The organism is Arenimonas alkanexedens (assembly GCF_054781355.1).
The window spans coordinates 143,239-255,473 of record NZ_BAAGUO010000001.1 but is presented as its reverse complement, the minus strand read 5'-3'; the positions used below and the strand labels follow the sequence as shown (position 1 = coordinate 255,473).

The 112,235-nt window shown below is 68.2% G+C and carries 98 protein-coding genes and 3 pseudogenes (1 of these 101 running past the window's edge); 47 read left to right on the top strand and 54 right to left on the bottom strand.

The annotated features are described in order from the left end of the window. On the top strand, positions 1–975 hold the 3' portion of the coding sequence (locus tag ACYVGY_RS01150) for an SLC13 family permease (RefSeq protein WP_460455657.1). 396 nt of this gene lie to the left of the window's left edge; the window shows 975 of its 1,371 coding nt (coding positions 397–1,371); its start codon lies off the left edge, out of view; it ends in the stop codon at positions 973–975. A 27-nt stretch (positions 976–1,002) separates the two neighbouring features. On the opposite strand, the gene lpdA is transcribed toward ACYVGY_RS01150, so the two are convergent. The 4 genes from lpdA to ACYVGY_RS01130 are packed head-to-tail and all read right to left on the bottom strand — an operon-like array spanning position 1,003 to position 6,842. Further along, positions 1,003–2,805 (bottom strand): dihydrolipoyl dehydrogenase, encoded by a 1,803-nt coding sequence (gene lpdA, locus ACYVGY_RS01145; RefSeq protein WP_460455656.1) that lies wholly within the window; start codon positions 2,803–2,805, stop codon positions 1,003–1,005. 22 nt (positions 2,806–2,827) lie between these two features. Next, positions 2,828–4,420 (bottom strand): GNAT family N-acetyltransferase, encoded by a 1,593-nt coding sequence (locus tag ACYVGY_RS01140; RefSeq protein ID WP_460455655.1) that lies wholly within the window; start codon positions 4,418–4,420, stop codon positions 2,828–2,830. Further along, on the bottom strand, positions 4,413–5,465 hold the full coding sequence (locus ACYVGY_RS01135; protein WP_460455654.1) for a mechanosensitive ion channel family protein: 1,053 nt from the start codon (positions 5,463–5,465) through the stop codon (positions 4,413–4,415). The genes ACYVGY_RS01140 and ACYVGY_RS01135 overlap by 8 nt, the downstream gene beginning before the upstream one ends. Positions 5,466–5,474: 9 nt before the next feature. Continuing rightward, a complete protein-coding gene (locus tag ACYVGY_RS01130; protein WP_460455653.1) occupies positions 5,475–6,842 on the bottom strand; it encodes a dihydrolipoyllysine-residue acetyltransferase in 1,368 nt (455 codons plus the stop codon). 402 nt (positions 6,843–7,244) lie between these two features. On the opposite strand from ACYVGY_RS01130, the gene ACYVGY_RS01125 reads away from it, so the two are divergent. Then, the gene (locus ACYVGY_RS01125) at positions 7,245–7,856 is read left to right on the top strand and encodes an OmpW/AlkL family protein (RefSeq protein WP_460455652.1); all 612 of its coding nucleotides are present in this window, start codon (positions 7,245–7,247) and stop codon (positions 7,854–7,856) included. Positions 7,857–7,920: 64 nt separating this feature from the next. Here the strand turns inward: ACYVGY_RS01125 and ACYVGY_RS01120 are convergent, their stop codons facing one another. After that, positions 7,921–8,445, bottom strand: coding sequence for an EF-hand domain-containing protein (locus ACYVGY_RS01120; protein WP_460455651.1), 525 nt, complete (start codon positions 8,443–8,445; stop codon positions 7,921–7,923). Positions 8,446–8,618: 173 nt separating this feature from the next. Between ACYVGY_RS01120 and ACYVGY_RS01115 the strand changes: the two genes are divergently transcribed. Then, positions 8,619–9,473: a hypothetical protein gene (locus ACYVGY_RS01115; protein ID WP_460455650.1), complete on the top strand. Its 855-nt coding sequence runs from the start codon at positions 8,619–8,621 to the stop codon at positions 9,471–9,473. Positions 9,474–9,483: 10 nt separating this feature from the next. Here the strand turns inward: ACYVGY_RS01115 and ACYVGY_RS01110 are convergent, their stop codons facing one another. Genes ACYVGY_RS01110 through ACYVGY_RS01100 form a run of 3 tightly spaced genes read right to left on the bottom strand, consistent with a single transcriptional unit; the run spans position 9,484 to position 11,773 of the window. Then, positions 9,484–10,806: an ATP-binding protein gene (locus tag ACYVGY_RS01110; RefSeq protein ID WP_460455649.1), complete on the bottom strand. Its 1,323-nt coding sequence runs from the start codon at positions 10,804–10,806 to the stop codon at positions 9,484–9,486. Then, complete coding sequence (locus ACYVGY_RS01105) at positions 10,803–11,465, bottom strand: response regulator transcription factor (protein WP_460455648.1); 663 nt, start codon at positions 11,463–11,465, stop codon at positions 10,803–10,805. The genes ACYVGY_RS01110 and ACYVGY_RS01105 overlap by 4 nt, the downstream gene beginning before the upstream one ends. Further along, entirely contained in the window at positions 11,465–11,773 is a 309-nt protein-coding gene (locus ACYVGY_RS01100) for a PepSY domain-containing protein (protein WP_460455647.1), read from the bottom strand. The genes ACYVGY_RS01105 and ACYVGY_RS01100 overlap by 1 nt, the downstream gene beginning before the upstream one ends. Before the next feature lie 123 nt (positions 11,774–11,896). Between ACYVGY_RS01100 and ACYVGY_RS01095 the strand changes: the two genes are divergently transcribed. After that, the gene (locus tag ACYVGY_RS01095; RefSeq protein WP_460455646.1) at positions 11,897–12,325 is read left to right on the top strand and encodes a PepSY domain-containing protein; all 429 of its coding nucleotides are present in this window, start codon (positions 11,897–11,899) and stop codon (positions 12,323–12,325) included. 93 nt (positions 12,326–12,418) lie between these two features. Beyond that, positions 12,419–13,495, top strand: a complete 1,077-nt coding sequence (dinB, locus tag ACYVGY_RS01090; RefSeq protein ID WP_460455645.1) for a DNA polymerase IV — start codon at positions 12,419–12,421, stop codon at positions 13,493–13,495. Positions 13,496–13,551: 56 nt separating this feature from the next. Here dinB and ACYVGY_RS01085 read toward each other — a convergent pair whose 3' ends face one another. Next, positions 13,552–14,298 carry an RcnB family protein gene (locus ACYVGY_RS01085; RefSeq protein ID WP_460455644.1) on the bottom strand — a complete coding sequence of 249 codons (747 nt, stop codon included), beginning with the start codon at positions 14,296–14,298 and terminating at the stop codon, positions 13,552–13,554. A 180-nt stretch (positions 14,299–14,478) separates the two neighbouring features. Between ACYVGY_RS01085 and ACYVGY_RS01080 the strand changes: the two genes are divergently transcribed. Further along, positions 14,479–14,961 carry a YajQ family cyclic di-GMP-binding protein gene (locus tag ACYVGY_RS01080; RefSeq protein WP_460455643.1) on the top strand — a complete coding sequence of 161 codons (483 nt, stop codon included), beginning with the start codon at positions 14,479–14,481 and terminating at the stop codon, positions 14,959–14,961. A 47-nt stretch (positions 14,962–15,008) separates the two neighbouring features. Here the strand turns inward: ACYVGY_RS01080 and ACYVGY_RS01075 are convergent, their stop codons facing one another. The 6 genes from ACYVGY_RS01075 to ACYVGY_RS01050 all read right to left on the bottom strand — a co-directional run bounded on the left by ACYVGY_RS01075 (position 15,009) and on the right by ACYVGY_RS01050 (position 20,318). Next, positions 15,009–15,716 (bottom strand): pseudouridine synthase, encoded by a 708-nt coding sequence (locus tag ACYVGY_RS01075; protein WP_460455642.1) that lies wholly within the window; start codon positions 15,714–15,716, stop codon positions 15,009–15,011. Continuing rightward, positions 15,713–16,753 (bottom strand): class I SAM-dependent methyltransferase, encoded by a 1,041-nt coding sequence (locus ACYVGY_RS01070; protein ID WP_460455641.1) that lies wholly within the window; start codon positions 16,751–16,753, stop codon positions 15,713–15,715. Before ACYVGY_RS01070 ends, ACYVGY_RS01075 begins: the two co-directional genes overlap by 4 nt. Positions 16,754–16,801: 48 nt before the next feature. Then, positions 16,802–17,926: a GGDEF domain-containing protein gene (locus ACYVGY_RS01065; RefSeq protein WP_460455640.1), complete on the bottom strand. Its 1,125-nt coding sequence runs from the start codon at positions 17,924–17,926 to the stop codon at positions 16,802–16,804. 138 nt (positions 17,927–18,064) lie between these two features. Further along, a complete protein-coding gene (locus ACYVGY_RS01060) occupies positions 18,065–18,520 on the bottom strand; it encodes a hypothetical protein (RefSeq protein ID WP_460455639.1) in 456 nt (151 codons plus the stop codon). 127 nt (positions 18,521–18,647) lie between these two features. Beyond that, positions 18,648–19,430 (bottom strand): YiiX/YebB-like N1pC/P60 family cysteine hydrolase, encoded by a 783-nt coding sequence (locus tag ACYVGY_RS01055; RefSeq protein WP_460455638.1) that lies wholly within the window; start codon positions 19,428–19,430, stop codon positions 18,648–18,650. Between the two features lie 60 nt (positions 19,431–19,490). Next, on the bottom strand, positions 19,491–20,318 hold the full coding sequence (locus ACYVGY_RS01050) for a DUF3014 domain-containing protein (protein ID WP_460455637.1): 828 nt from the start codon (positions 20,316–20,318) through the stop codon (positions 19,491–19,493). Positions 20,319–20,532: 214 nt separating this feature from the next. Here ACYVGY_RS01050 and ACYVGY_RS01045 point away from each other — a divergent pair, with 214 nt between their 5' ends. The 8 genes and pseudogenes from ACYVGY_RS01045 (at position 20,533) to ACYVGY_RS01010 (ending at position 31,256) form a co-directional block, all read left to right on the top strand. Beyond that, on the top strand, positions 20,533–22,161 hold the full coding sequence (locus tag ACYVGY_RS01045) for a TldD/PmbA family protein (RefSeq protein ID WP_460455636.1): 1,629 nt from the start codon (positions 20,533–20,535) through the stop codon (positions 22,159–22,161). Positions 22,162–22,180: 19 nt separating this feature from the next. Continuing rightward, complete coding sequence (locus tag ACYVGY_RS01040) at positions 22,181–23,515, top strand: TldD/PmbA family protein (protein WP_460455635.1); 1,335 nt, start codon at positions 22,181–22,183, stop codon at positions 23,513–23,515. A 169-nt stretch (positions 23,516–23,684) separates the two neighbouring features. Then, positions 23,685–24,296, top strand: a pseudogene (locus ACYVGY_RS01035) (DUF4159 domain-containing protein); the annotation flags it as partial. Between the two features lie 19 nt (positions 24,297–24,315). Further along, complete coding sequence (locus ACYVGY_RS01030) at positions 24,316–25,311, top strand: AAA family ATPase (protein WP_460455634.1); 996 nt, start codon at positions 24,316–24,318, stop codon at positions 25,309–25,311. Between the two features lie 8 nt (positions 25,312–25,319). Continuing rightward, positions 25,320–26,216, top strand: a complete 897-nt coding sequence (locus tag ACYVGY_RS01025; RefSeq protein ID WP_460455633.1) for a DUF58 domain-containing protein — start codon at positions 25,320–25,322, stop codon at positions 26,214–26,216. Beyond that, a complete protein-coding gene (locus ACYVGY_RS01020; RefSeq protein WP_460455632.1) occupies positions 26,213–27,358 on the top strand; it encodes a BatA domain-containing protein in 1,146 nt (381 codons plus the stop codon). Before ACYVGY_RS01025 ends, ACYVGY_RS01020 begins: the two co-directional genes overlap by 4 nt. After that, positions 27,355–29,478: a hypothetical protein gene (locus ACYVGY_RS01015; RefSeq protein WP_460455631.1), complete on the top strand. Its 2,124-nt coding sequence runs from the start codon at positions 27,355–27,357 to the stop codon at positions 29,476–29,478. The genes ACYVGY_RS01020 and ACYVGY_RS01015 overlap by 4 nt, the downstream gene beginning before the upstream one ends. Continuing rightward, positions 29,475–31,256: a carboxypeptidase regulatory-like domain-containing protein gene (locus ACYVGY_RS01010; RefSeq protein WP_460455630.1), complete on the top strand. Its 1,782-nt coding sequence runs from the start codon at positions 29,475–29,477 to the stop codon at positions 31,254–31,256. The genes ACYVGY_RS01015 and ACYVGY_RS01010 overlap by 4 nt, the downstream gene beginning before the upstream one ends. On the opposite strand, the gene ACYVGY_RS01005 is transcribed toward ACYVGY_RS01010, so the two are convergent. After that, complete coding sequence (locus ACYVGY_RS01005) at positions 31,253–32,869, bottom strand: HD domain-containing phosphohydrolase (RefSeq protein ID WP_460455629.1); 1,617 nt, start codon at positions 32,867–32,869, stop codon at positions 31,253–31,255. The genes ACYVGY_RS01010 and ACYVGY_RS01005 overlap by 4 nt on opposite strands. Positions 32,870–33,010: 141 nt before the next feature. Between ACYVGY_RS01005 and ACYVGY_RS01000 the strand changes: the two genes are divergently transcribed. From ACYVGY_RS01000 to ACYVGY_RS00990, 3 genes are all read left to right on the top strand, one after another. Further along, complete coding sequence (locus ACYVGY_RS01000) at positions 33,011–34,798, top strand: GGDEF domain-containing protein (RefSeq protein ID WP_460455628.1); 1,788 nt, start codon at positions 33,011–33,013, stop codon at positions 34,796–34,798. 205 nt (positions 34,799–35,003) lie between these two features. Further along, positions 35,004–35,279 (top strand): hypothetical protein, encoded by a 276-nt coding sequence (locus ACYVGY_RS00995; RefSeq protein ID WP_460455627.1) that lies wholly within the window; start codon positions 35,004–35,006, stop codon positions 35,277–35,279. A 72-nt stretch (positions 35,280–35,351) separates the two neighbouring features. Then, a complete protein-coding gene (locus tag ACYVGY_RS00990; protein ID WP_460455626.1) occupies positions 35,352–35,873 on the top strand; it encodes a GNAT family N-acetyltransferase in 522 nt (173 codons plus the stop codon). Between the two features lie 80 nt (positions 35,874–35,953). On the opposite strand, the gene ACYVGY_RS00985 is transcribed toward ACYVGY_RS00990, so the two are convergent. From ACYVGY_RS00985 to ACYVGY_RS00955, 7 genes are all read right to left on the bottom strand, one after another. Then, positions 35,954–36,334, bottom strand: a complete 381-nt coding sequence (locus ACYVGY_RS00985) for an HU family DNA-binding protein (RefSeq protein WP_460455625.1) — start codon at positions 36,332–36,334, stop codon at positions 35,954–35,956. 248 nt (positions 36,335–36,582) lie between these two features. Next, positions 36,583–37,023, bottom strand: a complete 441-nt coding sequence (locus ACYVGY_RS00980) for a ferritin-like domain-containing protein (RefSeq protein ID WP_460455624.1) — start codon at positions 37,021–37,023, stop codon at positions 36,583–36,585. A gap of 98 nt (positions 37,024–37,121) precedes the next feature. Then, a complete protein-coding gene (locus ACYVGY_RS00975; RefSeq protein WP_460455623.1) occupies positions 37,122–37,568 on the bottom strand; it encodes a hypothetical protein in 447 nt (148 codons plus the stop codon). A 204-nt stretch (positions 37,569–37,772) separates the two neighbouring features. Next, complete coding sequence (locus ACYVGY_RS00970) at positions 37,773–38,855, bottom strand: hybrid sensor histidine kinase/response regulator (protein WP_460455622.1); 1,083 nt, start codon at positions 38,853–38,855, stop codon at positions 37,773–37,775. Then, the gene (locus tag ACYVGY_RS00965) at positions 38,848–41,022 is read right to left on the bottom strand and encodes an ATP-binding protein (protein ID WP_460455621.1); all 2,175 of its coding nucleotides are present in this window, start codon (positions 41,020–41,022) and stop codon (positions 38,848–38,850) included. The genes ACYVGY_RS00970 and ACYVGY_RS00965 overlap by 8 nt, the downstream gene beginning before the upstream one ends. A 41-nt stretch (positions 41,023–41,063) precedes the next feature. Then, complete coding sequence (locus ACYVGY_RS00960) at positions 41,064–41,609, bottom strand: TspO/MBR family protein (RefSeq protein ID WP_460455620.1); 546 nt, start codon at positions 41,607–41,609, stop codon at positions 41,064–41,066. A gap of 27 nt (positions 41,610–41,636) precedes the next feature. After that, on the bottom strand, positions 41,637–42,995 hold the full coding sequence (locus tag ACYVGY_RS00955) for a sigma-54-dependent transcriptional regulator (protein ID WP_460455619.1): 1,359 nt from the start codon (positions 42,993–42,995) through the stop codon (positions 41,637–41,639). Positions 42,996–43,215: 220 nt separating this feature from the next. On the opposite strand from ACYVGY_RS00955, the gene ACYVGY_RS00950 reads away from it, so the two are divergent. The 4 genes from ACYVGY_RS00950 (at position 43,216) to ACYVGY_RS00935 (ending at position 46,469) form a co-directional block, all read left to right on the top strand. Next, positions 43,216–43,461, top strand: coding sequence for a DUF3297 family protein (locus ACYVGY_RS00950; RefSeq protein ID WP_460455618.1), 246 nt, complete (start codon positions 43,216–43,218; stop codon positions 43,459–43,461). Positions 43,462–43,640: 179 nt separating this feature from the next. Next, the gene (locus ACYVGY_RS00945; protein ID WP_460455617.1) at positions 43,641–44,690 is read left to right on the top strand and encodes a GGDEF domain-containing protein; all 1,050 of its coding nucleotides are present in this window, start codon (positions 43,641–43,643) and stop codon (positions 44,688–44,690) included. Positions 44,691–44,754: 64 nt separating this feature from the next. Continuing rightward, positions 44,755–45,696, top strand: a complete 942-nt coding sequence (locus ACYVGY_RS00940; RefSeq protein ID WP_460455616.1) for an ABC transporter ATP-binding protein — start codon at positions 44,755–44,757, stop codon at positions 45,694–45,696. An 11-nt stretch (positions 45,697–45,707) separates the two neighbouring features. Next, on the top strand, positions 45,708–46,469 hold the full coding sequence (locus ACYVGY_RS00935) for an ABC transporter permease (RefSeq protein WP_460456237.1): 762 nt from the start codon (positions 45,708–45,710) through the stop codon (positions 46,467–46,469). Here the strand turns inward: ACYVGY_RS00935 and ACYVGY_RS00930 are convergent, their stop codons facing one another. The 6 genes from ACYVGY_RS00930 to ACYVGY_RS00905 all read right to left on the bottom strand — a co-directional run bounded on the left by ACYVGY_RS00930 (position 46,470) and on the right by ACYVGY_RS00905 (position 53,245). Then, on the bottom strand, positions 46,470–47,909 hold the full coding sequence (locus ACYVGY_RS00930; RefSeq protein WP_460455615.1) for a protein adenylyltransferase SelO: 1,440 nt from the start codon (positions 47,907–47,909) through the stop codon (positions 46,470–46,472). Positions 47,910–47,917: 8 nt separating this feature from the next. After that, a complete protein-coding gene (locus ACYVGY_RS00925; RefSeq protein ID WP_460455614.1) occupies positions 47,918–49,945 on the bottom strand; it encodes an amidohydrolase family protein in 2,028 nt (675 codons plus the stop codon). A 73-nt stretch (positions 49,946–50,018) separates the two neighbouring features. Next, positions 50,019–50,687 (bottom strand): nitroreductase family protein, encoded by a 669-nt coding sequence (locus tag ACYVGY_RS00920; protein ID WP_460455613.1) that lies wholly within the window; start codon positions 50,685–50,687, stop codon positions 50,019–50,021. A gap of 97 nt (positions 50,688–50,784) precedes the next feature. Further along, entirely contained in the window at positions 50,785–51,156 is a 372-nt protein-coding gene (locus ACYVGY_RS00915) for a VOC family protein (RefSeq protein ID WP_460455612.1), read from the bottom strand. A 138-nt stretch (positions 51,157–51,294) separates the two neighbouring features. Continuing rightward, positions 51,295–52,494 (bottom strand): PQQ-dependent sugar dehydrogenase, encoded by a 1,200-nt coding sequence (locus ACYVGY_RS00910; protein WP_460455611.1) that lies wholly within the window; start codon positions 52,492–52,494, stop codon positions 51,295–51,297. A 118-nt stretch (positions 52,495–52,612) separates the two neighbouring features. Next, positions 52,613–53,245 (bottom strand): glutathione S-transferase family protein, encoded by a 633-nt coding sequence (locus tag ACYVGY_RS00905; protein WP_460455610.1) that lies wholly within the window; start codon positions 53,243–53,245, stop codon positions 52,613–52,615. Positions 53,246–53,324: 79 nt separating this feature from the next. On the opposite strand from ACYVGY_RS00905, the gene ACYVGY_RS00900 reads away from it, so the two are divergent. From ACYVGY_RS00900 to ACYVGY_RS00880, 5 genes are all read left to right on the top strand, one after another. After that, the gene (locus ACYVGY_RS00900; protein ID WP_460455609.1) at positions 53,325–54,296 is read left to right on the top strand and encodes a helix-turn-helix transcriptional regulator; all 972 of its coding nucleotides are present in this window, start codon (positions 53,325–53,327) and stop codon (positions 54,294–54,296) included. 126 nt (positions 54,297–54,422) lie between these two features. Next, positions 54,423–56,291: a S9 family peptidase gene (locus ACYVGY_RS00895; RefSeq protein WP_460455608.1), complete on the top strand. Its 1,869-nt coding sequence runs from the start codon at positions 54,423–54,425 to the stop codon at positions 56,289–56,291. A gap of 102 nt (positions 56,292–56,393) precedes the next feature. Further along, entirely contained in the window at positions 56,394–56,807 is a 414-nt protein-coding gene (locus ACYVGY_RS00890) for a type II toxin-antitoxin system RelE/ParE family toxin (protein WP_460455607.1), read from the top strand. Continuing rightward, positions 56,773–57,108: a helix-turn-helix domain-containing protein gene (locus ACYVGY_RS00885; RefSeq protein ID WP_460455606.1), complete on the top strand. Its 336-nt coding sequence runs from the start codon at positions 56,773–56,775 to the stop codon at positions 57,106–57,108. The genes ACYVGY_RS00890 and ACYVGY_RS00885 overlap by 35 nt, the downstream gene beginning before the upstream one ends. Positions 57,109–57,222: 114 nt before the next feature. Further along, positions 57,223–57,612 carry a YbjQ family protein gene (locus tag ACYVGY_RS00880; RefSeq protein WP_460455605.1) on the top strand — a complete coding sequence of 130 codons (390 nt, stop codon included), beginning with the start codon at positions 57,223–57,225 and terminating at the stop codon, positions 57,610–57,612. Positions 57,613–57,654: 42 nt separating this feature from the next. On the opposite strand, the gene aceE is transcribed toward ACYVGY_RS00880, so the two are convergent. From aceE to ACYVGY_RS00860, 4 genes are all read right to left on the bottom strand, one after another. Then, positions 57,655–60,339 (bottom strand): pyruvate dehydrogenase (acetyl-transferring), homodimeric type, encoded by a 2,685-nt coding sequence (aceE, locus tag ACYVGY_RS00875; protein ID WP_460455604.1) that lies wholly within the window; start codon positions 60,337–60,339, stop codon positions 57,655–57,657. Positions 60,340–60,494: 155 nt separating this feature from the next. Then, positions 60,495–61,004: a hypothetical protein gene (locus tag ACYVGY_RS00870; RefSeq protein WP_460455603.1), complete on the bottom strand. Its 510-nt coding sequence runs from the start codon at positions 61,002–61,004 to the stop codon at positions 60,495–60,497. 57 nt (positions 61,005–61,061) lie between these two features. Next, complete coding sequence (locus ACYVGY_RS00865; RefSeq protein ID WP_460455602.1) at positions 61,062–62,093, bottom strand: glycosyltransferase; 1,032 nt, start codon at positions 62,091–62,093, stop codon at positions 61,062–61,064. 1 nt (position 62,094) lies between these two features. Then, the gene (locus tag ACYVGY_RS00860; RefSeq protein ID WP_460455601.1) at positions 62,095–64,389 is read right to left on the bottom strand and encodes an NADP-dependent malic enzyme; all 2,295 of its coding nucleotides are present in this window, start codon (positions 64,387–64,389) and stop codon (positions 62,095–62,097) included. A 154-nt stretch (positions 64,390–64,543) separates the two neighbouring features. Here ACYVGY_RS00860 and ACYVGY_RS00855 point away from each other — a divergent pair, with 154 nt between their 5' ends. Next, positions 64,544–65,878, top strand: coding sequence for a hypothetical protein (locus tag ACYVGY_RS00855; protein WP_460455600.1), 1,335 nt, complete (start codon positions 64,544–64,546; stop codon positions 65,876–65,878). Positions 65,879–65,891: 13 nt separating this feature from the next. On the opposite strand, the gene ACYVGY_RS00850 is transcribed toward ACYVGY_RS00855, so the two are convergent. Continuing rightward, complete coding sequence (locus tag ACYVGY_RS00850) at positions 65,892–67,154, bottom strand: flavohemoglobin expression-modulating QEGLA motif protein (RefSeq protein ID WP_460455599.1); 1,263 nt, start codon at positions 67,152–67,154, stop codon at positions 65,892–65,894. Next, positions 67,151–68,227 carry a ribosome small subunit-dependent GTPase A gene (rsgA, locus tag ACYVGY_RS00845; protein WP_460455598.1) on the bottom strand — a complete coding sequence of 359 codons (1,077 nt, stop codon included), beginning with the start codon at positions 68,225–68,227 and terminating at the stop codon, positions 67,151–67,153. Before rsgA ends, ACYVGY_RS00850 begins: the two co-directional genes overlap by 4 nt. A gap of 64 nt (positions 68,228–68,291) precedes the next feature. Here rsgA and ACYVGY_RS00840 point away from each other — a divergent pair, with 64 nt between their 5' ends. The 5 genes from ACYVGY_RS00840 (at position 68,292) to ACYVGY_RS00820 (ending at position 72,057) form a co-directional block, all read left to right on the top strand. Then, complete coding sequence (locus ACYVGY_RS00840; protein WP_460455597.1) at positions 68,292–68,672, top strand: DUF4345 family protein; 381 nt, start codon at positions 68,292–68,294, stop codon at positions 68,670–68,672. Positions 68,673–68,730: 58 nt separating this feature from the next. After that, on the top strand, positions 68,731–69,969 hold the full coding sequence (locus ACYVGY_RS00835) for an aminotransferase class I/II-fold pyridoxal phosphate-dependent enzyme (RefSeq protein ID WP_460455596.1): 1,239 nt from the start codon (positions 68,731–68,733) through the stop codon (positions 69,967–69,969). A 6-nt stretch (positions 69,970–69,975) separates the two neighbouring features. After that, complete coding sequence (locus tag ACYVGY_RS00830) at positions 69,976–70,602, top strand: SGNH/GDSL hydrolase family protein (RefSeq protein ID WP_460455595.1); 627 nt, start codon at positions 69,976–69,978, stop codon at positions 70,600–70,602. A gap of 66 nt (positions 70,603–70,668) precedes the next feature. After that, entirely contained in the window at positions 70,669–71,598 is a 930-nt protein-coding gene (gene grxD, locus ACYVGY_RS00825; RefSeq protein WP_460455594.1) for a Grx4 family monothiol glutaredoxin, read from the top strand. A 129-nt stretch (positions 71,599–71,727) separates the two neighbouring features. Beyond that, positions 71,728–72,057: a hypothetical protein gene (locus tag ACYVGY_RS00820; RefSeq protein ID WP_460455593.1), complete on the top strand. Its 330-nt coding sequence runs from the start codon at positions 71,728–71,730 to the stop codon at positions 72,055–72,057. An 82-nt stretch (positions 72,058–72,139) separates the two neighbouring features. On the opposite strand, the gene ACYVGY_RS00815 is transcribed toward ACYVGY_RS00820, so the two are convergent. Next, a complete protein-coding gene (locus ACYVGY_RS00815; RefSeq protein ID WP_460455592.1) occupies positions 72,140–72,916 on the bottom strand; it encodes an AMP nucleosidase in 777 nt (258 codons plus the stop codon). Positions 72,917–73,052: 136 nt separating this feature from the next. Between ACYVGY_RS00815 and ACYVGY_RS00810 the strand changes: the two are divergent. From ACYVGY_RS00810 to ACYVGY_RS00795, 4 genes and pseudogenes are all read left to right on the top strand, one after another. Next, a pseudogene (locus tag ACYVGY_RS00810) lies at positions 73,053–73,727 on the top strand (amidohydrolase family protein); the annotation flags it as partial. 75 nt (positions 73,728–73,802) lie between these two features. Continuing rightward, positions 73,803–74,438 carry an amidohydrolase family protein gene (locus tag ACYVGY_RS00805; protein WP_460456236.1) on the top strand — a complete coding sequence of 212 codons (636 nt, stop codon included), beginning with the start codon at positions 73,803–73,805 and terminating at the stop codon, positions 74,436–74,438. Next, complete coding sequence (locus ACYVGY_RS00800) at positions 74,435–75,706, top strand: amidohydrolase family protein (RefSeq protein ID WP_460455591.1); 1,272 nt, start codon at positions 74,435–74,437, stop codon at positions 75,704–75,706. The genes ACYVGY_RS00805 and ACYVGY_RS00800 overlap by 4 nt, the downstream gene beginning before the upstream one ends. 109 nt (positions 75,707–75,815) lie before the next feature. Next, entirely contained in the window at positions 75,816–75,965 is a 150-nt protein-coding gene (locus ACYVGY_RS00795; RefSeq protein WP_460455590.1) for a DUF1761 domain-containing protein, read from the top strand. 1 nt (position 75,966) lies between these two features. Here the strand turns inward: ACYVGY_RS00795 and ACYVGY_RS00790 are convergent, their stop codons facing one another. Beyond that, complete coding sequence (locus ACYVGY_RS00790) at positions 75,967–76,884, bottom strand: GGDEF domain-containing protein (protein WP_460455589.1); 918 nt, start codon at positions 76,882–76,884, stop codon at positions 75,967–75,969. A gap of 162 nt (positions 76,885–77,046) precedes the next feature. Here ACYVGY_RS00790 and ACYVGY_RS00785 point away from each other — a divergent pair, with 162 nt between their 5' ends. Both ACYVGY_RS00785 and ACYVGY_RS00780 read left to right on the top strand, forming a co-directional pair. Further along, positions 77,047–80,292, top strand: a complete 3,246-nt coding sequence (locus tag ACYVGY_RS00785; RefSeq protein ID WP_460455588.1) for an amidohydrolase family protein — start codon at positions 77,047–77,049, stop codon at positions 80,290–80,292. A 60-nt stretch (positions 80,293–80,352) separates the two neighbouring features. Beyond that, the gene (locus ACYVGY_RS00780) at positions 80,353–80,697 is read left to right on the top strand and encodes a hypothetical protein (protein WP_460455587.1); all 345 of its coding nucleotides are present in this window, start codon (positions 80,353–80,355) and stop codon (positions 80,695–80,697) included. Between the two features lie 3 nt (positions 80,698–80,700). Here the strand turns inward: ACYVGY_RS00780 and ppc are convergent, their stop codons facing one another. The 4 genes from ppc to ACYVGY_RS00760 form a co-directional block, all read right to left on the bottom strand. Further along, positions 80,701–83,484: a phosphoenolpyruvate carboxylase gene (gene ppc, locus ACYVGY_RS00775; RefSeq protein WP_460455586.1), complete on the bottom strand. Its 2,784-nt coding sequence runs from the start codon at positions 83,482–83,484 to the stop codon at positions 80,701–80,703. Positions 83,485–83,561: 77 nt separating this feature from the next. Then, positions 83,562–84,092: a DsrE family protein gene (locus ACYVGY_RS00770; protein WP_460455585.1), complete on the bottom strand. Its 531-nt coding sequence runs from the start codon at positions 84,090–84,092 to the stop codon at positions 83,562–83,564. Between the two features lie 22 nt (positions 84,093–84,114). Further along, positions 84,115–84,837 carry a UPF0149 family protein gene (locus ACYVGY_RS00765; RefSeq protein ID WP_460455584.1) on the bottom strand — a complete coding sequence of 241 codons (723 nt, stop codon included), beginning with the start codon at positions 84,835–84,837 and terminating at the stop codon, positions 84,115–84,117. Between the two features lies 1 nt (position 84,838). Next, positions 84,839–86,203 (bottom strand): glutamate--cysteine ligase, encoded by a 1,365-nt coding sequence (locus ACYVGY_RS00760; RefSeq protein ID WP_460455583.1) that lies wholly within the window; start codon positions 86,201–86,203, stop codon positions 84,839–84,841. A gap of 80 nt (positions 86,204–86,283) precedes the next feature. Here ACYVGY_RS00760 and ACYVGY_RS00755 point away from each other — a divergent pair, with 80 nt between their 5' ends. Next, positions 86,284–87,849, top strand: coding sequence for a peptide ABC transporter substrate-binding protein (locus ACYVGY_RS00755; RefSeq protein WP_460455582.1), 1,566 nt, complete (start codon positions 86,284–86,286; stop codon positions 87,847–87,849). Between the two features lie 490 nt (positions 87,850–88,339). Here the strand turns inward: ACYVGY_RS00755 and ACYVGY_RS00750 are convergent, their stop codons facing one another. Genes ACYVGY_RS00750 through iadA form a run of 4 tightly spaced genes read right to left on the bottom strand, consistent with a single transcriptional unit; the run spans position 88,340 to position 94,951 of the window. Further along, on the bottom strand, positions 88,340–90,085 hold the full coding sequence (locus ACYVGY_RS00750; RefSeq protein ID WP_460455581.1) for a Mur ligase family protein: 1,746 nt from the start codon (positions 90,083–90,085) through the stop codon (positions 88,340–88,342). A 5-nt stretch (positions 90,086–90,090) separates the two neighbouring features. After that, on the bottom strand, positions 90,091–92,880 hold the full coding sequence (gene cphA / locus ACYVGY_RS00745; RefSeq protein ID WP_460455580.1) for a cyanophycin synthetase: 2,790 nt from the start codon (positions 92,878–92,880) through the stop codon (positions 90,091–90,093). A 9-nt stretch (positions 92,881–92,889) separates the two neighbouring features. Beyond that, entirely contained in the window at positions 92,890–93,729 is an 840-nt protein-coding gene (locus ACYVGY_RS00740) for a cyanophycinase (protein WP_460455579.1), read from the bottom strand. A gap of 4 nt (positions 93,730–93,733) precedes the next feature. Beyond that, entirely contained in the window at positions 93,734–94,951 is a 1,218-nt protein-coding gene (gene iadA / locus ACYVGY_RS00735) for a beta-aspartyl-peptidase (RefSeq protein WP_460455578.1), read from the bottom strand. Between the two features lie 78 nt (positions 94,952–95,029). On the opposite strand from iadA, the gene ACYVGY_RS00730 reads away from it, so the two are divergent. After that, positions 95,030–95,968: an ABC transporter permease gene (locus tag ACYVGY_RS00730; RefSeq protein WP_460455577.1), complete on the top strand. Its 939-nt coding sequence runs from the start codon at positions 95,030–95,032 to the stop codon at positions 95,966–95,968. Positions 95,969–95,992: 24 nt separating this feature from the next. Here the strand turns inward: ACYVGY_RS00730 and yihA are convergent, their stop codons facing one another. Further along, positions 95,993–96,580, bottom strand: a complete 588-nt coding sequence (gene yihA / locus ACYVGY_RS00725; RefSeq protein ID WP_460455576.1) for a ribosome biogenesis GTP-binding protein YihA/YsxC — start codon at positions 96,578–96,580, stop codon at positions 95,993–95,995. Between the two features lie 183 nt (positions 96,581–96,763). On the opposite strand from yihA, the gene ACYVGY_RS00720 reads away from it, so the two are divergent. The 3 genes from ACYVGY_RS00720 (at position 96,764) to ACYVGY_RS00710 (ending at position 99,364) form a co-directional block, all read left to right on the top strand. Next, positions 96,764–97,537 (top strand): c-type cytochrome, encoded by a 774-nt coding sequence (locus tag ACYVGY_RS00720; RefSeq protein WP_460455575.1) that lies wholly within the window; start codon positions 96,764–96,766, stop codon positions 97,535–97,537. A gap of 92 nt (positions 97,538–97,629) precedes the next feature. Further along, the gene (locus tag ACYVGY_RS00715) at positions 97,630–98,481 is read left to right on the top strand and encodes a thiol:disulfide interchange protein DsbA/DsbL (RefSeq protein ID WP_460455574.1); all 852 of its coding nucleotides are present in this window, start codon (positions 97,630–97,632) and stop codon (positions 98,479–98,481) included. Positions 98,482–98,578: 97 nt separating this feature from the next. Next, entirely contained in the window at positions 98,579–99,364 is a 786-nt protein-coding gene (locus tag ACYVGY_RS00710; protein WP_460455573.1) for an endonuclease/exonuclease/phosphatase family protein, read from the top strand. A gap of 139 nt (positions 99,365–99,503) precedes the next feature. Here ACYVGY_RS00710 and ACYVGY_RS00705 read toward each other — a convergent pair whose 3' ends face one another. Both ACYVGY_RS00705 and ACYVGY_RS00700 read right to left on the bottom strand, forming a co-directional pair. Continuing rightward, positions 99,504–102,404 carry a TonB-dependent receptor domain-containing protein gene (locus tag ACYVGY_RS00705; protein ID WP_460455572.1) on the bottom strand — a complete coding sequence of 967 codons (2,901 nt, stop codon included), beginning with the start codon at positions 102,402–102,404 and terminating at the stop codon, positions 99,504–99,506. Positions 102,405–102,521: 117 nt separating this feature from the next. Then, on the bottom strand, positions 102,522–103,328 hold the full coding sequence (locus ACYVGY_RS00700) for a sulfite exporter TauE/SafE family protein (RefSeq protein WP_460455571.1): 807 nt from the start codon (positions 103,326–103,328) through the stop codon (positions 102,522–102,524). Between the two features lie 43 nt (positions 103,329–103,371). On the opposite strand from ACYVGY_RS00700, the gene ACYVGY_RS00695 reads away from it, so the two are divergent. From ACYVGY_RS00695 to ACYVGY_RS00685, 3 genes are read left to right on the top strand one after another with little or no spacing between them, the layout of a single operon-like run. Further along, positions 103,372–105,345, top strand: a complete 1,974-nt coding sequence (locus ACYVGY_RS00695) for a transglycosylase SLT domain-containing protein (protein WP_460455570.1) — start codon at positions 103,372–103,374, stop codon at positions 105,343–105,345. After that, positions 105,342–106,283, top strand: a complete 942-nt coding sequence (locus tag ACYVGY_RS00690; protein WP_460455569.1) for a complex I NDUFA9 subunit family protein — start codon at positions 105,342–105,344, stop codon at positions 106,281–106,283. Before ACYVGY_RS00695 ends, ACYVGY_RS00690 begins: the two co-directional genes overlap by 4 nt. 1 nt (position 106,284) lies before the next feature. Then, entirely contained in the window at positions 106,285–107,511 is a 1,227-nt protein-coding gene (locus tag ACYVGY_RS00685) for a multifunctional CCA addition/repair protein (RefSeq protein ID WP_460455568.1), read from the top strand. Between the two features lie 63 nt (positions 107,512–107,574). Here the strand turns inward: ACYVGY_RS00685 and ACYVGY_RS00680 are convergent, their stop codons facing one another. Together ACYVGY_RS00680 and ACYVGY_RS00675 are read right to left on the bottom strand one after the other, a co-directional pair. Beyond that, positions 107,575–107,964, bottom strand: a complete 390-nt coding sequence (locus ACYVGY_RS00680; RefSeq protein ID WP_460455567.1) for a VanZ family protein — start codon at positions 107,962–107,964, stop codon at positions 107,575–107,577. Then, positions 107,961–109,145 (bottom strand): class I SAM-dependent methyltransferase, encoded by a 1,185-nt coding sequence (locus ACYVGY_RS00675; protein WP_460455566.1) that lies wholly within the window; start codon positions 109,143–109,145, stop codon positions 107,961–107,963. Before ACYVGY_RS00675 ends, ACYVGY_RS00680 begins: the two co-directional genes overlap by 4 nt. Before the next feature lie 55 nt (positions 109,146–109,200). Between ACYVGY_RS00675 and ACYVGY_RS00670 the strand changes: the two genes are divergently transcribed. Then, positions 109,201–109,935 carry a pteridine reductase gene (locus ACYVGY_RS00670; protein ID WP_460455565.1) on the top strand — a complete coding sequence of 245 codons (735 nt, stop codon included), beginning with the start codon at positions 109,201–109,203 and terminating at the stop codon, positions 109,933–109,935. A 66-nt stretch (positions 109,936–110,001) separates the two neighbouring features. Here the strand turns inward: ACYVGY_RS00670 and ACYVGY_RS00665 are convergent, their stop codons facing one another. The 4 genes and pseudogenes from ACYVGY_RS00665 to ACYVGY_RS00650 all read right to left on the bottom strand — a co-directional run. Then, the gene (locus tag ACYVGY_RS00665; protein WP_460455564.1) at positions 110,002–110,835 is read right to left on the bottom strand and encodes a DUF6159 family protein; all 834 of its coding nucleotides are present in this window, start codon (positions 110,833–110,835) and stop codon (positions 110,002–110,004) included. 65 nt (positions 110,836–110,900) lie between these two features. After that, positions 110,901–111,392: a 2-amino-4-hydroxy-6-hydroxymethyldihydropteridine diphosphokinase gene (gene folK / locus ACYVGY_RS00660; protein WP_460455563.1), complete on the bottom strand. Its 492-nt coding sequence runs from the start codon at positions 111,390–111,392 to the stop codon at positions 110,901–110,903. Beyond that, the gene (gene folB / locus ACYVGY_RS00655; protein WP_460455562.1) at positions 111,392–111,745 is read right to left on the bottom strand and encodes a dihydroneopterin aldolase; all 354 of its coding nucleotides are present in this window, start codon (positions 111,743–111,745) and stop codon (positions 111,392–111,394) included. The genes folK and folB overlap by 1 nt, the downstream gene beginning before the upstream one ends. Before the next feature lie 108 nt (positions 111,746–111,853). Beyond that, positions 111,854–112,235: pseudogene (locus tag ACYVGY_RS00650) on the bottom strand (hypothetical protein); the annotation flags it as partial.

Below are 112,235 nucleotides of genomic sequence, written 5' to 3'. Positions count from 1 at the left end.
ATGTGGATATCCAACACGGCCACCACCCTGGTGATGCTGCCGGTGGCGCTGGCGGTGCTGCACTACTACCCGGACAAACGGCTGCAGGCGCCGCTGATACTGGCGATCGCCTATTCCGCCAGCATCGGCGGGCTGGGTACGCCGATCGGCTCACCGCCGAACCTGGTGTTCATGCAGGTCTATGCCGAGGCCACGGGAACGCGCTATGGCTTCCTGGACTGGATGACGATCGGCCTGCCCGTGGTGCTGCTGTTCCTGCCGATAGTGGGCTGGTGGCTGGGCCGCGGCCTGGGTGGAACGCCGGCGGCCGTGCTGCCTGAAAGCGGGCCCTGGACCCCGGCCGAGAAGCGGGTGCTGACGGTGTTCACGCTGACTGCGCTGGCCTGGGTTTTCCGCACCGAGCCGTTCGGCGGCTGGAGCGCGCTGCTGGCCGTGCCGGGCGCCAATGACGCGGCGGTGGCCCTGCTGGCGGTGGTGCTGATGTGCGTGGTGTCCGATGGACGCGGCGGAAGGCTGCTCGACTGGGAAACCGCGGAAACGATTCCCTGGGGCGCGCTGGTGCTGTTCGGCGGCGGCATCGCCTTGGCGACCGCCTTTCAGTCCTCCGGGCTCAGTGGCGCACTGGCCGGCCAGCTGGCGGGCCTGGGGGCACTGCCGCTGCCGCTGCTGCTGGTGATCGTGGTGGGTTCGGTGCTGATGATGTCCGAAATCGCCAGCAACACCGCCACCGCCGTGCTGATGATGCCGATCCTTGCGGCCACCGGTCTGGCCATCGGCGTGGATCCGGCGCTGCTGATGTTCCCGGCCGTGCTGGCGGCCAGCGGCGCCTTCATGCTTCCGGTGGCCACCGCGCCCAATGCCATCGCCTACGGCAGCGGCCTGGTGGACGCACCGCGCATGTTCCGCGAGGGCGTCGTGCTGAACCTGATCGGCCTGGTGCTGATCTGCACCGTCTGCTGGTTCGCCTTCAGCTGAGTCCGCCGCAGCGGACGCGTCGCGGGCCTACTTCTTTTTCGGCAGGTAGAGGTCGGTGATGCTGCCTTCCTGGATCTCGGCCGCCATTCCCACCGACTCACTGAGCGTCGGGTGCGGGTGGATCGTGTGGCCGATATCCGCGGCTTCGCAGCCCATCTCGATGGCCAGGGCAAGTTCGGCAATCAGGTCGCCGGCGTGCACGCCAACGATGCCGGCGCCAATGATGCGGTCGCTGGCCTCGTCGAAGATGAGCTTGGTGAAGCCCTCGGTGCGGCCAATACCCACGGCCCGGCCCGATGCCGCCCACGGGAATTTCGCCACGCCCACGTGGAGCCCTTGGGCCTTGGCCTCGGTTTCGGTGACGCCGACCCAGGCGATCTCGGGATCGGTATAGGCCACGGATGGAATCACGCGCGCCACCCACTCCTTCTTCGCACCGGAGGCTACTTCGGCCGCCAGTTTTCCTTCGTGCGTGGCCTTGTGCGCCAGCATGGGCTGACCCACCAGGTCGCCGATGGCGAAGATGTGCGACACGTTGGTGCGCATCTGCCGGTCCACCGCGATGAAGCCGCGCTCGCTGACTTCGACCCCGGCCTTGCCGGCGTCGAGCGTGCCGCCGTTGGGCGTACGGCCCACCGACACCAGCACCCGGTCGTACCGGGTATTGGCCGGCACTGACGCGCCTTCAAAGCTCGCGTGCAGACCGTCCTTCTTCCCGTCCACCTTGGCCACCTTGCAGCCCAGATGCACGGCCACGCCGCGCTTCTTGAGCAGGTCGGCCAGGGGCTTTACCAGGTCCTTGTCGGCACCGGGCATCAGCTGGTCCATGAACTCGACCACGGTGACTTCACTGCCCAACGCGGAATAAACGCAGGCCATTTCCAGCCCGATGATGCCGCCGCCGACCACCAGCAAGGTCTTGGGGATGTCGACCAGCATCAAGGCGTCGGTGGAATCCATCACGCGGGCGTCGTCCCAGGGGAAGCCGCCCAGCTTCACCGGCTGCGAGCCGGCGGCGATGATGCACTGCTCGAAGCGGATAAGCTTGGTGCCTTCGGACTCGCTCACCTCGATCTCGTTGGCCGACACGAACTTGCCGACGCCGGTCACCGTGCGCACTTTGCGCTGCTTGGCCATGCTCGCCAGGCCTTTAACCATCTGGCCGACCACTTTCTCTTTGTGCGCGCGCAGCTTGTCGATGTCGATCTTCGGCGCACCGAAGCTGATGCCGAACGCCTCGGCGTGTTTGGCTTCGACCAGCACTTCGGCGGCATGCAGCAGCGCCTTGGACGGGATGCAGCCGACGTTGAGGCAGACGCCGCCGAGGTCGGCGTAGCGCTCCACCAGCACCGTGTCCAGGCCGAGGTCGGCGCTGCGGAAAGCGGCGGTGTAGCCGCCCGGTCCAGCACCGAGCACCAGCATGCGACATTCGAGGTCGGGCTTGCGGCCGGTGTCCGGGGACGCGGTCGAATTCTCGGTGCCTGTGCTCGGCGGGGCTTCGGGCACGCTGCGCTTGTCGCTGGTTGCTGCCTTGGCGGGCGCGGGCTGGGCAGCTGCCGCCGCGGGGGGCGCGGCGTCGGCAGCGGCATCCGCCGCCTCTACCAGAGCGATCACGTCGCCGGCGGACACGGTGTCGCCCAGCTTCACTCGCAGCTCGGTGATCTTGCCGGCGGCGCTGGCGGGCACTTCCATCGTGGCCTTGTCCGACTCCAGCGTGACCAGGCCCTGGTCCTTGGCGACGGTGTCGCCGACCTGGACCAGCAGTTCGATCACCGGCACGTCGGTGTCGTCGCCAATATCCGGCACTTTGAGTTCGATCGTATTGCCCATGTTCTTTTCCTAGTGGCGCCAATCAGACGCGGCGCTTCCAAGTGGTTTGATAGAGGTCGTGGCGGCGATCGCGCAGGTTCTGCACGGTACCGGAGGCACGCGCCTGCATCAGGTCGTCGAGCCGCAGGTCGGCGAACGCAACCTGCTCCGCGTTGGCGGTGGTGTCGGCGGCGATGCCTTCCGGCGCGAACGGGAAGTCGCAGGGCGTGATGATGCAGCTCTGCGCGTACTGGATGTCGAAGTTGTTGACGCCCGGAAGGTTGCCGACGTTGCCCGAGGTGACCACGTAGACCTGGTTCTCGATCGCGCGCGCCTGGCAGCAGTAGCGGACGCGCAGGTGACCCTGGCGCACGTCGGTGCAGTAGGGAACGAACAGGATCATCGCGCCCTGGTCCACCAGGTGCCGCGCCAGCTCCGGGAACTCGGAGTCGTAGCAGATCATCACGCCGATCGGGCCGCAGTCGGTGGCGATGGCCTCGGCGCTGTCGCCGCCCGCGATCTTCCACCAGTGCACTTCGTTCGGCGTCGGGTGGATCTTCTCGCGCTCGTGCACCGAGCCGTCGCGCAGGGCGACATAGCAGATGTTGTGGATGTCGCCATCATCCATCTGGGTCGGATGCGAGCCGCCGATGATATTGATGTTGTACGACACCGCGAGCTTGTTCATAAGCTCGCGGTATTGCGTGGTGTACTTGGTGAGCGTCCGGATCGAGTCCGAGGGCGACAGCGGCTTGTTCTCGATCGACAGCAGCTGCAGGGTGATCAGCTCGGGGAAGACGACGAAATCGCTGCGATAGTCCGCGGCGATATCCACGAAATACTCGATCTGGGTGGCGAATTCCTCGAAGGTCTTGATGCGGCGCTGCTGGTACTGCACCGTCGCCACCCGCACCGCCGCCGGCAGATCGCCGCTGCGCTGGGCGGTACGGATCGCCGGATGATCGGAGAAGCTCGGGTTTCGCCACACCAGGTGCGCGGCATAGCCGAGCGACTCGTGGTCGGACGGCAGGTAGTCCGGCAGGACGCCGATCACTTCGAACTGGTTGCTGAGCTGGAACGACAGCGTCAGGTCGCGCGCCCGGCCTTCCCTTACTGCAGCCACGTAGGCGTCGGCGCTGCCGAACTGCTTCATGCGCCGCGACAGCCCTGGAAGGCGACCGCCGAACACGATGCCCTTCAGGCCCAGCTGCAGGCACAGGCGCTTGCGACGATCGTAAAGACGGCGGCCGATGCGCAGGCCGCGGCGGTCTGGATCGACGCACACTTCCATGCCGTAGAGCCAATCGCCGGTGGCATCGTGCCGCGACGCGTAGCCGCCGCCCGTTATCTCGCGCCAGCCATGGGCCGCCAGCGCCGACTTTTCGTCGATGCGGAAGGTGGCGCAATAGCCAACGATCACGCCGTCGTACTCGGCTACGTACTGCCCATCGGCAAACTGCACCAGCTGCCCGCCCACCATCTCGGGGGTATAAGCCATGCGCTCGCCATAGGTGCGGGCCGACAGCGCGATGATGCCGGGAATGTCGGCACGCGTTGCCTTGCGGATGAAAAGCTTGGAGCGGCTGTCGTCGCTATTGGGCATCAGTCGGTCCTTGGTTGGGGTGAGGTCAGGCATCGGTATCCGGCCTGGCTGGGCTTTGCGCGATCTCGCGCTCGACGTCGTCGGTGGCATCGTTGTGCCCGGCCTGGGGGGCGGGCGCGCTGCTGGCTGGCTCCGGCGCCGGGCGACCCAGGGCGGCCCAGGCCTGCTTGTCGCTCAGCCCGAAGGCGCTGCGCAGGTGCAGGTCGCGCTGTGGGAAAGGAATTTCCAGGCCATGACGCGCCAAGGCCGATTCCAGTTCCCAATTATAGGCGGCCTTCACCGCAGAAGGCCGTTTGGTGGCTTCGGCCGTCAGCCAGATCACCAGTTCGAAATCCAGGCTCGAATCGCCAAAACCGACCAGCCAGACCTGAGGGCGGCGCGCGCCTTCCTGTGCCAGCGTGAAGGGCACGGCTGCCGCGGCCTCCAGTGCCGCTGACTTCACCACTTCCTTGTCGCTGCCGTAGGCCACGCCAAACGGGATGCGCAAGCGCCGCGACACTTCATTGTGGGTCCAGTTTACGACCCGGCCGCTGACGAACTCGGAGTTCGGCACCAGGATCTCGATGTTGTCGTTGGTGGTGATGCGGGTGGCGCGGATATTGATGTCGCTGACCTCGCCGTGCACGCCCGACTCGAGCTCGACGAAGTCGCCGACCCGCAGACTGCGATCGAACAGCAAGATCAGCCCGGAAATGAAGTTATTGAAAATCGCCTGCAGGCCGAAGCCCAGGCCGACGCCGATGGCGCCAGCGAAAACAACAAACCGGCTGGCCGGCAGGCCAATGAACTCCATCGCCACCAGCAGGCCGATGACCAGCAGCAGGTAGTGAATGACGTGCCCGACCGTATAGATGGCCGCCTTACGATCGCGGGCGCCATCGCGCCTGGAAAGCCGCATCAGTCCCCGCCGGATCAGCCACGACAGGGTCCACGCGACCGCCAACGCAGCCACGGCGGCCGCGAGTCCGCCGGTGGTCACGACCACGTCGCCGGCCTCGAACAGCACCTTGGCCAGCCAGCCGGTCGCGGGCGCGCCGGCATTGCCTGCGGCGGCGTTGGCGGCGGCCAGGATCACCATCCGCGGCGCCTAGAGCAGCAGCCGGCGCAGGTCGCCCAGCACCTGCGCCAGATAGGCGGTGAAGCGGGCCGCAGCCGCGCCGTCAATCACGCGATGGTCGTAGCTCAGGCTCAGCGGCAGGACCAGGCGGGCGTCGAAATCCTTGCCGTTCCATACCGGCTTCATCGCACTGCGGGAAACGCCAAGAATGGCGACTTCGGGGGCGTTGATGATCGGCGTGAATGCGGTGCCGCCAATACCACCCAGCGAGCTGATCGAAAAACAGCCGCCCTGCATGTCGGTCGAGCTGAGCTTCTTGTCGCGGGCCTTGGCGCTTATTTCGCCCAACTCCCTGGCCAGGTCAAGCAGGCCCTTGCGGTCCGCATCCCGGATCACCGGCACCACCAGGCCATCGGGCGTGTCCACGGCGATACCGATGTTGAAGTACTGCTTGAGCACGAGGCTGTCGCCGTCGAGCGACGCGTTGAAGTTGGGGAACTTCTTCAGCCCGGCGACCGCGGCCTTGATCAGGAACACCAGCGGCGTGACCTTGGTGTCCTTGTTTTCCTCACCCAGCTTCTTGCGGAAGGCCTCCATCTCGGTGATGTCGGCGTCGTCGAACTGGGTGACGTGCGGGATCATGGCCCAGTTGCGCGCAAGATTGGCGCCGCTGAGCTTCTGGATGCGCGAAAGCGGCTTGCTTTCGACCGGCCCGAACTTGGCGAAGTCCACCTTCGGCCACGGGATCAGGTCGAGGCCGCCGCCACCGGCCGTTCGCGGCGCACCGCCGCCGGCCATCGCCGCCTTAACGAAGGCCTGTACGTCGTCCTTGCTGATGCGGCCGGCGCGGGCGCTGCCGCTGACCTGGGCAAGATCTACGCCCAGCTCGCGCGCGAACAGCCGCACCGCGGGGCTGGCATGCGGCACCTTGCCAGGCGACAGCGCCTTGGCATCGAAAGTCACGGGCGGACTGCTTCGGGCAGGCGCCGCGGCGGAGGCCGCGGCCGCGCGTGGCGGTTCGGCAGGCCGCGCCGGCGCGGACGGCGGCGCGGACTCGGACTCGGAAGCTCCCGCGGCCGGCTTGGCTGGCGCGGCCTCGGGTTTGGCGGCAGCCGGCTTGGCGACGTCGGGCTTGGCGGCGGCCTCGTCACTGCTGGCGGCTGGCTCGATCATGGCCACCACCGAGCCTTCCGAAAGCTCGTCGCCCACCTTGACCTTCAGCTCGCGAACGATGCCGTCGAAAGGCGCGGGGACCTCCATGGTCGCCTTGTCCGATTCCAGCGTGACCAGACCCTGGTCCTTCTTTACGCTGTCGCCCGGCTGCACCAGCAGCTCAATCACCGGCACATCCTTGTCGTCGCCGATATCCGGCACCCGCGCTTCTTTAAGCTCGGCCATGGTTCACCTGGGTTCTGCAAGAGAGTCTCGGGGCATTGTCCCCCGTTCATCGGCAGCGGCCAAGCGCCGGACAAAAAGAACCCCCGTCGGAACGGGGGTCTTGGTTGAGCGCAAACGCCTCGGACACGCGTGCTGTTCGCATCCTGGCGAGGCCGGTCAGGGCCTGAGCGCAATCACACCTTGGAGAGCAGGATCATCATGCGGGCCGCGGAAGCGACCGTGCGCGTGCGCATGGTGACAGTGACTGTAGTCATGGACCCCCGCGGGTGCGCGGAGTTCCCCGGGCGTAAAAACCATTCACGCGCCATGTACGCCAACCTCACCGGGAGTTGAAGGGCACTCGCGGACCATGCGTCAACCGGAACAGTCCGGCCCCCCGATAACCCCGCTAGGAGCCACACCATGTCCCGCATCGCCCTGATCGCCCTCGCCCTCGGTGGCGCGCTCGCCGCTTCCGGCGCCAATGCCCAATCCTTCACCGCCACCCTGGGCTACCAGAACACCGACCCGAAATCGAACAACGGCACGGTTGCCGGCGCCCGCGCCACCGTGAACGATGACTGGAGCCTCACCGGCAGCTTCGCCTATGGCTTCAACGACAATCTGTCGATCGAGCTGTGGAGCGGCCTGACCGCGTTCGAGCATGAAGTCACGCTGGCCGGCCTCGGCACCATCGCCACCGTCGAGCACCGCCCGACCACCCTGAGCCTGAACTATCACTTCAACACTGAGGGCAAGCTGCGTCCCTTCATCGGCGCCGGCTACGGCATGGTCAACGTCTCGGGCGAGAAGACCCGCGGCGCGCTGGCCGGCCTGGGCATTGATGGCGACAACGCCAACGGCCTGAGCCTGACCCTGGGCGCCGACATGTACTTCACCGAGAACTTCTTCGTGCGCGCCGACGTCCGCAAGCTCGACTTCGACACCGAAGTGACCGTCGAGACCCTGGGCAACGTCGGCACCGCCGAGGTGGATCCGCTGGTCTACGGCCTGAGCGCCGGTTTCCGCTTCTGATACAACGCTTCGCGCAAGCTCAAGCCCCGGGGCGGACCCTGTGTCCGCCCCGGGGTTTTTCGTTTCAGCCTTCGCTCTTGGCGCGACCGGCGCCGCGCTCCGCGCGCATCGCCTGGCGGTGGGCCTTGAGCTCGTCGCCACTGATTTCGCCGTTGCCGTCGGCATCGATGACGGCGAAGTTCTCAAGCCAACGCGGCATCTTGTCGCCCAACTCAGCGCGACTGATCGCCCCGTTGCCGTCGTCGTCCATGCCTTTGAACAGACCCCGCTGATAGGCATACATCGTGCGCATGCGCTGGTGGCCCCTGCCGGCCGCCGCAGGGCGACGGGCCTGGCTCAGTTCGCTACGCTCGAGCTCGCCGTCCTTGTTGACGTCCATCCGGTCGAAATTCCGGACCATCCGATCGCCGAAGGCCTGGACCTCGACCTTGTCCAGGCGACCGTCGCGGTCTTTGTCAGCTTCGGTGAAGCGCGCATCGGCCTTGGCCTGCCATTCGGCGCGACGCGCCTCACGGTCGCCGCCGGCGTCTTGCGCCAAGGCCAGGCCGCTGGCGAGGACCAGCGCGGTGCAGATCAGAGGCTTGAACATATCGGTCTCCTTCCAGGCGGTTCATTCCGCCCATGCCTGCAAGAACGCGCCCTCCGCCGGCGCGTTGACGCCAACACGCCGAGCCCAAGGACGCCGTTCAGGCTCGACGCAGCGACCCTTGCCTGTCGGCAGGCCGCTGCGGCATCGTTCCAGCGCACCCTCCGGAGACGCCCATGACCCCGCGCCTGCTCACCCTGGCCCTGCTGCTTCCGCTTGCCGCCTGCCGGCAGGATGCACCCGCGCCGGCAACGCCCCCACCTTCGCTACCCGCCCCGTCCGCCGCTGAGCCAGCGCTGCCCGCCGACGCGCCGGCGCGCACCGTGCCGCGCGCCTTCCTTTGTCGCGGCAATGAACCGTTCTGGTCGCTGGATATCAGCGCCAACCGCGCCTTGCTCAAAACCCCCGAGGCAGAAACCGAGCTCACCGGCAGCCTGGCCGCTACCCAAGGCGGCAGCTTCCGCTTCTCCGGCACCCCCGACGGCAGTCCGGCCGAAGCCGCGGCCATCGTGATCACGCCCGGGCAATGCTTCGACACCATGGCCGAGGGTCCCGCCCTCCCCTTCGGCGCGCAGGCCAGCTTCAGCGGCGCTGAGCCGGTCAACGGCTGCTGCAGCGTCGAAATGGGCCTGGACCTGGAGGCGGCACCGATGGTGGACCCCGCCACAAAGCCCGCGGCTGACTGGACCTCGGGCCTGGTTGAACTGGGCGAGGCGATCGACCGCTGCGTGCATGATGCCGGGGTGGTCACGGTCGCCGTCACCAGCGCCTGGCTGGCGGAGCCAGGCAAGGCCGGCGTGCGCCTGCGTGACCAGGGCGATGCCCGCTTCGACTGCATGCTCGACGTGGACAGCGGCAAGATCGAGGACGTCAACGCCGTTGCCTCCGACGACCAGCGGCCAGGGGAAGGCCAGCCGCTATGGCTGCCGGCCGGCAGCAGTCCGCCGATCCTTGCCTGCGGCCGGGTCGAACGGGTGGTGGTCGGGGGCGCACTGATCGGTTACCTGCATTACACCCACGCCTGCGGCTAAAGCCACGGACTCAGACAAACGGCAAGTCCAGGCGCGAACACAGGCCGCCCTCCGGGCCGGCATCCAGCGACAGCACGCCGCCGTAACTGGCCGCGACCTCGCTCGCGATCGCCAGCCCCAAGCCGGTACCTGGCGTGCGCTGGTCCAGGCGCACACCCCGCTGCAAGGCTGCCTCCCGCTGATCTATCGGCAGGCCAGGACCGTCATCGCGCACTTCGATCCGCAGTCCCGCCGGCGCCATGGCCGCCGTCACGCGCACCTGCGAGCGCGCCCACTTACACGCGTTGTCGAGCAAGTTGCCCAGCATTTCCTCCAGGTCTTCGTCGGCGCCTCGGAAGCTCAGCGTGGCCGGTACGTCGACCGTCCAGCGCAAATTCTTTTCACGATAGGCGGCCTCCATCAAGGCCTGCAAACGAGACACCGCCGCGGCGACGTTGCTTGAACGACGCATATCCACCGGTGTCCCCGCGGCAAGTTGCCGCTCGACAACAGCACGTATGCGTTGCAGCTGGTCGGCGACGACCGCCGGCAGGTCGTCGCCGGGCCGCTGCACGCCGGCATGCAATACCGCCAGCGGCGTCTTGAGCGCATGTGCCATGTCCTGCGATGAACGGCGCACGCGCTCGATCATGCGCTCGTGGTGCTCCAACAGTTGGTTGAGGTGCTCAACCAGCGGCTGAACCTCGGTCGGCAGGGTCAGCGGGTCGAGGCGCTGGCTCTCGCCGCTGCGGACCCGCGCCAGCCCGCGGCCCAGACCGCGCAGTGGGAGTAGCCCGTAGCGAACCTGCGCCGCCGCTGCCAGCATCAGGCCCGCGGCCAGCAATGCGACGGCGACGCCTGCCAGCCATCGAAATTCCTCCACTTCGCGCTGCAAAACGGCCTGGTCACTCGCGACCCACACGCGTACGCGGCCGTCCACGCCGGGAAGCCGAAGCCAGCGCTCGGCGCTCCTCAAGACCTGGCCGCGCGGCCCCGAGACTTTCCCATACCGCACTGCGCCGCCGCGTGTCGCGTCCGCCACGGCCGGCGAGAAGTCCCACATGGACCGCGAACGGAGGGCTTCGACACCCTGCCCAACCTGCCAGTAATGACCGGAAAAGACCCGTTCGTAGCGACTGTCCGCCGGCGCACGAACCATTTTCACCCCGCCGCCGTCCCTTTCCAGCGTCCCGGCAAGGGTCAGCAGGTCGTCGGCCAGGCGCCGGTCGAAGGCGCCCAGCGCTGCACGCTCGAATGAGGCGCCCAACAACCAGGCCGCGGCGAAGGACGCGGCGATGATGCCGGCAACACTGGCCAACAGCAGTCGTCCGCGCAGTGAACGCAGCGCACTCATGGCGCTTCGCCCAGCAAGAAGCCCTGGCCGCGCACGGTGTGCAGCAGGCCGGGACCGAGTTTGCGGCGGATTCGGCTGATCAATACATCCAAGGCGTTGGAGTCGGGGTCGAAGCCGCCTTCGTAGACATGCTCGCCAAGTACGCCGCGGCTGATCACCCGGCCCGGGTGGTGGATGAAGTAGGCGAGTATCCGGAACTCCTGCGCGGTGAGCGACAGCGGATCTCCGTCCAGACTGAAGCGCGAGGCATTCACGTCCAGCGTCAACGATCCACAGGCCAGTCGCGGATGCGCATGCCCGGCACTGCGTCGGATGAGCGCGCGCAGGCGAACGATCAGCTCCTCAAGCTGGAATGGCTTGGTGAGGTAGTCATCGGCGCCCGCATTGAACCCCGCCAGCTTGTCATGCCAGCGGCTGCGCGCGGTCAACACCAGCACCGGGAAGCCGCGCCCCGCGTCCCGCCAGCGGCCCAGGGCGGCCAAGCCATCCAGGCCAGGCAATCCCAGGTCGAGTACGGCTGCATCGAAATCCTCGGTCTGGCCCAGGAACTCGGCTTCATTGCCGTCGGCAACTGCGTCCACCGCGAAACCCGCCTCCGCCAGAGCCTCGGCGACGCGCACCCGCAGGGCCGGGTCATCTTCCGCAAGCAGGATTCGCATCAGTCCAGATCATCTTCGTCATCGAACTCGCGCTCGAGCAATCGTCCATCGCGAGCGTCGTAAGTCAGCTCGACCACGCGGCCGTCTTCGCGAAGAATCTCGATTTCATACTCCCCGTCCTCGAGTTCGACATCAATCACTTGACCGGGCTGCTCACGCTCGGCTTGCTCGAGCAGTCGCTCCAGCGGCACCAGTTCGCCGCTTCGCACGCCGTCACGGGCGCGGCGCGAGCCATCGTCGGCCAGGCTCGGCAGGCTCAGCGCGGCCGTCAGAAAAGCAAGCATCAGCAGCAGTAAGGGCGTTCGCATGCGTGGAGTGTGCCGGTGCGGGTTAACCGATTCATTAACGGACTGATCATGAGCCTGTTAGGCGCGCCGGGGATAGTGACGGCCAACCGGAGAGCCCGGCCACTACCCACCAGGAGAACCGCCATGAAGACCCCCGCCCTGCTGCTCGCTGTTTCGCTTACCCTCGCCGCCACCACGGCCGTGGCCCAGCCTACCCAAGCACCCATTGACGTGACCGAGCGCCTAAAGAGCGCCGGCTACGCCGAGGTTCGCGACATCGAGTTCGATGATGGCCTTTGGGAGGCGGAAGTCCGTCACGCCGACGGCCGCTGGCACGACGTCGCGCTGGACCCGGCCACCGGCGAGCTTATGGACAACCGAAGCCAGCAGGCCTTGCTGGGCATCGACGAAGTACTCTCCCGCCTGGCCTCGGCCGGCTACACCCAGGTACAAGATCTGGACCTGGATGACGCCGTCTGGGAGGCCGACGCCCTGGCCACCGATGGCCGTCGGATCGAGCTGAGGATCAATGCCCATACCGGGCGCGTGCTATCCGAGCAGATCGACGACTGAGCATCCCGGTACCCGGCTGCCACCGAACGGGCCGCAGATGCGGCCCGTTCCTTTTTTTTAAGCCGGCAACGCCACTCTGGGCGACAATGCCGCATGGCCCCGCCCCGCAAGATCGTGCACGTGGACATGGACGCGTTCTACGCGTCGGTGGAGCAGCGCGATGACCCGTCTCTGCGCGGCCGGCCGGTGGTGGTGGCCTGGCGCGGTGCGCGTTCGGTGGTGTGCGCGGCCAGCTACGAAGCGCGCACCTTCGGCGTGCGCTCGGCGATGCCGGCGCTGCGTGCCGAAAAGCTGTGCCCGCAGGCGGTGTTCGTACCGCCCGACTTCGCGCGCTACAAGGCGGTCTCACGACAGGTACGCGCGATCTTCGCGCGCCACACCGACTTGATCGAACCGCTGTCGCTGGACGAGGCCTATCTCGACGTCACCGAGAACAAGACCGGGCTGGACAGCGCCACTGCGGTCGCCCAGGCCATCCGTGACGCGATCCGGACCGAGACCGGGCTAACCGCCTCGGCCGGGATTGCACCGAACAAATTCCTGGCCAAGATCGCCAGCGACTGGCGCAAGCCGGACGGGCAGTTCGTGGTCAAGCCGGCGCAGGTCCAAGCCTTCCTGGCGCCGCTGCCGGTGGGCAAACTGCCGGGCGTAGGCAAGGTAATGGAAGGGCGCCTGGCTGAGTTGGGCATCGATACCGTGGGCCAGCTGGCCGGCCACGGCTTGGCCGGACTGGAGCAGCGCTTCGGCCGCTGGGGGCGACGCCTGCACGAGCTGTCGTTGGGTATTGATGAGCACGTGGTCCAATCCGAGCGTCCGACCACCCAGGTATCTGCGGAGGACACGTTCGAACGCGATCTTCCGCTCGAGCAGACAACCGATGCGATCACCCAACTGGCTGCGAAAGCCTGGGCTGCAGCCAGTCGCGAACCGGACCGCAGCGGGCGCACCGTGGTGCTCAAGCTCAAGACCGCCGATTTCCGCCTGCTGACCCGTAGCCACACGCCGCCCTCGCCACCCACTTCGCTGGCGGAGGTGGTCGCGATTGCGCTCGAACTACGCAACCGCGTGGCGCTGCCGGCGCGCACGCGCTACCGCCTGGTGGGCGTCGGCCTGGCCAACTTCCGCCGCCACGACGAAATGCCGCCGCAGCCCGGCCTGTTCGCGCCCTGAATGTAAGAAAGGCCGCCCGAAGGCGGCCTTTCAAAGTGACGCGTTGGATTGCCGATTCAGTAGTACAGGCCGTACAACACGTCGCGGATCAGTCCCGATGCCAGGGCGACCAGTACGACATCGCGGTCTACGCGGATCCAGTGGTAGCCATAGGGCGGCGGCGGCAGGCTGTAGGCGCGATAGTCGACGTAGTAGCTACGCTCGTAGTAATTGCGCGGCAGTCGATGGCCAACCCGCCACTGATAGGCGTTGTAGCCACGCGGATAGACGTAGCGGACGGGCGCACGGTAGCGATGCTGCGGATGCCAGTTGTAGCCGTTCCAGCGGCGGTCGCTCTGACGCGCGTAATAGTCGCGCCGGTCGCTACGGCGGTCGTAGCGGCGGTCGTAGCGGCGGTCGTTACGGCTGTCGAAACGGCTGTCGTAACGGCGGTCGTTACGGCGGTCGTAGCGGCTATCGTTAGGCCCCTCATTACCGTCCAATCGCTGGTTCTGGCGCCAGTCACGGCGATTGTCGCGATGGTCCGCACGCCAGTCGCGGCGCTGTTCCTGGCGTTCACCGCGATTTTCGCGACGGTCTTCCTGGCGTTCGCCACGGTCCTCGCGGCGGTCTTCCCGACGTTCGCCACGGTCTTCGCGTTGGTCCTCGCGGCGGTCGCCACGATCGGCAACGCGCTCGCGCTCCTGTCCCTCGGCATGGGCTTCACGCACGGCACCCGCCAGGCGACTGTTTTGGGCGTCGGCCGGCAACGCCGTGGTTCCGGCGAGCAGCAGGGCCAAGGTGGCAAGCTTGAGATTGGACATGGTGTACCTCGACGGATGCGTGGACGGGGGCAGTCCACGGCGAGGATGATCGCTCCCGGCGATCTGAATTCGTGTTGAATGGCGCGATCCCCGTTCGGGATCCAGTCAGGGCCGTGAGGACTGACCGTGACACAAGGCCTGGGCTAGAATCACCACACCCTCACTACCCATGCCGCCGCCATGCCTTCTTTCGACGTCGTCTCAGAAGTCGACAATCACGAACTCACCAATGCCGTGGACACCGCCAACCGCGAGCTCGGCACCCGCTTTGATTTCAAGGGGTCGGACGCGAAATTCGAGCTCAATGATTCGGTCGTCACCCAACACGCGCCCAGCGACTTCCAGCTCAAGCAGATGCTCGACATCCTGCGCGGCCGCCTGGTGGCGCGCGGCATCGACATCCGCTGCATGGACGTGGCGGAGCCGGAGGTAAACCTGGCGGGCGCGCGCCAAAAGGTGACCATCAAGCAGGGCATCGAGCAGAAGCTCGCCAAGAAGATTGTTGCGTCGCTGAAGGAAGCCAAGCTCAAGGTCGAAGCCCAGATCAACGGCGACAAGCTGCGCGTCACCGGCAAGAAGCGCGACGACCTGCAGGACGCGATGGCCCTTCTGCGCAAGTCCGATATCGAGCTGCCGCTGCAGTTCGACAATTTCCGTGACTGATCGCCGCCCCGAGGGAGAGCTTCACTCCCTCCCGCCAGGACTCAGGGCTAGGGGTTGGTGCCGAAAATAGCGCTGCGGTCGGCGGCGTTCAACTCACGCCATTCGCCCGGCGTCAGGGCGTCCAGCCCGAGTCCGCCCAGCGTATGCCGGTGCAGGGATTCGACGTGGTTGCCCACCGCGGCGAACATCCGTCGGATCTGGTGGTAGCGCCCTTCGACCAAGGTGATGCGGGCGCGCCTTGGCCCGAGTGCCTCGAAGCCAGCGGGCGCCAGCGGGGTCTTTTCCGCCTCCAGCATCAGCGTGCCGCTGCCGAACAGCACCGCCTCGTCGCCGCGCAGGTCGCCGGCCAGGGTGGCCTCGTAGACCTTGTCGAGCTTCGCCTTGGGCGACGTGATCCGGTGCAGCAGGGCTCCGTCGTCACTCATCAGCAGCAGCCCCGAGGTGTCACGGTCGAGCCGTCCGACGGTGGAAAGCAGCGGGTCGCGCAAACGAAAGCGCGGTGGCAACAAATCGTAGACGACACGGCCGGGGTCCTTGGTTGAACAGGTGTAACCGGTCGGCTTGTGCAGCAGGATCAACAGGCCCTGCGGCGGATCCAGTGGCTCGCCGTCCACCCGCACCTGGTCGTGGCCCACGGCGTCATCGGCGTACAGCACCTCGCCATCCGGGTCCGTGATGCGGCCCTCGCGGAACATCATCTGCACCTGTTTACGGCTGCCGTAGCCCAGGTTCGCGATCAGTTTCACCAGCTTCATGCCACGCCCGCCTTGATTGCTTCGATCACTTTGAACCCCGCATCCTCGCGCACCGTGCGCAGGCTGGAGAAGCCGCGCATCAGCGTCGACTCATAGGGCAGATGCCGGTTCGCCACCAGCCACAGCCGGCCGCCGGCCCGCAACGCCGCCGCCGCCGCCGCGATGAAGCCCTGGCCCAGGCCGGGCTCGTCGGCGCGTCCCTGATGGAAGGGCGGGTTGCTGACGATGAAGTCGAAGCCCCCGGGCAGGCCGCGGGTCACGTCGTGCCAGTGGAAAGCAACCGGCACGCCGGCACCGGCAAGGTTTTCGCGGGCTAGGGCCAGGGCGCGCGCCTCGGCTTCGAACAGGTCCAGGCCGGTGACGCCCGGGCAGCGCGCCAACACCTGCGCCGCCAAGTAGCCAAAACCAGCGCCGAGATCGGCGCCCCGCCCGCTCAGGTCGTCCGGCAGGCAGGCAGCCAGCAGCGCCGACGCCGCGTCTATGCGGTCCCAGGCAAACAGTCCCGGACGGCTCAGGAAGCGCCCGTCGGCGATTCGCCGCGGGGTGTCGAGCACGCGCCATTCGTCCAGCAGCGCAGCGTCAACCTGGCCGGGGGCCTGCTGTGGGGTCCAGCAGACGCGGCAGTGATTCTTGGACAGGCTGTGCACCGGGCCGGCCAGGCGCGTCAGGTCATCCTGCATCGAGCGCGCGCCCTCCTGGTTGGCCGCGCAAACCACAACCACGCCGCCGGGCGCCCGTTGGGCCAGGGCGCGCGCCAGCAGGGCGCGCGACTCGTCGCGCTGCCGCGGTGCCAGCACCATCACCAGTTCGAAGCTGTCGGGGTTGGCGTCGGACACCACCAAACCGTCGCGCTCAAGCGCATCGGCCCAAGGCTTGAAGCTCTGCTCACAGACCAATTGATGACGTCGCGCAGCGTTCAGGGCCACACCGGCGCGTGCGCGCAGGAACAGCGTCCGGCCAGGCGCAGGCCATTCGAGCGCCCCCGAGGCCATCGGGAGGAAAAGCGTATCGAGTGCGGGATCGGCGGCCAGGGCCAAGGGCGGTCTCCACCGTAGGGAACCGAGGATTCTAGCCGGACCGGTGGATCAGGCGCCCGCGGACGCCAGCACCTGCACGCAGTTGCGACCCTGGTCCTTGGCGGCATAAAGCGCCAGGTCAACGGCGCGGTACAGCCCGTCGGCATCCCCGTGCCGGGCGGGATCGAAGCTGCCCACGCCGATGCTGACCGTTACCGGCAGCCGGACGCCGACGCCGCACTCCAGATGACGCCGCACCAGGTCGTGGCGAAGCTGTTCGGCCCGCGCCAGGGCGTGCGCATGGCCGTCCTCGAGCAAGACGCCGAACTCCTCGCCGCCCAGCCGCGCGAGCAGGCAGCCCGGCGCCGGGAACGCCTGGTGCAGGCGCTCGGCCAGGGCCTGCAGACAGGCATCACCGATGGCATGGCCGTGGCGATCGTTGACGCGCTTGAAGTGATCGATATCCAGGATCAGGAGAGTGAACCCGGCGCCGCCGCGCAGCGCACGATCGGCCGCGTGGTCCATGCGATCGGTGAAGTGGCGCCGGTTGGCCAAGCCAGTCAGCGAGTCAGTGCGGCTGAGATGTTCGAACTGGTCACGCTGCTCGCGCAGCGCCTCGTCCAGCCGAAGTCGCCGCCGGTATTCCGCATGACTGCGCACCAGCGCGCCGCCCAGGTAGAGCGCGTAGAAAGACATCGCCACCGCCAGCGCCCGCGCCTCGGCATCACTCCAGAGCACCACCAGCATGGGCACGAACAGTACGAACACGCCCACCGCAGCGACATGACGCACCGTCGAATAGATATTGGCGAACACCGTGGCATAGCCAATCGTCGCGATCAGGGACACCATCCGGGTGTCCTGGTCGAAGCGCGGGTCAAGCAGCACCCATGCCTGTATGCCGGACCACAGCACCGAGGCCAGCGGCAGCACCAGTGCATAGCGCATCAGCCAGCGCCGAGCTTCGTGATCGTTGCCGGCATCCGGCGGCCGCATCGTCGCCCGCAGCACGGCCAGGACCAGGAAGGCCGCGCCCACCGCCAGCGCCGTGACGGGAGCAAATTCCTGCACGCCGCCGATCCAGCCCAGCACGGCCCAGCCAAAGAGGTAGAGGAAGCCGCCCACCTTGGACAGCTGGTAGGTGTCGGCCACGACCTGATGCAGCCGCCAGCCGGCCAGGGGCCGGGCGGGCAAGTGGCTTTCGGTGGGCGGCGCGGGGGCGTTCACTGGCGACTGAGCCTTTGCGGGGCGGCGCTCCGATTGATACCGAAACGGGAAGCACCCGTTCGGCCCCTCGCGCCCTGGCCGGAATCAGGCCAGGGCGTCACATCCTTATTCGCAGATGCAGCGGGAGCGCGTAGCGCAGCGGACCGAGCCGAAGTCACGGCCTGACTTGCAGACCGCCTGCTGACCCGCGTCGCAAGCCACCGAACAGCCGGTGCAAGTAGTGGTGGCCGGCGCCGAGCACGAGGTCGGGCCGACGCCGGCACCCACGGCCGCCATCGGCGCAGGCGCGGTGGCCGCAACCATGGACAGGAAGCCGACTTCAGGCTGGGACTGGCAGGCCTGGCGAACCGAGGCCGTATGCATCCCGGCACTCGCGGCGCTGCCGCGGGCATCGGCGAAACCCTTGATGTAGAGCGTGTAGGGCGAGTCGTCGGCGGCGCTAGTGAAGTCAACGCAGCGCGCCATCTGCATATCGGGCGGCGACGTAGCTGCCTGCTCTTGGGCATGGGCCGGGAAGCCGGCGAAAATCGTGGCCAAAGCGACCATGGCCGCGAATCGCATCAATCGAATCATTTCCTTCACCCTTTTGGTTGAGGGTGCCCGTGGGCACCTAGGCTGGCCGGAAGCACTGGAAACCGTCGAATCACCGACGCCAACACCGTAGCAAATTCCGACTTGGCGCGCGCGGTCAGGACGCACCAGGGACGTCGGCTACCGGGTGCCGCAAATCCAGGCGCCGGAAGTCGAAACCCTGCTCGATGCGCGGCTTGACCACCTGAAAGAAGGGCGAGACGTCAAAGTCCCGGGGCGCGTACAGGCTGTGGTGGCGGATGTGAAGGATCTCCCGGCGGGCGCGGCGGGCACCGGCGGAGTCGACGTCCACCCACTCCACCTCGGGCAGGATCGGATAGCGGATCGATTCGAAGGCCTGGGCCAGCAGGGTCGAGCAGATTGCTTTGGTCGGCTCACCGCTGCCCAGTGACAGCATCCGCCGCTTCATCGAGCCCGGCACCGGCGGCGTGCGGATAAAATATCGTGCCAGGTCGAAGATGTTCTTCAGGTCGTAGGTGATGCCTTTGCGCGACAGCATGAACGCGATCAGCGCATCAATTTCGGCCTCGGTCAGGCCCACCGGCCGGCAGATCCGGACGTGAAGGCCGGAAAAGACGCTCAGTGGGATGGTCCGGACGCCCTCGACGACGTCCACGTCCACCAGCACGCGCGGCTCCTTGCCCTCAGCCGGCGGGCCCAGGGTGTCGCCGATGCACAGCGCGGCATGCGACCAGGTGGACTGGGTGAGGTATTTGATCGCGGTCGCGAAGCGGCTGCTGCCCTCGACCAGCACCACGTCGCCCTTGCGCAGGGTCGCGCCCAGCAGGCCGGCCGGGCTGGTCGGGATGTGGCTGTTGCGTTCCCGCGGCTTGGCAAGGAAGGCTGCCAGGCGGCGGCCGAGATAATGCAGGGGCGACATGCCGGCTCCGACCGGGGATTCCGGCCGACAGCCTAGCGCACGCGCCGGGCGGCGTCTGACTCAGGCCGCCGGACGCTGACCCACGAGCAGAGCCCGCAGCTCCCGCAGCTTGTCCTTCACGCGCCGGGCCTGCTCCGGGCCGAGGCGGAACAAGGCCTTGTGACCCACCGAGGCGGCCTCGAGGCGCGGGTCGGCGAAGGCCCAGCGCGGCTTGTCGGGCACCCGCACCAGCGCCAGCGGGCCCTCCGGCGTGGGGGCCGCCAACAGATGGTCTATGACCTCGACCAGGCGATCGTTAAACGGGCGGTCGGACACCCCCAGGTCGCGGTAGGCCTGCTGCAACAGGGGATAGAAGCGGACGTAAGCCGATACCAGACGCTGTGAATCCACTGATTCGAACAGCGCCACGGCGGCGCCGTAGCGCGCGTCGTTGCCGGGCGCCAGCAAGACCTGGCCCGCGTCTTCGGCAACCACCAGGGATCCCGCGACCGGACGTGCCGGATAGATATTCTGGGTGACCGATGCCCGCGGCAGGGCATCAATGGTCGCCACCAGCCGGGGCAGCAGGAACTGCGCGCGCAGCACGCTGGAAAGATCGGCACCCCCGGCGGCGGCTGACAGCGCGGACAAGGCCTCGGCGTCGCTCTGGTCGAGCGGCGGCAGCGGCGTCGCCACGTCCTCCGGCAGCACCGTCACGTCTTCAATCGGGAACTGCTCCGGCGGCGGCGTGGGTGCCGGGGCCGGCCCGGCGGCCGCGGCCTGTTCGGCAGGCGCGACCGCTGTCGCCGGGGCATCGGCCGGATAGGGATAGAACTTCCAGGCCAGCAGGCCGGCAGCCGCAAGCGCGGCGGCGGCGAGCCAGGGGCCGTAGTGAAAACGCTCGGACATGCCGGGACTCCAAAGGATTCAAATCTGAACAACAGCCTGGCCGTATCGGCCTGAAGTTCCCCCCAACAACCCACACGCCCTGTCGCAACGCCACCTAGGCCATTGGTCACTTGACCGGCCCGGACACCATTCGCCACAGTCGGGAGGCAACTTCCATCGCCGTCGCCACCGGTACCTCCGGCGCGCGACCCGGTCCTTTCGCTGGAGTGACACGATGCACAGACGCGACTTCCTGACGATTTCTGGCGTGGGCCTTGCCGGCCTGATGCTTCCCTTTAGCCGCTCCATCGCCGCACAGGAGCTGGTTTCCGGTCTTGATGTAGCCCTGAAGAAGGCCATCGCCGACGCCGCCCTGGAGGCGGCCACGGGCGCCGGCGCCAGCTACTGCGACGTCCGCGTGGGCCGCTACCTGCAGCAGTTCGTGATCACCCGCGAGGACAAGGTCCAGAACGTGGTGAACGCGGAATCCACCGGCGTTGGCATCCGCGTGATCGCCAACGGCGCCTGGGGCTTCGCAGCAACCCGCGACCTGAGCCCGGCGGCCGTCGCCGCCGCCGCGCGCCAGGCCACGGCCATCGCCAAGGCCAACTCGCGCTTCCAGACCGCGCCCGTGCAGCTGGCCAAGGTTGCCGGCGTGGGTGAAGTCAGCTGGAAGGCGCCGATCAAGCGAAACGCGATGGAAGTTCCGCTCAAGGACAAGGTCGACCTTTTGCTGAGCGTCAACGCCGCGGCCACCAATGCCGGCGCCGACTTCGTCAACTCCACCCTGTTCCTGGTCAACGAGCAAAAGTATTTCGCCTCGACCGACGGCAGCTACATCGACCAGGACGTGCACCGCATCTGGGCCCCGTTCACCGTCACCGCCATCGACAAGGCCAGCGGCAAGTTCCGCACCCGCGAAGGTCTGTCGGCGCCGATGGGCATGGGCTATGAATACCTGGACGGCCAGGCGCACGGGAAGTTCGTCTCGCCCAACGGCGTGGTCAACTACGGCAAGTCCTACGACATGATCGCCGACGCCACCGCCGCCGCCAGGCAGGCGCGCGAGAAGCTCACGGCGCCCTCGGTCAAGCCCGGCAAGTACGACCTGGTGCTCGATCCCTCGCACCTGTGGCTGACCATCCACGAGAACGTCGGCCATCCGCTCGAGCTCGATCGCGTGCTGGGCTACGAGGCCAACTACGCCGGCACCAGCTTCGCCACCCTCGACAAGCGCCAGTCCGGCTTCGAGTACGGCAGCGACAACGTCACCCTGTTCGCCGACAAGGTGCAGGAAGGCAGCCTGGGCGCCGTGGGTTACGACGACGAAGGCGTCAAGTGCAAGCGCTGGGACCTGGTCAAGGACGGTGTTCTGGTCAACTACCAGGCCATCCGTGACCAGGTGCACCTGCTCGGGGAAGAAGAGTCCCACGGCTGCTGCTACGCCGACTCCTGGTCCAGCGTGCAGTTCCAGCGCATGGCCAACGTCTCGCTGGCGCCGGGCAAGGAAGCGCTCAGCGTCGCCGACATGATCAAGGACGTCGAGAAGGGTATCTACATCATTGGCGACGGCTCGTTCTCGATCGACCAGCAGCGCTACAACGCACAGTTCGGCGGCCAGCTGTTCTACGAGATCAAGGACGGCGAAATCGCCGGCATGCTCGAGGACGTGGCCTACCAGATCCGCACGCCTGAGTTCTGGGCCGCCTGCTCGGCCATCTGCGACGAGTCCGACTACCGCCTCGGCGGCAGCTTCTTCGACGGCAAGGGCCAGCCCGGCCAGGTCTCGGCGGTGTCGCATGGTTCCAGCACGGCCCGTTTCGACGGCATGAACGTCATCAATACCGCCCGTAACATCGGCTGATCGGCCAGGAGCCCAAGACATGAGTATCTTCACCGAAGAACAGGCCAAGGCCATCCTGGACAAGGTCATCAAGCTGTCGGTCGCCGACAACTGCACCGCGACCTTGACCGGCGCGGTCAATGGCAACATCCGCTTTGCCTTGAACAACGTTTCCACCAGCGGCATCGTCAGCGACATCCAGCTGGCCGTGCAGTGCGCCTTCGGCACGCGCGAAGGCACCGCCACCATCAACGAGTTCGACGACGCCGCGCTCGAGCGCGTGGTGCGCCGGGCCGAGGATCTCGCGCGCCTGGCCCCGGAGAACGAGGAGTTCATGCCGGCACTGGAGAAGCAGGAATACAAAGCCAGCCAGACCTTCAACGCCGCCACGGCCGCGATCACGCCGGAGCTGCGCGCCCAGGTCGCTGCCGATTCAATTACGCCCTGCAAGGAAAAGGACCTGATCGCCGCCGGCTTCCTCAGCGATGGCCAGTCGTTCTTCGCCTTCGCCAATTCGAAGGGCAACTTCGGCTACCAGCAGGCCACCAACCTCAACTACACCTGCACGGTGCGCACCGAGGACGGCCGTGGTTCGGGCTGGGTCTCGCGCAACCTCGCCGACGTGAGCGAGTTCAAGGCCAGCGACGACATCCAGGTTGCGATCCAGAAGGCGCGCGACTCGGCCGAAGCCAAAGCGCTCGAGCCGGGCAAGTACACCGTGATCCTGGAGCCGGCCGCGGCCGCGGGCCTGATCAGCTTCATGATGTTCTTCTTCGACGCCCGTCAGGCCGACGAGGGCCGCAGCTTCCTGTCCAAGAAGGGCGGCGGCACCAAGCTCGGCGAGCAGGTCTACGACCCGCGCGTGAGCCTGCGCGCCGACCCTTGGGACGCCGAGGCACCGGTCATGCCCTGGGACGACCAGGGCCTGCCGCGCGAGGCGATGGACATCATCAAGGACGGCAAGATCGCCAACCTGCAGTACTCGCGCTACTGGGCGCAGAAGCAGGGCAAGCGCGCCATTGCCCAGCCCGGCAACCTGCTGATGGCTGGCGGTGACAAGACGACCGCGGAACTGGTGAAGGGCACCCAGAAGGGCATCCTGGTCACCCGCACCTGGTACATCCGCATGGTGGACCCGCAGACCGTGCTGCTGACCGGCCTGACCCGCGACGGCACCTTCTACATCGAGAACGGCGAGATCAAGCACCCGGTGAAGAACTTCCGCTTCAACGAGTCGCCGGTGATCATGCTCAACAACATCGAGGAGCTCGGTAAGCCCGAGCGCCTGGGTGCGGACGAATCGCCGTTCGTGATGATGATCCCGCCGATGAAGCTGCGGGACTTCACCTTCACCTCGCTGTCCGACGCGGTTTAACGGTGCCGGGGCTGCCTGCTGCCAACGGGGTGGCCCGTCGTTCCGAGGCGGCGCGATGAACCGCGCCGCCTTCCTGCGCCTGATGCTCGGCGCCCTTGTAGGAGGGGCTTCAGCCCCGAAGCTTTTCGCGAAGGGCTTGGGGGCTGAAGCCCCTCCTACAGGGGCGGATTTTGATTTCTGGTTTACGCGGCTGATGTACGACTCCGGCGACTGGGACGTTGACCAGCGCATGCCGGCCAACATCATCACCTCGCTGATCGAATACACCACGCTGCGGGTGGACCCGAAGGAGCACGTGCTGGCGCTGTCCGATCCGCGCATGCTCACTGCACCCTTCTGCTATTTGTCGGGCCACAAGCTGGTGGAGTTCAACCCGGACGAGCGGCGCAACTTCGAGCGCTACGTGCGCAGCGGCGGCTTCGTATTCGTGGACGACTGCAACCACGACATCGACGGCCTGTTCGCGAAGTCCTTCGAAGACGAGATGGCCTCTATCTTCGGTCCGCGCGCGCTGCAGAAGCTGCCGGCGCGACATCAGATCTATTCGAGCTTCTTCAATTTCGACGGGCCGCCGGCCACCAGCTTCGAACTCAACGGCTGGGGCGACGACCTGGTGCACGACTACCTCAAGGGCATCAGCATTGATGGTCGGCTGGGCGTGCTCTACAGCAACAAGGACTACGGCTGCGAGTGGGACTACGACTGGCGCAACAAGCGCTGGCTGGCCGAGGACAACACCAAATTCGCCGTCAACATCGTGATGTACGCGCTGACGGCCTGATCCGCTTACGGGAAGAGACATGAACCAGGGAACCCAGGACACCGAGCTGCAGGCCCAACTGGCCCGCATCGCCCCGCTGCGCGCCGCCATCGCCCAGGCCATCGTCGGCCAGGAAGAGGTGGTGGAGCAGCTCTTGATCGGCCTGCTGGCCGGCGGCCATTGCCTGCTTGAAGGCGTGCCGGGCCTGGGCAAGACCCTGCTGGTGCGCACCCTGGGCCAGGCGCTGGAGCTGCAGTTTCGACGCGTGCAGTTCACGCCCGACCTGATGCCCAGCGACATCCTGGGCACCGAGATCCTGGAAGAGGACCACGGCACCGGCCACCGCAGTTTCAAGTTCCAGCCTGGCCCGGTGTTCACCAACCTGCTGCTCGCCGACGAGCTCAACCGCACGCCGCCCAAGACCCAGGCGGCACTGCTCGAGGCGATGCAGGAAAAGACCGTCAGCTATGCCGGCGTCACCCACGTGCTGCCGGCGCCATTCTTCGTGCTGGCCACGCAGAACCCGCTGGAGCAGGCCGGCACCTATCCCCTGCCCGAAGCCCAGCTCGACCGCTTCCTGCTGCATGTTCGGGTGGACTACCCGAGCGAGGCCGAGGAGCGCGACATCATCGAGCAGACCACCGGCAGCAAGCGCGCCAAGGTGCCGCAGGTGATGCGCGGTGAAGACGTGCTGGCGCTGCAGGCGCGGGTGCGCGAAGTGCATCTGGGCGCCGACCTGCTGGACTGGATCACGCGCCTGGTGCGCGCCAGCCGGCCGCTGCCGGGCGCGTCGCCGGATGTCATGAACTGGGTCAAGTGGGGCGCCGGTCCGCGCGCCGGGCAGTCCTTGGTGCTCGCGTCAAAAGCGCGCGCACTGCTGCACGGGCGCTTCGCCGCCACCCGCGAGGACGTGGTGGCGCTGGCCGCGCCGGTGCTGCGCCATCGCCTGCTGCTGTCGTTCGCTGCCGAAGCCGAACAGAAGTCGGCCGATGACGTCGTCGCCTCGCTGCTGCGCAGCGTGCCGCTGGGCGCCTGAGCCCGCGCGTGTCCGGCCCCGACTTCATCCCCGCCGCGGTACGCGCGCGGCTCAAAGACCTGCGCCTGTCCGGGCGTCGGGCCGTGGGCGGACATGGCTTCGGGCAGCACCCCAGCCGCAGCCGCGGTGCCGGGCTGGAATTCGCGCAATACCGCGCCTACGAGCCGGGCGATGAACTGCGGCAGATCGACTGGAAGCTATACGCACGATCGGACAAGTTCTTCGTACGCGAAGCCGAACGCGACAGCCCGCTGACCGTCTGGGTGGTGATCGATGCCAGCGCCTCGATGGGCCAGGGCGACGCCGCCCGTCCCGGCTGGTCGCGGCTGGACGCTGCCCGCGCGCTCGCGGCCTGCGTGATCGAACTGGCGCTGCGCCAGGGCGATTACTTCGGGCTGGCCATCATTGGCGGCGAGGGCCTGCGGCTGGTGCCGGCCGGCGCCGGTGCGCGCCAGCGCGATCGCTGCCTGCTGGAGCTGCAGGCGGTCACCGCCACGGGCGGCTGGCCGGACACCCCGCGGCTGCGGCCACTGTGGGAACGCGCGCTCGCCGGCCAGCTGGTGATCGTGCTCAGCGATGACTTCGAAGAAGAAGTGGTGGCGCTGTCGGAAAAGCTTGCCGCCGCCCGCCGTGAAGTCCTCAACATCCAATTGCTCACCGCCGAAGAGCGCGACTTCCCCTTCCGCGGTGGCCACCGGTTCCGCGACCCGGAGACCGGCGAGGAGTTGCTGAGCGACGGCGCCGCCGCCCGCGACGATTTCCTCAAGCGCTTCGGCGCCGCGCGTGACGCCCTGGGCGCGCGCCTGGCCGCCAGCGGCGTGCAGCGCGTGGAGTATTTCCTTGACCAGGCACTTGACCAGCCGCTGCGCCGCCTGTTCGCGCCGCTGGCCTCGGAGCGCACGTGAGCCTGGGCCTGCTCGCCCCGGCGGGACTTTGGGCGCTGGCGGCGCTGGCGCTGCCGCTGCTGGTCCACCTCGCGCGGCGCGAAGAACAAAAGCCCACGATGTTCGCGGCGCTGCGCTGGCTGGCGACGCGCCTCAAGCCCCGCCAAAGGCTTCGTTTCGAAGAATGGTTGCTGCTGGCGCTGCGCCTGCTGCTGGTCCTCGGCCTGGCCTTGCTGCTGGCGCAACCGGTGCTGCACGGCAGCGTCGACCGCAGGCCCTGGCTGGTGGTGATGCCCGGCGCCGACGCGAGCCAGGCGCCCGCGCTGCCGGAAGACGCACAGCGCCGCTGGCTGGCGCCCGGCTTCCCGCCGCTGGAAACTGAGCGACCGACGCAAGCCGGCGCCACGGCGAGCCTGCTGCGCCAGCTCGACGCCGACCTTCCCGCCGGCACGCCGGTCACGGTGTTGGCCACGGCGGCTTTCGACGGCGCCGACGGCGCCCTGCCGCGACTGTCGCGGCAGGTGGACTGGCGCGTGGTGGCCGGCGAGCCGATCGACGCCGAGCCCGCCGAGACGGCGTTCGCCCTGGCGGTTCGTCATGCCGATCCGGAAACACCGGGCCTGGCCTATCTGCGGGCGGCCGCCACCGCCTGGCAGTCCAACACCGACGCCGAGGCCGACGTCGCGCTGGCCGACACCGCCCTGGCCGGCGACACCCAACACCTGGTCTGGCTGGCGCCGGGCCCGCTGCCACCCGCCATCCTTCGCTGGGTCGAAGCCGGCGGTCGCGCCCTGCTGTCGAACCAGACCGAGTGGCCGGTGGCGGACGAAGCTCAGCCGACCTGGCGCGATGCCCGCGGCGAAGCACGCGCCCGCCGCGCGCCTTGGGGCAAGGGCGCGCTCATACAGCTGTCGGTGCCGCTGTCGCCCGAGGCCTTGCCCGAATTGCTTGAACCCGATTTCCCGAACCTCCTGCGCGACCTGCTGCAGGTGCCGGGGCCGGCGCCGCAGCGCGCACTGGCGTCGGCCTATGCACCGCAGCCCGGCGCCAGCGGCTTCCCGCCCACCCCGCGCGACCTGGTGCCGCCGCTGCTGTGGATGCTGCTGGCGCTGTTCGCGATCGAGCGCTGGCTCGCCACCGGCCGGCGCGAGGCAAGACCATGAGCCCGGCCGCACCTGTCCGCCAGGCCCTCGCCGCCGCGCGCCGGCGCCACGGTGCGATCGTGGCGGCGTTCGCGCTGCCCGTGCTCGGCTTCGTGGCGGTGTCCATCGCGAAGGATGCGTCGCTGCCGAACCTGGTGCTCATGGCCGTGCTCGTGTCGGTGGTGCCGATACTCGCGTGGCGGCTGCGGCCCGGTCGTGATCCGCGCGCGCTGGCCCGGCGGCTCGATGCCCGCGCCGACCTCGAGGACAGCGCCGACCTGCTGTTCGCGACGCCGCAGGCGCTTGGACCGCTGCAGGCAATGCAGCGCCAGCGCCTGGCCGAACGCCTGGCTGCGCGGCCCGCCGACCTGCGCACGGCCTGGCCCCTTCGCTCGCTGCTGCTGGTCTGGGGCGTCTGCGGCGCGCTGGCGGCCGCGATGCTCTGGTGGCTGCCGTTCTCCTATTCGCTCACGGTGCCGCTGCCGCCGCGCCCGACCGCCCCGGTCGCCGCCGCGCCGGTCGCCACCGACGTGAGCCTGGTCAACACCGCCCTGCAGATCGAAGCGCCCGCCTACACCGGTCTCGCCGCCACGACCCAGACCGAGCTGTCCGGCAAGCTGGCCCAGGATTCCCGCCTGCACTGGCGCCTGCGCTTCTCGCCGCAGCCGGCGGCGGCCGAGCTGGTATTCCACGACGGCCTGCGGCTGGCGCTCACGCGCGAAGGCGAGGACTGGACCGCCGCGCGAACGCTTGCGAAGTCGACGCTCTACCGCATCGTCCCCGCCGGCCCGCTGCCGCTGCGCGACGACGCCCTGCACCGACTCGACGTCATCCCCGACCAGCCGCCGCAGATCCGCGTGCTCACGCCCGAGCGCAGCCTCAGCCTCGCCATCTCCGGCCAGACCCGCTGGGACCTGGACTTCGAAGCCAGCGATGACTATGGCCTGGGGGCGGCGCGGCTGGAGATCACCCTGGCCCAGGGCAACGGCGAACAGGTGACGGTGAAGCAACAGACGATCGCGCTGCGCGGTGACGGCGACGCCCGCCTGCGCCGCTATGTCCGCAGCCTGGACCTGCCCAGCCTGGGGCTGGCGGAAGGCGACGACCTGATCGTGCGCCTGAGCGTGACCGACACACGCACACCGACGCCGCAGTCGAGCCGCAGCGCCAGCTTCATCCTGCGCTGGCCGATGCCGCCCAGCACCGAGTCCACCGGCATGGAGGGCCTGGTGAAGAAAGCGCTGCCGGCCTATTTCCGCAGCCAGCGCCAGATCATCATTGACGCCGAGGCCTTGCTCGCCGACCGGCCGCGGCTGGAGGCAGACGCGTTCATGCGGCGCGCGAACAACCTGGGCGTGGACCAGCGCCTGCTGCGCCTGCGCTACGGTCAGTTCCTGGGCGAAGAAAGCGAAGGCGAGCCCGAGCCACCGCCCGGCTACGAAGACGGCGAACACAGCGACGACGACGGTCACGACCACGGCGGCGAACCGCCCGCCGGGCCAACGCCCCCTGGCGGCGAAAGCGTGCTCGAACTCTATGGCCACACCCACGACGAAGCCGAGGCCGCGACCCTGCTCGACCCCGAGACGCGTGCCCTGCTCAAGCAGGCCCTGGATGCGATGTGGCTTTCGGAAGGCGGGCTGCGCCAGGGCGAGCCCGCCGACGCGCTTCCGCATGCTTATCGCGCCCTGGGCTTTATCAAGCAGGTTCAGCAGGCCTCGCGCATCTATCTGGCACGGGTCGGCCTGGAGCTGCCTGCGATCGACGAGACGCGGCGCATGACCGGCGATCGCAAGGGCATCGTGTCGCGGCGCACCGGCCTGGCGCCGCTGGATGCCGAGCCGTCGCCGGCGCTGCCGCTATGGCAGGCGCTGGCGGACCCGGGACGCCACACGCAGGCGCTGGACGACTTCGCCGCCTGGCTGGGCGAGAACGAGTCGCGCGTCGGTGATCCGCTGTCGCTGGTGGCGGCGATCGACGCACTACGCCGCGACCCCGACTGCGACGACTGCCGCGCCACCCTGCGCGCCCGGCTCTGGCCCCTGCTGCCGCAGGACGCGGCGATGACCCCCGCGCGCGCGCCGGCCGACGACCGCGGCCGGGCCTATCTGGATGCGCTGTTGAAGGCGCAGTCGCCGTGAGCCTGCCCATGCAGATCAGCATCACCCTGGCCGCGATCGCCGCGATCGCCATGATCCGCGTCGCCATCACCAGCGGGCGGCGCGGCGATCGCCTCTGGCGACGCGCGCTGCTGGTGCTGGGCCAGGCTGCACTGGCCGGACTGGTGTTCTGGGTACTGCTGCCGCCCACGCAGCCCGGCAGCAACGGCGCGCTGGTGCTTCTCACGCCTGGCGCAGACACGACGACGCTGGAGCTGGGCCCGGGCGATCGCGTGCTTGCCCTGCCGGAGGCCGCAGCCTTCGACGGCGCCCAGCCCGTGCCCGACCTGGGCACCGCCTTGCGCCGCCATCCCGGCGCAACCGCGGTGCGCGTACTCGGCGCCGGCCTCGATGCCCGCGATCGGGATGCAGCCCAGGGCCTCGCCTTCAGCTTCGAAGCCGCGCCGCTGCCTGCGACGCTGGTGGAACTGACGCTGCCCGACACGATCACGCGCGGTCGCCGCTTCGAGCTGCACGGCCGCATCGAGCGTCACGCCGACGGTAGCGTGGAGTTGCTCGATCCCGCCGGCGAACGCCTCGACCTGCATGCACTCGATGAAAGCGGTCGTTTCCGGCTGACCGGCACGGCCGGTCCCGCCGGCACCGCCGTTTACCGCCTGCAGTGGCGTCGCGCGGAAGCCGACGTCGCCGACGAGCTCAGCCTTGCGCTGCCGGTAAGCGAGGGCGCGCCGCTGCGGGTACTGGCCATCGCCGGCGGCGCCAGCCCCGAGCTCAAGTATCTGCGCCGCTGGGCCCTGGATGCCGGCCTGGTGCTGGGCACGCAGATGCGGCTCGGCGGCGGCATCGTGCTGGGCGACGACCGCCGGCCGCTGACCGCGGCAAACCTGGCCGAGCTCGACCTGGTGGTGCTGGACGAACGCGCCTGGCGCGCATTGGGCGCTGGCGGCCAGGCCACGCTGCGCGACGCCGTGCGCGACGGCCTGGGCCTGCTGCTGCGCCTGACCGCCGACCCCAGCGCCGCCGAGCGCGATGCACTGGCCGACTGGGGCTTCGAACTCACGCCCGCGGACATGCCGCGCGGCCTGCGGCTGCCGGACACCGCCCGCGCCGATGCCGCCACGCCCGGCAACGACGATGCCGAGGCGCGCGCCACCGATGCGGCGCCGCTGCTGTCGCGCCGTGCGCTGCAGCTGGCGGCCGCCGACGGCCGCACGTTGGTGCGTAGCGACGCCGGCGACACGGTCGCGCTGTGGCGCACGGAAGGCCGGGGCCGGGTCGCGCTTTGGACGCTTTCGGACAGCTTCCGCCTGAGCCTGGCGGGTCGCCAGTCGGCCTACGGCAGCCTGTGGTCAAACGCCTTCGGCACCCTGGCCCGCGCGCGCGGCGAGATCACGCTGCCGACGCCGCAGGCAGCCTGGGTCGGCGAACGCAGTGCACTCTGCGGCCTCACGGATGCCAGCCGGCTACTTGATCCGGACGCTGAGCCGATCCCCCTGGTACGCGATCCCGCTACCGGCGAACGTGGCTGCGCTGCGTTCTGGCCGGCACAAGAGGGCTGGCACCGGCTGCAGCAGGACGGATCGCAGCGGGCGTTCCTGGTGCGTTCGCCCGCGACCGCCCCGGGCCTTCATGCGGCATCGGTGCGCGCGGCAACGCTGGCGCTCGCTGGCCAAACTGTGGCCACCCTGTCCGTCGAGGCACCCGAAGTGCCGGGCCCGCGCTGGCCCTGGGTTTTGGCCTGGCTGGTGTTGGCCGCGAGCCTGTGGTGGCTGGAGCGCTCGCGGCGCGGCCGCGGCTAGTCGGGCTGGCTTGCCGACAGTTCGGCCGCCAGCTCGGGCGACACGCCGGGTATTTGCGTCCAGTCGATGGCATCCACTTGTTCCGGCGCCAGGAAGCGATGCGCATAGTCCAGATATACCCGCTCGCGCAGGAATACCTCGAACAAATCACCGTCAACATGATGGTCGAGCTTCATCCGACCCAGGATGGTCAGCGACTCTGACAGCGACTTGCCGGGCTTGTAGGGCCGATCGCTGGCGGTCAGTGCTTCGAAAATATCCGCAATACCCATCACCCGCGCCTGCACGCTCATCTGTTCGCGGGTGAGGCCGCGCGGATAGCCCTTGCCGTCCATGCGCTCGTGGTGGCCACCTGCGTACTCGGGCACCTTGCGCAGGTGTGCCGGCCAGGGCAAGGCCTCCAGCAGGCGGATGGTCACCACGATGTGGTGGTTGATGATCTCGCGCTCGCCGGCCGTCAGGGTGCCGCGGCGGATGGTCAGGTTCTCGAGCTCGTCGTCACTGAGGAAGGCTTGCTCGCTGCCGTCCGGGCCGCGCCAACGATGGCCGGCGATCCGGCGGATCGCCTCCACCCGCGGCTCGGCCATGAACTCACCGCCGGTGTTGGCCTGGCGAATCGCTTCGCGATCGGCATCGAGTTGGGCCAGGCGCTCGGTGTAGGTAGCCGTGTCGAGCTCGCCGTGGAGGTGGGCGATCTGGGCGTCGCGCTTGAGCACTTCGAAGCGGGTATCAATCAGCTCAATGCGGTCGAACAGGGTCTGCAGCTTGGTGGCCTTGTCCACCACGTGCACCGGCGTGGTGATCTTGCCGCAGTCATGCAGCAGGCCGGCGATCTTGAGCTCATAGCGATCGGCTTCGCTCATGGCGAAGTCGGCCAGCGGGCCGACCTGCGTGCGCGCCACCGCATCGGCCAGCAGGCTGGTCAGCACCGGTACGCGTTCGCAGTGGCCGCCGGTGTAGGGCGACTTTTCATCGATCGCCGTATTGATGAGCTTGATCAGCGATTCGAATAAGGCTTCTAGCTGGTCAATCAGTATCCGGTTGTTGAGCGCGATCGCTGCCTGCGACGCCAGTGACTCCACCAGCTGCTGCTCAGCATGACTGAACGCGTCCACCTCGCCGGCGGCGTTCTTGGAATTGATCAGCTGAAGCACGCCGATTACCCGGCCGTCGTGGTCCTTCATCGGCACCGTGAGGAAGGACTTGGAGCGGTAGCCGGTGCTGGCGTCAAAACTGCGGGTGCCGCTGAAGTCGTAGCCCTCGGCCGAATAGGCGTCGGGAATGTTGACGGTGTTGCCGGTCAGGGCGGCGTGTACCACCACCATGTCGTGACGACCCTTGCCTTCGGCGTCGTGCATCGCGATCGGCGGGAAATCGATCGGCGCGCCGTGGCGACCGCCCATAAGGTAACCCAGGGTCGAGTTGCGCAGCACCTCGAACACCAGGTGATCACCCTGCACCCGATAAAGCGTGCCGCCGTCGGCCTGGGCGAATCCGCGCGCCGCCTCCAGAATACGCTCGAGCAGGGACGGGAGGTCGCGCTCGTGCGACAACGCCACGCCGATGGCGTTGAGCGTCTCGAGGCGCTTGAGGATGTCGTCTTGGCGGGTCATGGTCCTGGCAGCGGGTGGCATCGGCGACAACATGACGCCAAAGCACTCTCGGCGCAATGCGGCCCGCGAAACTGTCGTCGCGACAATCGTCGCGGGCTCGGCTACGCTCGGGAAGTCTGTCCTCCCATAATCGCGCAAGCCATGGATACCGCTGGACGCTCAACCAACGATATTGCAGCCCCTGGCCGCTCCGGGGGGGCGCGGTGGGCCGCTGCGCTGCTTTTTCTGGCGACGGTCCTGAGCGCCCCGCTGGCGGCCGCCACCCCGTTTGGCGACTTGCTGTCGCAAGCCGAAGCGGTGCGCAGCGCCGAACCCGCCAGGTTCGAAACGCTGTTGGGCGAGCTGGACCAACGCCGCACTGAGGCGTCGCCGGCGGAACAGGAGCTTCTGGCTTACCTGCAGGCTTATCGCCTGGGCTACACCGGCCGCTTCGACCTGGCGATCCGGGCCGGCACTGACCTGTTCGAACGCTCCCAGGATCCGGCCATCAAGGTCCGTGCCGGCGGCCTGGTGGTCAGCAGCCACGCCGCCACCCGGCAGTTCGTTGAAGGCCTGGTGTTCCTGGACAAAGTCCTGGCGCTGGTGGATTCGGTCGATGAGAAAGACGTGCGCCACCACGCCTGGACCGCAGCCGGCGTGATCCACAATCAGGTGGGGCAATACCAGCAGGCGGTGCACTACGTTGACCTGCTGATGGCCGACGGGGTGGAGGGACGCACGCGCTGTTTTACTGGCCTGCTCAGGCTCGAGTCCCTGAACCACATCAATGCATTGCCCGAGGACACCGCCAGCATCCAGTCGGTCATTGACTACTGCATGTCGCAAAATGAAGCGATGCTCGCCAGCTTCGCCCGACTGCAGATGGCCAATAAAATGGCGGTGGACGGCCAGATGGCGATGGCCGTTTCCCTGCTCGAGGGCCGGCTGACCGAGATCGAAGCCACCGGTTATCCGCGCCTGATTGGCGAGGTGCACGCGGTGCTGGCCAAACTGAAGCTTTCGCTCGGGTGGCGCGAAGCCGCCGATGCCAATGCGCGACGGGCGATCGAGTTTTCCGGCGGCCTTGCCAACTCACAGCTGTTGGTGCAGGCGCACGAAGTGCTGTATCAAAACGCCCTGCATCGCGGCGACCTGGCCGCGACGTTGGAGCATTACCGCAGCTATGCGGTGGCCGACCGCGCCTATCTTGACCAGGTGAAGGCGCGCGAGCTGGCTTTTCAGATGGCGCGGCATGAGTCGCTGCAGAAGTCCCAGACCATCGCCCTGCTCAACGGCCAGAACCGGGTGCTGCGCCTCGAGCAGCAGGTCGCGGTCAAGACCGCTGAAGCCAATCGTCTCTTGATTGGCCTGCTGGTTCTGTTGGTGGCGTCCGTCGCCTACTGGGCCTACAAGGTCAAGCGCATGCAGGTTTCGCTGCGGACGATGGCGCAAACCGACGCATTGACCGGCGTAAGCAATCGCCACCACTTCACCCAACGCGCCGAAGCCCTGCTCGAGCAGTGCAAGCGCAGCGGCAGCGAGGTCGGGTTGATCATGCTGGACCTGGATCATTTCAAGTCCATCAATGACCAGTTCGGCCACGCGGCCGGCGACTGGGCGCTGCGACAGGTTGCCAGCGCCTGCATCGAGGCTTGTCCGGCGGACGGTGTGGTCGGCCGTCTGGGTGGCGAAGAGTTCGCGCTGCTGGTGGTGGGACAGGACCTGGCGGGCACGCTGGGGCTGGCGCGTGACTGTCGCCGCGGGATAATCGCCATCTCGCCCTCCGAAGCCGGCTACGCCTTCAATATCACCGCCAGCTTTGGCGTCGCCGGCACGCATGTTTGCGGCCATGATTTCGATCAGCTGCTGGCCCGCGCCGACGACGCCATGTACCGCGCCAAGCGCGAAGGTCGTGATCGCGTCTGCGCACACACGCCGGCGGCAGCGTGATCGAGCGCACGAAATGCCCGCGATCTGAGACCCAGTCGCCGGCAAGAGTGTGAGAAGGCGCGGAAAAACCGCTAAAACGTGCGCCAAATCCCACAGTTTGCAAGTGTGATCCGCAGCGCAGCCGCGCACCGCGCGTCTTCCTAGACTTTGTTCCAACGATCCACCGCAGCTTGCGGCTTGCGATCTGGAACCAGGAAGAACGCACATGCGCCAGACCATCGCTACCCTGCTGTTTGCTCTGCTCGCCGGTGCCGGCGCCAGCGACGTTCAGGCCAGTTCACAGCTATCCGTGCAGGCGGCCGGCAACAGCGCACCTGCATCCCGGACCAGCGCCAGCGCCGCGGTCAACTTCCGCATCGTCATCCGCGAAACGCTCAACTTCGGCATCGCGCAGCAGAACGCATCACCGACCAGTCCCCAGTTGACCAGGACGGTCAGCGTCGAGAACCGCCGCGAAGTCCAGACGTTCGCCCGTCCCTGAGCGCCACCCTGCCGCGCTTGCGGCAAGCCTCGCCTGCGGATTGAATGGGGCATTCCCCGCTCGGTCCCCGCCATGGCCCCGACCCTGATTGATACCCCACGGCTTCGTCTGTCCGAACTCGGCCAGAGCGATGGCGACTTCGTGCTCGAACTGCTCAACAGCGAAGGTTTCCTGCGCCATATCGGCGACCGGGGCGTGCGCGACCTCGAGGACGCCAGCCGTTTCCTGCGCGAAGGTCCCTGCACCAGCTACGCCGAGAATGGCTTCGGGCTGTGGAAGGTGAGCCGCAAGTCCGATGGCGCCGCCGTCGGCATGAGTGGGCTGGTGCGGCGCGACACCCTGCCCCGCCCCGACCTGGGCTACGCCTTCCTGCCCGCCTATACCGGCCAAGGCCTGGCCAGCGAGGCCGGCGCGGCGGTGTTGGCGCATGCGTTCACGGCACTGCGGCTGCCCCAGGTGCTGGCGATCGTGAGCCTCGACAACGCCGGGTCGGCGCGGGTGCTGGAAAAGCTGGGAATGAGCGAATGGGGCTTACGCGATTTCGATGGCGAAACGCTGCGCGTATACACCCTGACGGCACCCGTCCAGAAATAAAAACGGGGCGGACCGCTTGCGCGACCCACCCCGTGTCTTTCGCATCGCGGCAGCCTTGCGGCGCCGCGATTGCGCGGCAATCAGGCCGCGGCGTCCTTGAGCTTCTTGAGCGGGCGGACCTTGACCTTCACCGAGGCCGGCTTAGCGGCGAACCACTGCTCTTCCTTGGTGAACGGGTTGATGCCCTTGCGCTTGGCCTTGGCCGGCACATTGACGACGGTGATCTTCAGCAGGCCCGGCAGGGTGAACGAACCCGCGCCCTTCTTGCTGACCGAACCGTGCACCGCGCCTTCCAGCGAAGCCATCACAGCGCGGACGTCCTTGGCGGCGACGCCAGTGGCCTCGGCGATGTGCGAGACCAGACCCGACTTGGTCAGCGCTTCCTTGATCGGCTTCGGGGCGGACGGCTTGGCAGCGGCCTTCGGGGCAGTCTTCTTCTTTGCAGCTTTCTTGGTAGCCATTTTTTTATGTTCCCGTGGTTCTTTGGGTGATTGGGGTGCCTGGAAATCCCTCCGGCAAGGCGAATGTAGGGCATGTGCTGCACCACGCCAAGCCCGGAAGCACAAAAAAAGCTGTTTTTTTGCCTTCCGGTGCCAATCCGGGCAAAAAAAGCGGCGGATCCTGCCCCCAGGGTCCGCCGCAGAGTCTCGTTCGCTTCGGCCCGCAATGGCCGGCCCCGGCAGCACCCGGGGCCGGCGCGGGCCGGAAGTCAGGCCGCCTTGGCCTTCTTGAGTGCACGCATCTGGTCGTGCATCTGCTGTACCTCCGGCAGGTGGCGCGCCGCGAGCTCACGCACCTTGACCGGCTGTTCATTGTCCAGCGCATCGCGGAAGGCCTCGAGCACGCGGTCCTCCTGCTCCTCGATCGAAGCGATGTAAGCCGCGTCGGAGTCCTTCTTCAGGCTCGCCTTGAGGTCGGCATAACCCTTGCGTACGCTGCCGAGCCAGGTGCCGTCCTGATCGGGTTCGACGCCCTGATGGGCGATCTCGGCCTTGAGGTCACCGGCAATGCGGCCCTTGAGCGCAGCCATCTTCAGGAACAGGTCGCGATAGCTCGGGTTGTTCGTCTCCTTGGCGGCATGCTGGTGGAACTCGATACCGTCGTTGAGGGCTTCGACCAGGTGGTTAAGCGTATTGGCAGTCTTGTTCATTGCTTGATTCTCCTTGGGGGGGTGGCTCGCGCCGCAGGGGGTGCGAGCACAGGAAAGGCGACCGTAGAAAGGGGGGAAGGTCGCCAGATAAATCAGGATCAGTCGTTCATCGCGTCCGCGGCGCGCTCGGCCGACTCGAGTTCGCGATCAGCAACCGCCTTGGCCGCCTCGTACTCAGCCTGAGCGGCCGCGTTGCACGCGTCCTCATCCTGGCCTTCGAGCGCGTCGCAGCGCTCTTCTGCGATCTCGAGCGCGCCGGCGGCGCGAGTCATGGCAACATCGTGACGCGCTTCGGCGGTGTCTTCGGTCGCTTCGGCGCGAGCGTCGGTGAGGTCGTCGCGGTCACCCTCGGCCCAGGCATCGTTTACATCACGATTGGCGTCGACGGAGACGTCGGCCGCGTCGCGGCGAGCCTCGCGGACGTCCTGCGCCGCCTCGGTCTGTGCGTTGGCAACGTCCTCCTGGGTTTCAGCGGGCGTTTCCTGGCAGGCGGTGAGCGCCATGGCGATGGCGAACGGCAGGGCAACTCGGTTGAACTTGTTCATGGGCTTGCTCCATTTGAGGGACGATCCGGCGCGAGGGCAGGGGCTGCCAATCCGCCGTCATGGATACATACGCAAGCACCGTGCCAAACCCGGGAGGCCGTGAAATACAGGTGTTCAGGGGGTCGAGACGCCGAAAAGACGCTCAATCTGCACGATGCTTTCCGCATGATCCTGCAGGCTGCATGCCTGACCCGGTCCGGGGCGTCACTCGACCCGCGGCAGCTCCAGTGTGAAACAGGCGCCGCCTTCCGACCGATCGTCGTACCAGAGGTCGCCGCCCATCGCGCGTGACTTCTGCTTGGCCAGCGCCAGGCCCAGGCCAGTGGACGTTTCGCCTCCGGTGGGACGATTCGATAGCGTGGAGAAGCGGCGAAAGAGTGCTGCCTGCTCGTCGGCGGCGATGCCCGGCCCCCGGTCCATGACCAGGAACCGCGCGCGCTTTCCATGGGCCACCGCGCACAGCGTCACCACGCTTCCGGGTGGCGCGTACTTCACCGCGTTGGACACCAGGTTTCGCAACACGTGCTGCAGCGCCATTCGCTGGCCACGAACCAGCAAGAACCGGTCGGCCTGCAGTTCGATACGCATTTGCTTGCCGCCGGCCTGCTCGACATAGGCATCGGCCGCCTCCTGCAGCAACGCCGCAGCAGGCAGTGGCTCCACGATGTCGCCACGGGCTTCATCGGCGGCCTGGTCCAGCACTGCCTGCAGGAACATCAGGCCTGACTGCGACGCGCCGCGCAGGTTCTCCACCTGGCGCAGGCGCGCGGGCGAGTCACCATCGGTTGCCAGCAGCTCCGCGGCGAAAAGAATATTGGTGAAGTGATTGCGCAGGTCATGGGCAATCAGGTCAAGATTTTCCTGGCGCTCCACCGCCAGTGCCGCCAGCCGGTCGCGGGCCAGCTTTAGGGCGGTGTGGGTGCGCACGCGTGCGAGCAGCTCTTCGGGGACGAAGGGTTTGGTGATGTAGTCCACCGCGCCTGAAGAAAACGCACGAACCAGCGCATCACGATCGTGCTCGGCGGTGAGGAAGATCACCGGCAAGTCTCGATTGACCTCGTCCGCGCGCAGGCGCTCCAGAACCTCGAAGCCGTCCATGCCGGGCATGCGCATGTCGAGCAGCATCAGGTGGGGCCGCACTTCCGACAGACGCTCGAGCGCCTCGGCGCCGCTCAGGCAAGGTGCCACGTCGAAGCCGTTGCGCGCCAACAGGCTGCCCACGGCACGGACGTTGGGCTCCTGGTCGTCCACGACCAAGACCAGGGCAAGGCGATCGGTATCAGTCATGGTCTGGTTCTCCGGCGCGTGGACAGGTTTGCAGCAGGCGCTTCATCGCCGGCAGATCGAAAGAGCCCGCCGCCTCGGACAGCGCCGCGCCGTGGCCGGCCAGGCGGGGCCAGTCCAGACGAGCTGCCAGGTCAATCATGCGCACCGCCGCGGACTCGACCTCGCGCATGCGCAGATGGCGTCGAACCTGCGGCAGACCCTCGTGCAGCATCGCCAGCGCCGCCAAGGCATCGGCGTCTTGGTTGGCAGGCCCGGAATCCGCTGTCTCCGCCAATGCGTCGGCGGCCGGCGACGCGTCGCTTGTCTCGGTTTCGGCCGCATCGGGGTCGGTCGTGGGCGGGAAGTGCTGCGCCAGCGCCTGGAACAATTCGTACTTCGAATAGGGCTTGCGCACATAGCCATCGAAGCGCGCGCGCACCCAGTCCTCGTCCTCACTCATGCTCGAGGCAGTCACGGCGATCACCGGCATGCCGTCGTACTGGGGCGAGGCGCGTATCCGCTGCAGGGCCTGGTCGCCGGACAGTCTCGGCATGCGCAGGTCCATCAAGACCACGTCGGGGCTGGAGGTGCGGACCTGTTCAACCGCTGCCAGGCCATCAACCGCCTGACGCACGCGGTGATGGCTGCCGTCGAGGTAGGCTGCGACCAGTTCACGGTTCCAGGTTACGTCGTCCACTACCAGCAGCTCCATCGGCGGCAGCCGGTTGAAGTCCACGTGCCGGCTGGTGCGGGGCTGCTGGCTGACCGTTTCGGTGCTGATGGCGCGGTCCGGGATCTCGAACACGAACACCGATCCCTCGCCGACGGTGCTGTCCACGCGCAGCATGCCGCCCATCAGGTCGACCAGCCGGCGGGCGATGCTCAGCCCAAGGCCGGTTCCCTCGCGACTGCGTCCATCCAGACTGTCGCCCTGCTCGAAGGGCTCGAACACCTGTGCCAGCTGGTGCGCGGGAATGCCGGTGCCGGTATCAATCACTTCCAGCCGCAGATCGCAAAAACCGTCCTTGGGGCAGGGGTGGCAGGCCAGGCGCACGATTATGCCACCCTGCTCGGTGTATTTGACCGCGTTCGAGACGAGGTTGATCAGCACCTGGCGGATGCGTACCGGGTCCACCATCAGCGGCAGCTCGGCGTTGCCGTCGTATTCCACCGTGAGCCGGATGCCCTTATCGGCGGCCGCCTGTTGGAACATGATCATGGTCTGGTCGACGATCTCGCGCAGGTCGGTGGGCTCGTCACGTATATCCATCTTGCCCGCCTCCATTTTCGAGAGGTCGAGTACGTCGTTGATCAGCGACAGCAGCGCCTGTCCGCTCTTCCGGATCGAATCGATCCAGGCGGCCTGGCGTGGTTCGACGATGTCTTCCGCCAGCAGGTTGGTGAAGCCGAAGATGGCGTTCATCGGCGTTCGGATTTCATGGCTCATGCTGGCCAGGAAGATCGACTTGTCCTGGCTTGAACGGCGCGCCTGCTCGGCCTGCAGCTCGGCGCGAAACGCCTCCGCCGCCCCGCGCTGCATGCGCCGGGTGGATGCGTAGCCGATCATGCCGGCCAACAGCGCCAGCGCGCTGGCACTGAGCACGGTGGCCCAGTTCTGCCTGAGCATTTGATTGCGCTGGCTGTTGCGCTCGGCCAGCAGCCCGGACTCGAGCTGCACCATCGCGGCGATCAGCTGCCGTATCTCGGCCAGGTGGCGGGCGCCCTGCCCGGCCTGCATCCGCTCGTTCACGGCCAACTGCGCGCCGGTCATGCCTTGCGACGCGTCCTGCTTGAGTTGCTGGGTGGTCGCGACGTGTTCGCTGCGCGCGGCGTGCATCGCTTGCATCCTGGCCAGCAGTTCGACTTGCTGCGGGTTGTCGTGGATCAACGCAGCCAGCTGGTCCAGGGCGTTGTTCAGGCCTTCAAGCGTCTGGCGGTATTCCAGCAAGTAATCGGCCTTGCCTGTGATGATGTAGCGCAGGTTGTACGACTCGCTGTCGCCAATCAGCCCCCAGAACTGGTGGATCTGGTTGAGCACCTGCTGGGAATGACTGGCCCGCTCGACCGAGGCTTCCATGCCGTCCGTGGTGCGCAAGGACAGGAAGGAGGTGCCGGCGAGCACCAGGACCGAGGCGAGCAAAAGGCCGCTGTACACGCGGTAGCGAAAGTTTTTCGGCCGAGTCGGCATGTTTTCCCCTGAGTGCGCGCGTGCGGGCGATTGCCGGATGGTCAGTTCATCAGCCAGATGGTGCCGTTGAGCACCAGGGCGAAGCCTACCCAGCCCACCAGCGGTATCTGCAGCGAGCCCGCCAGCGGGCGGACGCGACCGAAGGCCAGCACCATCCAAAGCGCCGAGGTCCATACTAGGACGATGTCCACGAAGGCCCAGCCCGGAGCGTGCATTCCGAAGAACAACGGCGTCCACGCCAGGTTGAGCACCGCGTGCACGGCGAAGGCCCACCAGGCCTGGCGCCGCTCGGGCGTGCCGCGTGGACCGGGTTCGCGCCACACCAGCCATGCGCCCGTGCCAAGCAATATATAAAGGGTCGTCCAGACCGGACCAAACAGCCAGGCAGGCGGGTCCCAGGTGGGCTTGGCCAGCGTCCCGTACCACTCGCCCGGGCCGAACAACAGGCCGACGCCGGCACCTGCCGACACCACCGCCACCACCCAGGCCAACCACGCCACCCCCGCGCGAAGGTCCATCGGCGGACGCTTCGGTTCGAGGGGCCGGCCCGCGCCGGCGGGCTGGTTCGCGCGGAAGTGGCTACGCACTACGTTTCTCCTGGGTCGAGGCAGCGATCACAGTCCGTAGGACTTGCGCTTGCGGTAAAGGGTGGAGCCATCGATGCCCAAGGTACGGGCGGCGGCCTCCAGGGTCGGGCTGCCGGCGATCACGGCTTCAATATGAGAGCGTTCCAGCGCCTGGAGCGTCACCGGGGCGCCGACCGACGGCGCGCCCGCCGCCGGATCAGCCAACTCGTTGCCCAGCGACAGATGTCGCAGGCCGATTTCGTCGCCGTCGCAAAGGATCACGGCCCGCTCGATGACGTTCTGAAGTTCGCGAACATTGCCCGGCCATCCGTAGCGATGCATCTGCGTCAGTGCTTCGGAAGAAATTCGAGCCGCGGGCAGGTGATAGGCGCTGGCGTAGCGGCGCAGGAAGCCTTCGGCGAGGTCCTGCAGGTCTTCGGGCCGGTCACGCAGTGGTGGCAGTACCAGGCTGATCACGTTAAGCCGGTACAGCAGGTCCAGGCGGAAGCTGTTGTCACGCACCATCGCGTCGAGGTCGCGATTGGTCGCCGACAGCAGGCGCACGTCGGCGCGACGTGGCGTGGGGTCACCGATGCGCTCGTACTGCTTGTCCTGCACGAAACGCAGCAGCTTGGGCTGCAGCGCCAGCGGGAAGTCCCCGACTTCGTCCAGGAACAGGGTGCCGCCGTCGGCCAGGCTGACGCGTCCCTGGGTGCTCTGGGTGGCGCCGGTGAACGAGCCCTTGGCATGGCCGAACAGTTCACTCTCGAGCAGCTCGGCCGACAGCGAGGGGCAGTTCACGGTGGCCAGCGCGGCGCCGGCCCGGTCGCTCCAGTCGTGGATGGCATTGGCCAGCACGCCCTTGCCGGTGCCGCTTTCACCCAGCAGCAGAACGTTGGCGTCGGTGCGCGCGACCTGGCGCGCCATGGCCAGCATCTGGGCCATGGCCGGGCTTTTGCTCGACAGCGCGCCGCCCACCGCCGGGGCGATGTGTTCGAGCCGCTCGATGCGATTGAGCAGATTCAGCGTGTCGAGCTGCCGCGCCACCGCCACGCGCAGCTGGGCCGGCGAGCAGGGCTTGACCAGGTAGTCGGCGGCGCCTTCGCTGATCGCGCGCATGGCCTCGTCTACCTGGGAATGGGCGGTGACCATGATCACGCGCATCTGCGGCGCGAGTTCGCGCAGCCGTGGCAGCGCATCCATGCCGGAATCGGCGCCGATGCTGCGGTCCAGCAGGCAGACGTGGAAGGGCTGGGTCGCAGCCAGCTTCATCCCGTCCTGCAGGCGCGTGCTGGTGCTGACGCGATAGCCCGCGCCTTCCAGACACATCTGGAAGTTCTCCAGCAGGGCCGGATCGTCGTCGATGGCAAGGATGCGGCCCTTGGGGGCGGCCGGGGTATCGGGCACGGGTAACTCCGGGGGGGAATGGAATAACGGCAGCAAGGCTTGTGCCAAGCCGGGCCCGCCCCGGCCCCAGGCGCTCCTGGGTGAGACTCGGACGGTCTGAGCATGCATTATGCAATAGCGCGCACCCGTGAATCATGCAGGCTGCATGGCCTGCCGGCCTCGGGCGCCAGCCGTTATCATGTCGCCCCGCCACTTCACCGACCGATGTCAGGACCCCAGCATGAGCGACACGCCTCCCGACCGCCTCAGCGTCAACCCACGCAGCCCCCACTACGACGAAGCGGTGCTCACCCGCGGCATCGGCGTCCGCTTCAAGGGAATCGAGCGCAACAACGTCGAGGAATACTGCATCAGCGAGAGCTGGGTACGGCTTCCCGTCGGCAAGTCACTGGACCGGCGCGGCAACGCCATGACGATCAAGACCCAGGGCGCGGTGGAAGTCTGGTTCCTCGACCAGGAAGCGTGACCGAGCGCGCACCCCGCGCTGAACGCCAACCGCGGGATCGTTCGAAACCAGCACTGCGTCGCGGAAACCCCGGAAAATCGGCGGCAAAGTTACAGCTCGGGGAAATCGGGGCCTGACGCCCCTGAGTCGAGGCACCCGCCGCGACTAGCAGCATGCGTTGGCCCCGCCCGGAGGCTCCCATGCGCCTGGTTCCCCAACTCGCCGTTCGTCTCAGCGCCGATATCCGGCTTGCGATGATCCTGCTGTTCGCGCTGATCACCGTTGTATCGGTGATCCCGTTCGCCATCTTCCGCGCCCTGCACGGCGAATGGGTCGCGGCGGCGGTGGATTCGCTGCTTGTCATTTTCATGCTGGGCATCGCCACGTTCGCCTGGACCACCGGCCGGACACTGCTCGCGGGCTCGATCAACGCCGTGGTGGTGTCGTGCATATGCGCCGTGCTGGGTGAACTGTTGGGCACCACGGGTCTGTTCTGGGCCTACACCATACTGCTGTCGAACTTCATGCTGGCGCCGCGCTGGCTGGCGCTGAGTTGCGGCGCCATCATCATCGCCGGCAGCCTGTGGGCCGGTCCCTTCGAAACGATTACCTCGGCCACGGCCTTCGTGGTCAGCGCGATGCTGGTGATGATGTACGCCTTCATCTTCGCCTCCCTGACCGAGCACCAGCGTCAGCGGTTGATCGGACTGGCCACCCGCGATCCGCTGACCGGCATCGCCAATCGCCGCAGCATGGAGGTTGAACTGGCCGACCTGCTGCGCTCGCACCAGGCGCTTGGCCAGGCCGCGGCGCTGGCGGTGGTGGATCTGGACCACTTCAAGCACGTCAACGACATGCACGGCCATGATGCCGGCGACCGCGTGTTGCAGGCCTTCGCCCAACTGGCCGAGCACTGCATCCGCAAGCGCGACCGGGTGTTCCGCTTCGGCGGCGAAGAATTCGTGCTGCTGTTCCCGGCCACCGACCGGGACGGCGCGCGCGTGGCGCTGGACAAGGTGCAGCGCGAGCTGCACGAGCACCTGGCGGGTCCGTCCGGCCCGGTGACCGCCTCGATCGGCGTGGCCATGTTGGCGCCCGACGAAGACTGGCCAAGCTGGCTGGCGCGCGCCGACCAAGCGCTGTACCTCGCCAAGCGCAGCGGTCGCGACCAGATTCGCTTCGACGACACAGCGTCCAACCACAGCGGGGAGCGCCGGCTGCAGCTCGTGGCCAGCACGCCCAAGCGCTGAGCCAGCCGGGCGCCTTCACGGGCTTGCGTTAGGATGGCGGCCCCTCACCGCCAAACGAACACGCATGGATCCCATCCTCTCGATCCGCGGCATCGGCAAGACCTATGCTTCCGGGCACGTGGCGCTGAAGTCGGTGGACCTGGACATCCACCGCGGCGAGATCTTCGCCCTGCTCGGCCCCAACGGCGCCGGCAAGACCACCCTGATCAGCATCATCTGTGGCCTGGTCAACGCCAGCCGCGGCAGCGTGCTGGCCGACGGCCATGACATCGTCGGTGAATTCCGCCAGGCCCGGGCCAAGATCGGCCTCGTGCCGCAGGAGCTGAGCACCGACTCCTTCGAGTCGGTGTGGTCCACCGTGCGCCTGAGCCGCGGCCTGTTCGGCAAACCGCACGACGACGCCCATCTGGAGAAGGTGCTGCGCGCACTTAGCCTGTGGGACAAGCGCGACAGCCGCATCATGGCGCTGTCGGGCGGCATGAAGCGACGCGTGCTGATCGCCAAGGCGCTGGCGCATGAGCCGCGCATCCTGTTCCTGGACGAGCCCACCGCCGGCGTGGACGTCGAGCTTCGCCGCGACATGTGGACCCTGGTGCGCGAACTGCGCGACCAGGGCGTCACCATCATCCTGACCACGCACTACATCGAGGAAGCCGAGGAGATGGCCGACCGCATCGGCGTCATCAACCACGGCGAGCTGGTGGTGGTGGAGGAAAAACAGGTCCTGATGCGCAAGCTGGGCAAGAAGCAGCTCGCGCTGCAGCTGCAGCAGCCGCTGGAGGCGATACCGGCCGAACTGGCGTCGTTGCCGCTGGAGCTTTCCGACGACGGCCAGACCCTGACCTACACCTTCGACGCCCAAGGCGAACGCACCGGCATCGCCACCCTGCTGCGGCGCCTGGCCGACCACGGCATTGATTTCCGCGACCTGCATTCGAGCGAGAGTTCGCTCGAGGAGATCTTCGTCAACCTCGTGTCCACCCGCGGCAAGGGAGCGCAGGCATGAGCGCCGTCGGCATGAACTGGTACGCGGTCCGGGCCATCTATCGTTTCGAGATGGCGCGCACCTTTCGGACGCTCGGTGAATCCATCATCTCGCCGGTGCTGACGACCTCGCTGTATTTCATCGTCTTCGGGGCGGCCATCGGCTCGCGCATGGGCGAGGTGGGCGGCGTCAGCTATGGCGCATTCATCATCCCCGGCCTGATCATGCTGTCGCTGCTGAACGAGTCCATATCCAACGCGGCCTTCGGCATCTACATGCCCAAGTGGTCCGGCACCATCTTCGAGCTGCTGTCGGCGCCGGTGGGTTGGGTTGAGGCGGTGTTGGGCTACGTCGGCGCGGCGGCCAGCAAGTCGGTGGTGCTGGGCCTGCTTATCCTGGTAACGGCGCGCTTCTTCGTGGACTACGAGATCGCGCATCCGCTGGCGATGATCCTGTTCCTGCTGCTCACGGCGGCCAGCTTCAGCCTGTTCGGTTTCATCATCGGACTATGGGCCAACGACTTCCAGAAGCTGCAGGTAATTCCGCTGATGGTGATGACACCGCTGACCTTCCTGGGCGGCGCTTTCTATTCAATCGACATGCTGCCGCCGCTCTGGCAGAAAATCGCCCTGCTCAATCCCGTCGTGTACCTGATCAGCGGCTTTCGCTGGAGCTTCTTCGGGCAGTCGGACGTGAACGTGGTGGTGAGTTTCGCGGCGATCTGCGGCTTCCTGCTCGCCTGCCTGCTGGCGGTGCGGGGGATCTTCCGCACAGGATGGCGACTCAAGAGTTGATCAGGTGCCGCAGAAGGTACGGGTGACGCGCTGGGCTGGATCCGGCCGGACCATGAACGCGGCTTGGCCGGCGCCGTCGTCATAGGGACGACGCACCGCGGCAAGCAAGGCATCGAAGGGCGCCATGTCGCCTTCAGCCGCCGCCGCCAAGGCGGCTTCGACCAAGTGGTTTCGGGGGATGACCGCGGGGTTGGCGGCGTTGAGCGCCAGCCCACGCGTCGCATCCGGCTGCGGGTCGCGGGCCAGGCGCTCACGCCAGCGCGCCAGCCACGCATCCATCGCCGGCGACTTGGGCAGCGCGCCGTCGTCGCCTTGGGCGGCCTGCGCGAGTGCGCGATAGGCAAGCGTGTAGTCGGCTTCCACCGCCTGCAGGGCTTCCAGGAAATCCTGGGCCAGGGCTTCGTCCCCGGCTTCTTCCGAGACCAGGCCGAGCTTGCGGCGCTGGCCCGCAAGCCAATGCTCGCGGTAGGCCGGCGCGAAGGCTTCGATCGCAGTGCGCGCCAGCGCCACCGCCCGCTCCGCGTCGGCGTCGATCAGCGGCAGCAGGCATTCGGCCAGGCGCGCCAGGTTCCACTGGGCGATGCCGGGCTGGTTGCCGTAGGCGTAGCGACCCTGGCGATCAATCGAGCTGAAGGTCTTGGCCGGATGGTATTCATCGAGGAAGGCGCAGGGACCGTAGTCAATGGTTTCGCCGGAGACGGCCATGTTGTCGGTGTTCATCACCCCATGCACGAAGCCGACCTGCAGCCAGGCCGACACCAGGCGCGCCTGTGCCTGCACCACGGCTTCGAGCATGGCCAAGGCAGGCGTCGCCGTGCCGACGCGTTCCGGATAGTGACGGGCCAATACGAAATCAACGAGCGCGCGCACCGCCGAATGATCCTCGCGGGCCGCGAAAAACTGGAAGCTGCCCACGCGCACGTGGCTGGCCGCTATGCGCGTCAGCACCGCGCCCGGTACGGCGCCATCGCGAAAGACCGGCTCACCGGTGGCCACCGCCGCCAGCGCGCGCGTGGTCGGCACGCCCAGCGCATGCATCGCTTCGCTGATCAGGTATTCGCGCAGCACCGGGCCGATCGCGGCGCGGCCGTCGCCATTGCGCGAATACGGCGTCGGTCCGGCGCCCTTGAGCTGCACATCGAACCGGCGTCCCTGCGGGTCCGTCACCTCACCCAACAAGATCGCGCGGCCGTCGCCAAGCTGCGGCACGAAATGGCCGAACTGGTGGCCGGCATACGCCATGGCGATCGGCTGCGCGGTCGCCGGCAGGGCATTGCCGGAGAACACCGCCGCCGCGCGCGTAGCCAGCGTCGGATCAAGCCCCAGCGCCGCCGCCAGCGGCACATTCCAAGCCAATAGCTGTGGCGCGGCGACCGGCGTGGGCGCCACCGCGGACCAGAACCGCGGCGGCAGTGCCGCATAGCTGTGTTTGAGGTCCATGGCCGCGCTCAGCGCTGGCTTGCCTCGGTGACCTTGGGCGCGGTGGCGAAGGGACGGATACCGAACTCCGGATAGATCTCGGCCGGATAGTAGACGACGCCGTCCTTGACCACGGCGCGGATGCGCTTGATCTCGCGCAGGTCGCCCGTCGGGTCGCCCGGCACCAGGAAGAAGTCGGCCAGCTTGCCGCGCGCGATCGAACCCGTGAGCTGGTCCTGGCCCAGGTAGGCGGCCATGTCCAGCGTGGCCAGCTTCAGCACTTCGGCCGGCGTATAGCCCAGCTGGCCGAACAGCTCCAGCTCGCGATGGAAGTTGAACGAGCCGCCCAGGTCGGTACCCGGCACCAGCAGCACGCCGCGTTCCTTCATCTGGCGCAGGGTGTCGAGGATCTTGCCGTAGGCCAGGCGGTAGGCCTCGGCATCGCCCGGCGCCGACATATCGGACCAGGCGCGCTTGGCGTCGCGCTGCACGCCCACCGGCAGGTGTTCGATGACGTCGGCGGCACCGGCCGGCACTTCGCCGTCCTGGTTGAGCAGCAGGTTTTCATGGATGGCGATGGTGGGCTCGACCGCGACGCCTTTGGCGACGATGTTGTCGAGCGTGCGCTGCACCGGCGCCGAGTCCAGGTCCAGGGTGGCCAGGCGCTTGAGCGCGGTCAGGCGCAGCAGGGTGCGGGTGTCCTCTTCCGGCGCCAACACCCAGCCCAGCATGATCTGGTTGATGTGGGTGAGCTCGTCATAGCCCGCGTCCACCATCTCGTCGGCGTTGGAGAACGCCGGCACATGGCCGGACACGCGCAGGCCCAGGCGATGCGCCTCGGCGGCGGCCGCCTTGGACCACTCGGGCTTCATGCTGTTGTACAGCTTGACCTGGTGGAAACCGCGCGCCGCGTACCAGCGCACCGCGGCCAGTGCTTCCGCCTCGCTGGCCACCAGCATGCCGTTGTTGGAATTGAAGGGGCTGCGGCCTTCGATGAAGCCACTTCGGTGCACGCGCGGTCCGGCGATCTTTCCCGACTCGATACTGGCCACCAGGCCGTCGAGCACCGCGTTGTTGTTGCCCATGTCGCGCACGGTCGTGATGCCAGCGGCGATGTTGAGGATGGCGCCGCCCTGCCCCGTATGCGAGTGCATTTCATGCAGGCCGGCGACCAGGGTGCCGCCTTCGCCGTCAATGCGCACTTCACCCGGCGAGGGCTTGGCGTCCAAGGGCTGCACGCCGGCAATGTAGCGGCCGTTGATGACCACGCTGACCGGCTCCGACAGCGCCAGGGTGGCGGGATCGAACACGCGCACGTTGTGGAATCGCACCGGCGCACCGTAGCGATGCGCGGTGCGCGCCTGCAGCGCCTCCAGGCGCGACTGGCCGAGGTCGGCGGCGAGCTTGCGCAGCCGCGCTTCTTCCGCTTCGTAGCCCTTGCGGATGACCACCGAACCCGGGGAGATGACGGCGAACAGCTCGCCGTGCTCGTCGAGCAAGACATAGTCGGGATCCAGCTCCAGGCCCGACACCGCATAGGTGCGCACCGTGATGCGGTCCTTGCCCAGGCCAACCTGCAGCGGCTCGCCGGGCGACAGGCTGACCTCGCCGGCCGGAAGGGCCGCGATGCGGCGCTCGTCGGCATTGAGCAGCACGCGCGCGTACAGGCCCAGTGCCCAAGGGCTGGCGGATTGGCCGATGTAGAGCATGGGCGACGAAACCGTTTGCTTGCCCGGGCCCAGCGCGTCCTGCCAGGTGGCCTGCTGGCCGTCGCGCGCGAACTGCTCGTCCACCTTGCTGCCAAAGGTGGTACTGCCGGTGATCGTCCAGGCGACGGGCAAACCGTCTTCACCCAAGGTCAGGGTCTCGGCCATGGTGGGACCCCGGCCGTTGTTCTTGACGTCGTAGTCGATCTTGATCTGGTCGCCTTCGCGCGTTGCGAATACATGCCCGATGGCGTTGCCCCCGGAGATGACCACGAAGTGTTCCTCGCGGTCGGCGGCCAGCGCCAGGTTCGAGGCAAGACAGAGTGCGGCGAATATGGCGAGCCAACGCATGGTGGAATTCCTGATTCCCGGGGAAACCCCACTGTCCTTCATGCGACCGGGCGATTCAAGCCGCCGCGACGGCTCAGCGGAACTGCGCGATCGCGTCCAGCGGCTTGCGCTGGATGTCGGGCACGCGGCATCCCGGCGCCGGGTGTCCTACCACCAGCAGCAGGTAGGGCACTTCGTTGCGGGGCCGCTCCAGCAGCTCATTAAGGAAGGCCATCGGGCTGGGCGTGTGGGTCAGTGTGGCCAGGCCGGCCTGGTGCAGCGCGGCGATCAGCATGCCGCAGGCGATGCCGGTGGATTCGTGCGGGTAATAGCGCTTGGCCTTGTGGCCATCCACCTCCGGACCCGTGCGCTCGTAGAAGACCGCGATCAGCCACGGGGCGATCTCGAGGAAGGGCTTGTCGGCGTCGGTGCCCAGGTGCGCCAGCGCGCTCAGCCATTCCTCCGGCGCGCGCCGCTGGTGGAACTCACGCTCTTCGGCTTCGGCGGCCTCGCGGATGCGGCGCTTGAGCGCCGGGTCGGCGATGGCGACGAAATGCCAGGGCTGCTGGTTGGCGCCGCTGGGCGCGCTGTCGGCCGCGCGCAGGCAGGCTTCGATGACCTCGCGCGACACCGGCGTCGGCGCATAGTCGCGCACGGTGCGTCGGCATGCGAGCTCGTCGGCGAAGGCGTTCGCACGCGCCAAGCGCGCGGCCTCGTCCATGACGGGCGGCGCGGGTAAAGGCTGGGTCGGGGGCGTAGACATAGTGGGGCCGGCAGGTTTTTGCGCCACTCTAGCAGTGCCGGGCGGAGGCGATGGCCTGGCGCCGCTGCTCGCGTGGACGGCGCCGCACGCGCCGGGCTCAACGGTGCTGGTCGACCAGGACCGGATTACCGTCGGGATCGATGACCATCATGTGCGCGCGCCCGGTGCTGGCCTCGTCGGCTTCGGTGGCGGGCGTGATTCCCTGCGCCTTTAGCTGGCGCTGGATCTCACGCACGTCGGTGAACGGATCGACGTTCTGGCCGTTGTTGTCCCAGCCTGGGTTGAAGCACAGCATGTTCTTCTCGAACATGCCCTGGAACAGCCCGATCACGGTGTCGCCGTTCTTCAGGATCATCCAGCCGTGCTTCGACTGGTCGTGGAAGGCGGTGAAGCCCAACGCTTCGTAGAAGGCGCGCGAGGCCGCGAGGTCCTTGACGGCCAGGCTGACGGAAAAATTTCCGAGGTTCATGGGAGCTCCTAGCGCCGCGCTAGGCGGCACCAAGCGCCGGTGGCAGGAACTGGCTCGGGATCACGGCAGGGCCCCACCGGCAGGGACCTTGGGCCACTGTAGCAGTGGCCCGTGGCCTGCCGGCGAGCGCCGGGGACGTTACGGTGCCGCGGGCGTCAGCTTCAGCAGCCAGCCGTCGCCCTTGGTGCCGCCGTCCTCGAGCAGCCAGAGCGCGCCGTCCGGGCCCTGCTCCACTTCGCGGATGCGGCGCTGCATCGGGTATCGCTCCACTTCGCGAGCCGCCTCGCCGTCGAAGGCCACGCGCACCAGGGCCTGCGACGACAGGCCGCCGATGAAGCCATTGCCCTTCCAGGCCGGGAACAGGTCGCCGCTGTAAATCACGAAGCCGGCTGGCGAGATCACCGGCGTCCAGGTGACCAACGGCGCGGCGAACTCGGGGCGGGTGTCGTGGTCGGGGATCGGGCGACCGTCGTAGTGGTCGCCGTTGGACACGATCGGGTAGCCGTAGTTGAGCCCCTTGCCGATGCGGTTGAGCTCATCGCCGTCCTTGGGGCCCATCTCGTGCGCCCACAGCTGGCCGTCGGCGTCAAAGGCGATGCCCAGGATATTGCGATGGCCCAGCGACCAGACCTGCGCGCCCACGTCATCGCGCTCGGCGAACGGATTGTCGGCCGGCACGCTGCCGTCGTCGTTCAGGCGCAGCAGCTTGCCCAGGTTGCCGGTCATGTCCTGGGCGGGGTCGAACTTCTGGCGCTCGCTGGAGCTGATCCAGAGCTTGCCGTCGCCATCGAAGGCGATGCGGTGGCCGAAGTGGCCGTCGCCCTGCTGCTTGGGCGACTGCACCCAGATCGTTTCCACGTCGGTGAGTGCGCCGCCGCCCTGATCGTCGAGCGCCAGCTTGCCGCGCGCGACCACGGCGCCGGTGTTGTCGTCCTCGCCTGCTTCGACATAGCTGATGTAGACCATGCCGTTGCTGGCGAATTGCGGATGCAGCACCACGTCGCCGAAGCCGCCCTGGCCGCGATGCACCACCGCCGGCACGCCGGTGACCTCGCCCGCCTCGCCGCTGGCCGGGTCGAACAGGCGCAAGGCGCCGGACTTCTCGGTCACCAGCAGGCGCCCGTCCGGCAGGAAGGTCATGGCCCACGGCGCATCGAACTGCATGACTTCGGCGGTCTCGAAGCCGCTGGCGCTGGCCAGGGCCGGCGGCGCATCCGCGGCGGCGGGCGTCGCCACGGCGGGCGCCACCTCGGCCTGGCCGGCATCGCTGGTGTTTCCGCAGCCCACCAGCAGCGCGATGGATGCGGCCAGGATCCAGGAATTCCGATGCTTCTTCATGATGCTGCTCCTCTTGGTTCGACCCGCGTCGGGCCAGCGGCCAAGGTAGACCAGCGTCAGGAAGGGCGAAGTGAAAATGGCGTCAACCGTGCGCGTCGAACCGCAACGCGCGACGGGGTCAGGCGGATGCCGCCGTCATCTCGGCGGCCAGCGCCGCATCGAGCTCACCGGCGCGAATCACGGCCGGATGCGCGGCTACTCGCGCCATGTAGGCAGTGATGACGGGCAGCTTGGGCACGATGCCGAAGCCCGTGGTCCAGGTGAGCGCGGTGCCCCAGAGCAGGTCGGCGGCGGTCAGCGTGTCGCCCAGCAGGTAGTCGCCGCGCGAGAGCTGGTTCACCAATACCTGGATCACGGTGTCGTAGTCGCGGTAGGGCGCCGCGCTCGGCTCCAGCGGCTCACGCTTGTAGGCGTGGTCGAGCAGCGCGGGCTCGAAGCAGGCCGCGTAGAACGCCAGCCAGCGCAGGTAAGGTCCGCGCAGCGGGTGGTCGAAGGCAGGCGCCAGCCCGGCGGCGGGAAAACGATCGGCGAGGTAGATCGTGATGGCGACCTGCTCGGTGACCACCGCGTCGCCGTGCACCAGCGTCGGCAGCTTGCCCAGCGGATTGATGGCGAGGAATTCCGGCGTGCGGGTCTGGCCTGCCGCGAAGTCCAGCGGCGTCACCGCGTAGTCGGCGCCCACCGCCTCGAGCAGGACGCGTGCACTGGCGGAGCGGGATTTCGGGTTGTGGTAGAGCGTAAGCGTGGTCATGGCGGATCCTCGATAAGCGGCAAGTGCAGGAAAGCTAGCCCGTATTGCGGACATTTATTGTCCTCGATAGTCTCGCCGCATGCTTTCAACCTCCGCCCGCCTGCTCCGCCTGGCCAGCCTGCTGCAATCGCGGCGGCACTGGCCGGGCGCTGCGCTGGCCGAGGCACTGGGCGTGGAGGCCCGCACCCTGCGCCGCGACGTCGAGCGTCTGCGCGAACTCGGCTATCCGGTCGAAGCGTCCTCCGGCGTGGGCGGCGGCTACGCCCTGGGCCGCGGCGCCGCACTGCCGCCGCTGATGCTGGACGACGACGAAGCCGTGGCGCTGGCGATCGCGCTGCGCGCCGCCAGCGCCAGCGTCGGCGGCATCGAGGCGACTTCAATTCAGCTGATGGGCAAGCTCGACCAGCTGATGCCGCAGCGACTGCGGCGGCGCGCCACTGCCCTGCATGCGGTGACGCTGTCGCTGCGCACCGGCCCGCCGCTGGTGGACGCGGGCTTGCTCAGCGAACTGGCCACCGCCTGCCGCGACGGCCGCACGCTGCGCTTCGCCTATCGCAAGCACGCGGGCGACACCGCGGCCCGCCACCTGCAGCCGCAGCGAATGGCCAACTACGGCCGCCGCTGGTATCTGATTGCCTGGGCCCTTGAACGCGAAGACTGGCGCAGCTTTCGCATCGACCGCATCGAGGGCAGCATCCAGAAAGGCGCGTCTTTCCCGCCCCGCCCGGTGCCGCCGGACGTGGCCGCTCGCCTGGAACGCGGCATCGCCTACGCGCCCTTCGCTTGCCGTATCACACTTCGCCTGGAAGGCAGCGTGGACGAACTGCAGGCGGTGCTGCCGCTTTGGTGCGGCGTGGTTGAACCCGACACGGCCACGCACAGCCTGCTGCACATGGGCGCGGAGTCGCCGGAAGGCCTGCTGGCCCAGGTTCTGATGATCGGGCGCGAGGTGCAGCTGGTGGACGGCCACGCGGTGGCGCCGGAGATCGCGCAGGTGCTGGCGCGCATGTCTTGCGTCTTCGGCAACATACGCGCGGAGGCGGCGACGTGAGAGCGACCTTGGTCGCCGGCCTGGCCGGCCGCATGGCGCAGCGCAGCATGGGAATCGAGAAGTAATCGCAGCGGCCGGTCCCCCGCACCTGCTACGTTGCCCCGGTACACCTTGGGGAAACGTCCTATGACTTCCTGCCTGCGCGTCAGCCTTCCGCTCGCCCTGCTGTTGGCCAGCAGCCCTGCCCTCGCCGCCGACACCCCGGCCGACACGGCGCTCGAAGCCCGCATCACCGCCATGGGCAAGGTCGGCAGCGCGTCATCGCCCCAGTACTCGCCCGACGGCAAGCACATCGCCTTCATCACCACGCTCAGCGGCTCGCCTCAGGCCTGGGTGATCCCGGCGGGCGGCGGCTATCCACGGCAGGTCACCAGCTACGCCGATGCGGTGTCGGGACTGCGCTGGTCGCCCGACGGCAAGCTGGCCTACGCGGTGTCGCCGGGCGGCGGCTACAACGCGCAGCTCTACCTGACCGACGTGAACGGCACCGACGTGCGGCGCATCAACGAAGGCGACGCCAACACCTTCGCCGGCGACTTTGCGCCCGACGGCCGCTACCACTTCCGCAGCAACGCCCGCGACCCCGCCACCACTGACATCTGGATGTACGATCCGGCCACGGGCAAGGCAAGCATCGCCGTGGAGATGGACGGCCTGGGCCTCATGGCCGACCTGCTGGGCCAGCACGCCCTGGTGAACCGGCTGGTCACCCGCGGCGACAGCAACCTGTGGCTGGACGACCTGAGCACGGGCAGCCGCCTGCTGCTGACCCCGCACGAGGGCACCGCCGAGAGCTGGGGCGAGTTCGGAAAAGACAGCAGCACGGTCTACCTGGCGCACAACCTCGACCGTGACCGCAGCGCGCTGGGCCGCGTGGACATCGCCACCGGCGACCGCAGCTTCAAACACACCGAACTGGCCGCACGCGACGACGCCGAGCTCGATGCCTTCACCCTCAACGACGACAAGACGCAGGCGCTGCTGACCTGGAACGTGGCCGGCCGCAACGAGCTGGAGCTGATCGACCTGGCCACCGGCGAACGCCACGAACTGCCCGCCGCCCCGGCCGAACTGGTGAGCGGCGCCGACTATTCGCCCGACGGCACGCGCCTGGTGATGGCACTAAGTGGATCCGCCGCCCCCGCCGACCTGTGGCAGCTCGACCTGGCCACCGAGGAATACACCCGCCTCACCTTCAGCCCGCACCCGGGCGTGGACCTGACCACGCTGGTGAAGCCGCATCTGCGCACGTACCAAGCGCACGACGGCCTGGAACTCTCCGGCTGGCTGTACCTGCCCGCCGGCTTCAAGCAGCCCGGCCCCGTGGTGCTGAGCTTCCACGGCGGCCCCGAAGGCCAGGAGCGCCCCGCCTTCCGCGCCGACTACCAGGCCTTGCTGGCCAGCGGCATCGCCGTGTTCGCACCCAACATCCGCGGCAGCTCCGGCTTCGGCAAGGCTTTCATGAGCCTGGACAACCACGCCGGCCGCTTCGATGCCAACAAGGACATCAAGGCCACTGCCGACTTCCTGGTGAATGAAGGCATCGGCGCCAAGGGCCGCCTGGGCATCATGGGCGGCAGCTACGGCGGCTACGTGGTGATGGTGGCCGTGACCGACTACCCTGACACCTTCGCCGCCGGCGCCAACCTGTTCGGCATGGTGAACTTCGAGACCTTCTTCGCGCAGAGCACGCCGTGGATGGGCGCGATCAGCACCGGCGAGTATGGGGATCCGAAGACGCAGCTGCAGTTGCTGCGCGATCTGTCCCCGATCCACAAGCTGGATCGCGTGGTGACGCCGCTGTTGGTGATGCATGGGGCGAATGACACCAATGTGCCGGTTGTTGAAGCCGAGCAGGTGGTGGGTGTGCTGAAAAAGCGCGGAGTTGAGGTGGAGTACGTGCTGTTCCCCGACGAAGGGCATGGCTGGAGGAAGCAGCCGAACCGTGTGCATTCGACCTTGCAGCTGGCGAAGTTCTTCGGCGAGCATCTTTAGCTCACCAGCGGCAAACACTTACCCGGCGAAGCGCGTGCTTCGCCTGGCCTCGCGCCGGCCGGAAAGACACCGTGGAGGAGACGCCTCCCGGACTTTCCATCTATGCCACCTGGTGGCACACTTCCCCTGCCCCGCATTTTCGTTTCCTTGGCCTTCAAGCGATGGCAGCGCAGTGCGGGGATCCCTGACCGTGCGCTCGCCATCTCGGTCGCGGAAATGCGCGCCGACCTGATAGATGCCGACTTGGGCGGTGGCCTCGTCAAGAAGCGGATGGCAGTCGCCGGCGGCGGGAAACGAAGCGGCGCCCGCGCCATCATCGCAACGCGTCTTGGCGAACGATGGTTCTTCCTCTATGGCTTCATGAAGAACCAGCACACCAACATCGGCCACAGGGAATTGGCGTCACTGCGGGGCTGGGCTGCCGAACTGCTCGCCTTGACCAATCAAGCGCTGGACGCCGCGTGCAAGGCAGGAGAACTCCATGAAATCGACCAACAAGCCACGATCACGCACTAGGAGCCCCATCCTGGACGCGGTGCACGAAGGCGCCACGGGCCTGTATGAGTTGGGCTTCATCGACAAGCGCCGCATGGCCGAATTCGACGCCATGTGCCTGCCGCCGATCCCCCCGTACACCCGCACGCGCATCGTCGCCCTGCGCCGACGCCTGCAGCTCAGCCAGGCAGTGATGGCCAGCGTGCTTAATACCAGCGTGTCCACGGTGCGCAAGTGGGAGCAAGGCGACAAGCAGCCGAGTGGGCCGTCGTTGAAGCTGCTGGACCTGCTCGATCGAAAGGGATTGGAAGCTATGCTCTGAGGAGCTGAACTGACGGATCTGACCCCGGCGCTGGCAATACAGGCGCTGACCCGGCTCTGCTGCGCCGGCCACGTCGACGGGGCAAGCTATGCCATCCCCGCCTTGGAGAGACCCATGACCGACCCGTACAACTCAAGCCCAATCACGACCCGCGCACCGCTGCTCGATCGGACGATGGTCACTACGTCCCTAGAGCTGCCTGGACTCCGCATCGTTCGCAGTCTCGGCGTCGTTCGCGGAATCGTTGTGCGCTCACGCTCAATCGTTGGCAACTTTATCGGCGGCATACAGACACTGTTCGGCGGCAACATCACCATTTACACGCAACTGTGTGAGCAGGCGCGCCTGGAAACCTATAACGACATGGTGGCGGACGCGCGCAAGCTCGGTGCCAACGCTATCATCGGCATGCGCTACGACGCCACCGAATTGATGACGGGGCTGACGGAGGTGCTGTGCTACGGGACGGCAGTGGTAGTAGAGACGAAACCGTCCTCGACTTGATCAGGCGAGACACGATTTACGTGATCACGCGCGACCGATTTTTTAGTTGGATGCAGGATTGATCCTTTCGACATCAATCTTGTACTGCTTTATCGCGCGGGCTACATCCTTGCCATTCATCTTTCCTTCCGCCGCCAGCGCCGCAATCGCGGCATGCGCGATGTAGTAGCGGTCGACCTCGAAGAAGCGACGCAGGTTGGCGCGGGTGTCGGAGCGGCCGAAGCCGTCGGTGCCCAGCACGGTGTAGTGCATCGGCACGAAGGCGCGGATCTGGTCCGCGAACGCCCGCACATAGTCGGTCGCGGCAATCGCCGGGCCCTGCTGCCCTTCCAGGCAAGCGGTGACGTAGGCCTTCTGCGGCTTTTTGGCTTCCGGATGGAAGCGATTGAACCGCTCCGCCTCGAACCCATCCCGGCGCAGCTCGGTAAAGCTCGGGCAGCTCCAGATATCGGCTGACACGCCGAAGTCCTTGTCCAGAAGCTCCGCCGCGGCGATGGCTTCGCGCAGGATGGTGCCGCTGCCGAGCAGCTGCACGCGCAGCTCGCCTTTCTTGGGCTTGCCGGCGTCCTTGAGCAGGTACATGCCCTTGAGGATGCCTTCGGCCGCGCCTTCGGGCATATCCGGGTGCGCGTAGTTCTCGTTCATCAGGGTCAGGTAGTAGTACTCGTCCACCTGGTCTTCCAGCATGCGCTTCATGCCGTGCTGCAGGATCACCGCCACTTCGAAGCCGAAGGTGGGGTCATATGCTTTGCAGTTCGGAATCGCGCCGGCCAGCAAATGGCTGTGGCCGTCTTCGTGCTGCAGGCCTTCGCCGTTGAGCGTGGTGCGGCCGGCGGTGGCGCCGAGCAGGAAGCCGCGCGAGCGCATGTCGGCCGCCTGCCAGGCGCTGTCGCCGATGCGCTGGAAGCCGAACATCGAGTAGTAGATGTAGAACGGCAGCATCGGCTGGTCGGACGAGGAGTAACTGGTCGCCGCCGCCATCCACGAGCTGAAGGCGCCCGCTTCGGTGATGCCCTCTTCCAGCACCTGGCCGGTCTTGTCTTCGCGGTAGTACATCAGCTGGTCGGCGTCGACGGGCTTGTACTTCTGACCGTCGCGGGCGTAGATGCCGATCTGGCGGAACAGGCCTTCCATGCCGAAGGTGCGTGCCTCGTCGGCAACAATGGGCACCACCAGCGGGCCCACCTGCTTGTCGCGCAGCACGATGTTCAGGCACTGCACGAAGCTCATGGTGGTGGAGTTCTCGCGCTCGCCGCTGCTCTTGAGCAGGCGCTCGAACACTTCGAGCTTGGGCGCGGTGAGTTCCTTGCTGGTCTTGGCGCGGCGCTGGGGCAGGTAGCCGCCCAGCTTCTCGCGGCGTGACTTGAGGTACTCCACTTCGGGGCTCTTCTCGCCCGGGTGGTAGAAGGGCACGTCGAGCAGCTTGTCGTCGGCCACCGGAATCTGGAAGCGGTCGCGGAAGGCGCGCACGGCGCTGTCATCGAGCTTCTTGGTCTGGTGCGTCGGGTTCAGCGACTCACCCCAGCTGCCCATGCCGTAACCCTTCACGGTCTTGGCCAGGATGACGGTGGGCTGGCCCTTGTGGTGCACGGCCGCGTGGTAGGCGGCGTACACCTTGTGCGGGTCGTGGCCGCCGCGGTTGAGGCGGGTGATGTCCTGGTCGCTGAGGTTGCTGACCAGGTTCTTGGTGATGTCGTACTTGCCGAAGAAATTCTCGCGCGTGTAGGCGCCGCCGAAGGCCTTGCAGTTCTGGTACTCGCCGTCTACGGTTTCCATCATCAGCTTGCGCAGGCTGCCGTCGGTGTCACGCGCCAGCAGCGGATCCCAGTAGCTGCCCCAGACCAGCTTGAGCACGTTCCAGCCGGCGCCGCGGAAGCTGCCCTCCAGTTCCTGGATGATCTTGCCGTTGCCGCGCACCGGGCCGTCCAGGCGCTGCAGGTTACAGTTGATGACGAAGACCAGGTTGTCCAGGCCCTCGCGGCCGGCCACGCCGATCGCGCCCAGGCTCTCGGGCTCGTCCGTCTCGCCGTCGCCCAGGAAGCACCAGACCTTGCGGTCGGAAGGTTCGATCAGGCCGCGGTGTTCGAGATACTTCAGGAAGCGCGCCTGGTAGATGGCGCTGATCGGGCCCAGGCCCATGCTAACCGTGGGGGTCTGCCAGTAATCCGGCATCAGCCAGGGATGCGGATACGAGCTGATGCCCTTGCCGTCCACTTCCATGCGGAAGTGGTTGAGCTGGTCTTCGCTGATGCGGCCTTCCAGGAAGCTGCGGGCGTAGATGCCCGGCGAGCTGTGGCCCTGGATGTAGAGGATGTCGCCCGGATGATTCTCCGACGGCGCGCGCCAGAAGTGGTTGAAGCCCACGTCATACAGCGTGGCGCCCGAGGCGAACGAGGCGATGTGGCCGCCCAGGTCACCGGGCTTGCGGTTGGCCTTGACCACCATCGCCATCGCGTTCCAGCGAATGATGCTGCGGATGCGCCATTCCAGCGCGGCGTCGCCGTCGCTCTTGGCTTCCAGGTGCGCGGGGATGGTGTTGATGTATTGGGTGGTGGGATTGAAGGGCAGCTGGCCACCGGTGCGCCGGGTCAGTTCCACCATGCGCTCGAGCAGGTGGTGGGCGCGCTCAGGGCCATCCACGTCCATCACCGCCTTGAGCGATTCCATCCACTCGCGGGTTTCGGTCGGGTCGAGGTCGTTTTCCAGTACGTCGTTCAGCCAATTCATCGCGTCTTCCTGTGGCCGGCGATCGGGCGCGGCCTATGGGTTCAGAGTCAGTACCCGGAGTTTAGCCCAGGCCGGCTTCCCGACGCCCCCGTATGCACCTGCCCGCCTCGCCCCGGCCGGGGCCGGTGCGGGCCTGCATGGCGGAGAGCCAGGCGCTAGCGCGCCACCCACAGCGACCCGTAGACCAGCAGCGAGCCGACCACGTAGATCATCTCCACCAGCCGCTTGCGGGCGGGCTTGTCGCGCGAGCGCGTGATGTCGAGCAGCATCTGCCGCAGCAGGAAGGTGTAGAGGATGTAGTAGATGAAGGGCGTGACGTGCACCGCCGCCGGGTAGTCGGACAGTTCCTTGCCGAACCAGGACAGGATCGTTTCGATCTCCACCCAGATGCCCAGTAAACCGAGCCCGGCGTTGATGAACATCCACTTCACCTCGTCCCGGCCGAAGATGGCGAAGTAGAACAAGACGTAGACAAGGATGGCGATGCCGCCGTGCATGTACAGGAAGGCCAGGTCGACGTTGTTCGCGACATAGGCCATGAAAAAGCCGGACAGGCCGAACATCCCCATGTGCAGCAGGAAGAACGGATAGATGAACAATAGCGGCGCCGGCTGACCCTTTCGGATGAGCTTGCCGTTCACGGTGATGTCGCTTTGCAGTTTCATGGTCACGCCCCCTGGCGGGAAAGATCGCCGGGAACCCGGGCGATGGCAAGCACCGGCTCAGCCACGGCGACCAAACCAGCGGCGCGGCAGCAGCAGTTTGAGTGAGCGCTCGAAGGCCTTGCGACGCAGGCCCGGAAAGCACAGGCCGGCCCAGAGTGGACCGAGCCAGCGGCGGCGATCGGACTCAAGCAGTGCCTCGCGCATGTCCGCCTCCAGCCGATACATGCGGGCGAGGCCGCGGCCCTGTTCACGACGCGTCAGCGGCAGGTCCGGGCGGGCATCAATGCAGCGGTCCTGGTCATCGGCGATTTCCCGATACATCTGAGCCACGCGCTGCTGGCGCCGGGTCCAGGTGTCTACGTCGGCCCCGCTGCGGTCGAAGACCCAGCTGCCCAGATTGTCGTCATGGCGACGGTAGCCCAGCAGCGGCTCCGGCAGGCAGTGGCATTCGCCCAACAGCACCGCGCGCAGCTGCAGCGCGTTGTCCTCCACCCGCCCCTGCAGCGGGGGCATGGCGGTGAACACCTCGCGCCGCACCGCCATGGAAGCGCCCAGCACGGTCAGCAGATGGCCGGCACGGCGCAGGTCGCGCTGGGTCAGCACCGGCTTCTGGCCGCGATTGCGCGGCTTGATGATTTCGCCGCGGGAATTGATGTCGTTGACCGTGGAGCCGACGATCATGGCCTGGGGATGCCGCTGCAGGTGCGCGACCAGTCGCTCCACCCGATGCGGGTAGGCCACGTCGTCGCCGGCCAGAAAAACCAGAATGCCGGTGCGCGCCAGCGGCGCCAGTTCGGTCAGGTGGGCGCACAGGCCCAGGTTCTGGCGGGTGCTGCGCACCTGCAGGCGATGCGGTCCGCGGTAGTCCCGGACGCGGTCGGCGATGCGCTGGAGCGAGGCGTCGCCGGAGCTGTCGTCGGAAACGATGATCTCGCAGGGAACGGTCTGGGCCAGGGCGGAATCGAGCGCCTCAACCAGAGTGTCCTGCATCCGGTAGGCGACCAGCAGGATGGTCGCCACCGGCGCCGTTTCCTCCGCCACGCCGGCCCCGGACAGCGAAGACTGTCGCGGGACGGTGAGCGTGCTCACCTCAGCCCCGCGCGGCCCGGATCTGGGCATCCACGGCGGCGATGGCCGTCATGTTGACCACCCGCCGCACGGTCGCCGAGGGCGTGAGCACGTGCGCGGCGCTGGCCAGGCCCATCAGGATCGGGCCGATGCCGACGCCGTCGGTGACGCTGCGCACCAGGTTGTAGCTGGCGTTGGCGGCATCGAGATTGGCGAAGGCCAGCAGGTTGGCGCGACCCGAGAGCTGCGATTGCGGGAAGATGCGCTGACGCGCTTCTTCGTTCAGCGCGATGTCGGCGTGCATCTCGCCCTCGACCTCGAGCTTGGGCGCGCGCCCGCGCAGGATGGTGAGCGCGTCGCGCATCTTCTGCGCCGAGGCGCTTTCGCTGGAGCCGAAGTTGCTGTGGCTGACCAGCGCCGCCTTGGGCGTGATGCCGAACAGCTTGAGGCGGAATGCGGCCTGCACCAGCGACTCCGCCACTTCGGCGGCGCTGGGGTCGACGTTGACATGGGTGTCGGTGAAGAAGAACACGCCCTTGTCGTTGAGCACTGCACTGAGCGCGGACACGCCGCGGGTTTCGCTTTCCACGCCGAGGATTTCGCGCACGTACTTGAGCTTGCGCACGAAGCGGCCGACCAGGCCGCACAGCAGCGCGTCCGCTTCGCCGCGGCGCACCATCAGCGCCGCGATCACCACGTCGCGCGAGCGCACGATGGCCTTGGCGGCCGAGGGCGTGATGCCCTTGCGCTGCATGATCTGGTGGTAGAGCTGCCAGTAGTCGTTGAAGCGCGGGTCGTCGCCGATATTGGTCACGTCCACGTCAACGCCGATGCGCAGGCGCAGGCCCAGTCGCTCGATGCGGCGCTCAATCACCGCCGGGCGGCCAACCAGGATCGGCCGGGCCAGGCCTTCGTCCACCACGGTCTGCACGGCGCGCAGCACGGTCTCTTCTTCGCCCTCGGCGTAGACCACGCGCTTAACGTCGATGCGGGCACGGTCGAACACCGGCTTCATCAGCAGGCCGGTGCGGAACACCCAGCTGCTGAGGCGGTCGCGGTAGGCCTCGATGTCGTCGATCGGACGGGTGGCGACGCCGGAGTCCATGGCGGCCTGTGCGACGGCCGGCGCCAGCGACACCAGCAGGCGCGGGTCGAAGGGACGCGGGATCAGGTATTCCGGGCCGAAGGAGGGGGTTTCGCCGGCGTAGGCAGCGCCCAGGTCGGTGGCTTCGCGGCGGGCGAGGTCGGCGATCGCGCGCACGCAGGCCAGCTTCATTTCCTCGTTGATCGTGGTGGCGCCCACGTCCAGCGCGCCGCGGAAGATGTAGGGGAAGCAAAGCGCGTTGTTGACCTGGTTGGGATGGTCGCTGCGGCCGGTGGCGATGATGGCGTCGGGCCGCGCCTGGCGGGCCAGCGCGGGATCGATCTCGGGCGTGGGGTTGGCCAGGGCGAAGATCACCGGGCGGTCCGCCATCTGCCTGACCATGTCCGGGGTCAGCACGTTGCCGGCCGAGACGCCGACGAACACATCGGCGCCGACGATGATGTCGGCCAGCGTGCGTGCCGGGGTGTCGCGGGCGTAGCGGATGATGCCGTGGTTGGCGCCGCCCGGCGCCAGGTCGGCGCGGCCGGCGTGCAGCACGCCGTCGCGGTCGGTGACCAGGATGTTGTGCGGCTGCATGCCCAGCGCCACCAGCATGTCCAGGCAGGCGATGCCGGCCGCGCCAGCGCCGCTCACGGCCAGCTTCACCTGGGCGATGTCCTTGCCGACCACGTGCAGTGCGTTCAGCACTGCGGCGCCGACGATGATCGCGGTGCCGTGCTGGTCGTCGTGGAAGACGGGGATCTTCAGCCGCTCGCGCAGCTTGCGCTCGACCACGAAGCATTCCGGCGCCTTGATGTCCTCGAGGTTGATGCCGCCGAAGGTCGGCTCGAGGCTGGCGATGATCTCGACCAGCTTGTCGGGATCGTTCTCGGCGATCTCCAGGTCGAAGACGTCGATGCCGGCGAACTTCTGGAACAGCACGCCCTTGCCTTCCATCACCGGCTTGCCCGCCAGCGGGCCGATGTTGCCCAGGCCCAGCACCGCCGTGCCGTTGGTGATCACGCCGACCAGATTGCCGCGCGCGGTGAGCGCGCTGGCTTCACCCGGGTCGGCGACGATCGCTTCGCAGGCCGCCGCCACGCCCGGCGAATAGGCCAGGGCCAGGTCGCGCTGGGTGATCATGGCCTTGGTGGACGTGACCTTGATCTTTCCCGCCGGCGCCTGCCGGTGGTAGTCGAGGGCGGCTTGCTTGAAGTCTTCTTGTTCGGACATGGGCGGGAAGTGTCTCGTGCCGCGCGCGGACGCCGGCGAACTGGGCCTTCGATTGTAGCGGCCCACCGGCAAGGCTGCCGACGCGTCCGTATGGCCGCGGCTGGCGATGCCCGGCCCGGGCGGCCAGAATGCGGCTTTCCCGCCCGGCCCGACCATGCCCCCAGCCCCCAACGCCACCCCGCGCCTGCGCGCCCTGCCGCTACTGCTGCTGTTGGTCGCGCTGCAGTGGCTGCTGGTGGCCAACCCCGGCTACTTCAGCCACGACGAACTGCAGTGGGGCGCCCACGCCAACGTCGCGCACTGGCGCGACCTGCCCTGGGTGTCGTGGACCGACGTTGGCACCTTCCAGTGGCGTCCGCTCACCTTCAACCTGTGGTTGCTGCTGTCGCACCTGAGCTTCGACTGGCCGCAGGCCATGCACCTGGCCTGGGTGCTGATGGGCAGCGCGGTGGCGCTGGCGCTGGGCGGCCTGCTGCTGCGGCTCGGGGCCTCGACGACCGTGGCGCGCACGGCCACGGGCTTGTTCGTGCTGGGCCCCTATGCGGCCTATGTGCACGGCTGGGTCGGCACGCTGGCCGACCTGCTGTGGGTGGGGTTGGCCGTGGCGCTGGCGCATGCGCTGCTGACGCTGCGGGCGCGCGCCGCGACGCCGTTGCTGACCGCCGCGGTGGCGTTCGGATTGACGGCGCTGGCGCTGCTGGCGAAAGAGGCGGCGCTGGCGATCCCGGCGCTGTTGGCCTGGGTGTGGTGGCTGGGTCGCCATGGTCCGGTGCGGCTGGCGGCCGTGGTCGGCAGCGGGCTGGCGGCGGTGGTTTATCTGGCGCTGCGGCTGGACACGCTGATGACGCCGGCCGAGGCCACGACCTACGCGGTATCGCCGTTGTCCGCGCCGCGCAACTGGGCGACCTATTGGCTGTTCCCGCTGCGGCCAACGGCGTTCGAGGCCAGCGCGACCTGGTACGCGTCGGCACGGCACCTGGTACTCAGCGCCGGCCTCATGCTTGCCCTGGTCGCGCTGATTGCGCGGCGCGCGCCGCGGCGGGCGCTGGCCCTGCTGGTTGGCGCCAGCCTGGCGCTGGCGCCCGCGCTGGCGCTGGGCTTTGCCGCCAACCAGTACGGCTACGGGTTCTGGGCCTGGGTCGTGGCCTGCCTGGCGCTGGCCTGGCCCGCGCTGGGTCGCGGCGGCCGGCTGTTGCTGCTGTTGCTGGCGCTGGTGTCGAGCTGGCACGGCATCAATGTGCAGCGCGAAATGCAGGGGGTGGGCGAGCGCCAGGCGGTGTTCCAGCCGGCGCTGGTGGCCGCCCTGGCCGGCCATGCCGGCGAGCTTCGACTGTTGACCCCCGATCGCGACGAGTGGATCTACCTGCGCCTGAGCCATGAGGTGCCCGCCTGGCGCGGTCAGCCGATCGGCGACCGGGTGGTCTGGGTGAGCGAGGCGGCGCAGGCGGACTATCGGGTGGCGGACGACGGCAGCCTGCAGCGGCCGTGAAGCGTGCGCGTTGTCAGAGCCCCAGCACCAGGTCGTCGGCTTCCACCTGGTCGAGCCGGATCTTGTTGGCGAACAGCGAGAACGCCAGCATCCCGGCCAGTCCGTTCGCCCGCTGCATCCACGGCGGCACGTAAAGCGGTGCCGCCAGCGCGCCGGATTCGAAAGCGTTCTCCAGCGCGAACACGTCCTCTAGCGCCATCTTGCCGGCGAACAGCTGCCGCGCCTGGCCCAGCTTGCGGTGACGCAGGCACCAGCGGAAATAGGTGTGCACCGACAACAGGCCGCGCAGGTAAACGGTGTCCTTGGTGAAGGCCGCACCGCCGCCCAGCGGCACGCCGCGGAACACGCGCTGGCTGGAGGTGAAACTGTCGACCGCCGACTGCCCCGAGGCCAGGAAGAAGCGGAACACTTCGACGAAGTCGGCGCCGTGGATGGCCTTGTCAATGGCGAGGATGCGCAGGCTGATGCGCTTCATGCGCTCGATGTCCATCGAGCCCGAGATCAGCTCGGCAAAGGTGGCCAGGCCTTCCTGGGTCGCGGTGGTGCGCGGTGAACCGCGGGCCAGGGACTTCAGGTGCGGCTGCTCGCGGCCGTTGAGCCCGGTGAGCGTGTGCACGAAGGCTTCGTGCACCAGCAGCTGGTTGCGATCGTATTCGCTGAAGCCGGTGTTGGTGCGCAGCCGGATACGGGTGGAGCTGGCCGCGGCTTTGGCGATCAGGCCATCGTCGAGCTCGACCCGCACCTTGTGCTCGGTAAAAAAAGCATCCACCGCCGCCTGTAGTTCGGCCTGCACGGTTTCCGCCGGCAGTACGTAGTCCGGCTCGACTTCGCGCAGCTCCTGGTCGAGTTGGTCGGCCAGCCCCACGAAGTGAGTGGCCGCCTCGATGTGGGTAGGGCCGTCGCCGGGCAGCAAGTCCACCGGGCGCCCGAACAGCCGCGCCGAATACGCCGTGACCCGGTGCGAGCCGACGGCATCAAGCAGGCGCGTGGTGATGCGCCAGCTTTCGCTGGTCAGCTGCAGGTAGCGCCCCAGCGGATCGTCGGCATCGGCAAGGTCGTGGACCTTGTCCAGCTCTTCGCGCACCGCGGCATAGTCGCCGCGCGGATATTCCGGCTGGGGCATGTGGATGCGGCCGATCTTCCAGGCGCCCAGGAACTCGCCCTGGATACGCGCCGGCCAGCTGACCGACTCCAGCAGGCGGATACCGCGCACCGCCGCCACCAGACGCGCATCCAGCGCGGCATGGTGCTCGAGCGATCGCGCGGCGGCGTTCATCGGCGGCCGAGCTTGTCCTTGGTGCGGCGGTGCTTGGCCTTGAGCGCCAGCGCCTCTTCGGCCCGGCGCGCGGCCTGGGTGACGGCGGCGGCCTCGGCCTCATCGCGCAGCTTGACGTAGTTGAGATAGCGCGCTTCGTCGAGCGTGCCGTCCTCGATCGCGGCCCGCACCGCGCAGCCGGGCTCGTTGCCGTGCACGCAGTCGCGGAAGCGGCAGCCGGCGCTCAGGGCTTCGATGTCTTCGAAGGCGTCAACGATGTCCTCGTCGCCGCTGAGCTTCACTTCGCGCATGCCGGGCGTGTCGATCAGGCAGCCGCCCTGCGGCAGCGGCGTCAGCACCCGGAAGGTGGTGGTGTGGCGGCCGCGCGAGTCGTTGCCGCGCACGGTGTTGGTTTTCATCTTGTCGCGGCCCAGCAGCGTATTGGTGAGCGTGGACTTGCCCGCGCCGGAACTGCCGACCAGCACCACGGTGTGGCCCGGCCCCAGGTAGGGATGCAGCACCGCGACGCTGGCGGCGTCGCGGGCGTTGATGGCGTGGATGGGCACGCCCGACTCCTCAACCTCCATCAACAGATCAATGCAGTCCTCGACGATGTCGCACTCGTCGGCCTTGGTCAGCACCAGCACCGGGTCGGCGCCGCTGGCGCGGATCACGACCAGGTAGCGTTCGATCCGCCGCGGGTTGAAGTCCTGGTCCAGGCCGACCACCACCAGCACGTGGTCGACGTTCGCGGCGATCAGCTGTTGGCGGTGGTGTTCGCCGGCGGCGCCCCGCTTGAGCAGGGCATGGCGCGGCAGCAGGGCCAGGATGTTCTTGCCGGCCTCGTCCAGGGTGACCCAGTCGCCGACCGCGGCACGCTGCTCGGGCGGGCAGCGCGGCCGGGTCCAGGGCAAAGGCGGCTGCACCTTGAGCACCTCGTCGGCGCGGGTCGCCACGTCGTAGGCGCTGCGGTGCTGGCCGACCACGCGGGCCAGGCGGGTGCCGGGGGCGGCGGCGAGTGCCTCGCGGCGGGCGTCGTCATCGGGCCAGCCGATGGGGCGCAGGAGGTCGAGAGCTTCGGGGGTGGGCTGCATTGGCCGCGATGATAGCGCCAACGCGAACACACGCCGATCACTTGCCCGCGGCCATCCTGCGGACATGGAACGTTTTCGTATAGCCGTACTTGTCCTTGCCGCCCTGGGTTTCCTGGGGTTCGGCCTCGCCATCGTGGCCGCCCCGGAGGCGGTGTTGGCGACGGTCGGCATCAGCGGCACCACGGCTGGCCTGGTGGAACTGCGCGCCTTCTACGGCGGGCTGGAGCTGGGTCTGGGAGCGTTCCTGCTTATTTGCGCGGCCAAGCCGAGCTGGCGCGCGCCGGGCCTGCTTTCGGTGGCCCTGATCAACGGCGGCATCGCCCTCGCCCGCCTGCTGGGCATCGCCCTGAGCGGGGAATTCACCGGCTTCTTTGCCGGCGCCCTGGTCTGGGAAGTGGGCTTCACCCTGGCGGCGGTGATCGCCCTGCGCAAACAGTCCGGCTGAAAGCACCTCGCTATTCGGCTAACCTCGGCCCAGCACCCCGGTCCGAGTCCCCTGCAGCATGCCCCACACGCCCCTGCCGACCCGCGAAAGCCTGCGCGAGGTCCGTTATGACATCCGCGGCGAACTGTCCCGCCGCGCCCGCGAACTCGAGGGCCAGGGCCGCCAGCTGATCCGCCTGAACATCGGCAACCCCGGCGCCTTCGGTTTCCAGGCCCCTGCCCACCTGCAGGCGGCGCTGGTCGGCCACGTTGACCAGTCCGACCCCTACACGCACCAGCAGGGCCTGCCCTTGGCCCGCGAAGCCGTGGCGGAACTGCACCGCCAGCGCGGCACCCCGCAGGCCAGCGCCGACCGGGTTTTCATCGGCAACGGGGTCAGTGAGCTGATCGATATCTCGCTGCGCGCCCTGCTAAATCCGGGCGACGAAGTGCTGCTGCCGGCGCCCGACTACCCGCTGTGGAGCGCCGCCACCATCCTCAACCAGGGCCGGCCGGTGTACTACCGCTGCGCGCCCGGAAACGATTTCCTGCCCGACCCGGATGAAATCGAAAAACTGGTGACGCCGCGCACCCGCGCCCTGGTCGTGATCAATCCGAACAATCCGACCGGCGCCAGCTACCCGCGCGAGCTGCTCGAGAAGCTCGTCGCGATTGCCGCGCGGCACCGGCTGCTGCTGCTGGCGGACGAGATTTACGACGGCATCCTCTACGACGAGGCCCGCTTCACGCCCTTGGCGCCGCTGGCCGGCGACGTGCCCTGCCTGAGCTACGGCGGCCTGTCGAAAGTGTGGCGCGCCTGCGGTTGGCGCGTCGGTTGGGCGGTGCTGTCGGGCCACCCGGCGACGGTGGCTGACTACCACCAGGCCATGGACCTGCTCAGCGCCCTGCGCCTGTGCGCCAACGTGCCGGCGCAGTTCGCGGTGCCGGCGGCGCTGCAGGGCCCGGACACCATCCTGGCGCTGACGCGTCCGGGCGGTCGCCTGCACGAGTCACGGCGAGCGGTGATCGAATGCTGCGCCGCCAGCGAACACCTGTCCGTGGTGGCACCGGCCGGCGCGCTGTATGCGTTTCCGCAGGTGGTCGGCGAAGCCGCGATCGATTTCGACGACCAGGCCTTCGCCCTGGAGCTGCTGGAAACCGAAGACGTTCTGGTGGTGCCCGGCAGCGGCTTCAATGTGCCCGATTCCCGCCATTTCCGGGTCACCCTGCTGCCCGAGGCCGGGCTGATGCGGGAGGTGTTCGCGCGCATCGACCGGGCGCTGGGCCGACATGCGGCTCGCGTGCGGCGCGTGGCCTGAGCTTCGATGACCGGGACCATGCGCTACCTGGCGCTGGGCGATTCCTACACGATCGGCGAGTCGGTGCCCGAGGCCGGCCGCTGGCCACAGCAACTGGCCCTTGCCCTGCGGGCGCGGGACATCGCGCTGGACGATCCGCGCATCATCGCCGCCACGGGCTGGAGCACCGACGAACTGTCGGCGGCGATGGATGCGGCTGAGCCGCTGGGCCAGTACGACTTCGTGTCGCTGCTGATTGGCGTCAACAACCAGTACCGGGGCTGGAACCTCGGCGAATACCGGCTTGAGTTCGCTGGCCTGCTGGAGCGCGCGATCGCTTTGGCGGGCGATCGCCCCGGCCGCGTGCTGGCGCTGTCCATCCCGGACTGGGGCGTGACGCCCTTCGGACAGGCCAGTGGCCGCGATACCGACGAGATCGCCCGCCAGCTGGACGGCTTCAACGCCGCGGCGGCGGATGAGTGCGCAGCTCGTGGCGTGGGCTTCGTGGACATCAGCCCGGTCAGCCGTGTGCGTGGCGCGGAGCCCGGCATGGTCGCCGAGGACGGGCTGCATCCGTCCGCGGCCATGTACACCCGCTGGGCCGCGCTGGCGCTGCCGGCCGCGGCCCGGCGGCTGGCACCCGCCGCCGTGTGAGCGGGGCTTCAGGTGCCGTCGTCGGCCGGTGGAGTAAAATGGCGGTCTAATTCCCTGGAGTCGGCCATGTCCCTTTCGCCTGAAACCCGCGCGCGCATCGAATCGATCCTGGCCGCAAACCACGTCGTGCTCTTCATGAAGGGCGAGCCGCGCGCCCCGCAGTGCGGCTTCTCGGCCAAGGCCGTGGGCATCCTGGACGGGCTGCTGCCGGGCTTTGGCCACGTTGACGTGCTGGCCGACGCCGAGGTCCGCGAGGGCATCAAGGCCTACGGGCAGTGGCCAACCATCCCGCAGCTCTACGTCGGCGGCGAGCTGCTGGGCGGCAGCGACATCATCGAGCAGATGCTCAACAGCGGTGAACTGCATACCGCCCTGGGCCTGGCGGCCCCGGACCGCACGCCGCCGACGATCGAGATCAGCCCCGCCGCCGCCGAAGCCATCGGGCGCGCCATGGACGGTGCCGATGCCGACGCCGCGCTGCACCTGTCGGTGGACCCGCGCTTCAACGCCCGCTTCGAACTCAAGCCGGCCACCGGCCAGGAGATCGTGGCCGAGGCCGCCGGCCTGCGCCTGCACATGGACCTGGCCAGCGCCCCGCGCGCGAACGGCATCCGGATTGACTGGGTCGAGGACCCGCGCGGGGCGGGCCTGGCCGTGCACAACCCGAACGCGCCGCCGGCGGTGAAGTCCATGTCGGTGCAACAGCTGCACGACCACATCATCGCCGGCAGCGTGGACGTGGTGGACGTGCGACCGGCGCAGGCACGGGCCCTGGCGCCGTTCCCGCACCCGCATGAGGTGCTGGACGAGGACAGCCGCGAGCGCCTCGAGGCCCTGCCCACGGACCTGCCGCTGGCCTTTCTTTGCCACCACGGCCAGTCCAGCCGGCAGGCGGCCGAGTACTTCCGCGGCCTGGGCTTCCACGACCTTTACAACGTCGAGGGCGGCATTGACGCCTGGTCCGCCGAAATCGACCCGTCTGTACCGCGTTACTGAACCCGTTAGCAACTATGACATCAGGCCGTGGCGCACCTAGAGCAATTGCGTTAATTTAGCGCCATCTGCAGGCCAGCCCGGCCAATGAAGGTGTGCATCCGGGCCCGGCCTCGACCGAGGAGAGGATGGATGCGCAGCTGGATAGTGATGCCGATCGGTCTGGCCCTGGTCGCCTGCGGTGGCGGCGGCGAGGCCGGAAACGGAAGCCCGGGCGGGCTCGCGGCCGAGGCCTGCAAGGTCGCCGCGGAATCGAGGCTCGCCGGCAAACTCTACGAGTTGGACACGACCGCGCTGGGCGCGAGCATGCGTGATGCGCCCAACGGCGAGAAATTCCTCACCGCACCGATCGTGATCGAGCCGGGCCTGACCTCGGAAGTGAAGCAGATCGTCGAGTGCACGGTGCGCTTCAGCGACGCGAAGCCAGCACCGGACGTGGTGGGCTTCGTCTTCAACTGGTAACCGCACCTTCATGCAGGAGGGCCTTCAGGCCCGAAGCTTTTCGGTGAAGAGCTTCGGGCCTGAAGGCCCTCCTACAGGTATTTTATTCGTCGAAGCGCAGGTGCTTTACGGACTTGCCGTGGCGACGGATCAGGCGCAGCGCTTCGATGCCGATCTGGATGTGGCGCTCGACGAAATGCTCGGTGACCACACGGTCCGAGGCTTCGGTCTTCACGCCTTCCGGGATCATCGGCTGGTCTGACACCAGCAGCAGTGCGCCCGCCGGGATCGAGTTGGCGAAGCCGGCCGAGAAGATCGTCGCGGTCTCCATGTCGATGGCCATGCAGCGCAGCTTGCGCAGGTATTCCTTGAACGCTTCGTCGTGCTCCCACACGCGACGGTTGGTGGTGAACACCGTACCGGTCCAGTAGTCGTGCTCGAGATCGCGGATCATGGTGGAGACCGCGCGCTGCAGCGCGAACGCCGGCAGGGCCGGCACTTCCGGCGGCAAGTAGTCGTTGCTGGTGCCTTCGCCGCGGATCGCCGCGATCGGCAGCACCAGGTCGCCCAGCTGATTCTTTCGCTTGAGTCCGCCGCACTTGCCCAGGAACAGCACGGCCTTGGGACCGATGGCCGACAGCAGGTCCATCACGGTAGCGGCATTGGCGCTGCCCATGCCGAAGTTGATCATCGTGATGCCGTCGGCGGTGGCGCTGGGCATGGGTCGGTCGGCGCCGACGATGGGGGCGCCCGTGAGCCGTGCGAAGGTGTTGAGGTAGCCGCCGAAGTTGGTCAGCAGGATGTGCTCGCCGAAGTCGGCCAGCGGGACGCCGGTGTAGCGGGGCAGCCAGTTGCTGACGATTTCCTGTTTGTCTTTCACGTATTGATATCCTTTTTTGTTGTTTTTCTACGCATTGCGCGGCCATTCTGCCATGCAGGCCGTGAACCGTGACCGCTTGGACTTGGCAACCGCCCGGCGCTGCGGCTAGGGTTGCTGGATTACCGGGGAGACCACGATGTCCATACGATTGAAGGCCACGCTGCTGGCCGCCACCCTGCTCGCCTTGCCGGCGCTGTCGGCAGCGGCGGCGCAGCCCTACGCCAGCACCTACACGCCCGTTGCTTCGGGCCCGGTGCTGATCCGCAACGCAACCGTGCTGACTGGCGACGGCCAGCGGCTGGAGGGCGCCGACGTGCTGATGCGGGACGGCCGCATCGCCGCCGTAGGCCCCGGCCTGGACGCCACCGGTGCCACCGTCGTGGACGCCAGCGGCAAGTGGGTCACGCCCGGCATCATCGACGTGCATTCGCACCTGGGCGTGTACGCCAGCCCGGGCGCCGCCGCGCATTCGGACGGCAATGAAATGACGACGCCCGTGACCGCCCAGGTCTGGGCCGAGCACGCGGTGTGGCCGCAGGATCCCGGCTTCCCGGCGGCGCTGGCCGGCGGCGTGACCTCGCTGATGGTGCTGCCCGGCTCGGGCAACCTGATCGGCGGCCGCGGCGTGGTGCTCAAGAACGTCCCCGCCACCACCATGCAGGGCATGAAATTCCCCGGCGCGCCGCACAGCGTGAAGATGGCCTGCGGCGAGAATCCCAAGCGCTACTACGGCGGTCGCGGCCAGTCGCCGATGACCCGCATGGGCAACATGGCCGGCTACCGCGCCGCCTTCATCGAAGCCGCCAAATACCGCGCGGCCTGGGACAAGTACGAAGCGGCGAACGCCGAGACCGGTCGCGGCAAGTCCAGAGGCAACGGCGGCGAGATGCCGACCCAGGACCTGCGCCTGGAAACCCTGGCCGGCGTGCTCAGCGGCGACATCACCGTGCAGATCCACTGCTACCGCGCCGATGAAATGGCGCTGATGATGGACCTGGCGAAAGAGTTCGACTTCCGGATCTCGGCTTTCCATCACGGCGTCGAGGCTTACAAGCTGGCCGACGAGCTGGCCGAACAGGGCATCTGCGGCGCGCTCTGGGCCGACTGGTGGGGCTTCAAGATGGAGGCCTACGACGGCATCCAGGAGAACATCGCCCTGGTCGACCGCCCGAAGAACAGCTGCGCCGTGGTGCACTCGGATTCGTCCGAAGGCATCCAGCGCCTGAACCAGGAAGCCGCCAAGGTAATGGTGCGGGGCGAACGCATCGGCCTGAACCTGCCGCCCGAACACGCCATCCGCTGGCTCACCACCAACGCCGCGCGCGCCATCGGCGTGGCCGACCAGACCGGCCTGCTGGCCGCCGGCAAGATGGCCGACGTGGTGGTGTGGAACGGCAACCCCTTCAGCGTTTACGCCAAGGCCGAGCACGTCTATGTGGACGGCGCCCTGCTCTACGATCGCGCCGACCCCGCAAGGCAGCCGATCACCGACTTCACCCTGGGCCAGGAGGTGTCGCCGTGAAGCGCCTGCTCGTTTCCCTTGTTCTCGCCGTCGCGCTGCCCGCGGCCGCCCAGGACCTGCTGATCCGCGACGCCACCGTGCATACGGTCGGCGCCCGCGGCACGCTCAAGAACCACGACGTGCTGGTACAGGGCGGCGTGATCCGCCAGATCGGGTCGGGCCTGGTCGCGCCGGCCGGCGTCACCGTGGTCGAGGCCAAGGGCCGGCCGCTGACGCCGGGCCTGTTTGGTGGCCTCACCGGCCTGGGCATCGAAGAAGTGTCGGGCGAAGCCTCGACGGTGGACAACGGCCTGGCGCTTTCGGCGTCCGCCAATGCCCATGAACACACCTGGCGGCCCGAGTTCGACGTGGACGTGGCCTTCAATCCGCGCTCGGTTGCGATTGCCGTCAACCGCGTCGAGGGCATCACCTTCACCGTGCTCTCGCCCAGCAGCAACGCCGGCGGCAGCTTCGTCGCCGGCCAGGGCAGTGCCGTGGTGCTGGACGGCCGCTTCGACGCCGCCCTGCCCAACAGCCGCAGCCTGTTCGTCAACATCGGCGGCGGCGCGTCGCAGCTCTCGGGCGGCAGCCGCGCCGGCCAATGGATGCTGCTCGAGCAGGCGATCGCCGAAGCCCGCACGGGTTCCGAAGTTGGCGGTTTGCTTACCCGCGCCGGCCGAAGCTCGCTGGCGCGCTACCTGGCCGGTGGCCGGGTGGTGTTCCAGGTGGACCGCGCCGCCGACATCCGCCAGGTCCTGGCCTTCGCCAAGAAGCACGGCATCAAGCCGGTGATCGCCGGCGGCGCCGAGGCCTGGATGGTCGCGCCCGAGCTCAAGGCGGCAAACGTGCCGGTGCTGCTCGACGCGCTGGTCAACCTGCCGTCGAGCTTCGACGCCCTGGGTTCAACCCTGGACAACGCCGCACGCCTGCATCGCGCCGGCGTCAGCGTCGGCTTCTCGCAGTCCGGTGACGCTACCCACAACGCCCGCAAGGTGCGCCAGCTGGCCGGCGTCGCCGTCGCCAACGGCCTGCCCTGGGAAGCCGGCCTGGCCGGCCTGACCGCGGTGCCGGCGCAGGTGTTCGGCCTGTCGCCCCAGCGCGGCCGGATCGACGTCGGCCAGGTCGCCGACCTCGTGCTCTGGTCGGGTGATCCGCTGGAGGTGAATACGGTCGCCGAGCAGGTGTGGTTCGACGGCCGCGCCGCCAGCATGCGTTCGCGCCAGACCGAGCTGCGTGACCGTTATCTCAAGGCCCCGGGCCCGCTGCCGCGCGCCTACTCCGGCCGCTGATCGCAAGCGTTTCCCTACGCCCTCCCCGGGAGACCGGGGAGGGCGTAGTCTTTCTGGCGTCCGCCCGCGCAGCGCGCGGGGCCGGATCCACTCTCTGGGGAGACGCGTGATGCCTGAGGTCAATATCTGGGCGGTCCTGGCGGCCGCACTGTCGGGCTTCGTACTCGGCGGGCTGTGGTATTCCCCGTTGCTGTTCGGCAAGGCCTGGCAGCGCATGACCCGGCCCGCCGGGTCCAGGCCGGCGCTGCCGCGCGGCTAGTTCAGTTCGGCCCGAGGCTGCCTTCGGCGGCCACGACCATGTTGCGGCCCGAGTCCTTGGCCGTGTACATGGCCCGGTCGGCGCGATCGACCAAGGCGTCGAGCGGCTCGGCTTCACCCAGGTATTCGGCCACGCCGATGCTGACGGTGAGTTCCACCACTTCCTCGCCCACCACGCGGCATTGCTGCTGCACCGCCATGCGGATGCGTTCGCCAACGGCGATGGCGTTGACGCGACGCGCGCCGGGCAGCGCCACGGCAAACTCTTCGCCGCCCATGCGGCCCAGGACGTCGCCGCCGCGCAGCTCGGCCGCTACCGTGGCGGCCATCGCCTTGAGGCAGTCGTCGCCGACGTTGTGCCCCAGGCTGTCGTTGATCAGCTTGAACAGATCGATATCGAAGAACAGCACCGCCAAGGGGCGCGGGGGCTGCGATTCGCGCGCGTCCGATGCCAGTTGCTCGAGCCGGCCGCGCCAGGCGCCCCGGTTGAGCACGCCGGTGAGTGCATCGCGCTCAGAACTTTGCTGCACCCGATGGGCTTCGGCCCGGGCATGGTCGCGCTCTTCCAGCAGGCGGCGCATGCGGCCCAGCAGTTCGCGCACCAGCAGCAGCCCCCAGGCGACCACCGGCAGCGCCAGCGCCAGGCCCAGCAGCGGCCACCGCCCCGCGAGCCAGGCGCCAAGCACCAGCAGCAGCAGGCTGACGCTGGCGAAGGGCAGCCAGGCTGAGCGCGGCACCATGCGTTCGCTCAACACCCGCCAGGCCAAGGCCAGGGCGGCCGCCAGGGCCAGGGCAAAACCAAGTGCAAACCACAGCGCCGTCACCGGCCCCGGCGCGGGGGCGGCCCAGACCGGCGCAGCCGCCAGCAGCAGCGGCGTGGCCACGGGCAGGGCGACTCGAAGGCGGGTCCGGCGAAGCATGGGCCTACTTTCCAGCACCCGGCGCCACGAAACAAGCGATTGTTTCTCATGGATTTTACATATCGCCAAGCGGCTCACGCTTTCACTGACCCATGACCTTCGACCTAGGGTGGCAAGAAGCGTTTCGCCTAGCATCAAGGGGTCCCTTTCCCGGAGTTGCCCATGTCGTCCCGACCGCTCGCGCTTGCCGTCCTGATCAGTCTCAGCCTCGGCACTGCCGCCGCCCAAGCCGCGGAAGCGAAATGGGACGTCAATGCCGCGCACGCCAAGGGCAAGGTGGTGAGCTTCAGCACGGACGAAGGGACGTGGCTCGACCTCGACGTCAGCCCGGACGGGCGCCGCATCGTGTTCTCGATGCTCGGCGACATCTACACCCTGCCGGTGGCCGGTGGCCAGGCACAGCGCATCACCCGCGGCGCGGCCTGGGACATCCAGCCGCGGTTCTCGCCCGACGGCCGTGAGATCGCCTATACCTCCGACCGCGGCGGCGGCAACAACCTCTGGCGCATGCAGGCCGACGGCAGCGGCGCAGCCCAGGTCAGCAAGGAAGACTTCCGCCTGCTCAACAACCCGGCCTGGACGCCCGACGGTCAGTACCTGGTTGGCCGCAAGCACTTCACTTCGCAGCGCTCGCTGGGTGCCGGCGAACTTTGGATGTACCACCGCGACGGCGGCGCCGGGCTGCAGCTGACCCAGCGCAAGAACGACCAGCAGGACCAGGGCGAGCCGGCGATCTCGCCCGACGGGCGCTACATTTATTTCTCCGAAGACATGAGCCCCGGCGGCGGCTTTGAATACAACCGCAACGTGCACGGCATGATCTACGCCATCCGCCGCCTGGACCGCGAGACCGGCGAGATCGAGAACGTGGTGGCCAGCGCCGGTGGCGCGGTGCGTCCGCAGCCCTCGCCCGACGGCAAGACGCTGGCCTTCGTCAAGCGCGTGCGCGACAAGTCGGTGCTGCACCTGCTGGACCTGGCGTCGGGCGAAGTGCGCGCCGTCTGGGACGGCCTGTCGCATGACCAGCAGGAAGCCTGGGCGATCTTTGGTCCCTACCCCAACTTCGACTGGCTGCCGGACTCGAAGTCGGTGGTGATCTGGGGCCAGGGAAAATTCTGGAACGTCGACGTCGCCAGCGGTGAGGCAAAGAATATTCCGTTCACCGCCGAGGTCTCGCAGACGGTGTTGCCAGCGCTGCGTGCCGACCAGTCGGACGCCTTCGAGGGCGACAGCTTCTCGCCGCGCATGATCCGCGACGTGGCCACCAGCCCGGACGGCCGCACGATGGTCTTCCACGCGGTCGGCCAGCTGTGGACCAAGTCCCTGCCCGGCGGCGCGCCGCAGCGCCTGACCCAGGACGACGTCAATTTTGAATACCAGCCGGCCTTCAGTCCCGATGGCCGCAAGCTGCTCTACACGACCTGGTCGGACACCGCGATGGGCGCGATCCGCGAGCTCGACCTCGGCACCGGCCAGTCGCGCGCACTTACCAGCGAGCGGGGCTTCTACTACGGCCCGCGCTATTCGCATGACGGCAGCCGCATCGTCTATTCGCGCCAGGGCGGCAGCGGCCTCACCGGCAGCCTGTGGAGCGGCAGCCGTGGCGTCTACGTGATGCCTGCCGCCGGCGGCGACGCCGTGCAGGTGGCCAGGAACGGCGCCGACCCGCAGTTCTCGGCCGACGGCAAGCGCGTCTACTTCCTCACCGGCGGCGGCATGGAAAAGAAGCTGATGAGCGCAGGCCTCAACGGCGAACAGCCGCGCGAGGTGTTCAGCCTCAAGTACGTGGACCACGTCGCGATCAGCCCCGACGGTCGCTCGGTGGCGTTCACCGAGCTGTTCAATGGCTACGTGGCACCGCTGCCGATGACCGGCGGCGCGATCGAACTCAGCAAGGACACCAAGGCGATTCCGGTGACCGCCCTGGGCACCGACATGGGTAGCTACCTGCACTGGGGCGCCGACTCGAAGTCGCTGCACTGGATGGTGGGCGACCGCTATCACAGCCGCGCGCTGGGGGCGGCCAAGGCCGATTCCGGCGTCACCGTCGGCCTGAGCCTGCCCACCGACCGCCCGGCCGATACTTTCGCGCTGGTCGGCGGCCGCGTGGTGACCATGCGCAACGCCAACGAGACGCAGGAAGTGATCGAGGATGGCGTGGTCGTGGTCCGCGGCGCGCGCATCGTCGCGGTCGGCAAGCGCGGCGACGTCACCATCCCGGGCGGCGCCCGCGAGATCGACGTGGCCGGCAAGACGGTATTCCCGGGCATCATCGACGTGCACGCGCATGCCGCGCATTTCGGCCAGGGTGTGGTTCCGCAGCAAAACTGGGCGTATCACGCCAACCTCGCCTTCGGCATCACCACCATGCACGACCCCTCGGCCACCACCGAGTTCGTGTTCTCGCAGTCCGAGCTGGTCAAGGCCGGACGCATGGTTGGCCCGCGCGTGTTCTCGACCGGCACCATCCTTTATGGCGCCGACGGTGACTTCAAGGCGGTGGTGAACTCGATTGACGACGCCCGCGGCCACCTGCGCCGCATGCAGGCCAATGGCGCGTTCTCGGTCAAGTCCTACAACCAGCCCCGACGCGACCAGCGCCAGCAGATCAACCAGGCCGCACGCGAGCTGGGCATGCTGGTGGTCGAAGAAGGCGGTTCAACCTTCCACCACAACATGACCATGATCCTCGACGGCGTCACCGGCGTGGAGCACAACATTCCGATCGCGCCGCTGTACCGCGACGTGACCGAGCTGTGGCGCCACACCGAGGTCGGCAACACGCCGACCCTGGTGGTGAACTACGGTGGCCTCAACGCCGAACGCTATTGGTATGCCAAGGACAACGTCTGGGAAAACGAGCGCCTGCTGCGCTTCTTCCCGAAGAACTCGCTCAACGGCCAGACCATCCGCCGCGACACCGCGCCGGAATGGGACTACTACCACGTGGAAGTGGCCAAGGCGGCCAAGCAGCTGCGCGACAACGGCACCCCGATCCTGGTCGGCGGCCACGGCCAGCTGCAGGGCATGTCGCCGCACTGGGAGATCTGGTCGCTGGCACAGGGCGGCTTCTCGAACTGGGAGGCACTGCGCGCGGCGACCGCCGATGGCGCGGGCTATCTGGGCCTGGCGAAGGAAATCGGTTCGCTCGAGGTCGGCAAGCGCGCTGATCTCGTGGTGGTGGACGGCAACCCGCTCGAAGACATCCGCCATAGCGACGACACCGCGATGGTGATGGTCAACGGCCGCCTGTTCAACGCCGCCGACATGGCCGAGATCGGCGGTCAGGCGCGTCCGGCGCCGGTGTTCTTCTGGCAGCGCCAGGGCAATGGCGTGCAGATGGGCATCGAGTACGGCCCCACCGCGCCCTGCCACTGCCCGAAGTCGGGTACCGCGCACGCCCACTGACGCCGGGGTTCATGTCCGGGGCGTTATGCTCGATGCATCGCCCCGGACGGAGAAAACACGATGGCAAGCCGCTTTATGATCCGCCTCCCGGACCCCGCGCTGGCGCGCGGTGACGAGCCGACGCTGTCTTTCCACTCGGTAGGCGCCGATGGTTTTGCCGAGGAGCTGGAGGCCGCCCTGCGGACACCGGCACTCTTCGAACGCTGGAAGGCGATGCAGGACGAGCCCGACGAAGTGGACGCCGCCTTGGGCCTGGTCGATCCCGACGCGCGCGTTACCGGCGTGCAGCGCGACCTGAAGATCGAGCTCGAAGCCCGCACTTCACTCTCCCACGGGCTGCTCCGGCAGCGCATGCGGCTGCTGGCCGGCAGCCACTGGGAACTCGCGGACGTGCGCGCCGGCTGAAACTCAGCCGGTGTTCTGGACGCCGGCGGCGATGCCGTTGACCGTCGTCACCAGCGCATGGAACAGCGCGTCCTCGGGACGCCCCGCGGCGCGCCAGCGCGCCAGCAGGTCCACCTGCAGCAGGCTGATCGGATCCACGTAGGGATTGCGCAGACGGATGGACTGGCGCAGGCGGAAGTCATTGGCCAGCAGTTCGTCGTTGCCCTTGAGCGCCAGGATGGTGTCGTGGGTGCGCGCGAACTCGGCGGCGATGTCCGGGAAGAAGTCATCATGGGCGTCGCCAGCCAGGCGTGAATAACGCTCGAAGATGCCCAGGTCCGATTTGGCCAGCACCATTTCAACGTCATCGACCAGGGTGGCGAAGAAAGGCCAGTCGCGCGCCATTTCAGCCACGGCGTCGCGGCCATGCTTTTCCACTGCTTCGGCAAGCCCGGTTCCCACGCCCAGCCAGGCCGTCAGGCCACAGCGGTTCTGCGACCAGGCGAACACCCACGGGATTGCGCGCAGTGAGGCCACGCCGCCGGCCTGTCCGCGCTTGCTGGGGCGCGAGCCGATGCGCAGGCGCTCGATCACGTCAATGGGCGTTGCGGCGCGGAAGTAGTCCACGAACCCGGCACGCTCGTAGACCAGGCCGCGATAGTGGGCTCGCGCCGAGGCCGCGATCTCCGCGGCCATGGCGCGCCAGGCGGCCTCGCGCGGCTCGGCGGCGCGGGGCCGGAGGCTGGCGCGCAGCACGGCTCCGGTCATCTGCTCGAGATTGCGCAGGGCGATGGCGCGGATGCCGTACTTGCGATGGATCACCTCGCCCTGCTCGGTCAGGCGCAGGGTTCCGTCCACGGAGCCGCGCGGCGCGGCAATCACGGCGCGCTCGGTCTTGCCGCCACCGCGCGACAGCGAACCGCCGCGACCGTGGAAGAAGGCGATGCGCACGCCCGCCTCGGCGGCGAGCGCGGTCAGCTGCACCTGGGTCTGCTGCAGCGCCCAGCGCGAGGCCACCAGGCCACCGTCCTTGGCGCTGTCGGAATAGCCCAGCATCACCATCTGGCGATCGCCGCGCACGCGCAGGTGCTCGCGGTAGACCGGGTCGGCGAACAGCGAACGCAGGGTGTCGGCGGCGGCCTGCAGGTCGTCCACGGTCTCGAACAGCGGCGCCACGTCCAGCGGCACGGCGTCGGCCTCGTCCACGCAGCCTGCGATACGCGCCAGGGCGATCACCGCCAGGGCATCGGCGGCGCTGCGGCTCATGCTGATGATGTAGGGGCCGAAGGCGCGGGCGCCGTAGAGCGGCAGGGATTGGGCGACGGTGCGGAAGACGTCGAGGATGCGGTCGGAGACACCTGGAGCGTTCGGGCCTGAAGGCCCTCCTACCGGTGGCGGCTGTGGGAGGGCCTTCAGGCCCGAACCGCCGGCCACGATCAGCTCGCGCAAACGCGCCGCCCGGTCTTCCCACTCCCGCTCCGACCACGCCTCATCCCCCAGCAGGTCGGCCAGGGCCAGGTCGTGCTGGGTGGATTCCTGGCGCAGGTCCAGCGTGGCCAGATGGAAGCCGAACGCCTCGGCCCGACGTCGCAGCCGGCGCACGGCGAAAACGCCCGCGTGTTCGCCACCGTTCGCCGCAAGGCTGGCTTCCATCAGGCGGATATCGTCGAGGAAGCCGCTGGCGTCGCCATAGCCGTCACGCTTGTCCTGGGCGGTCGCGGCCAGGCGCGCCGATACCAGCGCCGCGAAGCGCCGGTAGGGCATGTCCGCATGGCGGGCCTTGATCTTGTCGGCCGCCTTCGGGAAACGCCGCGCGTAGTCATCGCTGCGCCGAATAAGTTCAGGCGCCACCTCCACGCGACCAGACGACTGACTGAGCAGGGCGCCCAGACGCGCCAGGTCACGGCGGTAATTGGCCAGCACCAGCGCGCGCTGGCCCGACAGCGTGGTTTCGATGGTGGCGGCGCCAACGTTCGGGTTGCCGTCCATGTCGCCGCCGACCCAGGAACCAAACCCGAGCAGGGGCGGCAGCACCGGCGCGTCCTCGCCGTAGACCGCTTCCAGCGCCTCGTCGAAGGCTTCGTGGAAGACCGGCAGCACGCGATACAGCACGTCGGACAGGTAGAACGCCACGTGCTCGAACTCGTCGGCGACGCTGGGCTTCTCGGGCGGCGTTTCGTCGGTCTGCCAGCTGGCGGTCAGGGCCAGGCGCATGCGCTCGATGTCGGCGCGACGCTCCTGCGGGGTGAGGTTGCGATCGATGTCTTCGATCAGGCAGCGCACGACCGTGCTTTCCTTCTCGAGCAGGGCGCGACGCACGGCTTCGGTCGGATGCGCGGTGAACACCGGCTCCACGCGCAAGCGGGCGACCAGGGCCGAGACCGTCGCCGCGTCCACGCCGGCGGCCTTGAGCTGGCGCAGGGAATCCTCGAGGCCACCCGGCTGCGGGGACTCGCCCAGGCGCTGGTAGTCGCGGCGGCGTCGGATGCGATGCACGCGCTCGGCGAGGTTCACGGCCTGGAAGTAGGCGGCGAACGCGCGAACCAGGAGTTCGGCCCGGTCCAGCGGCAGATCATGCAGGCGGTCGGAGAGCGCTTCGATCGGCGCCTCGGCTTCACGGCGACGAATCGCGGCCACGCGCAGGGCCTCGACCTCATCCAGGAAGTCCGGCGAGACCTGCTCGGCGAGAATCTCACCGACCAGGGCGCCCAGACGCTTCACGTCCTCGCGCAGCAGGGCGTCGGTAGGCGGCAGGTCGATGTCGCGCAGCGACTCAAGGGGGGCGGTGTCGGAGGAGGTCTGGGTCATTCCACCAGCGTAACGCCTCTCCGGGTCACTGTGCATCCACCGGCCGCGCTTTCATCCCTGCGACGCGCGGCGCTGGCTCAGAAGGGATTGACGGTGTAGCCCGCCTGCTGCAGCTGGGCATGCGCGGTCATCGCCGAGAGCGCCATGGTGACGCCAGGCAGCAGGTCTTCCGCGCTGATGTCGCGGTAGGCGGCGGTCTGGCCGCAGAGCTGAATGCTCACGCCGGCCTCGTGCAGCGCGGCGATCAGCGCGGCATTGGGATTGGCGCTGCCGAACTTGGCGTCGCGCGTGAGATCCATTGCGGCACCGCCGTGGACGACGATGGCGAGATTCAGATTCTCTTTCGGCACGCCGGCCGCCACGTGCATGTTGATGAAGCGCGCGGCGCTTTCCAGCTGACGGTTCAGGCTGCCGGGCTCGGCCGCGGTCGCCACGTCAAAGGCGACCTGGAACCGGGTGCTGGCTGCGATCGGGGCGGCCGAGGGCACCGCGGCGACGGCGCCAAATTCCTTGATGGCGGGACCGGCCGTGAAGTCCTTCGGCCCAGCCCAGACGCAGGGCGCCAGCAGCACCGACAGGAATACGCAGAACACAGGGCGTTGCTTCATCGCCTTTCTCCAAATAGTGATTTCAAGCTCCGCAGCATTTTTTGTACTTTTTCCCGCTGCCGCAAGGGCAAGGCTCGTTGCGCTCGGGGGTAACGGCGCGGCGCACGGGTTCACGCGGCGTCAGCGACTCGATGCGGTGAACGTGCAGGTCGTGCAGCATGTCGGGCAGGCCCGCGTGGATCTCCAGGCGCTCGCTGTAGGGCAGCGGCGTGGTGGCCCCACCCTCCTGTTCCGCCGGGTAGCTGCCCACGGCCAGCGCCTCGACATAGCCCTCGACCTCACCGATCCACTCGTCCTTCTCGATCCAGGCATCCCAGGCCTCGGAACGCAGGTCCATGCCGTCCAGGAAGCCCGCACCCCAGGCCGCGCCGATGTCGACGTCGGCGCCGTGATCGGCGTCGGGATCGTCGGGCAGCCACCAGAACAGCGCACCGTCCACGGTCATGTCATCGCTGTTGAAGCGAACCCGGCGCGCGGCGGTGTTCCAGGCCAGCATCAGCAGCGCGCGCGCGGCCGCCTCGTCGGCCTCGCCTTCCCAGCGCGGCGGCGTCTTGCCCCAGACCCGCGCGAACCATTCGTCCGGCGCGATGATCTCGCCCGGGCTGAGCACCAGCGCACTCAGGTAGCCGTCGAGCTGCTCGAGGCCGTAGCCACCGTGCGGCACGGCGCGCTGCTCGAGCAGATGGTCGAGTTCGTCGATGCGCGGGTCGTTGGCGCGGAACCAGTCGGCTTTAACGGTAGACATGTCAGTAGGCAAACTCTTTGAAGACCGGGTCCACGCTGCCCTTCCACGCCCCGTGGAACAGGGCCAGCTTGCGCTCGGCGGGGGTTTCGTTGGCGAAGGCGAACTCCAGCAGCGGCTCCAGGAAGACCGTTTCGTTGGCGCCGGTTGCGTTGAGGCGATTGCGACGCTTGAGGCCGTTGCCGGCGATCTTCAGCGCTTCCAGCGCCAGCTCGCGCACGGTCGCCCCGCGGAACGGCAGCTTCAGCGCGTGCTTGGGCACGCCGTCGCGCAGCGCATGCCGCTCCTGCATCGTGAAGTCCTTCACCAGGTCCCAGGCAGCGTCCAGCGATTCCTGGTCGTACAGCAGGCCGACCCAGAACGCCGGCAGCGCGCACAGCCTATTCCATGGGCCGCCGTCGGCGCCGCGCATTTCCAGGTATTTCTTCAGCCGCACTTCGGGGAAGGACGTGGTCATGTGGTCGGCCCAGTCCTTCATGGTCGGCAGCTGGCCCGGCAGCGCCGCCAGTTCGCCGCGCATGAACTTGCGGAAGTCCTGGCCGCTGAGGTCAATGTATTCCTCATCGCGATAGCTGAAGTACATCGGCACCTGCAGCAGGTAGTCCACGTAGCGCTCGAAGCCGAAGCCGTCCTCGAACACGAAGTCGAGCATGCCGGTGCGGTCGGGATCGGTGTCGGTCCAGATGTGCGAGCGGTACGACAGGTAGCCGTTCGGCTTGCCTTCGGTGAAGGGCGAATCGGCGAACAGCGCCGTGGCGATCGGCTGCAGCGCCAGCGACACCCGGAACTTCTTCACCATGTCGGCTTCGCTGCCGAAGTCCAGGTTCACCTGCACCGTGCAGGTGCGCGTCATCATGTCCAGGCCCAGGTTGCCGCGCTTGGGCATGTAGTCGCGCATGATCTTGTAGCGGCCCTTGGGCATCCACGGCATTTCGTCGCGGCGCCACTTGGGCTGGAAGCCCATGCCCAGGAAGCCCAGGCCCAGCTCCTCGCTGACGGTCTTCACTTCGCGCAGGTGCAGGTTGGTCTCGCGACAGGTCTGGTGGATGTCGGTGAGCATGGCGCCCGACAGCTCAAGCTGGCCGGCGGGTTCGAGGGTCACCGAGGCGCCGTCCTTGGTCAGGGCGATCAGCTTGCCCTTTTCCTCGTAAGGCACCCAGCCAAAGCGGGTCAGCCCGCGCAGCATCGCCTCGATGCCCTGGGGGCCGTCCCAGGTCGGCGGGCGCAGGTCGTCGAGCCGGAAGCCGAACTTCTCGTGCTCGGTGCCGATGGTCCATTCGGACGCGGGGCGCGAACCCGAGGCCAGGTACTCGACCAGTTGGTCGCGACCGGTGATGGGGCTTTCATTGTCGTTGCTGGGTCCGGACACGGGCTGCGCCTTGCTGGGTTTGAAGCGATGTGCGGGCACTGGCCTACAATCGCAAGGATGGCGATCTTATCCCGCAACCCGTGAAAGCCGGCGTTCTGTCGGTGCTGTTGCTGTGTTGCGGCCCGGCCCTGGGGCAGGCGCTGGAGCGCGGCAATGGCCCGGAACCCTCGACCCTGGACGCCCACCGCTGCCCGGAGGTGGCCTGCGCCAACGTGCTGCGGGACCTGTACGAGGGTCTGGTGGCCGAGGACAGCGCGGGGCGTCTGATCCCGGGTATGGCGGAATCATGGGAGGTTTCGGCCAATGGCCGCAGCTGGACCTTCCACCTGCGGCCGGGCCTGCGCTGGTCCAACGGGCAGGTCCTGGATGCGCCCCAGGTGGTGGCCAGCTTCCGCCGGGCCTTTGCGCCGCTGACGGCAGCGCCGTTCGCGGGGCACTTCGACGCCATCGAGAACGCCGCCCAAGTGCAGCGCGGCGAACTGGCGCCCGCCCGACTGGGCGTGGCCGCGCCGGACTCCGGAACGGTGGTTTTCACCCTTAAACGCAGCGCCGACCTGCCGCGCCTGCTCACCCTGCCCACGGCCTACCCGGTCTATCTGCCGGCGATCGCCGAGCACGGCGCCCAGCACACGCGGCCAGGCAAGCTGGTGGTGAACGGTGCCTACCAACTGGCCGACTGGCTGCCGCAGGCCATGATCACCCTGGAACGAAACCCGCGCTTCCGCGAAGCCGCGCCGATCGAGCGCGTGCGCTTCCACGTCACCGAGGACGCCAGCAGCGAGCTCAAGCGTTTCGAGGCCGGCGGCCTGCACATCACCGAAACGGTGCCCCCGCAGCCGCTGCCGCAGCTGCGCCAGCGCTTCGGCGACCAGCTGCGCATCAGTCCCTACCTGGGCGCGTTCTGGCTGGGCTTCAATCTTGAGCAGCCGCCGTTCGAAGGCAATGTGGCGCTACGCGAGGCGCTGTCGCTGGCGATAGACCGCGACATCCTGACGCGCCACGTCACCGCCCTGGGCGAGACGCCGGCGTTCGGGCTGGTGCCGCCGGGCGTGGCCGACTACACGCCGGCTTCGCTGGGCTGGGGGCGGGCGACGCAAACGCAGCGCGAGGCGCTGGCGCGGCGGCGCTATGCCGAGGCCGGCTACGGGCCTGAGCGCCCGCTGGAAGTGGAGCTGCGCTACAACACCTCCACGCCGCACCGGCGCCTGTCGCTGGCGGTGGCCGCGATGTGGCGCGAGGTGCTGGGCGCAAAGGTGCGGCTGCGCAACGAGGAGTGGAAGGTGTTTGTCGGCAATCGCCGGCAGAAGGTGATCACGCAGGTGTTCCGCGGTGGCTGGATCGCCGACGTGGACGATGCGCGCAACTTCCTGGACGGTTTCCGCGCCGACAGTCCGGCCAACTGGACCGGTTACGACGACGCCCATTTCACCGCTCTGCTCGACGCCGCCGATCTGGCGCCGACGCTGGCCGAGCGCGCTGCGCTGCTGCGTCAGGCGGAAACGCAGCTGTTGTCGGCGCACGCCTTGGTGCCGGTCTACTTCTATACGTCCAAGCACTTGGTGCGCACCGAGGTGCAGGGCTTCGAAGCCAATGCGCTGGATCGCCACCCCACTCGCTTCCTGCGGATCGGCTCTGCGGCGGAGTAGTTTCGGCGTAGTTTTTTTCGGATATTCATCGCAGCGCCGGCGTTGCACGAGGTAGCTGTGTCGCAGCGCAGCCCAAAGGCTGGTGGCCGTCCGGCACGTTGGGGCCTCGAACGTCGGACTGGCCCGCACACTCGCGCTTGCGCCGGCCTGACCTAAAAGTGTCCGAAGGGACGCGCCGCGCTAGGCCGCACACGGCACCAGCGCAGGCAACGAGTCAACCAAGCCGGATCCGCAGAAAAATGCCGCGGGAGAGAACGTGCTGCCACAGGCGCAAGCAAAGCGCGGACATCTCACCGTCTCGCCGATCAGCAAACCATGGCTCCACGACCCGGCGGCGCCGTGGAAGTGAGGGTCACTTCCTGCGAAATAAAAGGCTTCACTGAGTAGGAAGTGACCCTCGCTTCCGCGGTGACGACGGCGCCAGATGCCACGCTGGCAATGTCAGCGATGGACCAAGGCCCACTCCATCGCCGCGGAGAAAAAACCAGGCTCAGGGCAGCGGTTCGCCAGGCTGCCAGTGGGAGGCTGCGAGGGCGTCGAGCAGGGCTTGCACTTCGGCCTTGGCGTCGAGCGCGTGGATGGGCAGCACCAGTACGTCGCCGGGCTGTGCCCAGGCGAGCAGTTCGCGGACGGCGCCGAGTTCGGGCAGGCAGATGCGCAGTTGATCGTCGCGCAGTCCGCGGCGGCGGAGTTCGGCGCCGATCACTTCGGCCACTTCGCCAGTTTCGCGACCGCGGATGAAGCCGTCGATGTCCTTGAGGACGACGAAGTCGGGCTTGGCATCGGCGGCTACCCCGGCCAGCGCCCGGATGTCGTCGTTGCCGCGGTTGCCTGCCTGGCCCAGCACCAGGCCCAGGCGCTTGGGTCCGCCGGAGCGCGCCACGCGCAGCAGGCCGCGCATGCCCTCGGGGTTGTGCGCGTAGTCGAGCAGCAGGCGCAGGCCGCCGAAGTTCCAGCGCTGCAGGCGGCCGGGGTTGTCGCCAGGCTCGCTGCCGAAACGCGCCAGCACGCCGGCGATGGTTTCTGGCGGCACGCCCAGGGCCTGGGCCAGCAGGCTGGCGGCGGCGGCGTTGCCGATGTTGTATTCGGCCAGGCCGCCTTCCGTGAGCGGCATGGTGTCGATGTCGGCGATGTCTACGCCCTGTTCGCCGCTGGAAAGATGCAGCATGCCGCCGTGAACGCCGCAGGTAGCGCCGCCGACGGCGCGGTGCGCGCGCAGTCGCGGATGGTCGTGGTCGCGGGCGAACCAGGCGAAGCGGCAGTGCAAGGATTCACCGCGAGCGGCGAGCCGCGCGTCGTCGGCGTTGAGTACGAGCACGCCTTCGGCGTCGAGGGCGCGCGCGACCGTGAGCTTGGCTTCCACCAGCGCGTCGAGGTCGAAGATGCCGTACTCGCCGAAATGATCGTCGCTGACGTTCGTGACGGCGGCGACGTCCACGCGCGGCAGCACCAGGCCGCGCCGCAGCATGCCGCCGCGGGCAGTTTCCAGCACCGCGGCCTGCACCCGCGTGTCGCGCAGGACGGCGCGGGCGCCGCCCGGGCCGGAGAAGTCACCGCTGGCGATCTGCTCGCCGGCCACGAACACGCCGTCGGTGCAGCTGTGGCCGCTGCGCAGGCCGTGCGCGCGCAGCATCGCCGCCACCAGGCGCGTAGTTGTCGTCTTGCCGTTGGTGCCGGTGACCATGACGGTGGGGATGGCGTGCCGCGCCGACCAGTCCACGTCGGCGATGTCCGGCAGCGCGTCGATGGGCCAGGTCTGGCCACCCTCGCCCAGCCCCAGCGTCAAGGCATCGTCATCAGCCAACACTGGCACGCCGCGTGCAATGGCCTGCGCCTCGAGCGCGCGCAGCCGAGGATTCGCTTCATCGGCCACCATCGCCGCCAGGGTGTGCTGGGCGGACGCTTCGTCCCAGGCGGCGGGATGACCCGGCGCATGCAGCACGAACGCGCGCCGCTGCGACAGCCAGGCCCATTCGTTGATTTCGGTGGCGACGTAAAGCCCGTCCGACGGTGCGGTGAAGGCCAGCGCCGCGCCGCCCGGATGCGGTCGCATCATGACCGTCCCGGCCGGCCAGCCCAGCGCGGTCGTCATGCGCTGCACGCGCTCGTGCCAACCGGCCCAGTCGGCCGACGAGTCGGCGCCTTCGCCCTGCGTCTCCAGCACCGCCCCGGTGCCGGCGAAATACAGATTGGGCCCGGTCAGGCGCCGCGAGTCGTCGAACGGCAGGGCGTGCAAGGTGCTCAGTCGTTTTCCTCGCGCGGCAGGTGTACGCCGCGCTCGTCCCGCACCACGCCTTCGAAATCGCTCAGCGCGGGCTCTTCCCGCAGGGGCTCGGGAATCGGCGCGCGCGGCGCCGGCGTCGGCACCGCCGCGGCGAGTACACCGTCCGGGCGGAACTTGGTGACCTGCTTCCAGGACCGCACCAGCGCGTCGGCAAAGATGAGCAGCAGGTCACCCGGCTGACCCATGCGCAGCGCGGCATCAATGGCTTTTTGTTCGTCAGGAATAATGGAAATGGCTTCGGCGGGAATGCCCTTGGCCATCAGCGCCTTGGCCTGGATGCGCGGCACTTCGTCGCCATCACGGCCGCGCAGGGCGTCATCGCGCCGGCAGATGTAGTGGTCGAAGCGGCCGGCCACGGCGTCGGCGATCGCCACCAGGTCTTCGTCGCGGCGGTCGCCCGGACCCGCCAGCACCACGATGCGCCGGCCGGTGATGTCCAGCCGCTGCGCCAGGTCCGCCATCACGCCGACGGCGTGGGCGTTGTGGCCGTAGTCGAACAGCACCTTGAACGGATGCTCGTTGAACACGTTCATGCGCCCGGGCGCCTGGAAGAAGGTGGTGTCGAAGGTGCGCAGCCCGTGGCGGATGGCGTCGAGCTTGATGCCGAGCGAGAACGCCATCGAGGCGGCAACCATGGCGTTCTGCACGTTGTGCAGGGCCCGACCTTCGAGGGTCGCCGGAATCAGGTGCGTCCACAGCAGCGGGATGTGGCTGCCCTTGTCATACAGCGTGATCATCTGGCCGTTGACGCCGGCTTCGAGCGCGCAGGCACGGCCGCCGGCGCGGATGTGTTCGCGCACCAGGCCATGCTGCGGATTCATGGTGACGTAGCAGATCACCTTGGCCTCGGTGTAGCCGGACATCTTGAGCACGTGCGGGTCGTCGGCGTTGAGCACGGCGCAGTCGGTCGCGACCTCGACCACGATGCGCTTGAGCTCGGCCAGCTGGTCCAGGGTGTCGATGCCTTTGAGGCCGAGGTGATCGGACTGGACGTTCAGGACCGCGCCGACGTTGACGTGGCGCACGCCCATGCCGGCACGGAGCAGGCCGCCGCGCGCCGTTTCCAGCACCGCGATGTCAATTTGGGGATCCGCCAGCACCATGCGCGCCGACACCGGGCCGGTCATGTCGCCTTCCACCGTGCGCTGGCCGTCGATGTAGACGCCGTCGGTGGTGGTCAGACCGGGCGTGTAGCCGGCCATCTTGGTGATGTGGGCGAGCATGCGCGCGGTGGTGGTCTTGCCGTTGGTGCCGGTGACCGCCGCGATCGGCACGCTGGCGGGGGCGCCGGACGGGAACAGCATGTCGATGACCGGGCCGGCGACGTCGCGCGGCGTGCCTTCGCTGGGCGCCACGTGCATGCGGAAACCGGGCGCGGCATTGCACTCGCAGATGCCGCCGCCGATGGCCTTGTAACTTTCGGCGATGTTGGTGGTGATGAAGTCCACGCCGCCCACGTCCAGGCCGATGGCGCGGATGGCGCGCATGGCCATGTCGCGGTTGTCGGGATGGATGATGTCGGTGACGTCGGTGGCGGTGCCGCCGGTGGAAAGATTGGCGGTGGAACGCAGGTACAGGACGCGGCCCGACGCGATCACGGTGCCGGCGTCGACGTTCTCGCGGGCCATCATCATCTCGGCCTGGGCGTCGAGCTCGATGCGCGTGAGCACTTTTTCATGGCCGACGCCACGGCGCGGGTCCTGGTTCACCTTGTCCACGAGCTCGGCCACGGTGTGGCTGCCGTCGCCCACCACATGCCCCGGCGTGCGGCGGGTGGCGGCGACCAGCTCGCCATTGACCACCAGCAGGCGGTGGTCGTCGCCTTCCATGAAGGTCTCGACGATGACCGAACGCGATATTTCCTTGGCTTTGTTGAAGCCCGCCACCACTTCTTCGTCGGTACGCAGGCAGATGGAAATGCCGCGCCCGTGGTTGCCGTTGTAGGGCTTGGTGACCACCGGGTAGCCGATCTTGCGCGCGGCGCGAATGGCCGCCGATTCGTTCTGCACCAGCTCCTGGCGCGGCACCGGCAGACCGAGCGAGCCCAGGATCTTGTTGGTCTCCTCTTTGTCGCCGGCCAGCTCCACCGCGATGTGCGGCGTGCGCCCGGTGACGGTCGCCTGGATGCGCTGCTGGTACTTGCCATGGCCCAGCTGCACCAGCGACTGCCCGTTCAAGCGCAGCCAGGGAATGCCGCGCTCTTCGGCGGCGCGTACCAGCGACATGGTGGACGGACCCAAGGCGCGGCGCTGGGCGTAGCGGATGAACTCATCGCGGGCTACATCCCACTGCCAGTCCTCGGGTACGCTGCCGGCCGTTCGCAGCTCGGGCGGCAACAGCGACGACAGCAGCCGCATCGCGAGCTCACCGGCGGCGACGCCCTCTTCCTTCTGCACGTGCTCGTAAACGACGGTATAGACGCCAGGCTTGTCGGTGCTGCGGGTCTTGCCGAAGGTGACGTCTTCACCCGCGACGTTCTGCAGCTCGATCGCGACGTGTTCGAGCACGTGGCCCAGCCACGTGCCCTCGCCTTCGGTCATGCGCCGGACGAATCCGCCCGGTTCGCGATAGGAACAGCCGTGCTGGGCCAGGCCCGGCAGCGCCGCCACCAGGGCGTCCACGAAGGCCGGGCCGAGCTTGCCGGTCGGCCAGTCTTCCAGCACCCCCAGGTCCAGCTCCAGCCGGATGACCGGGAAATGCGCATACAGCGACGGGCCCACGTAGATCGAACGGTCGAGGATGCGCATGGTCGGTTCCTATTTCTTGCTGACGGAAAGCGCGCCGGCCGAAGCGCGGCGCGTATGCAGGTTGAAGGTGGCCCCGGCGGTCAGCACGTGCACGGCGAGTCCCAGCACGCACACCGGCTCGCCTTCGGCCACCTGGTCCATGGACGAGAACTGCAGGCCGTGCGCGTCAACGACGGTCACGCCACCGCTGCCCAGCACCTCCACTTCGTTGTCGGGGCCGATGAAGGCGGCGGTGTCTTCGTCCAGGCCGATGCCGATGGCGAACGGATTGAAAGCCAGGGCCGTCGTCAGGCGACCCAGCCGGTCGCGCTGCCGGAAATGCTGGTCAATGATGAAACGATTGGTCAGGCCCAGGCCCGGCGCCAGGCGGACGCTGCCGGCGCGGGGTGAGCCACCCTCTTCACCGAAGGCGATCATGTGTTCACTCAGCACCGCCGCGCCGGCGCTGGTGCCGGCCACGTGTACGCCGCCCGCGTTCAGGCTGCGGATCAGGCGCGACACCGGCGTACCGCCGAGCAGCGTGGTGATGCGCAGCTGGTTGCCGCCGGTGAAGAAGATGCCGTTGGCCTGTTCGAGTCGCGCCAGACGGTGAGGCTCCTCGGCATCGCGCCGGGTGTCGAAGTCCATCGACTCCACCTCGCCTGCGCCCAGCTCCTGGAACAGCGAGACATAGCGCGGCCCGGTCTCGCGCAGCTTGCTGGCGCTTGGGATCACGACGATGTTGGCCTCGGCGCCGCCGCAAAGCGCGACGAAGCGGCGCAGGATCTCGGGGCGGTCTTCCTTCTCCTCGGCGCCACCAATCGGGATGATCCATCCGCGCTGGGCGCCGTCGGGGGTTTTGCTGGGCATCGGTCTAGCGTCCTTGCTTTGAGTTGTTTGACGGGCTGGCGCCCTCGAAGGTGCCGCTGAGCACCTGCACCGCATCGCGTACATGCCAGGCGCCCCGCGCCATCACGTCGCGAACCCGGTGCTGGGCATCTAGCACGACCAGATCGGCATCGGCGCCGACGCAGAGCCGCCCCTTGCGCGGCAGCCGCAGCAGCCGGGCAACATTGGCGGTGAACGCGGGAAGCACGCGCTCCAGCGGCAGCCCGCGCGCGAGCAGCTGGGCCAGGGTGGCGCCCAGCGCCGCGGGGGCGCCGATGTCCATGCCGCAGACCTGCCCTTCGTGGTCGAAGCAGGCCAGGCAGCCGCCGGCGTCGGAGCTGACAGTGACGTTGCCACTGGGCATGCCGCTGGCGAGATAGTGCCCCAGCGCGTCGGCCGCGCTCCAGGCATCTTCGCCCTCGGCGACGGGGAACGCGGTGATGTCGATAGTGCAGCCACGTTCGGCCAGCGCCAGCGCTTCTTCGAACAGCGCCTTGCGGCGGTTCACATGCGTGGGATTGAAAACGCGCGCGGGCAGCTCGCTGGTGTCCAGCGCCTGCCGCACCAGCTCGAGTCCGCGCACGCCGTCGCCCAGGTGCAGGTGGACGATGCCGGCCTTGCCGGTCATCAGGCCGCCGACGTGCGCTTCGGACGCCAGCTTCAGGAGTTCGTCCAGCGTGGGCTGGCTGGAGCGATGGTCGCTCAGCGCCACTTCGCCCACGCCGATGATGCAGTCGATGAAAGCGATGTCGCCGCGCACGCTGCCGGTGATCGTGGCCGGCGGCAGGTGGTAGCCGCCGCAGTGCGCCCAGGCGCTCAGGCCCTCTTCGCGCAGGCCCATGACGCCGGCGACCAGCTCGCGGGTGGAGCGCGCCAGGTCATCGGTGCCCAGCACGCCGATCACGGTGGTGACGCCACCCGAGGTGTAGCGCGACAGCGGCAGCGCGGGCACGCGCGATGCAAACCCACTTTCGCCACCGCCGCCGGTGACGTGCACGTGGCCATCGATCAGGCCGGGAATCAGGCGCTGGCCCTGCAGATCAATGATCTCGAGCGGAAGCGCGGCGGGCGCCGCGTCCTCCATGCCGCCAATCCACAGAATGCGACCGCCGCCGATCAACAGCTGGCGCCGCCCCAATGGCTCGGGAGCGTAAACCTCGGCGTCCCGGATCAGGACCAGTGGTGCATCGTTGGGGTGGGGCATCTTCGCGAATGTACCAGTTGGCCCCGGGGCTGGGCCGAACAGCGTGACAGCCCCGGGTGCGTGGGGCAAAGTCGCGCCATGTCCGCCTCCCCTTTCCGACGGGCCCTGGCCCGCTCCCTCGAGGCGTTGCTGACGCTGTGGCTGCTGGCGACCCTGTGCTTCGTGCTGCTGCGCGCGGCGCCGGGCGGCCCCTTCGACACCGAGAAAACCGCACCGCCCGAGGTCGAGGCGGCGCTGGCGGCGCAGTACCGCCTGGACCAGCCGCTGCTGTCCCAGTACGGCCACTGGCTGGGCGACGTACTGCAGGGCGACCTCGGGCCTTCGTTCCAATACCCCGACTACACGGTGAACCAGCTGATCGCCGCCGGCCTGCCCATCACCTTGGTGAACGGCGGGCTGGCGCTGGGGCTGGCGCTGGCGATCGGCCTGCCGCTGGGCGTGTGGTCGGCGCTGCGGGCCGGTCGCTGGATCGATCGGGTGCTGATGTTCGGCGCCGGCCTGGGCCTGGCGGTGCCCAAGTTCGTCGCGGCGCCGCTGCTGATCCTGCTGTTCGCGGTGACCCTGCAGTGGCTGCCCGCCGGCGGCTGGGACGGCGGCTGGCGCAGCGCGGTGCTGCCGGTCATCGCGCTGGCGCTGCCCAATCTTGCCTACTGCGCGCGACTCACCCGCGCCGCCATGCTTGAAGTGCTGGGCGCCGATTACCTGCGCGCCGCCCGCGGCCGCGGCCTGTCGGAAACGCGGCTGCTGTTCGTGCACGCCCTGCGCCCCGGCCTGCTGCCGGTCGTGGCCTGGCTGAGCCCCGCGCTGATCAACGTCGTCAGCGGCTCGGCGGTGGTCGAACAGGTGTTCGGCATCCCGGGCATCGGCCGCTACTTCGTGCAGGGCGCGCTCAACCGCGACTACACCCTGGTGCTCGGTGTCGTACTGGTGGTCGGGGCGGCGATCGTGCTGATCAATACCGCAGTGGATGCCTTGCGCGGCCGGCTGGATCCGCGCCTGCGCGATGCCGAGAACTGATCGCGCGCGCGCCGACCGCGCCGGTCAGAGCTCGAGCCAGCGCGCCACGACGGCGCGCGCTTCGTCCACGCCGATCCTGGACTCGCCCGAGAACACCTGCACCGAAGCGCGTTCGCCCAGCTCCTTGCGGACCTTGAGCAGGATGTTGCCCTGCTCGCCGCGGCCCAGCTTGTCGGCCTTGGTCAGCAGGCAGTGCGCCGGCAGCTCGCGCTCGACGGCGTAGTCGAGCATCTGCAGGTCGTACTCGCGCAGCGGGTGGCGGATATCCATCACCACCACCAGGCCAGCCAGCGACTGGCGGGTGTGGAAGTAGACGTTGATGAACTCCTTCCAGCGCTCGCGCATTTCCTCGGGCACCTTGGCGTAGCCGTAGCCCGGCAGGTCGACCAGATGCTTCTTGGGCGCGACCTCGAAGTAGTTCAGCGCCTGGGTGCGGCCCGGGGTCTTGGACACCCGGGCCAGGCCATGCTGGTTGGTCAGGGCGTTGAGCGAGGTCGATTTGCCCGCGTTGGAGCGGCCGGCGAAGGCCACCTCGCGGCAGTCGTCCGGCGGCAGCTGCTTCAGGGCGTGGGCGGAAAAGGTGTATTTGGCGCGGGCCAGGGGGTTTGCCATCGTGTCGGCCGGGGCTGGAAAGGCCTCTAGCTTGGCCTGCCCGGGCCGGCCTGACCAGCGCCAGGACGGTCCCGGACCGGTTTGATTGACCCCTTGCGGCGCTGACTGGGATAATCCGCGCCTTCCCGCGCCTAGATCGCGTTGAATCCCTTCCACTCGAATCCCAGCGTTTCGGAGCAGTCCATGAAGTTCTCGCGCATCCTCGGTGTCGCCGCCCTCCTGGCCGCCGGCTCGACCCTGGCCCAGGAAGCCGCCACGGTGACGCCGGCCCCCGAGCCCGCACCGGCGCCGATCGCCACCCTTGAGGCCGACAACACGCCGGCCACCTGGGGCGACGCCCAGGCCGGCGCCGGCAAGGCCGCCGCCTGCGCGGCCTGCCACGGCCTCGACGGCAATTCAGCCGACCCGCAGTACCCGAAGCTGGCCGGCCAGCACGAGCGCTACATCGCCCGCCAGCTCTCGCTGTACAAGACCGGCGAACGCCAGAACGCGATCATGCTCGGCTTCTCGGCCGCCCTCAGCGCGCAGGACATGCGCGACATCGGCGCCTACTTCGCCACCCAGACCGGCCTGCCGGGCGTCGCCGACGACTCCGTCATCGCCTCGGGTCCGAACCAGGACATGAAGTTCTACGAAGTCGGCGAGCGCCTCTATCGCTACGGCAATGTCGACCAGGGTGTACCGGCCTGCCAGGCCTGCCACGGCCCCGCGGGCGCCGGCAACCCGGGCGCCGCCTGGCCCCGCCTCGCCGGCCAGCACGCGGGCTACACCGCCACCGCCCTCACCGCGTTCCGCGACGGCATGGTGTGGGGCCGGGACGGCAACGCCAATGCGCTGATGGCGGGCGTGGCCGGCAACCTCAGCGACGAAGAGATCCAGGCCCTGGCGACCTATATCGAAGGCCTGCACAACGCGGCCGACGCGCCCGCGGCCGAGGCCGCCCCGCCGCAGGGCTGAGCCCCTGCGCCGAGCGGCCTTCACGCCGCCCGAGTGAACCTTTGCCATCCCGACGTAGTCTGGATGGCTGACCCCTTAAGGAGCACGACCCGATGAAGCACCTGCTGTCCCTGATGCTCGTCCTCGCCCTCGCGGCTTGCAGCCCGACGCCGGCAGCCCCGGCCGCCTCGGCTGAGCCGGCCGCCCCGGCGGTCGCGTCCGCCGTCGAGCCGGCGGCGCCGGAGCCCACCGAGGTCGTGCCCCCGACCGAAGCCGCGCCCGCTGCCGACGCGGATGCGCCTGCGGTAGATGCCGCGCCCGCCGCTGAGCCGGCGCAGGACGCCGCCGCCACCGTCGCCCCGGCGCCGGCCATGCCGGATCCGGCCAAGGCGCCGCGCGAAGGGACCGACTACGTGGTGCTCGCCGAGCCGCAGCCGACCTACCTTTCCGGAACGGGTATCGAAGTGGCCGAGGTGTTCGCCTATACCTGCATCCACTGCGCCAACCTCCAGCCCACCCTCGACCTGTGGAAGCCGACCCTGGCGGACGACGTGCGCTTCATCTACGTCCCGGCGGCGTTCGGTGGCCCTGGCGACAACTTCGCCCGCGGTTTCTTCGCGGCCGAGACCATGGGCCTCTTGGACAAGACCCACAACGAGACCTTCCAGGCCTTCTTCGTGGACCGCAAGTTCAAGACCGCCGAGCCCGAGGAAGTCGCCGACCACTACGCCAGCCTCGGCGCCGACCGCGACACCTTCCTGTCGACCATGCAGAGCTTCGCCGTGACCGCCAAGCTCAATCGCGCCCGCCAGTTCGCGCTGCGTACCGGCGTGCAGGCCACGCCGACCATCATCGTGGCCGGCAAGTACAGCGCCTCGATGACCGGCGATCGCGGCCCGGCAGGCCTGGTCGAGACCGTCGACTGGCTGGTGGCGCGCGAGCGTGCGGAAGCCGCCCAGCGCTGAGTTTCCAGCCACGCGTCATGTTCACCCACGGGGCCGCATCGCGGCCCCGTTCAGTTTCAGCCTTGTGGTGGCGGGCGCGGGGCCGCACCATTCCTCCATGGTCGCCAAGCCCACCCCCCTCGCCACGTCGTCGCCACTTCGCCTGCTCAGCGCCAACATCCAGGCGGGCTCGAGCACGCGCGCCTATCGCGAATACGTCACGCGCAGCTGGTCGCACGTGCTGCCCAACGGCAAGCGACTGAATATGGACAGCCTGGCCCAGCTCGCCCAGCCTTTCGATTTGGTCGGCCTGCAGGAAAGCGACCCGGGCAGCCTGCGCTCCGGCTTCACCAACCAGGCCGACTACCTGGCAGAGCGCGGCGGGTTCCCGTTCTGGAGCCACCAGCCCAACCGTCGCATCTCGCGCATCGCCGGCAGCGGCAACGCCTTGCTCAGCCGCGTGGAGCCGACCGAGCTGCTGGACTACGCGCTGCCTGGCCGCATCGCAGGCCGCGGCGTGCTGTTGGCCCGCTTCGGCAAGGGCGACACGGCCTGGGACCTCGCGGTGACTCATCTTTCGCTCGGCGCCAAGTCGCGCCAGCTTCAGCTGGGTTTCCTGGCCGAGCTGCTGTCAGAGTCGCCGCGACTGGTGCTGATGGGCGACTTCAACTGCGATTTCGACGCGCCTGAAATGCGCGCGCTATACCGCGAAACAAAACTCGAGCCCCCCAGCGACCGGGTCTGCACCTTCCCAAGCTGGGCGCCGCAGCGCTGCCTCGACCACGTGCTGGTCGGCGGCCTGAAGATCAACAGCTACGAGGCCGTGCCGGCCGCCGGCTCCGACCACATGGCGGTCGCCGTCGAGCTCGAGGTTCCGGTCGAAAAGCCGCGCAAGAAGTCGTAAGCGTTCTCGCGTCACACCTGGTTCGGAAATAGGTTCTTCCAGGGATGGCGCCAGCAAGACGCCGGGCAGCGATGCGACACAGCTTCAAAAAGAAAGGCCGCCCGAAGGCGGCCTTCCAGAGTGAAGCAAGCGACAAGGATCAGAAGCGAACTTCCGCACGCAGGTAGAAGAAGCGGCCACCCGGTATGTCGTAGGTGGAAGCGTCATAGCCGTTGAGCGAGCAGGACAGGCAGATCGGCGGGTCCTCGTCGAACAGGTTGTTGGCGCCGAAGGTCAGACGCAGGTTGGCCATGCTTTCGAACTGATAGCCCACCTGCAGATCGCTGTAGGTGATCGCGTCGAGCACATTGGTGTCCGTGGCCGGATTCGAGCACACCGCGAAGGTGACGACCCGACCGCAGGACTCGCGCAGCTCCGAGATATGGCGCAGCGTCCAGGAGGCCGACCACGCACCGTGGGTCCACGAGGTCACGAAGTTCGAGGTCCAGTCCGGGATCGCACTGTCCACCACCTCACGGCCGGGGGCCTGCGGCTGCCGCTGGCCGGCGGCACCGATCGCCTCGTATTCACCGACGAAGGTGTTCCGCCAGGCCATTTTCAGCTGGCCCCAGTCCTGCATCGGGAAGACCCAGCTCAGGTCCACGTCCCAGCCATTGGTCGTGATCGAGCCGAGGTTGCTCAGGCGGTTGGCGAAGGCATTGATGCCGCCGGTGGCGGCGCGGCTGATGCCCGAGCAGTACAGCGGATCAAGCGTCTGCACGCACAGGTCGAGCTGGGTCTGCGCGTCGATGGCCTGGATCGCGCCGTCGATCTCGTGGCTGTAGTAAGTGACTTCGAAATCCACCCGATCCGAGATGGACGAATTTTCCAGGAAAGACGGGCTCCAGACGAAGCCGGCGGTGAAGCTGTCGGCGAACTCCGGGTTGAGCTGGTCGTTGCCACCGGTGGTGACGGAAATCTGGGGGTTCGGCTGGACATAGTTATTGGGCACGCCCAGCGTCGCGCAGTTGCCGGCCAGCGAGGGGTCGAGCAGCGGCGTGGTGCAGGGGTCGTCGAGCTGTGCGTCGAAGCGGCTGGCGGAACCGAACAGCTCGCCGATCGACGGTGCCCGGAAACCCTCGGCGAAGCTGGCGCGCAGCACCAGTTCGTCCGCCACCTGCCAGCGCAGACCGTACTTGGGCGTGAACTCGGAGATGCCGGTGCTGTAGTCGGAATAGCGGCCCGCCAGCGTCAGGTCGAAGCGGCTGCCTTCGGCCTCATTGGCGAACAGCGGCACGTTCACTTCCACGTAAACTTCGCTGACGTCGTACTTGCCGGCGGTCGGCAGCGAAGGAACACCGTTGTAGAACCCGGCCACGGTCAGCGCGTCGGGCTGGTAGGCGCCCTCCAGGCGGCGATGCTCGACGCCCGTCGCGAAGTCGACCGATCCGGCCGGCATCTCGAACAGGCTGCCCGAGAGGTTGGCGGTCACCAGCGCCAGTTCGTTCCGGCTGCTGTCGCGCACCACCGGCGAGATGAAGGCCAGCATGTCGGCCGTGATCGTGCCCGGGCCACCGAAGATATTGAGCGGCGTGCAGCCGGCAACGGCCGCGCAGGCCGCGGGATCGCCCAGGGCCAGCGCGATGTTGCGGATGTCGTAGCTGCCCCGGTTGGTCTGGTCGGCTTCGTTCTCGCTCAAGGCCACGTTGGCGTCCCAGTAGAAGCTGCGCCCGCCGGCATCGAACACGCCTTCCAGGCCCGCGCCGGCGTACCAGGTGTCGACTTCCTGCTCGAAGATGCGCGGGCCGCCTTCGACCGGACGACGGCCGATCAGGATCAGGTTGCGATCGGCCACGGGCGTGGTCAGGCGCCCGTCGAGATCGAAGCCGAAGGGATTGAAGGGGTTGAGGCCGGAGATGAAGATGTTGTCGGCCAGCGGATTGCCGGTGCCCGCTTCCGGGCCCAGGAACAGCGGCTCGGGCGCGGCCTGGTTGGTTGATTTGCGGCGGTTGTAGAGCACCTTGGCGTAGCCGCTGACGCGGTCGTTGAACTCGAAGCGCGCCTGGCCGAACACACCGGTCCGCTCGGACGGGGTCAGCAACAGGTTGTACTGGGCGAAGTTGAAGCGGTCGGCCGTGGTGAAGCAGTGGTAGTCATCGGTGCGCACGCAGCCGACCTGGGTCGGGTCGTAAACGGGGCTGCTGACGCCGTTGTTGGGCGTGACGTCGATGGTTTCACCGGTGTTCGGGTCGGTAATGATGAAGCGACCGGTCGGCGTGCCCGAGCTGCCGAAGTCCAGGCCCGTGCCCGGCACCGGAAGGCTCGACTGTTCGCGGTCGCGCGCGAAGATCACGTCCTGGTCGGTATGGCTGATGCCGACGAAGAAGCTGGCGCGATCGGTGCTTTTACCCCAGGCGAAGTCGATGCTGGAGGTGGCGCCGTCGCCTTCGCCGTACTCGCCGTACTGCGCGCTGACGCTGATGCCGTCGAAGTTCTTGCGGGTGATGATGTTCACCACGCCGGCGATGGCGTCCGAACCGTAGAGCGAGGACGCGCCGTCTTCGAGCACTTCGATGCGATCGATGATGGCCAGCGGAATGGTGTTGAGATCGGTCGAGGCGCCCACGCCCGAAGCCGAGGCCTCGTTGACCCAGCGAATGCCGTCCACCAGCACCAGCACGCGCTTCGCGCCGAGATGACGAAGGTCGGCCTGGGCGGAACCGGCACCAACGCCGCTACCGTCCGGCGGGAAGCCGAAGTTGCCGCTGGAATTGAATTTGGTGTTGAGCGCCGAACCCGAGCCGGTGAGCGACTGGATGAGGTCACCCACCGAGGTCAGGCCGCTGCGGTCGATGTCGGCGCGCGTGATGCGCTGCACGGGCACGAGGCCCTCGGCTTCGGCGGTGCGGATGCGGGTGCCGGTGACTTCGATCCGGTCCAGGGTCTGGACGGTTTCTTCGGTGCTGTCCTGTGCGGTCGCGGTCGCGGCCAGCGGCAGCGCCGCCAGCAGCAATGCGCTGCGAACCGCCAGGCTCAGGCGGGAGGTACGGTTGGTCTTCATGCTGATCCCCAAGAGTTGGTGGGACCGGCGCCTTGCCCCCAATGCACCGGCTGGGACCAGATGTAAAGACTTTGTGACAGCCCAACAAGACACTAAATCACTAACGCTGACAGCGATTTACACGCCTCCGCCCCAGGCCAGGCTGGCGCCAACCAGGGTCAGGAAGACCGCAAACAGCCCCCGCAAGGCCTGTCCGCTGATGCGATGGGCCAGACGCGTGCCCAGCGGCGCCGTCAGCACCGAGGCCAGGGCCAGGGCCGCGGCGGCCGGCAGGTAGACGTAACCCCAGCTGCCCGGCGGCAGCAGCCCCGGCGCCGGACCGTTGAAGGCGTAGCCGGCGGCGCTGGCCAGGGCAATGGCGACACCGCAGGCGCTGGACGTGCCCACCGCCCGCACCGGCCGGACCCCGCGCCAGACCAGCAGGGGCACGGTCATGCTGCCGCCGCCGATACCCACCAGGGCGGAAATCGCACCGATCGCGCCGCCGGCCACGCTGTAGCCCGGCCCACGCGGAGCGTCCGGCCGTTCAGCGCGCGAACGCGGCCAGTCGAGCGCCAGCTGGGCGGCGGCGATGAAACAATAGGCGGCGATACCGATCCGCAGCAGGCCACCGTCAAGGCGGACCGCCAGCAGGCTCCCCAGCCAGCCGCCCAGCAGCACGCCGGGCACCAGCCAGGCCACCGTCGGCCACAGCACGCTGCCGCGCCGGTGATGGGCGCGGGCCGAAGAAAGCCCGGTGAGCACGATGCTGGCCAGCGCCGTTGCCAGCGCCGCATGCACGGCCAGCGCCGGCGGTACGCCCTGGGCCGGCAGCAGCCAGACCAGCGCCGCCACCAGGACCAGGCCGCCGCCGATGCCCAGCAGCCCCGCCAGTACGCCGGCCACGGCGCCCAGCGCCAGATAGATGCCCCAGTCCAGGCTCATGCCGGCACCGGGCGCTCAGCCGCCATGGGCTAGACTCGTCGCCATGCATTTACGCTTTTTCACGCTTTTCCTGCTCCTCGTGTTGCCCGCGACCGCGCGGCCGCAGGCGGCCCCGGCTGACCTGTCGGCGCAGCGCCCGCTCATCCTCGGCGGTTTCCAGCTCGCCGAGCAAGGCCGGCTGAATGCCGCCGACGCCGCGCGCCTGTCCGGCCACCCCCTGCATGGCTGGGTCGAGGCCACGTTGATGCGCAAGCGCATCGCCAGCGCCAGCGCCGCCGACGTGCGCGCGGTGCTGACCCGGCACGAAGGCCAGGCCGCCGCCGACTGGCTGCGCGATGCCTGGCTGCTGCAGCTGGCCCGACGCAACGAATGGACCACCTTCCGGGCCGACTTCCGCCCGACGGCTTCCACCGAGCTTCGCTGTGCCGAGCTCGCGGCGCGGCTGGCCACCGGCGGCTCCGATGTCGCCTGGACCGCCGACGTCCAGGCCATCTGGCTCAGCGGCAGCGGCCTGCCCGGCCTCTGCGACGCGCCCTTCGCGGCCCTGCAGGCGCGCGGCAAGCTGGGCGACGACCTGCGCTGGCAGCGCATCATGCTGGCACTGGGCGAAGGCCAGGGCGGCCTGGCGCGCTTCCTGGCCAAGGGACTGCCCGCCAACGCGACCGCCCTCGCCAGCGACTACGCCGACTTCATCGAAGCCCCGCACGCACGCACGGCGACCTGGCCGCGCGACCCGCGCAGCCGCCAGGTGGCCGCCGAGGGCCTGGCGCGGCTGGCGCGACGCGACCCCGACACCGCGCGTTCGCAGCTGGCCGCACTGGCGCCGGCACTGGATATGGACGAGACCCAGCGCGGCCAGGTGCTCTACCAGATCGCGCTGTGGACGGTCGCCTCCTACCTGCCCGGCTCCGCCGAGCGCCTGGCCGAGGTGCCGGCCTCGGCCTATGACGACCGCCTGCACGAATGGCGCGTACGCGAAGCCATGAACCGGCGCGACACGCCCGCCGCACTGAAGGCGCTGGAAGCCATGTCGCCGACGCAGCGCGCGGATCCGCGCTGGCAGTATTTCGAAGCGCGCCTGCGCGAGCGCAACAAGCAGCGCGACCTGGCCCGCACGCTGTACGCCCAGGCCGCCAACACCGCCACCTTCCACGGCTTCCTGGCCGCGGACCGGCTCGACCAGCCCTATGCGCTGTGCCCGCTGCAGCCTTCCAGCGACGCCACCCTACGCCAACGGGTGGCGGCGATGCCCGGCCTGGTGCGCGCGCTCGAGCTCTACCGTATCGATCGCCTGGGCCTGGCCATCCGCGAGTGGGCGGCGCTGCTGCGCGGCCTGGAAGACGCCGAGCGCTACGTCGCCATCGACTTCGCCCTGCAGGCCGGCTGGCATGACCGCGGCGTGTTCACCATCGGCGACGCGCCCGAGGCGATGCGCTATTACGGGCTTCGTTTCCCGCTGCCGCACGAGCGCACGATCCGCCGCGAGGCGCGCAAGCACGCCCTGGACCCGGCCTGGGTGGCGGCGCAGACGCGTGCGGAAAGTGCCTTCATGGAGCGCGCCCGTTCGCCTGCGAATGCCCGCGGGCTGATGCAGCTGCTGCCGACCACGGCCGCGATGACGGCAAGCCGCCAAGGCATTGCCTACCGCGGCGTCGAGAGCCTGTACGACCCGGATGTGAACATCATCCTGGGCACGGCCCACCTGCGTTTCGAGCTCGACCAGCAGGGAGGCCTGCCCTACCAGGCCATCGCCGCCTACAATGCCGGCCCGACGCCCGTGGCCCGCTGGAACCGCGACCGTCCCGGCTTCGAACCAGACTTCTGGATCGAAACCGTGACCTACAAGGAAACCCGCGACTACATGGCCCGGGTGCTGGCCTTCAGCGTCATTTACGATTGGCGCCTGGACGGCGACGCGGTGCCGGTGACCGAGCGCATGCTCGGCCGCACGGTGAACGCGTCGGCCCGGCGCAAGTTCCGTTGCCCCACCCCTTCTAACGCACTGAGCACGCCATGATCCCGCAAAACATCGTCATCCTCGGCGGCACTGGTTTCGTCGGCCGCCACCTGGTGGCCCGGCTGGCCGCCGACGGCCACGCCGTCACCCTGCTCAGCCGCAACCTGGCCAGCCATCTCGACCGCCTGCTGGCGCCCGGCGTGACGCTGCGCGAGGTGGACGTGTACGACCCCAGCGTATTGCGCCAGGCGTTCACCGGCGCCGATACGGTCATCAACCTGGTCGGCATCCTCAACGAAAAAGGCGACAGCGGCCGCGGCTTCCGGCGCGCCCACGTCGAGTTGACCAAGCTGGTGCTGGCGGCGATGCAGCTGGCCGGCGTGCGTCGCCTGCTGCAGATGAGCTCGCTAAACGCCGGCCGCGGCCAGAGCCATTACCTGAAGTCGCGCGGCGAAGCCGAGGCGGCGGTGAAAGCCTCGGGCCTGGACTGGAGCATCTTCCAGCCCTCGGTGATCTTCGGCCATGGCGACGGGCTGTTCTGCCGCTTCGCGCAGCTGCTCAAGATTGCGCCGGTGCTGCCGCTGGCGCGCGCGGGCTGCAAGTTCGCGCCGGTCTACATCGGCGACGTGGTCGAGGCCTTCGTGCGCGCGCTGGGCAATCGCCGCAGCATCGGCGAGGTCTATGAACTCTACGGGCCGGACGTGTACACGATGGCGCAGATCGTGAAGATGACGGCGAAAGCGCGCGATCTCACCCGCTTCGTGCTGCCCTTGCCGGACGTGCTCGGTCGCCTTCAGGGCTTCGTGTTCGACTTCGTGCCGGGCAAGCCGTTCTCGTCCGACAATTTCCGCTCACTGGCCACCGACTCGGTTGGCGGCATTGATGGCCTGCACCGTCTTGGCATCGTGCCGACCCGCGTCAGCGCCAAGCTGCCGGAGATCCTGGGGCACGTCGACGATCGCCAGACGCGCTACGCGCGCTACCGCGCCGCCCGCTGACATGAAGGCCTATCGGGTCGGCGGCGCTGTTCGTGACCGACTGCTGGGTCTGCCCGCCGGCGACCGCGACTGGGTCGTCGTGGGTTCAACGCCGGAAGCGATGGTGCTGGCCGGCTACCTGCCGGTGGGTAAGGACTTCCCCGTCTTCCTGCACCCGAACACCAAGGAAGAACACGCGCTTGCCCGCACCGAACGCAAGACCGCGCCGGGCTATCGCGGCTTCACCTTCCACGCCGACGCCTCGGTGACGCTGGAACAGGACCTGGCCCGCCGCGACTTCACCATCAACGCCATCGCCGAAGACGACGACGGCGTGCTGACCGACCCCTTCGGCGGCCGCGCCGATATCGAAGCGCGCGTGCTGCGGCACGTGTCGCCGGCCTTCGCCGAAGACCCGGTGCGCATTCTTCGCGCGGCCCGCTTCCTCGCGCGCTTCGCGCCGCTGGGCTTCACCGTGGCGCCGGAGACGCTGGCGCTGATGCGCGAGATGGTCGCCGCCGGCGAAGTCGACCACCTGGTGCCCGAGCGCGTTTGGCAGGAGCTAAAGAAGGCGCTGGAAATGCCGCGTCCTTCTGCCGCGATCGCCCTGCTGCGCGAATGCGGCGCGCTGGCGAAGCTGCTGCCGGAAGTGGACGCGCTCTACGGCGTGCCGCAGCGCGTCGAGTACCACCCGGAAATCGACACCGGCATCCACGTGCAGATGGTGCTGGACATGGCCGCGCGGCTGGCGCCCGGCGATGCCCTGATCGGCTACTGCGCGCTCACCCATGACCTGGGCAAGGCGCTGACGCCGAAACAGGCGCTGCCCAAGCACGTCGGCCACGAGCACAGCGGCGCGCGCCCGGTGCGTGCGGTATCGGCGCGCTACAAGGTGCCCGCCGAGTTCTCGGCCGTGGCGGACATCGTCTGTCGCGAACATCTCAACGTGCACCGCCTGGCCGAGCTGCGGCCCGAGACCGTGCACGACCTGATCGCCCGCTGCGACGGCTTCCGCAAACCCGAGCGCATCGCCCAGCTGGCGCTGGCCTGTGAAGCCGACAAGCGCGGCCGACTGGGTCGCGAAGAAGAACGCTACCCGTCGCGGGACCTGCTGTTGCGTTTGCATGCGGCCGCGCAGGCGGTGTCGGCCGGCGCCGCGATCGCCAATGGACTCAAGGGCGTGGCGGTGGGGGATTGGCTGCGGCAGGCGCGGATTGCGGCGATTGCGGCCGAGAAGCTTCGGGCCTGAAGGCCCTCCTACAAAAGCTTCGGGCCTGAAGGCCCTCCTACATCGCAACCTGTAGGAGGGCCTTCAGGCCCGAAGCTTTGCCTCCATCCACACCAACACATTCCGCAGCGGCGTCAGCCCCAGGCCGAGCCCCGCCAGCACACCCAGCGTGTTCGCCAGCGCATCGCGTCCATCGCCCAGCCGCGTCGTGGTCAGCTGCGCCTGCGCGAACTCCAGTCCAACGCCAAGTAGCACCAAGGCCAGCGCCGCCAAACACCGCGCACCCCAGCCACGAAGCAGCATCACCGCCCACGCCGACAGCGTGAAGTAGGCGAGGAAATGCCCCAGCTTGTCCGAGTCCGGCGGTCCGCCCAATTGAATCGGCGGCAGCAGCGACAGCGCGATGCACAGCAGCCAGCCAAATACCCACACGCCCAGCCACAGCCGCGGCCGTTTCAAATCACGACGGATCACAGGCGACGGCTCAGGTCGCCGCGGGCAAACAGCGGTCGGATATCGGCGCCACGCTGGAACCCCATCACCTGGAAGCGCTCGCCCATTTCGCCCGGCAGCGTCAATCGCTTCACTTCGTTGTGGCGATGGTGGCGATCGACCACATCGTCGATGGCCTCGATCGCCGCCAGCCGTTCGGCCAGACCGCTGTTGATCAGGAAGCTGGCCTGCGCGCAGTAGCCGGCGAAATCAAAGCCTGCGCCCACGCCCGCCTCCGCGACCGCCGTGAAATCCACGAAGGCGGTGATGTCCTGCAGCCCCGGCAGGTGAAAGGGATTGGCGTTGGCGCTGTGGCGGTGGTGGCAGACCAGGGTGCCTTCGCTGCGCTCGGGCAGGTAGTACTCCTGGCGCGGGTAGCCGTAGTCCACGAACAGCATCGCGCCGTCCTTCAGCAGGCCGCCCACCGCCTGGATCCAGTACGGCAGCTGCGGCAGCACTTCGGAACGATAACCCTCGGCGAAGGGCTTGCCGATATCGCGTTCGATGTGGCGCACCGCGGCGTGCAGCAGGGCATCGGCCGGCTGGTCGACGCGGATCAGCGCGCCTTCGGGCGAAAGCGCCACGTATTCCTCGTACACCTCGCCGCCGCGCATCGCGAAGCGCGGCGTGGGCAGCGCGTCGAGCACCTCGTTGGCGAACAGTACGCCGCGCCACTCGCGTTCCGGCGGGCCGTCGAGCCAGCTCACGCAGGCGAACACCTCGGCCGGCAGCGCCGCGCGCAGGCGCTCGGCCTGGCGCTCGCGCAGGTCGGCGCTGGGTTCGAGGATGAGGTAGCGCGCCGGCAAAGCATCAATCGCCTGCCAATGCCGCAGCGCCGCCTCGGCAAACGCGCCGCTGCCGCCGCCGATTTCGAAGAAATCCGCCGCGCCGCCCAACTGCGTGAACACCTGCGCCGCCGCCTGCGCGATGCATTCGGCGAAGGTCGGTCCCAGCTCCGGCGAGGTGACGAAATCGCCTTCGGCCCCGAACTTGCGGCTGCCCGCGCTGTAGTAGCCCAGCCCCGGCGCGTACAGCACCAGCTCCATGTAGCGCGAGAACGGAAGGACGCCGCCGCTGGCCTTGATCTGCCCGCGGACCAGATCCAGCAGGCGTTCGCTATGGGCCAGGGCGGCCGCGTCGGGGGCAGGGACGTGCGGGGTCATGATGTAATCTTCAGATGCGAACGCGCAGGATACCGGCAAATCCACGGAGCCCCGAATGACTGCCCCCGTTGCCCTGATCACTGGCGCCGCCAAGCGCGTCGGCGCCTGCATCGCCCGCCGCCTGCATGCCGCCGGCTACGACCTCGCCCTGCACCACCGCGCCTCGGGTGAGGCCATGCACGCCCTGGTCGCCGAACTTGATGCGGTCCGCGCCGGCAGCACGCTGGTGCTGAGCTGTGAACTCGCCCAAGACGACGCCCTGCCCGGTCTGGTCGCCGATACCGTGGCGCGCTTCGGCCGTCTCGATGCCCTGGTGAACAACGCCAGCGCCTTCTACCCGACGCCGATCGGCAGCGCGACGACCGCGCAGTGGGACGAACTGTTCGCCTCCAACGCCCGCGGCCCCTTCTTCCTGTCCCAGGCCGCTGCCCCGCACCTGCGCGCCGCCGGCGGCGCCATCGTCAACCTGGCCGACATCTACGGCGAGCGCCCGCTCGATAGCCACACGATCTACTGCATGGCCAAGGCCGCCAACCTCATGCTCACTCAGTCGCTGGCGAAGGAACTGGGCCCGGAAGTACGCGTCAACGCCGTCGCCCCCGGCGCCGTGATGTGGCCGGCCGAAGGCAAGCCCGAGCACGAAAAGGCCGCCATGCTCGCCAGCACAGCCCTCAAGCGCGCCGGCGACGCTGAAGACGTCGCCGAAGCGGTTCGCTGGCTGCTGCAGGACGCGCGCTACACCACCGGGCAAGTCATTCGCGTCGACGGTGGGCGCAGTTTAAATATTTGAACGGTGATGCTTCCGCTCAGATAAAGCGGATGCGCGGCCACCTCGGCGGCCGCGCACGGTTCCCGCCTACTTGACCTGGAACGCCGCCTGCAGCTGCGGGCCGGCGAAGCCCTCCGGGGCCTGGCCGTCCACCGCGTAGCGGTACACCGCGGCCGAGTACACGCCCGACAGGGCGGCCTGGAAGACGGCGACGGCGGCGATGGCGATCACGGCGATCACCACGGCCACCAGCGCCAGCTTGCCGCCGCCGATCATGGCGGCGCCAAACACCAGCGCGATCGAAACGACGACCACGAGACCGGTCAGCAGGCCGAAGGCCAGGCCGATGCCGACGTTGCCGGCGACGTTCTCGCCCCAGGTGCGCTTGAGCAGGGTCATCGATTCTTTCACCGCGTCGATCGGGCCGACGTCGCGGGTGACCAGGATCGGCACCACCAGGAAGGTGCCCACGGTCCAGGCCATGCCGAGCAGGCCGATCAGGATGCGGCCGAGCACGCCGGCGCGCTCGCTGGCGGCCTTGAGCAGCAGGCCGACGGTAGCGGCGATGGCGGCGTAGCCCAGGATCACGCCGATTTTCGAGCGGGCGATTCGCAGGCCGTCGGCCACGCTGGGATTGCCGCCTTCGAGCCGGATCAGTGCGGCACCGACCAGGGCCGTGTTGAAGAAGAAGATCACGAAGTACTGGCAGAGGTAGAACAGGAAGCCGACCACCGCGCCAACGACGCCAATCTGACCGCCTTCGAAAATGCGCAGGCCGATCACCGGCACCGCGAAGGAGATGGCTACCAACAGGGTGGCAAAGGCGGAGATGACCGGGAACAGCAGCAGTTCCTTGTCCGAACGCAGGACGGCGGCGCTGGCCTTGACCAGGGTCCAGCTGCGGGAGATGCGATCGAACATGGGGTGGGCCTCCGGTGGGATGGCCGCGATTATGCGTCAGTGTCGCGGCCACGCAAGGCCGAAAGTCACCCGAGGCTGAGCGTATCCACCGTTGGCGGCGCATTGGCCTCCGGATGCGCGGCCCACAGCGCCGCCAGCGTCTCGCCGCCGCCGGGCACTTCGTATGCCGGCGAGAGGTCGGCCAGCGGCTTGAGCACGAAGGCGTGCTTGAGCTCAGGCCGCGGCAGCTCGAGGTTGCCGGGACCTTTCAGCACCAGGTCGTCGTAAAACACGATGTCGATGTCGAGCGTGCGGCTGGAGAAACGCGGCACGTCGCGGCGCCGGCCCTGGCGGTCTTCCAGGGCGTGCAGCCAGTCGTTGAGCGCGAACGGATCGAGATCGCTGTCGATCACGGCGGCGGCGTTGAGGAAATCCGGGCCTTCGAAGCCCACCGCCGGGGTGCGGTATACCGGGGAGAACTGCACCGCGCCGAAGCGCACGCGCAATGCGTCGGCCGCGGCCAGCAGGTTCGCCTCGGCGTCCTGGTTGCTGCCCAGGCTCAGCCAGGCCCTGCCCATCAGGCGCGGCTGCGCTCGATGATGACGCCTACCGACTTCGAGCCGGTCACTGCGCCGGGCTTGGCCAGCTTCAGGCGCACGTGCTGCACGCCGAACTCGCCGAGGATGATCGCGGCGCAGCGCTCGGCCAGGGTTTCCACCAGGCCGAATTCGGACTCGGACACGAACTGGATCAGGCGCTTGCTGACGGCCTTGTAGTCGAGCGTGTGCTCGATATTGTCGCTGGCGGCCGGCACGGTGTTGTCGAACGCCATCTCGATGTCGAGCACGATCGGCTGGAGGATCTTGCGCTCCCAGTCGTAGATGCCGATGACGCACTCGATTTCGAGGGCTTCGATGAAAACCTTGTCCATAGCTTGGTCCTTCCAATCCAGCGCAACCTTGTAGGAGGGCCTTCAGGCCCGAAGCTTTTGGCGAGGAGCTTCGGGCCTGAAGGCCCTCCTACAAGGGGCGGGTTGCGGTTACAGGGGCGGCAAGCTTGCCATGTCCCAACGTGGCGTCACGGTGACGACGGGGGCCTCGTGCTGGCCGGCCTGCAGGCGCAGGGCGCCGGCGAAGGCGATCATGGCGCCGTTATCGGTGCAGAAGGCCGGGCGCGGGAAGTACACCCGACCCCTGCCCTCCCCTGTGGGAGGGACTGTAGGAGGGCCTTCAGGCCCGAAGCTTTTGGCGAAGGGCTTCGGGCCTGAAGGCCCTCCTACAGGGGCTTGCACGAGGGCCTGCAGGCGCTCGCGCAGGCGCAGGTTGGCGCCGACGCCGCCGGCCACCACCAGGGTACGGGCGCCAGTCTGCTGCAGGGCGCGATCGCATTTGATGGCCAGGGTTTCGACCACCGCGTCCTCG

Bases quoted from the DNA above. Each gene is read 5' to 3' on its own strand.
- lpdA (WP_460455656.1), bottom strand. From the start codon at position 2,805: ATGGGCAATACGATCGAACTCAAAGTGCCGGATATTGGCGACGACACC.
- ACYVGY_RS01140 (WP_460455655.1), bottom strand. From the start codon at position 4,420: ATGCCTGACCTCACCCCAACCAAGGACCGACTGATGCCCAATAGCGAC.
- ACYVGY_RS01135 (WP_460455654.1), bottom strand. From the start codon at position 5,465: ATGGTGATCCTGGCCGCCGCCAACGCCGCCGCAGGCAATGCCGGCGCG.
- ACYVGY_RS01130 (WP_460455653.1), bottom strand. From the start codon at position 6,842: ATGGCCGAGCTTAAAGAAGCGCGGGTGCCGGATATCGGCGACGACAAG.
- ACYVGY_RS01125 (WP_460455652.1), top strand. From the start codon at position 7,245: ATGTCCCGCATCGCCCTGATCGCCCTCGCCCTCGGTGGCGCGCTCGCC.
- ACYVGY_RS01120 (WP_460455651.1), bottom strand. From the start codon at position 8,445: ATGTTCAAGCCTCTGATCTGCACCGCGCTGGTCCTCGCCAGCGGCCTG.
- ACYVGY_RS01115 (WP_460455650.1), top strand. From the start codon at position 8,619: ATGACCCCGCGCCTGCTCACCCTGGCCCTGCTGCTTCCGCTTGCCGCC.
- ACYVGY_RS01110 (WP_460455649.1), bottom strand. From the start codon at position 10,806: ATGAGTGCGCTGCGTTCACTGCGCGGACGACTGCTGTTGGCCAGTGTT.
- ACYVGY_RS01105 (WP_460455648.1), bottom strand. From the start codon at position 11,465: ATGCGAATCCTGCTTGCGGAAGATGACCCGGCCCTGCGGGTGCGCGTC.
- ACYVGY_RS01100 (WP_460455647.1), bottom strand. From the start codon at position 11,773: ATGCGAACGCCCTTACTGCTGCTGATGCTTGCTTTTCTGACGGCCGCG.
- ACYVGY_RS01095 (WP_460455646.1), top strand. From the start codon at position 11,897: ATGAAGACCCCCGCCCTGCTGCTCGCTGTTTCGCTTACCCTCGCCGCC.
- dinB (WP_460455645.1), top strand. From the start codon at position 12,419: ATGGCCCCGCCCCGCAAGATCGTGCACGTGGACATGGACGCGTTCTAC.
- ACYVGY_RS01085 (WP_460455644.1), bottom strand. From the start codon at position 14,298: ATGTCCAATCTCAAGCTTGCCACCTTGGCCCTGCTGCTCGCCGGAACC.
- ACYVGY_RS01080 (WP_460455643.1), top strand. From the start codon at position 14,479: ATGCCTTCTTTCGACGTCGTCTCAGAAGTCGACAATCACGAACTCACC.
- ACYVGY_RS01075 (WP_460455642.1), bottom strand. From the start codon at position 15,716: ATGAAGCTGGTGAAACTGATCGCGAACCTGGGCTACGGCAGCCGTAAA.
- ACYVGY_RS01060 (WP_460455639.1), bottom strand. From the start codon at position 18,520: ATGCGATTCGCGGCCATGGTCGCTTTGGCCACGATTTTCGCCGGCTTC.
- ACYVGY_RS01055 (WP_460455638.1), bottom strand. From the start codon at position 19,430: ATGTCGCCCCTGCATTATCTCGGCCGCCGCCTGGCAGCCTTCCTTGCC.
- ACYVGY_RS01050 (WP_460455637.1), bottom strand. From the start codon at position 20,318: ATGTCCGAGCGTTTTCACTACGGCCCCTGGCTCGCCGCCGCCGCGCTT.
- ACYVGY_RS01045 (WP_460455636.1), top strand. From the start codon at position 20,533: ATGCACAGACGCGACTTCCTGACGATTTCTGGCGTGGGCCTTGCCGGC.
- ACYVGY_RS01040 (WP_460455635.1), top strand. From the start codon at position 22,181: ATGAGTATCTTCACCGAAGAACAGGCCAAGGCCATCCTGGACAAGGTC.
- ACYVGY_RS01030 (WP_460455634.1), top strand. From the start codon at position 24,316: ATGAACCAGGGAACCCAGGACACCGAGCTGCAGGCCCAACTGGCCCGC.
- ACYVGY_RS01015 (WP_460455631.1), top strand. From the start codon at position 27,355: ATGAGCCCGGCCGCACCTGTCCGCCAGGCCCTCGCCGCCGCGCGCCGG.
- ACYVGY_RS01005 (WP_460455629.1), bottom strand. From the start codon at position 32,869: ATGACCCGCCAAGACGACATCCTCAAGCGCCTCGAGACGCTCAACGCC.
- ACYVGY_RS01000 (WP_460455628.1), top strand. From the start codon at position 33,011: ATGGATACCGCTGGACGCTCAACCAACGATATTGCAGCCCCTGGCCGC.
- ACYVGY_RS00995 (WP_460455627.1), top strand. From the start codon at position 35,004: ATGCGCCAGACCATCGCTACCCTGCTGTTTGCTCTGCTCGCCGGTGCC.
- ACYVGY_RS00990 (WP_460455626.1), top strand. From the start codon at position 35,352: ATGGCCCCGACCCTGATTGATACCCCACGGCTTCGTCTGTCCGAACTC.
- ACYVGY_RS00985 (WP_460455625.1), bottom strand. From the start codon at position 36,334: ATGGCTACCAAGAAAGCTGCAAAGAAGAAGACTGCCCCGAAGGCCGCT.
- ACYVGY_RS00980 (WP_460455624.1), bottom strand. From the start codon at position 37,023: ATGAACAAGACTGCCAATACGCTTAACCACCTGGTCGAAGCCCTCAAC.
- ACYVGY_RS00975 (WP_460455623.1), bottom strand. From the start codon at position 37,568: ATGAACAAGTTCAACCGAGTTGCCCTGCCGTTCGCCATCGCCATGGCG.
- ACYVGY_RS00970 (WP_460455622.1), bottom strand. From the start codon at position 38,855: ATGACTGATACCGATCGCCTTGCCCTGGTCTTGGTCGTGGACGACCAG.
- ACYVGY_RS00965 (WP_460455621.1), bottom strand. From the start codon at position 41,022: ATGCCGACTCGGCCGAAAAACTTTCGCTACCGCGTGTACAGCGGCCTT.
- ACYVGY_RS00950 (WP_460455618.1), top strand. From the start codon at position 43,216: ATGAGCGACACGCCTCCCGACCGCCTCAGCGTCAACCCACGCAGCCCC.
- ACYVGY_RS00945 (WP_460455617.1), top strand. From the start codon at position 43,641: ATGCGCCTGGTTCCCCAACTCGCCGTTCGTCTCAGCGCCGATATCCGG.
- ACYVGY_RS00940 (WP_460455616.1), top strand. From the start codon at position 44,755: ATGGATCCCATCCTCTCGATCCGCGGCATCGGCAAGACCTATGCTTCC.
- ACYVGY_RS00935 (WP_460456237.1), top strand. From the start codon at position 45,708: ATGAACTGGTACGCGGTCCGGGCCATCTATCGTTTCGAGATGGCGCGC.
- ACYVGY_RS00930 (WP_460455615.1), bottom strand. From the start codon at position 47,909: ATGGACCTCAAACACAGCTATGCGGCACTGCCGCCGCGGTTCTGGTCC.
- ACYVGY_RS00925 (WP_460455614.1), bottom strand. From the start codon at position 49,945: ATGCGTTGGCTCGCCATATTCGCCGCACTCTGTCTTGCCTCGAACCTG.
- ACYVGY_RS00920 (WP_460455613.1), bottom strand. From the start codon at position 50,687: ATGTCTACGCCCCCGACCCAGCCTTTACCCGCGCCGCCCGTCATGGAC.
- ACYVGY_RS00915 (WP_460455612.1), bottom strand. From the start codon at position 51,156: ATGAACCTCGGAAATTTTTCCGTCAGCCTGGCCGTCAAGGACCTCGCG.
- ACYVGY_RS00910 (WP_460455611.1), bottom strand. From the start codon at position 52,494: ATGAAGAAGCATCGGAATTCCTGGATCCTGGCCGCATCCATCGCGCTG.
- ACYVGY_RS00905 (WP_460455610.1), bottom strand. From the start codon at position 53,245: ATGACCACGCTTACGCTCTACCACAACCCGAAATCCCGCTCCGCCAGT.
- ACYVGY_RS00900 (WP_460455609.1), top strand. From the start codon at position 53,325: ATGCTTTCAACCTCCGCCCGCCTGCTCCGCCTGGCCAGCCTGCTGCAA.
- ACYVGY_RS00895 (WP_460455608.1), top strand. From the start codon at position 54,423: ATGACTTCCTGCCTGCGCGTCAGCCTTCCGCTCGCCCTGCTGTTGGCC.
- ACYVGY_RS00890 (WP_460455607.1), top strand. From the start codon at position 56,394: ATGCCACCTGGTGGCACACTTCCCCTGCCCCGCATTTTCGTTTCCTTG.
- ACYVGY_RS00885 (WP_460455606.1), top strand. From the start codon at position 56,773: ATGAAATCGACCAACAAGCCACGATCACGCACTAGGAGCCCCATCCTG.
- ACYVGY_RS00880 (WP_460455605.1), top strand. From the start codon at position 57,223: ATGACCGACCCGTACAACTCAAGCCCAATCACGACCCGCGCACCGCTG.
- aceE (WP_460455604.1), bottom strand. From the start codon at position 60,339: ATGAATTGGCTGAACGACGTACTGGAAAACGACCTCGACCCGACCGAA.
- ACYVGY_RS00870 (WP_460455603.1), bottom strand. From the start codon at position 61,004: ATGAAACTGCAAAGCGACATCACCGTGAACGGCAAGCTCATCCGAAAG.
- ACYVGY_RS00860 (WP_460455601.1), bottom strand. From the start codon at position 64,389: ATGTCCGAACAAGAAGACTTCAAGCAAGCCGCCCTCGACTACCACCGG.
- ACYVGY_RS00855 (WP_460455600.1), top strand. From the start codon at position 64,544: ATGCCCCCAGCCCCCAACGCCACCCCGCGCCTGCGCGCCCTGCCGCTA.
- ACYVGY_RS00850 (WP_460455599.1), bottom strand. From the start codon at position 67,154: ATGAACGCCGCCGCGCGATCGCTCGAGCACCATGCCGCGCTGGATGCG.
- rsgA (WP_460455598.1), bottom strand. From the start codon at position 68,227: ATGCAGCCCACCCCCGAAGCTCTCGACCTCCTGCGCCCCATCGGCTGG.
- ACYVGY_RS00840 (WP_460455597.1), top strand. From the start codon at position 68,292: ATGGAACGTTTTCGTATAGCCGTACTTGTCCTTGCCGCCCTGGGTTTC.
- ACYVGY_RS00835 (WP_460455596.1), top strand. From the start codon at position 68,731: ATGCCCCACACGCCCCTGCCGACCCGCGAAAGCCTGCGCGAGGTCCGT.
- ACYVGY_RS00830 (WP_460455595.1), top strand. From the start codon at position 69,976: ATGACCGGGACCATGCGCTACCTGGCGCTGGGCGATTCCTACACGATC.
- grxD (WP_460455594.1), top strand. From the start codon at position 70,669: ATGTCCCTTTCGCCTGAAACCCGCGCGCGCATCGAATCGATCCTGGCC.
- ACYVGY_RS00820 (WP_460455593.1), top strand. From the start codon at position 71,728: ATGCGCAGCTGGATAGTGATGCCGATCGGTCTGGCCCTGGTCGCCTGC.
- ACYVGY_RS00805 (WP_460456236.1), top strand. From the start codon at position 73,803: ATGCCGACCCAGGACCTGCGCCTGGAAACCCTGGCCGGCGTGCTCAGC.
- ACYVGY_RS00795 (WP_460455590.1), top strand. From the start codon at position 75,816: ATGCCTGAGGTCAATATCTGGGCGGTCCTGGCGGCCGCACTGTCGGGC.
- ACYVGY_RS00790 (WP_460455589.1), bottom strand. From the start codon at position 76,884: ATGCTTCGCCGGACCCGCCTTCGAGTCGCCCTGCCCGTGGCCACGCCG.
- ACYVGY_RS00785 (WP_460455588.1), top strand. From the start codon at position 77,047: ATGTCGTCCCGACCGCTCGCGCTTGCCGTCCTGATCAGTCTCAGCCTC.
- ACYVGY_RS00780 (WP_460455587.1), top strand. From the start codon at position 80,353: ATGGCAAGCCGCTTTATGATCCGCCTCCCGGACCCCGCGCTGGCGCGC.
- ppc (WP_460455586.1), bottom strand. From the start codon at position 83,484: ATGACCCAGACCTCCTCCGACACCGCCCCCCTTGAGTCGCTGCGCGAC.
- ACYVGY_RS00770 (WP_460455585.1), bottom strand. From the start codon at position 84,092: ATGAAGCAACGCCCTGTGTTCTGCGTATTCCTGTCGGTGCTGCTGGCG.
- ACYVGY_RS00765 (WP_460455584.1), bottom strand. From the start codon at position 84,837: ATGTCTACCGTTAAAGCCGACTGGTTCCGCGCCAACGACCCGCGCATC.
- cphA (WP_460455580.1), bottom strand. From the start codon at position 92,880: ATGCGCATCCTCGACCGTTCGATCTACGTGGGCCCGTCGCTGTATGCG.
- ACYVGY_RS00740 (WP_460455579.1), bottom strand. From the start codon at position 93,729: ATGCCCAGCAAAACCCCCGACGGCGCCCAGCGCGGATGGATCATCCCG.
- iadA (WP_460455578.1), bottom strand. From the start codon at position 94,951: ATGCCCCACCCCAACGATGCACCACTGGTCCTGATCCGGGACGCCGAG.
- ACYVGY_RS00730 (WP_460455577.1), top strand. From the start codon at position 95,030: ATGTCCGCCTCCCCTTTCCGACGGGCCCTGGCCCGCTCCCTCGAGGCG.
- yihA (WP_460455576.1), bottom strand. From the start codon at position 96,580: ATGGCAAACCCCCTGGCCCGCGCCAAATACACCTTTTCCGCCCACGCC.
- ACYVGY_RS00720 (WP_460455575.1), top strand. From the start codon at position 96,764: ATGAAGTTCTCGCGCATCCTCGGTGTCGCCGCCCTCCTGGCCGCCGGC.
- ACYVGY_RS00715 (WP_460455574.1), top strand. From the start codon at position 97,630: ATGAAGCACCTGCTGTCCCTGATGCTCGTCCTCGCCCTCGCGGCTTGC.
- ACYVGY_RS00710 (WP_460455573.1), top strand. From the start codon at position 98,579: ATGGTCGCCAAGCCCACCCCCCTCGCCACGTCGTCGCCACTTCGCCTG.
- ACYVGY_RS00705 (WP_460455572.1), bottom strand. From the start codon at position 102,404: ATGAAGACCAACCGTACCTCCCGCCTGAGCCTGGCGGTTCGCAGCGCA.
- ACYVGY_RS00700 (WP_460455571.1), bottom strand. From the start codon at position 103,328: ATGAGCCTGGACTGGGGCATCTATCTGGCGCTGGGCGCCGTGGCCGGC.
- ACYVGY_RS00695 (WP_460455570.1), top strand. From the start codon at position 103,372: ATGCATTTACGCTTTTTCACGCTTTTCCTGCTCCTCGTGTTGCCCGCG.
- ACYVGY_RS00690 (WP_460455569.1), top strand. From the start codon at position 105,342: ATGATCCCGCAAAACATCGTCATCCTCGGCGGCACTGGTTTCGTCGGC.
- ACYVGY_RS00685 (WP_460455568.1), top strand. From the start codon at position 106,285: ATGAAGGCCTATCGGGTCGGCGGCGCTGTTCGTGACCGACTGCTGGGT.
- ACYVGY_RS00675 (WP_460455566.1), bottom strand. From the start codon at position 109,145: ATGACCCCGCACGTCCCTGCCCCCGACGCGGCCGCCCTGGCCCATAGC.
- ACYVGY_RS00670 (WP_460455565.1), top strand. From the start codon at position 109,201: ATGACTGCCCCCGTTGCCCTGATCACTGGCGCCGCCAAGCGCGTCGGC.
- ACYVGY_RS00665 (WP_460455564.1), bottom strand. From the start codon at position 110,835: ATGTTCGATCGCATCTCCCGCAGCTGGACCCTGGTCAAGGCCAGCGCC.
- folK (WP_460455563.1), bottom strand. From the start codon at position 111,392: ATGGGCAGGGCCTGGCTGAGCCTGGGCAGCAACCAGGACGCCGAGGCG.
- folB (WP_460455562.1), bottom strand. From the start codon at position 111,745: ATGGACAAGGTTTTCATCGAAGCCCTCGAAATCGAGTGCGTCATCGGC.